The organism is Cypionkella sp. PAMC25878, from assembly GCF_058135695.1.
On record NZ_CM176871.1, the window covers coordinates 3,440,781 to 3,552,616 of the forward strand.

The following is a 111,836-nucleotide window of genomic DNA, read 5'->3' on the forward strand; positions in this document are numbered from 1 at the left end:
AGTGAAGGGGGATGCGCGCCCAAGCCTAAGCCTGCCCGTGGAAAGTACACATGTCCGACACGCCTCTCCGCCCCGCCCAAACGCGCCTCACCGCCGAGACCCGCCGCAAGCACATCGCCGAAGCCGCCCTCCGCGCCCTGCAAACCCACGGTCATGCCGGCCTGACCGCCCGCAAAGTCGCTGCCGAAGCGGGCCTATCGCTGGGCCATCTGACCTATCACTACAAAGACATGGCCGAGGTGCTCTCCGCCGCCTTCCGCCTTGCCGCCGATCAAGTGCAAGAGGCCGGACGCCGCGCGCTGATCCAACCCGGTGGCACCCCGTCCGAACGCCTCGATCGCTTCCTGCGTGCGGGCTTCACCACCGATTTGATGACCCCCGCCCACCTGCGCCTGAAAATTGACCTGTGGTCCGCCGCTCTCACCCAGCCCGAAATCGCCTCGATCGAGCGCGCGCTTTACGACAGCCACCGCGACGCGTTGGAACGCCTGCTCGACCGCATGGCCGCAGGCTACGCCTTTGAGCGTATCCCCGCCGTCGCCGATCTGATCATGGCCACGCTGGACGGGCTTTGGCTCGACTGGCTGCGCCGGGGTGACGAGTTGGCGGTCAAAAACGGCCTAGACGGCTGCGTGCTGTTCGCGCGGCTAAGGCTCGGCGGTACCTGACAGCCCCCAAAACGAATTTCAAAGCAAGCCGAAATTCGTGGTCGCCCTGCAAAGAACTCGCTAAAAATTACCTAAAATTTACTTTCATCTTGGTCTAAATATCCCCGCCGGAGGCATCCAACAGCCGCGCCAATAATCCCATATCAAAGCGAAAGCGTTAAAAACCCATTAACGCAACCATGTCATCCTATTGATATAGTTCGATAAAAAAAGGTCCCGAGTTGGGACCTCAGGCGACCTTGCTCGGAAACCGGCTTTCAAACCACTTGAACAGCAGCACAATCAGCGCCGTGATCGCCATATAGGTCACCGCCAGCAACAACAGCGGTTCATAAACCACCAAAGTATCGCGCCGCACCCGTCCCGCCACATCATAAATATCCATGATCGTGATCGTCGAAATCAACGGAGTCGATTTCAACTGCAACACCGTCTCGCCGCCAATCGTCGGCAACACCCGCTGCACCGCCTGCGGCAACCATATCCGCCGGAAAATGGTGAACCGAGGCATCCCCATCGCGCGCGCAGCCTCCAACTGCCCATGCGGCACAGATTTGAACGCGCCGCGCAACACCTCGCCCTCATAGCCCGCGACCGACAGCGACAGTGCCACCACCGCATAGGGCCAGGCCTGCCGCAAGATCGGCCAGAACGCAGAGTCCCGGATCCACGGGATCGACGGGAACAAGGATCCGATCCCGTAATAAAGTAGCCAAATCTGCATCAACAACGGCGTGCCCCGGATCACCGAGCAGAACACCCGCGCAGGCCAAGCGAGCCAGCGCGGCCCCGCCGCCTGCACGAATCCAATCGGAATCGCCAGCGCAAAGCCGATCACCATCGTCACCATCAGCATCCAGATCGTCTGCCAGAGCCCGCGCAACATCATCGATTGATATTTCGGATTGGCCAGCCAATCCCAGCGCAAAGAATAGATGCACCACGTCACCAGCGCAGCGGCAATCGCGATCATAATCACCCGACGCAGGTTGAGAAAATCGCGCATCAGCCCCTCGCGTCGCGTTGACCACGGCGCGAGATTTTCTCAAGCCGTCCGAACAGCAGGATCGAAATCAACGAAATCGCCATATAAAGCGCCATAGCTGCGCCATAAAACGTGAAAAACGCCTTTGTGGTGGCCGAGGCCTGGAACGTCGCCTTGGTCAGTTCGGTAAAGCCAATCACCGCCAGCAAAGCCGTGTCCTTGGTCGCGTTCAGCCACAGATTCCCCAAACCGGGAATCGCATTTGATGTCATCAGCGGCAAGGTGATCCGCCGTGCCAGCATCACCGGCGACATTCCCATCGCCCGCGCGGCCTCGATCTGACCGTGTGGCACCGCGAGGATAGAGCCGCGTAAGACCTCGATCTGATAGGCCCCCTGCACCACCGCCAGCACCACCACGCCAGTGATGAATTGCGGCAGGTTGATGCGCTCATAGCCCAAGCCCAGCAGGACTTGGTTGATCAGCGCAGGCACGGCGTAATACAGGATCAGGATCAGTACCAACTCGGGCACGGCTCGCACGATCGTGGTGTAGACGGCCAGTAAATCCTTGGCGACCGGACCACCGTAAAGTTTGCCAAACGCCCCGGACACGCCAATGCAAAACCCAATCGCATAGGCGCCAAGCGCAATCATTAGGGAGTTTCCAAACCCCCAAAGCAGGGTCGCCCCCCAGCCGCAATCGCCAAAGCCAAGCAGCGTTAGGCTCGAAAGCTCTGCGGGTGGGGGGCAGGTCATCAGTTTGCGGGGCCGTAAATGTCGATGGTGAAGTATTTCTTAGTGATGACGTCATATTCGCCATCGGCACGAACGTCCGCAATCGCCTTGTTCAGGGTCTCTTTCAGCGGATCGCCCTTGCGCAGGCCAAAGCCGACGCCACGGCCCAAGATAACCGGATCATCGGCAACGTTGCCGACGTTTTCACAGCAAGCACCCGGTTCGGTTTTCAGAAAATCGGCGACCACGATGGAATCGGCGACAACCGCATCAATCCGGCCAGCCGCCAGATCCTGATAGGATTCGTCCGAAGTCTGATAGCTTTTCAACTCTGAATCCGGGAAGTGCGCCTGCACATAGGCCTCTTGGATGGTCGAGACCTGCACGCCGATGACTTTGCCGTTCAGACCCACTGGCGTGGGCAGAATGCCCGAGCCTTTGGCCGCCATCACAGCAGTCGGGGTGTTGTAATATTTATCCGTGAAATCAATGCTCTTTTCGCGTTCTTCATTGATCGTCATCGACGACATGATCACGTCAATCTGTCCAGCGTTCAAAGCCGGGATGATGCCGTCCCAAGCAGTTGGGGTGATCACACATTCCAGCGCTGCCTTCTTACAAACGGCACTTAGAAGATCAATCTCCCAACCGACCCAGTTGCCGCTGGCATCGGGCGAGGTAAACGGCGGATAGGGCTCGGCCGCGACGCCAATTTTCAGCGGGGCAGCAAGCGCAGCCGTGCCAAACAGCAATGAGGCTGCGGCAACGAGGGCGAGTTTCTTCATAGTTAATCCTCACAAGTTGGTTTAAGTATCCGGGCTAACCCACGGTTTTCAGGAACTGTTTCAGTCTCTCCGACTTAGGCGCACCAAACACCTCGGCGGGCGGGCCTTGTTCTTCGATCACGCCGTTGTGCAGATAGATCACATGGCTTGCGACCTCACGCGCGAATTTCATCTCATGCGTGACCAGCACCATGGTGCGGCCTTCATCGGCCAGCCCTTTGATCACTTGTAGCACCTCACCGACCAGTTCGGGGTCGAGCGCCGAGGTCGGTTCGTCAAACAGCATCGCGCGGGGCTCCATGCACAACGCCCGAGCGATCGCCGCGCGTTGCTGTTGGCCGCCCGACATATAGGCTGGATAGGCGCCCTCTTTTTCCGCCAAACCCACCCGTGCCAGCAGCTTGCGCGCCCGCGCCTCGGCCTCGGCACGCGGCAGTTTCAGCACATGCACCGGCACTTCGATCAGATTTTCCAGCACGGTCTTATGGGTCCAGAGGTTAAAGTTCTGAAACACCATGCCAAGGCTTTGCCGCAAACGTTCCAGCTGGCGGCGATCCGACGGGCTGCCATCGGAGCGCATCGCCACAGCCTCGCCGCCGATTTCAATCGTGCCTGATGACGGGGTTTCCAGAAAGTTGATACAACGCAGCATCGTCGATTTGCCCGAACCCGAGCCGCCGATGATCGCGACCACATCACCCTCGCAGGCGGTCAGCGACACACCTTTCAACACCTCATGGGTGCCAAATGATTTGTGCAGGCCAGCCACACGGATTGCGACGGGCTTTTCAGCCGTAGTTCCCTGAATCGGCATGTGTTTCCTGCCGTTATGATTTCAGCCATCAAATGCGCCGCCCCGGAATTGTGCAAGCGAATAATTCAGCCGTGGCGCTCCGGTAGCCAAGAAATCCGTCCGTTAGCGCGGAAAATCCGGGCAATCGCGGGTTTATTCAGCGTCGTTTGCACCTTAGCGTCGTGCCGCGAGGGCATCGGCGAGCAGGCCACGCACCAGATCTGGCGGCACATCTTCGGCCACAAACGCCTCGCCAATGCCGCGCGCAAGGATGAAGCGCAGCTTGCCGTCGATCACCTTTTTGTCCTGCCCCATCAACGCCAACAGCGCTTCGGCTCCCGGCAGGTCGCCTTGGATGTCAGATAGATCGGTCTTCATCCCCATGGCCTTCAGATGCGCGCGCACCCGACTTGGGGCTTCTTGCGCACACAGGCCAAGCCGTTGGGAGAGCTCAAACGCCAGCGCACAGCCGATAGCGACGCCTTCGCCATGCAACAGCCGATCTGAAAATCCGGTCGCTTTTTCAAGCGCATGGCAGAAGGTGTGCCCCAAATTCAGCAAGGCGCGCTCGCCTTCTTCGGTCTCATCGCGGCTGACAATGCCCGCCTTCATCTCAACCGAGCGTGTCACGGCATATTGCCGAAAACCGATATCGCCCTGCGCCATCGCCGGGGCGTTTGTTTCCAGCCAATCATAAAATCGGGCATCGCCGAGGAGGCCATATTTCACAACCTCACCATAGCCTGCGAGGAAATCGCGCGGGGCTAGGGTGGCCAATACGTCAATATCCGCCAGCACCAAACTCGGCTGATGAAACGCGCCGACAAGGTTCTTGCCCTGCGGCGTGTTGATCCCGGTCTTACCGCCCACGGAACTATCCACCTGCGCCAGAAGCGTGGTCGGGATCTGCACAAACCGCACCCCACGCCGCAGTACGGCTGCGGCAAAGCCGACCAAATCGCCGACCACACCGCCGCCAAACGCCACCACGACATCTCGGCGCTCGATCTTCTGCTCCAGCAGCCATTCGACACAACGCGCGAATTGCTCCCAGCCCTTCGATCCCTCGCCCGGCGGGATGGTCAGCGCGGTCATCGCGATGCCCTCATGCTCGAACGCTTTCGCCAGATCCATCAAATGGCAGGCCGCGACAGTGTCATCGGTGATCACCGCGACTTTGCGACGATGCAGCAAGTGCGCGATCTGGCGGCCTGCCTGTGCGATCAGGCCTTGGCCGATACGCACGTCGTAACTGCGCGATCCAAGATCGACATTGACCACATTCAGGCTCATCTTAGGTCCTTTCCAGCACGTCCGCGCGGGTACTCAATGCTTCGACCACCCGCTGGGCCATATCCTCAACCGACAACTCCGCAGAGGAATCGACCACCAGATCGGCCATCTGGTAGAAGGGAAGCCGGGCGTCGTAAAGCCCGCGCAGGGTCTCGCGCGGATTTGCGGTGCGCAGCAACGGGCGCGTGGTTTTGTGACGCACACGCTGCCAGAGCAGCTCCAGATCGGCGCGCAACCAGACCGAAACCCCAGCCTCGTGGATCAGTGCGCGGTTGGCTACTGCCAGATAAGCCCCGCCGCCGGTCGACAGGATGCAGGGCGCACCGCGCAGAAGACGGGCGATCACTTCAGTTTCGCGCGCCCGAAAGAATGCCTCGCCGTCGCGCGCGAAGATCTCGGCGATTGAGCGATCCGCCGCGCGCACAATCTCCTCGTCCGAATCAACGAAGGGCACGCCCAGCAGCCTCGCCAATGCGGTGCCGACGGCGGTTTTGCCCGCCCCCATCATCCCGACCATCACCACGGTTTTCTTTAGCAGCACCATGTTTTTCCCTGTCTGCCTTGACTTTGATACATCAGCGGCGCATCGCCGCCCAAGGCAAATCTTTCTTGCCTGAATGGCGTGAACTCGGCGCAAATGCCATATATAATCTGCACGAACCTGCGAAGCCTATTTCGGGGGCGGCGGCACGGAACAACAATTGCGCGGGGTAAACCTGCGGCAGCAGTAAGGGCGAAGCGGGCATGGGGCGTCTGATCAAGGTTTTGGTGGTTTTGGCGGTGCTTGGCTTCATAGGGCTGACGGGCTACGCTTATCTCGCGGATCTTTCTCCGACCGCGTCAGAGGTAAAGCTGCCGGTGACCCTGAATGTCGATTAACCACCTCGGTCTCTGCGTGGCTTTGGCACTTGCGCTGCCAACAGCCGCTGTTGCCGAGAAAAAACCGTTGTCCGCCATCGACTGGCTGTCGCAATCGGTCAAAACGCCGATGCCGAAAGGCAGCGTCGCACCCCGTACCCCGGCAGAACCTGTCAGCGCTGTGGTGAAAAATGGCACGCAGGCCAATCTGCCGCCCGTGGCGAATGAGCCGAAAGTCACCACAGATGCTTTGCCTGACCAAGTGGCGACCACCGTGCTGGGCGGCACCTCGCTGGATGCAGTCGGGCTGCTGCCACCGCAAGTGACGGGGTTTCCGCACGATCTGTGGGGCATCGGCCATAGCGCCGAGATTGCCGCTGACATTGCAGAGGCTGGCCAAGGCGATGTGCCTGCGCTGCAATCCTTGTTGATGACGCTGCTGTTGGCCGAGGCGGATGCGCCTGCGGATTCGGCGGGTTCGGGCGATTTGCTGATCGCACGGATCGACAAGCTGTTGACGATGGGGGCTTTGGATCAGGCGCAGGCGCTGATCACGGCGGCGGGGGCAACCAGTTCGCCGGAATTGTTCCGCCGCAGTTTTGACGTGGCGCTGCTGACGGGTGAGGAAGACAATGCCTGCGAGGTGTTGAAATCCGCCCCCGGACTTGCCCCCACTCTGGCCACTCGCGTGTTCTGCTTGGCCCGCGCCGGAGACTGGAACGCCGCCGCTTTGACCCTGCGCACCGCACAAGCTTTGGGAAATATCAGCGCCGAGGATGATGCCCTGCTGTCGCGCTTCCTCGACCCCGAGCAGTTTGATGGCGAGCCGATGCCGCCCGCGCCGAAGCCGATCACGCCGCTGGTTTGGCGCATCTATGACGCGTTGGGCGAACCCGTGCCCACCGCCACCCTCCCCCCGGCTTTCGCCCATGCGGACCTCTCGGACCATGCCGGATGGAAATCGCAGATCGAGGCCGCCGAGCGGCTGTCGCGTGCAGGCGCGATCACGCCGAACGTGTTGTTGGGCCTGTATACCGACCGCGCGCCTGCTGCCTCGGGCGGCGTCTGGGACCGCGCCGATGCCTTCCAGCGCTTTGATGTTGCGCTGACCAAAGCGGACGTGGCCGCCGTGGAACAGCGCTTGCCGCTGGCCTATGCGCGGATGAAGGACATCGAGGTCGAAGTGCCATTCGCGACCTTGTTCGCCGGACCGCTTGCCAAGTTGCGCCTCAGCGGCGATGCGGCCCGCATCAGCTATGAACTCGGCCTGCTCTCGCCGGAATATGAACGTCTCGCCAAATCCTCCGCGGCCGGAACGGATGCGCGCAGCCTGTTTCTGGCCGGACTCGCCGCTGGTTCGGTCAAGGGCCTGATCGCGCCTGACAGCATGGCTCGCGCCATCGCCCCCGCGTTCACCGACCCACAACTGCCCGCAGATATTGCCGAGTTGATCACACAAAAACGAGTGGGCGAGGCGATGTTGCAAGCCGTGATCCGCATCGAATCCGGTCTGCGCGGGGAGTTGGTGAAGGTCACTGAGGGCCTATCGGTGCTAAGAAAACTTGGGCTGGAAGATATCGCCCGGCGCACCGCCTTGCAGTTGATGCTGCTGGAACGGCGCGGATAAATGCCCGCCCCCACACATCCTGACAGTTGGATTTCCAGCTTTCTCGCCGCCCATGCCGCCGATCTTGGCGCTGCGAAAAATACCCAACTGGCCTATGGGCGCGATCTGAAGGATTTCGCCGATTGGCTTTCCCGCAATGCCAACAGCTTTGCCGCAGCGGGCCGCGATCAGGTCGAGGCTTATCTGGTGTTTTGTGACGCGCAAGGCCTGTCGAAAGCCACCCGCGCGCGCAGGCTGTCGGCGATCCGCCAGCTTTACCGCTTTGCGCATGAAGAAGGCTGGCGCAGCGACAACCCCGCCCTGCGCATCAAGGGCCCCGGTGCGAGCCAGCGCTTGCCGGGGACTCTGTCGTTGCCCGAGGTCGAGCGTCTGCTGGATGCCGCCCGCCGCAAGGGTCGATCCGAGCCGGAACGACTGCGCAACTGCGCTTTGGTCGAGTTGCTTTATGCGACGGGCATGCGGGTGTCGGAACTCGTCGGCCTGCCGGTTGCGGCGGTGCGCGGTAATCCGAAGATGATTCTGGTGAAGGGCAAGGGCGACAAAGAACGCATGGTGCCGCTGTCGCCCCCCGCACGCGTGGCGGTGCAGGACTGGCTGGCCGAGCGGGATGCGCAAGAGGATGCGGGACGTAAACTGGGCAAGCCTGCCTCCAAGCAGCTATTTCCCGGCCCCGGCGTCGATGGCCACCTGACCCGGCAGCATTTCTACCTGCTGATCAAGGATATCGCGGTGCAAGGCGGCGTTGATCCCAGCACCGTCACGCCCCACACCCTGCGCCACGCCTTTGCGACGCATCTTTTGGCGGGCGGGGCCGATCTGATGGTGATCCAAGCCCTACTCGGTCACGCCGATGTCGCGACAACCGAGATTTACACGCATGTGCTGGATGATGACCTGCGCCGTCTGGTGCTGACGCATCACCCCCTCGCCACAGGCAAACCGCGCCAATGATGCACAACCTTTGGATTTACGCTCTGATCCTTGTCACACTGGCCGCAGCGGCCCTGCTTGCAGCCGTGATCGCAGCCGCGCAGAACCGGCCACATGGCCGCGTCTCGGTCCATTCCGCGGCCGCGGCCAAGCTGATCGCGCGCGGTGAGATGGGCCTGATGGCGCTGCGCCTTGCGCATAGCCTGACCGCGCTTGCCGCTCTGTCGGGTCTGCTGTGGCAAGCCCGCGACTGGACAGGCTTCGATTTTGCTTGGCTGACCTTCGCCGCAGGCATCACTTTGGCATTGTTGGGCCGCATCATCCCCTCTGCCATCGGCACCGCCACAGCCGAATCCACGCTTGCCCGTCTGGGCCTGTTCGGCCTGATTGCCGCATGGATATTCTCCCCCCTCGCCGCGCTGATGCAGGTCCTGAAGCAAGCCGCATTGCGCAGCTTCGGGCTGACCTTCGATCTGTCCGAACAGCATGATGCCCTGCGCGATGACATCGCAGGCGCAATTGCTTTGGGCCATTCTGGCGGGGCGATGCAAAAGGAAGATCGTGATCGCTTGCTGGGAGCGTTGGACCTTTCCGACCGCGCGGTGGAAGAAATCATGCGCCACCGCCGCCAGATTGAGATGATCAACGCCGATGATCCGCCGGGTGATATCATCAGCCAAATGCTGGCCTCGCCGCATTCGCGTCTGCCAGTCTACCGCGATGAGACCGAGAACATCCTTGGCCTTGTCCACACCAAGGATCTGTTGCGCGAACTCGACCGCCTGCTGCGCGGCGATGCCCCCGAAGGGTTGGATAGCCTTGATATTCTAAAGGTCGCCAAGAAGCCCTATTTCATCCCCAACACCACCAGCCTTGATGAGCAGATGCGCGAATTCCTCAAGCGGCGCACGCATTTCGCTTTGGTGGTCGACGAATACGGCGCGTTGCAAGGGTTGATCACGTTGGAGGATATTCTGGAAGAAATCGTCGGCGATATCACTGACGAATTCGATGTCGTCGCCCGCGATACCGGCCTAAAGCGCGATGCCAACGGCGATTACATCATCGACGGTGCCATGACGATCCGCGATCTGAACCGCGCGACCGACTGGCAACTGCCTGATGCCGAGGCCAATACCATGGCAGGTCTGGTAATCCACGAGGCGCAGATGATCCCGGCAGAGGGGCAGGTGTTCCACTTCCACGGCTTCCGCATCGAGGTCGAGCAGCGCCGTGAGAACCGCATCACTAAGGTAAAGCTGCGCCGGGTTGTCGAGCTAAGCTAGAGCGGTTTCGCCTTTATCGTGAATCGCAATGCGCACCAAGGCCTGCGTGCATCATGATGCTTTTGGGTCAGATGAAACGCAAACCGCGTCAGACGAAAATAAGCGCGTCTGCGAGGCCAGCCGTTGAAGTCATACCGTTCAGCGTGATGACTTCATTGGCGCTGAATTCAAACACCACTGCGCCCGCCACTACATGCGCAAACTGCGAAACGACCTCCTGCGCGCTCAAAGCAGCGCCGCCCCAGATCAGATCATCGAAAAGCAGGCGATCCCCCTCAGATCGCGTAAGGTCTGTCACAGTATCGTGGCCGAAATTACGGCCAAAGATGAACGAGTCTCCTCCCGCATTGCCGGACAACATGTCGTCTTCAGCCCCTCCCTCGATCCGATCAGCGCCATTTCCGCCCAGAAGTGTATCGTTGCCCAAGCCGCCAATCAGATAGTCATTGCCGTTCATCCCCCTGAGCAGGTCTCTTCCTGCCACGCCATCCATGCGATTGCCGCCTGCGTTCCCGGTCATGACGTTGTCATTGGCGTTGCCGCCAGCCGCCAAACCGGCGTTGCCAAGCAGGCTTACGTTGTTCAGGCCAAGCTTAAGCGTGATAGCGCCAGACGAGAGCAAGGTGTTATGATTGACAATATCGACCTTCACATTTCCATTCCCCATCCCGATGGTGAATGAATAGCTGAGTGTTCCAAGCTGGCCGGTCACAGCCACCGCCGACGCTGCCGTCAGTGCAAGCGCATAACCGCCCGCCGCGGCACTGGCCACCGACTTGCCTTGGGCCGCAATAGTGGCGCTCCCAACGCCTTCGCCAATCGAATAGAAAGCGTTCTTGTCGGTGTCGTTGTAGATGACTCCCGTCAGGAAAGCAGTGGGTGTCGCGGGCTTGCCATAGAGCTCAGTCAGCATGGACGAGTCGTAGTTCCGCCCGTTGAGGTTGAACAGTCCACGCTCTTGCGCAATGCCCACCTCTTGATAGGTGTCGCTCAGCATGATCTGGCGATGGCCCGCGCTTAGGAACAGGTCCAGGTGATGTGTGTTGGTGGCGCTATTCAGGTCCATCGTGCCAGAGGTGCCACGCCAGGACAGATCCTCGCCGATATTGTTCCAGCGATAACCTGCGGCAGTGGCGCGTTGTGATGGCGATGAGCCGCCGCTGCCGGTATGCGAGAACACATCTGCCGCCAGCATCCATTGCGAATGGCCAATCGCCGCGTTTTCCAGCAGGGCATTGGGCGCAAGCACTTGCTTGGAGGCAGTCGAGATGGTTCCCGCCGCGAGCCCTGCGTTCAGATCAATGCCATAGCGCGCTGCCTCGCCCGCCGGGTCAAGTCTGGCCCGGTTGATCAGTTCCAGCAAATATTGCTCAGCAGCCGTCAAAGCCATCGCGGCCTCCCTATTCAAAGCAGATCGATACAACCTGCCGGGCGAATAAGGCGAAGCCGCGACGCTATTGTGTCAGCGACTGCGGAAAAGAGACCCCAGTACGCCACGGATCACCGCTTGCCCGGTTTTAGAGCCCAGACTTCTAGCAAAACTTTTCGCAAAAGTCTCACCGATCGAATCGGATCGGCTGGAGTTGGCCTTCTTGGGCGCAGCAGAGGTGGCGCGCCCGGCGCTGCCGCCATCGTAGCGGCGGGCATTGCGGAATTCGGACTCGGTTTGATCGGCCTGCAGTTGGCTTTGTGTCTCTGCTGCATTGGCTTCTTGTGCTGCATGGTCGGCTCTTGCGCGCAGGCGTTCATAGGCGCTGTCGCGGTCGACCACGGTGTTATACTTCGCCCCCATCGGCGAGGCCGCGATCAGTTGCGCACGCAAAGCCGGTTCAATCGGGCCCAGTTGCGACGATGGCGGGCGGATCAGTGTGCGTTCGGCCACACCAGGGATGCCCTTGGCCTCAAGGAAAGAGGTCACCGCCTCGCCCGTGCCGACATCGCGGATCGCGTCTTCGATGGCGAAGCGCGGATTGGGGCGATAGGTTTCCGCCGCCAGTTTCAGGTCTTTCTGATCCTTGGCGGTGAAAGCGCGCAAGGCATGCTGCACGCGGTTTCCCAACTGGCCCAGAATCATCTCGGGCACATCGGCGGGGTTCTGGGTGATGAAATACACCCCCACGCCCTTCGAGCGGATCAGCCGCGCCACCTGCTCAACCTTGGCCACCAAGGCTTTGGGTGCATCGGTGAACAACAGATGCGCTTCGTCGAAGAAGAACACCAGTTTCGGCTTATCCGGGTCGCCGACTTCGGGAAGGTTTTCGAACAATTCCGAAAGCAGCCACAGCAGGAAGGTTGCGTAGAGTCGTGGCGAGTTCATCAGCTTTTCCGCCGCCAGAATGTTGATCATCCCCGCGCCATCGGCATCGCAACGCATCAAATCCGCCAGATCCAACGCAGGTTCGCCAAACATCTCGCTCGCACCTTGATTCTCCAGCACCAGCAAACGCCGCTGGATCGCCCCCACCGAGGTCGGCGAGACCAGACCAAACCGCGCCGAAATCTCGGTCGCATGTTCGGCGACAAAAGCCAGCAGCGCCTGCAGGTCTTTCAGATCGAGCAGCGGCAGTTTTTCTTCATCCGCCAGCCGGAAGGCCACGTTCAACACGCCCTCTTGCGGTTCGGTCAACTCTAAAAGGCGCGAGAGCAGCAGCGGCCCCATCTCTGCCACGGTGGCGCGGATCGGATGGCCTTTTTCGCCGAACATATCCCAGAATGTCACCGGAAAGGTACGGTATTGCAGATCAAACCCGATGGTGGCGGCGCGTTTCATAAAGCTGTCGTGCAGCTTTTGGCTGGTCGAGCCAGCCGCGCCCAACCCGGAAAGATCACCCTTCACATCGGCCATGAACACCGGAACACCTTCGGCAGAAAACCCCTCGGCCAGCACTTGCAAGGTCACGGTTTTGCCGGTGCCGGTGGCGCCTGCGATCAACCCATGGCGGTTGCCGTATTTCAGCAGCAGGTTCTGCGGCACACCATAAGCTTCACCGCCGCCGCCCACAAAAATCGTCTCGCCCATGCTGCCACCTTTTGCACGATCCAAAGCTGCCAAACGGCAACCGTTCTGGGTCAAAATACATTGTTAACCTAACTCTGCCAGTCTCGATCTTACCCCGAACGCGCTCCGGTGTTCGTTGTGGTGACTTCCTCCCTGTCAGACTGCCGCGCTGATCAAACAGCGCGGCTTTTTTCCATCGCGGGACTGTCACAATCGGTTACAATTCCAGTTGACGCGGATTTGAAAGCGCCGTAGCGTCTGCTTCACAAGTCGGCCAGTCCGACAGGGAGAATAAGAAAAGTTGAAAAAGGGTCGGCTGTCCGGCCCTTTTTCCTTTTGGAACACGCGGTTAGCAGAATCGTTTCAGTCGTGATCGCCGCAACCGTTTTTCGCCCATGCGCTCGAAGACGTGATGTTTTTTCCCGCTGACTTCCCGGCATTGCCATGCTATTGCCCAGCCAAACAATCAAGAAAGAGACAGTGATGTCGATGACGACTCTGCACCGTTCCCTCGCGTTTTCGCTCGGTCTGGCTTTTGCTGCCGCGACATTCCCAGCCCTCGCACAAGAGACCGCTCCGGCGGATCCGGCCCCGGCTGCAACGGTGGACACCACCGCTCCGGCGACGGAAGATCTGAATATGGGCGTTGACCCCAACACGCCGCCCGCGCCGCTGACGCAGGAAGCGGCAGAAGTCGGTCAGATTTACCAACTCGCCACCTTCGATGCCTGGGCACAGCGCTGCACCAAGATGAAAGATGGCTCGGACCCTTGTGAGCTGTATCAGCTGCTGAAAGACAAAGACGGCACCAATGTTGCTGAAATCAGCATGTTCGCGCTGCCCGCTGGCGGCAAGGCTGCTGCGGGTGCCACGATCATCGCGCCGCTGGAAACTCTGCTGACCGCCAATCTGGCGGTGTCGGTGGATGGCAGCAAGGCCAAGATCTACCCGTTCACCTTCTGCGCCCAACTGGGCTGCGTGGCACGCGTCGGCTTTACGGCAGACGAAGTGGCACAATTCAAAAAAGGCACCAAGGCCACGATCACCATTGTTCCGGCTGCGGCACCTGATCAAAAGGTTGAATTGGCGGTCGAGCTGAAAGGCTTCACGGCGGGCTACGAGGCCGTCGCCGCAACGATGCCGAAGAAGTAAGATCTGACGCAGATTAGGAAAAGCCCGCCCCAGTTTTGGGCGGGCTTTTTCATGGGCTATTGCGTGTTTTTTGGCGGGCTTCATCCAAGCTCACGCCGCTTTGCGCAACACCAGCACGGCATTCAGCCCACCAAAGGCAAACGCATTCGACATCACCACATCGACGGGCACCTCGCGCGCCTGATTGGGCACCACGTCAAGCGGACAGTCCGGATCCGACAGCTCATAACCAATCGTCGGCGCGATCACGCCCTGCTGCAGGGCCATCAGACAGGCCAGCAACTCCACAGCCCCGGTGCCGCCAATCAGATGACCGTGCATGGATTTGGTCGAGGACAGCATCACATTTTCCGCCGCAGCCCCGAACACCTGCGAGATCGCCGCACATTCGGTCTTGTCATTCGCCGCTGTGCCCGTGCCATGCGCATTGATATAGCCCACCGCATCGGGGGCCACCTCGGCATCGCGCAAAGCCAGCCGGATCGCCCGCGCAGCGCCTTCCTGCGAGGGCATCACGATGTCCGAGGCATCCGAGGTCATCGCAAAGCCGATCACTTCTGCCAAAATCTGAGCCCCCCGTGCGTGGGCGTGGTCGTAATCTTCAAACACAAAGATCGCCGCTCCCTCGCCCTGCACCATGCCGCTGCGGTTCAGACTAAACGGACGGCAGGCGGTTTGCGACATCACCCGCAGCCCCTCCCACGCCTTAATGCCGCCAAAGCACAGCATGGATTCAGAGCCGCCCGTCACCATCACCGTGGCACTTCCGCCCCGGATCGCCTGAAACGCAAGGCCCATTGCGTGATTGGAACTGGCGCAGGCGGTTGAAACGCTAAAGCTTGGCCCGCGCAAGCCAAACTGTATTGCCACATGGCTGGCCCCGGCGCTGTTCATCAGCTTCGGCACCACGAAGGGATGCACCCGGTTTTTATCCTCGGCATAGACAGCGCGGTAACTGTCATCCCAAGTGTTGACGCCACCCGCAGCCGTACCCAGCACGACGCCAGACTCGTCACCAAGATCGCCGTCAAAAACCAGCCCGGACTGCGCAATCGCCTGCTGTGCCGCCGTCAGCGTAAACTGCGTAAACCGATCATAAAGCGTGATCTGCTGGCGGCTGAACAAAGCCTCGGCATCCCAATCGCGGACCTGCCCGCCGATTTTGATGCTCAGACGGTCCTTGTCGCGAATGTCCAATTCGGCAATGCCACATCGGCCTTCGGCAAAGGCTTCATAGGTGCCTGCCACGTCGCGCGCCAAGGCGTTGACCGTGCCTGCTCCGGTGATGACAACCCGCCTCATGCGGCTTTCTGAGTGATCAGGACTTCAACCGCCGCGACAATCGAGGCCACCGAGGTCAGATCAAACCCGCTTTTTGACGGCTCATTGGCGTTGAACGGCACGGAAATGTCGAAGGCTTCCTCAATCGCAAAGATCGTCTCGACCAGACCCAGACTGTCGATGCCCAGACTTTCCAGCGATTGCGCCGGGCTGACATCTGTCACATCCAGCACCGCCTGCTCGGCAATGATCGCAATCACTTGCGCCTGCACGCTGATCACTTGGCTTTGCATGTTCATCGGGTTTCCTTCCGTCACGGTTTACCCCGTTTAATCAACATCAGGTAACAGGGATATGGCTTTCTCCAATTCCGCCACGCGGGACGCCAGCCGAGGCAAGCGGCGCAGCGCCTTTTGTATCTCGACATGGGTTTCCATCTTGACCGCAGGATAGCCCAAAAGCACCCGGCCCGCAGGTGCATTGGTCAAAATTTTCGTAGCCCCGCCCGCGATCACATCATCACCGATGAAAATATTGTCGCTGACCCCAACCTGCCCCCCAAGCACCACCCGGTCGCCGATCTTGGCCGAGCCCGCAATCCCCACCTGCCCACACAGCAAACAATCGCGGCCCACCTGTACGTTATGGCCGACATGGACCAGATTATCGAGCTTCGTCCCCGATCCAATCACCGTATCTCTGATCGTGCCACGATCAATCGCGACATTCGCACCAAGCTCCACATCATCGCCCAAGGTCACCGCGCCCAGCGAGTGTATCCGCACCCAGCGCTGCTCGCGAATTTCATCGCGCTTGCCCAGACTTGCGCGGATTTCTTCAACCCCGGATTTCTCTGGGGTCACAAACGAAAACCCATCCGCACCCACCACCGCCCCCGGCTGGCAGATAAACCGATGCCCGATCGTCACCCGCGCACCAATCCGTGCGCCTTGCAGGATCAGCGCGTCATCGCCAATCACAGCGCCTTCGGCAATCGAGACATGGCTGGCGATGCGCGCCCGTGCGCCGATCCGAACATCCGCCCCGATCACCACAAACGGCCCAACCGCAGCGCCTTCCCCGATCTGCGCCGAGGCATCCACCAACGCCATCGGATGCACACCCACAGCAATCGCAGGCCCCGGATCGAGCATCACCGACAGCCCAGCCATCGCCAGCCGAGCGCGTGGCGCGAAAATCGCCGCTTTCAGCCCCAAACCCCGCCAATCCGCGCCCGGCCATAGCATCGCCGCCTGCGCCTGACCCTTTGCCAAACCGTCGCCATAGCGCGGGTCCATCGCCAAAGCCAAATCCTGCGGACCAGCACTTGCAGGTTCCGAGGCACGCACAATCAGCAGGTCAAGATCGCCCTCTGCTTCAGCCCCTAAAGCCTGCGCAATGTCGCGGATCGTATGGGCCATGGTATCCTCCGGCGGTTTGCGGAAGGTTTAGCGCGGATAACCGGCAGCTTGAACCACAATTCTCATAACAGCCAAACGGATTCCCCCGCAGGGAAATCACATTGTTTCAACCGGCTATCCCAACGGGAAATCAGCCCTGCACTTCTGGCAAGGCCACACCCGCCTCGGTCAGCGCCTCAAACAGCTTGCCGTCGCGACCATAGACATCGCGGCGATAGGCCATCCCGGTCTTGGTCGGCCAAGCGGTGTAATAGACCAAATGCACCGGCACTGGCACATCCAGCGAGACCGAGCTTTCGTTCTTGGCATCAAGATGCTCTTGGAACAGGCCTTTCGGATCGTTGGTCTGCTTGGCAAGCAGCGTATAGGCGAAATCAAACGGGTCGCCCAAACGGATGCAACCATGGCTGAAGGCGCGCACCTCATTGGCGAACAGCGCTTTCGCAGGCGTGTCGTGCAGATAGATGTTGTAAGGGTTGGGGAACATGAACTTCACCTTGCCCAAGGCGTTGCCATCCGAGGGTGGTTGACGCAGGCCAAACGGGAAGCTCGACGCCGAATAGGCCGCGAAATTCACCGCCCCGCGCGGCACCACACGACCTCTGCCATCAATCACCTGCAAATGCCCAACCGCATTCGGGTTGCGCTGCAACATCGGCAGGTATTCCTTGACGATGATAGAGCGCGGCACCCCCCAGCTGGGGTTGATCACCATATATTCCATCTGATCGGAAAATTCCGGGCTGCGCATCTCGGGCGAGGCTTTGCCAACCACCACCCGCGTCTGAAACGTCACCCGACCGTCATCGACGATTTCAGCGGTGAAATCCGCCTGATTGACCCAGATATGCCGCTTGCCCAGCTCGGTATGCGCCATCCACCGCATCCGCTCCAAGGCCACGGTCACCGATTGCAAGCGCTCCGCTGGCGTCGTGTTCAGCGCGTCAATGGTCGATCCACCAGCCACACCATCGGCGGCAAGGCCCTGATCCAACTGATAACGTTGCACCGCGCGCTGCATCTGGCCATCGTAGGTCGCTGTGGCCGAGCGGCCCATATAGCCGAGCTCGATCAACCGATCCCGCAGCGCCACAACCGCATTGCCGCTGTCTCCGGGCGAGGGTTTTGCCGCCGAAATCCCGATCAACGACGGCGCTTCGCGCTCCAACCGCAGTTTTTCCTTCACCAACCGGGCATATTCCGCGGCCGCGGGCAGCAAAGCCCTGAGGTAAGCGTCGGGCGCAGTCGTGGCCGCCATCCCAGCCAGCAACACAGCCGGATCAGGCCGGATGATCTCACGCAGGATGGTCGGGTCAATTTTTTTCGGCGTCAAGGCACCAGAGCTGACATCGCGGGCATAAGACAGATAGGCGCTGGTCATCGCCACTTCCAAGCGGCCCCGGTCGCCTTCCGTCACCGCCGCTTTCGCCAGCGCGATCAGATCCGCCGGATCGTAGCGTTTCACCGGCAGGCCCTGCGCCTGCGCCGTCGAAAGCGCCATGATCAACGCATGACGCCGCGCCTGATCATCCGGGCCGGTCCACAAAGGTTGATAGCCATGGCTGCGGTAAAACGCGGCGACGGCCTCATCTGCGGCTGAGGCTTCCGCCAAAGACCGCGTGAAAGCATCGCTTTGCGCCAGAACCGGCGTGGTCCAGACCAAAGCAACGGTCAAAGCAGTGGTGGCGGTCAGGCGGCGGATAACTCCGCAGGCGCGCGCGGAAAAGCTGATGTGCACGATGATTCCCATTGGTCGGGCCAAGCCCTGTCGCATCTGATAGTGGTTTACTTTGAAAAGCTTGGGTGAAATCGTTGAAACTGTAAACTCGTGTTAACGCATCTGCCTGCGCATGAGTCGCGACTAACCCCGCGATTGTCGCATATTCGCCACGAATAAGGCAGATACGGAAATCCCCACTTGGTTCCCTCATTTTCAGCAATTTTTTGCCTATTGCTGCCAGACTGAGTCGCAGCGGCCATTCTGCTCTTTGGCTTCACCGCAAGCTGTGCCATAAGGTGCCCAGCACTTGGGGATGAAGTGACGAACAGAACCGCGACTTCAGGCGGTCAAAGACCAGCGATGGGACAGGCGCAAAGAATGGCGATTATGAAGACGGACATGATCACGCGACGTGGTCTGTTGGGTGTTTTTGCGGCGACTGCCGCGATTGCAGCCCCGACTTATTCCAATGCTTTCGGCCTTCTACGGGGCGCAGGCGATATCCGACGGATCCGAATGTATTCGGGTCGCACCGGGGAAAGCATCGACACAATTTATTGGGTCGAAGGCGAATATATCCCGGAAGTGACCAAAGAAATCAACCACTTCATGCGCGACTGGCGTTCCGACGAAGTGGTTGGCATGGACCCTCGCAACTATGACATCATCGCAGCCGCGCATCGCCTGCTGGATGTCCGCGAACCCTACATGTTGTTGTCGGGCTATCGCAGCCCCTCGACCAACGCGATGCTGCGTTCTCATTCGCGCGGTGTGGCAAAACACTCGCTGCATATGAAGGGCATGGCGGCTGATCTGCGATTGAAATCGCGTTCGGTCAGCCAAATGGCCAAGGCGGCAGAGGCCTGTTCGGCGGGTGGTGTCGGCCATTACTATGGTTCGAACTTCGTGCATATGGACTGCGGCCCGGTCCGCACTTGGGGCGGCTGAGGCGAGTTTTCGCGCAAGGTCGATCAACGTTTAAGCAAAAAGGCGCCGATTGGGGCGCCTTTTGTTTTTCGCCGGGTTCGGGATTGTTTCTGCAACCCACTTAATAGCGGCAGATCAATTTTCATCCCCGGAACGTGGTGCGAAAGATCCAGTCAGCGTCGCTTTACCCCGGAAGCCCTGTGCGACGACAAATTTTTCGGAACTGTCGGCGCGACTCGCTGGCGGCTTCACATTGGCGACTTTGTTGAACGACTTTTTCAACTGCACCTGCATCTCATTTTCCGCGCCGCCCGCCAGAACTTTGGCGATAAACGTGCCGCCTTCTTCCAGCACGTCAAAGGCAAAGGCTAAAGCCGCCTCGATGAGTGCAATAATCCGCAAGTGGTCGGTGCCCTTATGCCCCGAAGCCGATGCCGCCATATCCGACATCACCACATCGGCTTTGCCGCCCAGCCAGCCCTTGACCAGAGCGTCAGCTTCGTCGGATAGGAAATCCAACTGATGGATTTGCGCGCCCGCGATGCCTTCAATTTCTTGCAGATCAATGCCGAGCACAGTGCCAATCGGCTTTTTTGGATTGTCGCCCAAAGCATTAACCCGCTTCACTGCGATCTGACACCAGCCCCCCGGCGCACAGCCAAGGTCGACCACCCGCGCGCCCGGCACCAGGAAGCCATACTTGTCGTCAAGCTCGGAAATCTTATACGCCGCCCGGCCCCGAAAACCTTCCTTCTTGGCGCGGATCACATAGGGATCGTTCAACTGCCGCTCCAGCCACAGGGTTGACGACAGCTTGCGGCCCTTGGCGGTTTTGACCCGCACGCGCAGCTCGCGCTGGCCCCGGCCTGATGTGGTTTTCTCGGTCATTCGAACGGCCCGTCCTCTAACACGCCATCGGCGCTCATCTGTGCATATAAGAGCCCTTCGCGCAGACCACGGTCGGCGACGGAAAGGCGATCGGTTGGCCATATCCGCATCAGCGCCTGAAGGATAGCCGCGCCGGACATGATCAGCGTATGTCGGTCACGGCCAATCCGTGGATCATTGCGCCGCCCTTCCGGCCCCAGCGTCAGATATTCGCGGATCACCAGATCAATCTGATCGCTGGTCATCTGCAACCCGTCCACCTTGGTGCGATCATAACGCCGGAGGCCCAGATAGCTGGCGGCCACAGTGGTGACAGTGCCAGAGGTGCCAATAATCTGAAACCCCTCACGCTTTTGCGCCGAAGCATAGGGGCTGAAAGACGCAAGATTTTCCTCAAAAAACCAGCTCATCAACGCGAACCGCGCCGCGTCATCCTCGACATCCTGAAACTGGTCTTTCAGCGTCGCGACACCCAACGGCACCGAAATCCAATCCACCACCCGCGCCCCCGCAGGCTCCAACTGAAAACCGCGATGCAGCCGCATGATCGACTTTGGACGATCCTCGGGGGCCACCGCCGACAGATCAATCCACACCAGTTCGGTGGACCCGCCGCCAATATCGACCACCAAAAGCTGTTCTGTCGAACGATTCACCAAAGGCGCGCAAGAAATCACCGCCAGCCGTGCTTCTTCTTCGGCCGGGATAATCTCGACAATCAGCCCGGTTTCGCGCCGCACCTGCCGCATGAACTCTTTGGAATTGCGCGCACGCCGACACGCCTCGGTCGCCACGAACCGCATCCGCGTCACGCCATGCTGTTCGATCTTCTTCTGGCATATCCGCAACGCCTGCATCGTCCGCCCCATCGAGGCACGACCAAGCCGGCCCGAGGCTTCCAGCCCCGCACCCAGTTGGACAGTTTTTGAGAAACTGTCCACAACCACAAACTGACTGCCCCTTGGCTGGGCAATCAACATGCGGCACGCATTTGTGCCCAGATCCACGGCAGCATAAAGCCCCTTGGACCACAGGCCGGGGGGGGCCGACGGGTCAGTTTCGCGGAAAGCACCCTGTGCCTCAACCGCTGTTTGCATCGCGTCCGCCCCCAGGGGACGCTCGGGCGCCATAATCGCCCTCCATTAGTGGTTACCCCAAAGGTAGTCCCGTTACCGGGCAGTGGCAAGCACCCTCCCCCATGCCTGTGCAAACGTGAGCTGTGTGTTCATACAGATGATGAAAATTTCTCCAATCCTAAGCACTGGCCGCACGCGCTGTTTGCCGCTAGCAACAAGCGTGGTCGCTACAAGCATGTTCTATGTCGAAAACCGACCGTATTTGTCGCGTATCGGCGCATAGAACAGGTGACAAAATAGGTGGGGGGAATCAGCTATGCCGGATGTAACAGTGGTGTTTTGGCGCGATATTCCGGCGCAGGTGATTGTCGGTAAGGGGCGATCTGCGTCTAAGGTGCAACTGCCCGAGCGGTTTGAGCAAGCGATTGACCGCTGTGCCATGAAGATCGGCGCTAAAGGTGCCGACGCTTACTTGGCCGAATGGCGCAAGGCTGATCCCTATCCGGTGGAAGGCGAAGCCGCCGAGGTGGCTGCCGCCGAGGCCGCGCGCTTGGACACCACCTATGATACCGAGCGTCTGAAGACGCTGATCAACGCCGAGGGCTGGGCGCAAGCCTGACCGTTCTAAGGGAGGCCCGCGTGGCACTGAGCTTTTTCCGCAAAGAAACCAAACCCGCCGTCAACACCGATGCGAATGAAGCCTTTCTGAAGGGCTATTCGATTGAGGTGATGCCGCGCACCGCCGAAAAGGTGGAAGATTTCCGCGCCTTGCTGCCGAAAGGCACGCGGGTTTACATCGCCCATATCGAGGGCACGCCGATTGAAGACATGGTGGCCACCGCAAAGCGCATTGCGCGCGAAGGCTTCGACGTGATGCCGCATTTCCCGGCGCGGATCATCCATGACAAGGCAACCTTGGCCGATTGGATCAAGCGCTATCAGACCGAGGCGGGCGTCAAACAGGCGCTTTTGCTGGGCGGTGGCGTCAATACCCCTGCCGGGGACTTTGACAGCTCGATGCAGTTGATCGAAACCGGGCTGTTCGACGGCTTTGACCGCCTGCACGTCGCGGGCCACCCCGAGGGCAACAAAGACATCGACAAGGACGGCGGCGATGCCATTGTGCTGGCTGCGCTGAAATGGAAACAGGCGTTCTCGGAACGCTCTGACGCGAAAATGGCGATTGCCACGCAGTTCTGCTTTGAGGCGGCCCCGGTGATCGCTTGGGCCAATCGTCTAGCCGATGCAGGCGTGCATCTGCCGATCCATATCGGTGTGGCGGGCCCTGCCAAACTGCAAACCCTGATCAAATTCGCAATTTCCTGCGGCGTTGGTGCGTCCTTGCGCGTGTTACAAAAGCGCGCAATGGACGTGACGAAACTGCTGCTACCCTACGAGCCGACCGAGTTCATCGCAGGGCTAGCTGCCCACAAAACCGCGAACCCGGCTTTTGGCATTGAGCAGGTTCACTTCTTCCCGCTCGGCGGCATCAAGACCAATGCGGCTTGGGTTACCGAAAATGGCGGTGCCTCTGGTGTGCCTGCAAACGCTTAAGAAACCCACAAACGCTTAAAGAGAAGGTTTAAGAATGACCCGTACCGTTATTGAATCTAAAACAAAAACCGTGATCATCGGTTTTGACGAGCCGTTCTGCGTGATCGGTGAGCGTATCAACCCAACGGGCCGTAAAAAGCTGGCCGCCGAAATGGAAGCCGGCAATTTTGAAACGGTTCTGCGCGACGCGCTAGAGCAGGTAGCTTGCGGTGCCAACATTCTGGACGTGAACTCGGGGGCGGTGTTCACCAACAAAATGGCCGAAGATCCGCGCTATGCCGACAATAACTTTGTCGAGCCGCCGCTGATGCGCGAATTGATCCTACGGATTCAGGCCGTGGTGGATGTGCCTTTGTGCATCGACAGCTCGGTTCCCGGCGCGTTGGAGGCTGGCTTGCAGTCTTGCGAGGGCCGCCCCCTGCTGAACTCGGTGACGGGGGAAGAAGACCGCATGGAACTGGTTCTGCCGCTGGTGAAGAAATACAACGTGCCGGTGGTGGCGATTTCCAACGATGACACCGGGATTTCGCAAGACCCCGATGTGCGTTTTGCTGTGGCGAAAAAGATCGTTGAGCGTGCCGCCGACTTCGGTATCCCGGCCCATGACATCGTGGTTGACCCGCTGGTGATGCCTGTGGGTGCGATGGGCTCGGCTGGCCAGCAGGTGTTCGCCTTGGTGCGCCGTCTGCGCGAAGAGTTGGGCGTCAACACCACTTGCGGTGCCTCGAACATCTCGTTCGGCTTGCCGCATCGTCACGGCGTCAACGCGGCCTTCTTGCCGATGGCGATCGGCGCAGGGATGACCAGCGCCATCATGAACCCGGTGCGTCTGCCCGAGATGGAGGCCATTCGCGCCGCCAACTTCCTGATGAACCATGACGCCAATGGCGGCGAGTGGATCCGCTTTGCGAAGGTTCTGGAGGCTGTCGAGGCTGGGGCGACGTTTGCCGAGGCTTCGGCTGCGGCAACGGCGGCAACGTCAGGGCGTCGCGGTGGGCGTCGCGCGCGCTAACCTTTTAGATCAGTACCAAAAGGCCCGCCACTGGCGGGCCTTTTGCTTTAGCGGATGCGGCGGGTCAGCTTGGCCGCTTGCCGTGCGCGCTTCGCCATTTCCTTGCCCGCGCGGGCCTGTGCGTGATCTTCAGGCGTCATATCATCGGGCGACTTCCCCCTACGAGCCGCATAATCAACACCCTTATTAACGGCGGTGTTGACCAGCCGCCCCAAGAGTTTATTCAGGATCATCTGAATGATACGGTCCATGGCTTAGTCCTCAAACAATTCGCTTTGCCCGGTACTGGGCTGTTCTTCGTCTTCAGATGGGGTGGTCAACCCACCCGGCAAGGGGCGACTGTCGAGAAGCCCAGCCGCGCGCAATTCTTTCAGCCCCGGCAGATCGCGGGCGGATTCAAGGCCGAAGTGGTCAAGGAAGTGATCGGTCACCACAAAGGTCACCGGACGCCCCGGAGTCATCCGCCTGCGCCCCAACCTGATCCAGTCCAACTCCAACAGCTGGTCCACGGTGCCCCGACTGACCGCGACACCGCGAATTTCCTCAATCTCGGCCCGCGTCACCGGCTGATGGTAAGCCACAATCGCCAGCGTCTCAATCGCCGCGCGCGACAGTTTGCGCTGCTCGGCGCTTTCCTTTTGCATCAAATGCCCCAGATCGGCAGCGGTGCGGAAAGCGTAGGCATCGCCAACCTTGACCATATTCACCCCCCGCCCGTCATAGCGGCGGCGCAGGGTCAACAGGGCCTCAGCCGGATCGCAACCATGCGGCATCCGCTTGACCAGTTCGGCCAAAGTGACAGGTTCGGTCGAAGCGAACAGGATGGCTTCGACCATGCGTTCCTGCTCGCCCATCGGCGGCGCTTCGAACAGGCTTTTCTCAATCGGATCGGTCATGGATTTGTCCTGCGGATCATCAGCGGGGCAAAGACTTCACCCTGTTTGATCTGCACCTGACCGCGCTTGGCCATTTCCAAAATCGCGGCAAAATGCGCGGCAGTGGCCGATCTGCGGCGGGTGGGGGAAACCTCCCAGCCTTCGGGCATGAAGCTGGTTAAATCCGACCATTCCCCCGCATAACCCAGCAGGCCGCGCATCCGTTCCAGCGCATCTTCCATCGTGTAGACGTCTTTGCGATCAAAGGCATAGGGACGGAATTCGTCGCGGGTGCGGATGCGGGCATAGGCGCGCATCAGGTCCAGCAGGGTGGCGGAATAACTGACATTGACCTTGCGGGTAACATCCTCGGGCACGCCCCGCGCGAAGAAATCTCGGCCCAACTGATCCCGCCCCATCAGCCTCGCAGCGGCCTCGCGCATTGCCGACAGACGCTCCAACTGGAAGGCCAGATGCGCCGCCAGATCTTCGGCAGATGGCCCCGCCTCACCGGGTTCCGGGGGCAGCAACAGGCGGGATTTCAGGAACGCCAGCCACGCCGCCATCACCAAATAATCGGCGGCGAGTTCAATCCTTAGCGCCTGCGCGCGCTGCACGAAAACGAGATATTGCTCGGCCAGTTGCAGCACGGAAATCTTGCGCAGATCAACCTTTTGCGTGCGCGACAGCATCAACAAAAGGTCGAGCGGCCCCTCAAAGCCATCGACGTCAATGATCAGCGCTTCAGAGGCCAGCCTCTCGGCAGCCGGAATACGCTCTGCGGCGCCCCAATCGTCGGTATCCGTGTCAGCCATGCGCACCTTCGCCCAGCAGAGCCGAAAACTCAGCCTCCAGCGCGGCGATGTCAACGGATTTCGCCGGGCAGCGCTGCGCAAGCGCTGCCACAGCGCGCGTACGGGCGGCTGCGGTCATGACGCCTGCGGCGGCGGCGACCTCCAGCATTTCAGCCATGTCGCCCTTGCAATGCAGCGCGATATCACAGCCCGCAGCCATCGAGCGCGCTGCCCGCTGGCCCAAACTGCCAGCCAAGGCCTGCATGTTCAGATCATCGGTGATCAGCAGGCCCGCAAAGCCGATCTCATCGCGGATCGCTTTGATCATCGCAGGAGACTGCGTGGCGGGCAGGCTGTCATAGGCCGAGAAGATGATATGCGCCGTCATCGCCATCGGCAGGTCGGCCAAAGCGCGGAACGGCGCGAAATCTGTGGCGTTCAGGGTGGCGCGGTCGGTGGTGACAGTGGGCAGATCGTGGTGGGTGTCGTTGATGGATCGGCCATGCCCCGGCATGTGTTTGACCACCGGCAGCACGCCCATCTCCAGATGCGCATCGGCGACGGCGCGGGCGATTTGGCTGACGGTTTCAACGTCTTGGCCATAGCAGCGATTGCGCAGGAACGGGTGGGTATTGGGGCCCGCAATGTCAGCAACAGGGGCGCAGTTGGCGTCAATGCCGACGGCTCGGAGTTCTGCAGCGATCACCAGCGAACGCAGCGCCATCACGCGGGCGGCGTTTGCTCCGGCTTTCTCTACGGTATCAAGCGGGGCGGCCCATTCACGCCAATACGGCGCGCGCAGACGCTGAACGCGGCCACCTTCTTGATCAACAAGGATGGGGGCGTCACGGCCAACGCTATCGCGCAAATCGGTAGTCAGGCGGGTAAGCTGTTCAGGAGTCTCAACATTCCGCGCAAACACGATGAAACCCAACGGGTCATAATCGCGGAAGAAATCCCGCTCAGCTGCGGTCAGCGTCAGCCCGGCACAGCCGAAGATCGCGGCACCAGAGCCGATCATTTTTGCGCAACCGGGATGCACGAGGCGTTTTGAGCCAGCATCGCGGCGCAGAATTGCCGCGCCACATCTTCGTCGGCAAAACCATGCGCGCGCAAGCGGTAGAAGGTACGCCCGCCACTTTGCGCCGACTGCACGACCATGGCTTTGCCCGGCAGCAGATCGGGGAAGTCGGCTTGCAGCTTGGCCCATTCGGCACGCGCACTCACCTCATCGTCGAAGGCCCCGAGCTGTACCAGGCGGGTGCCTGCGGGGATAGTGCTGGGGTCGATTTCAGCCACGGCGGTGGTTGTTGCGACGGGAACCTGAGCGGCAGCCTCCGGTGCAGCTTCGGCGGTGGCGGCTGCGGGTTCAGCGGCTGCGACCGCAGCGGCGCTACGGCTGGCTGGACGCAGCCTCGGGCGCACTGACTTCACCGGATCGGCGGCGGCAACCTCGGCCTCACTCAACCCGCCTTCTGCGGTTTCTCCGTCCGCCAAAGCGGCGGCGAGGGCTGCGGCAACTGCGTCTTCCTGGGTCGCAGGCAAAGGTGCAGTGACCGCAAGGCTTGTCGCATCCGCCCCCCCGGCACTGGGAGCAACCTCGGGCATAGCAGACGGAGCAATCTCAACGGGCGCAAGGCTTACCTGAGCCTGCGGTGCCACCTCGACCACTTCGGCACCACTTGCCAAAGGATCGGCGGCAGGCAGTTGCGACAATTCAGCGGTGCCTGCTTGATCTTCTGCCGTCAAAGCCACCTCTTTCGGCGCAAGGATCAGTTTATCCGGCAAAGGCAAAGCGGTTCCGGCAGCAGCCACAGCGTTGACCGATAGACCCTGGTGCGTCGCCACATCGCCACCGGGATTATCGGGCGCGATACGCAGCGGGCCTTCCAGCGCGCGGACCACCGGGATGCCGGAAACATCACGCACCGCCAGTTTATAGCCCCAGACGCCAAGCCCAATCACCAAAGCCACGGAACAGGCGGCCCCGGCCAAGTTTATCATCGCGCGGGCGCGACCCGTCGCATAGCCAGAGGCTATCTCATGCTCGGCATAACCGCCGTCGAACTCATCGAAATCCACGTCCGCCATGTCTTGCCTCGCGTGCAAGGGCGATACATGCCACCCCTGCTTGTTATTTTGCCCTCTCCGGTCAGGCGGCTCAGACCTTGGCACTTAGCGCATTTCCTCAACCGGAGTGACGCCAAGGATACCAAGGCCGGCCGAAATCACAACGCCCGTGGCACGCGCGAGGGCGATTTTCGCCGAAGATGTTGCCGCATTACCCTCTTGGATAAAGCGCAGGCTGGTATCATCGTTGCCTTTGTTCCAAAGCGAATGGAATTCGGACGCCAGTTCATAGAGGTAAAACGCAATACGGTGCGGCTCATTACCCTTGGCGGCGATCTCGACCAAGCGCGGCCATTCAGCGAGTTTCTGCGCCATAGCGATCTCAGCAGGGTGGCTCAGGATGGCCAGATCGGCGTTTGCCAAAGCTGCATCGCTGCAATCAATTCCCGCCTCACGCGACTTGCGCAGCACCGAGTTGATCCGGGCATTGGCATATTGCACATAGAACACCGGGTTGTCTTTCGACTGCTCCAACACCTTGGCGAAGTCGAAGTCCAAGGTCACGTCGTTCTTGCGCGTCAACATCATGAAACGCGTCACATCCGCGCCCGCTTGTTCGACCACATCGCGGAGGGTCACAAAGGTGCCTGCCCGCTTTGACATCTTGAACGGCTCGCCATTCTTATAAAGCTTCACCAGCTGCACCAGCTTGATATCCAACGGAACTTTTCCATTAGACAGGGCAGAGACCGCCGCTTTCATCCGCTTGACATAGCCGCCGTGATCGGCACCAAAAATGTCGATCAGCTCGTCAAAACCGCGCTGCACTTTGTTGTAGTGATAGGCAATGTCGGGGGCAAAATAGGTCCACGATCCATCTGATTTCATCACCGGGCGGTCGCTGTCATCTCCATGCGCAGAGGACCGGAACAGGGTCTGGACACGGGGCTCCCAGTCTTCCAGAAGCTTACCCTTTGGCGGTTCCAGCGTGCCTTCATAGATCAGATCCATGTCACGCAGGGCTTGGATCGCGGCCTCAATCTGCCCGGTGCCGTAAAGCGCCTTTTCCGACGAATACACGTCCATCTTGACGCCCAAAGCCGCCAGATCGCCGCGAATTTCTTCCATCATCATCTCAGACGCGATTTCGCGAATGTCGGCCAGCCAGACCTCCTCGCCCTTATCGAGCAGACTGGTGCCGAATTTCGCCTTCAACGCCTCGCCCACCGGGATCAGATAATCGCCGGGATAAAGCCCCTCGCGGATTTCAGGCTCCAGCCCATTGGCCTCGCGATACCGCTCGTAAGCCGAGCGCGCCAACACATCAACCTGCGCGCCTGCATCGTTGATGTAATATTCGCGGGTGACATTCCAGCCCGAGAATGCCAGTAGCCGCGCCAGCGCATCTCCGAACACGGCACCGCGCACGTGTCCTACATGCATCGGCCCGGTCGGGTTGGCAGAGACGAACTCGACGTTGACTTTGCGCCCTGCCCCAGCACTGGATTTGCCAAACGCCAACCCTTCCGTCAGCGCCGCTTTCACCACGCCCTGCCAGACATTCGCCGCCAGCCGCAGGTTCAAGAACCCTAGCCCCGCCACTTCGGCCCCGGTCAGGCGCGGGTCCAGCACCAGCTTGGCAGCCAAAGCCTCGGCAATCGCACGCGGCTGCATACCGGCGGGTTTAGCCAACACCATCGCCGCATTGGTCGCCATATCACCATGCGCCGGATCGCGCGGCGGCTCGACCGCCACCTGTGCAAAGTCCAGACCAGTGGGCAAAACGTCCTCGGCGGCCAAAGCCGTCAGGCTGTCGGTCACCAAGCTGCGGATTTCGGCAAAGAGGTTCATTTGATCAATTCCTGTCTCGTTGGTTTGGCAATGCCAGAGCCAGCAAGACAGGTCAAGGACAGCCCCGGTTTTGGGGCCGTTTAGGCGGCTAGTTTTGCTCAAAACGCCAATCATCCAAGGCGGGATTGGCGTCAGAGGCCGCGGTGGTTGGATTCAGCCCCGCAGTCACGCTGACCGGGCGATTGCGAAAGTAATGTGTCTCACGCGCGCCAAAGTAAAACGCCACGACGGCACCGAGCAGCCACCAAAGCGGTTCCGGCACCGCATTCAACCCCATCATACGCAAAGCAAAATCCGGCGGGTCAATCATCGCATAAACAAACAGGCCAATGGTGCCGAACGCCAGAAGCGGGCGCGGCAGGCGGTTTAACCCGTTAATCAAGCGGTCGAAACCACTGGTCGAGGCATTGCTGAATTCATCACCAAATTGCTCTAGCGCCGCCGCTTGCGCCTGTGCCGACAGCTCCATCTGCTTGGTCGCCGACGGGACGAACACCTCTGCAACGCCCTTGGCGGCATCACCCAAAGCCGCCACCGCGCCCGGCGCATTCAAAACTGTGCCGATCAATCCCATGCTGCCACCCGTGCGTGATGTTGCGCCTCTGTCAGCCGATATTTCGGCGCGATAAACTCCTCGGCGCGCGTGATCCAACCGCCCTTGCCGCCATCACGGCGGCGCGCATATTTGCGGCTGGCGGGACGGGCATCGGCCAGAGCGTAATAATAATTCCGCCGTGCAATTCCGTAGGCGTCTGCAAGGTGGCTGGGGGCAGCTTCTGCGGCCATCTGCGCCGCGCGAATGGTCTGCGGACCAATCTGAGTATCCGCATTGCAGGGAAATCCCATGCTGGTCAGCAACCGCTGCAACACCTTCACCGCATTTGCGCCTGCGTTGACATACATATCGAAAACGGACGCTTGCAAGACCTCGGGCAGCGCGCCAATGCCAGTGCGCTGGTAGTAATGTTCGACATAGATATCAACCGCTTGGGCGGGGGTCAGCGCCCTCACATCGGTCACGTCGATCCTTGTGTCACGGGTAATATCGATCCCCAATCGCCGCAGGGTATTCAGAGTAACTCCGTGGTTTGTGGCGCCGCCCGGATCATCGGGATCGTTCACAAAACCGCCCTCGCGCGCGACAATCTCAGCCGCCAAATCCTGTACAGATTTCATCGCATCTCCCCTTGAATTGCCGGGGGCTATGCTGGCGCGAAGCGGTTAATCTGCTGCGAGTGAAGCGCGCGCTGGTACTGCAGAACTACTTCTGCGGCGCGACGTAAACGCCCTGCGCTTTCAAAGCGTCAACCACCTCTTTTGGCATGTAATTCTCATCATGCTTTGCGAGAATTTCACTGGCGACAAAGGTATCGCCCTCCATCTCTCCGGTGCCGACCATGCCCGCGCCTTCGGCAAACAGATCGGGCAGAACTCCGGTAAACTTCACAGGCACGGTCTTGTTGGTATCGGTCACGCTGAAGGTGATCGTTTCCCCCTGCCCGCGCACCAAGGTGCCCTTTTCGACCAGCCCGCCGATGCGAAACACCTCACCCGCGCGCGGCGGATCGGACAGAACCTGACTGGGCGAGCGGAAAAAGTTGATACCGTCGCGCATGGCATAGCCAATCAGTGCGGTTGAGGCCGCCAGCAGCACAAATGCAAACAGGATCAACTGCACGCGGCGGCGTTTTTTTAGCCCCTTTAACCCAGCCATATCAGCCCCTTACGGGAACATCGGTGCTAACATCAGCCCCGACGTTTCCTCAATTCCCAGCATCAGATTGGCGTTCTGGATCGCCTGCCCCGACGAGCCTTTCGTCAGATTGTCCAACACAGCCACCACCACAGCGCGGCCCGGAACCCGATCCCCGATCACGCCGATATGGCAGTAGTTAGAGCCTGCAATGTCGCGCGTCGAGGGGAGTGCGCCAAAGGGTAGCACCTGCAAGAACGGCTCGGCTGCATAAACGCCGGTCAGCACCTGATGAATGACCTTCGCGTCGCCCTGCACATAGGTGGTCGCCAGAATCCCGCGGTTCATCGGCAGCAGATGCGGCGAAAACTGAATATGAACAGGCCGTCCGGCGAGTTTAGAAAACTCCTGATCAAACTCGCCCAAGTGGCGGTGCTTGCCACCCATCGAATAGGTATGCGTGCCGCCGGAAAGTTCCGCGTGCAGCAGGTTTTCCTTTAGCGACCGCCCAGCCCCTGATACTCCGGCTTTAAGGTCGATCAGGATATGGTCCAGATCAATCACCCCCGCCGAAATTAGCGGCCGCAGCGCGTACTGCCCGGTCGCGGCGTTGCAACCCGTCCCTGCCACCAGACGCCCCTTGCGGATATCGTCGCGGTAAAACTCGGTCAGACCATAGACAGCTTCTTTTTGCAGGTCGGTGGCTGTGTGGGCTTGGCCATACCACTTCTCATACTCTGCCGGATCACGCAGCCGGAAGTCAGCCGACAAATCGACAATCTTCAAATCGCGCGGCAGGGCCGAGACGACAACTTGGGTGGTCGCGTGGGGCAGCGCGCAGAAACACAGATCAACGCCTGAAAAGTCGATCTCATCAATCTTTTGCAAGCGCGGAAGATCAAGGTGACGCAGGAACGGAAAGACTTCGGCCATCGCCATCCCCGCTTTACGGTCGGCAGAAAGCGCAACTATTTTCATCTCGGGATGCGTGGCGATCAGGCGGACAAGCTCGGCACCAGTGTAACCTGAAGCTCCGAGAATGGCGATGCGATGGGTCATGGCTGCCTCCGTTTTGGTGGCGCAGATGTGGCGTTTGGGGGGGGCAGATGCAAGTGAAATTATGGTGTCAGGCGCTCGCCAGCCTCAACCCGAAACGGCAGGATATTGTCGCGAGGCGGCAGTGGGCAGATCGCGAAATCGGTGAAGCCGCAGGGCGGGGTGAAGGCGCGGTTGAAATCGAGGGTGATTTCGGTGTCGGTCGCGTCCTCACCGATCAGGAATCGCGAGGCGGGGTAGGTTTCTTTTCCGCTGGTCTGGTCACGGATCACGAACATGGGTTTGCCGTCTTTCCAATGGGTCGCAAGCAGCGTGATGGCGTGGCTTTGGTAGGTGAAATGCGCGGTGTGGGTGAGTTGGACAGTGGTTTGCGCGCCGCCTTTTTGGTCGATGGGTTGGGTGATCGGGGTTGACAGGGCTTGCCAGTGGGCGCGGAGGATCAGGGATGGGTTGGTGGGGAAGTAGTAGAGGGTTGCTCGGCGTGGCAGTGTGCGGTCGCGGACGCGGAGGGCTGGGGTGCCGTCTACGGTGTGGAGTTCTAGCAGGAGGGTTTCAGTGCGGAGTTGGGGGAAGCCTGCTGGGGTGGGGAGGAAGGGGATCGGGGCTTCGTTGGGCGGGGTCAGGGTTTCGGTGGTGGGGTCGATCAGGCCGAGATGGGCGGGACCGGTGGAGAGGTGGATTTGATTATCGGGGGCGGTGCCTGCGGATTGGGGGCCGGGATTGAGCTCGACCCGGTCGGTGAGGTTGAGCCAGCCGTCCTCGGCTTGCAGGGCTTTCAGGCGGGCGGCGCGGTGTTGGGTCAGGGGGAGCATTTTGGGGGCCTTTTTGGCTGGTCCCAACTCGGGACATTTTTTTGTTGTTTGGATTCAAGGGGGTGGGGTGGTGGATTTAAGGATTTGTTAAGGTTTGGCGACGGTGCGTGAAATCACGCACCCTACAGGCCTGCGGCTTTTCGGAGGGCTTCGTTCATGCGGCTTTGCCAGCCGGGGCCGCTGGATTTGAAGGCTTCGAGCACTTCGGGGTCGAGGCGCAGGGTGGTGGAGATTTTCGGGGTGGCGGATTTCGGGCGGCCACGTTGGACGCGGGCGGCGGCGAATTTGGCGGCCCAGTAGGGGGCGGTCATATCGGGCAGATCATCGTCAGGCTCGGAGGCTGGATCAATCGGCAAGGCCGTGGTCGATGCTGAATTTGGCAATTTCATGATCATTTGCTTTCCTCATACTTATGTATGCGTCGGGCATTACCGCTTGGTGTCCACGCCACGAACATCATCCGACCATTCAGATATCCAACTGTCACGAAGCGCGCCTCGCCGTAAACCACGCGGTCATCTTCGACTGTAAGAACCTCGGTTGCAAAGATCGCGCTGGCTTCCGCCATGTCCAGCCCCCGCTTGAGCAGGGTCGCGTCGCGTTTGGCGGGGTCAGATTCGATCTGTATTTAATGTAACTACATTAATGGGCGAATGCAAGTGCGGCGCAGGTTTGGTATAAGTTGAGTTTCCGAGCAAGACTATGTGTTTGATGTGGAACGGTAGTGGTGGGTTGCACCCACCCTACGATGATGGCCAAGGCGCTGCGCGGGTTGTAAGTTCGGAACGCTCCGCGGGGGATATTTGGGCCAATGTGAAATTTTTGGAGTTGCGATTGGGTAGATCGGCGGCAAGGTGATGGTGGGGTGAAACCCCATCCTACAGAGCGGAGGAGTGGTCGGCGTCACGCGGCCTCAAACACTACTCTTTTGCGCAGGAATTGCGTGGCTTTGTTGGAGACGGACGCGGCGTCGCCGGTGGTGATGAATTTCGACTTGGTGCCGGCCCCCAGCATTTCGGGGCGGCGTTGCAGGTAGTCGGCGAGGCTTTCGGCGACGAGGTTGGCTTGGGAGTAGACTTTGACCTCGGGGCCAAGCGCCTCGGCGAAGGTTTTTTCCATCAGGGGGTAGTGGGTGCAACCCAGAACGGCGGCTTGCGGGTGGGGCATGCGGCGTTTCAGGGCCTCGACATGGCTGCGCACCAAGGCTTCGGCGAGGATTTCGTCGCCTTGCTCGATGGCATCAACGACACCGCCGCAGGGTTGGGCCTCGACATCGACGCCGATGGCGCGGAACGCCAGTTCACGCTGGAAGGCACGGGAGGCCACGGTCGCGGGGGTGGCGAACAAGGCCACATGTTTGACGCTGACTTCACGCGGGGGGGAATTGTCGCCCCATTGGCGTTCGGTCAGGGCCTCGATCAGCGGCACGAATACGCCGAGGACGCGCTTTTCGGGGGGGAGCCAGGTTTCCTGCATGCGTTTGAGGGCTGCGGCGGAGGCGGTGTTGCAGGCGAGGATGACCAGATCGCAGCCTTCGGCCCACAGGCGTTCGGTGGCGGCACAGGTCAGATTGAAGATGTCGTCATGGGTGCGCACGCCGTAGGGCGCGTGGGCGTTGTCGCCGAAATAGACGAAGGGGGTGTCGGGGAGACGCTTTGTCAGTGCGTCCAGCACTGTCAGCCCGCCGATGCCGCTGTCGAATACGCCTACTGCCATCTTTGCCCCCTGCCCGCTTTCGCAGTCTTGAGGCTGCGGTTTAGCGGGATTTGTATTTCGCCTCGAATTCGTAGCCGTGAGCATAAGAGGGAAGTGGCGCGGGTGAAAGGGCGTAGGTGGCTTGGCGCAGGGTTTCCATCATCGCGGTGGGGTCGGATTTCAGGGATTGGATGGTGTCGGCGGGGATCGGTTGGCCGATCACAAGGCGGACGGGGGTGTCAGTGCGGGATTTGAACTCTTTCAGCAGCATCGCGACGCGCAGGTTGGCGTGGACGCGGGAGGCGAGTTGAAACAGGCGCGAGTTGTGGCCCTCAAAGTATATGGGAACCACGGTGGCGTTGGATTTGGCGATCATCTTGGCGGTGAAGTTGCGCCAGGACGGGTCCATCGGGTGGGAAAACGGTTTCAGCGAGGTTGACACCGTGCCGCCGGGGAAGATGCCGATCGCGCCGCCTTCGCTGAGGTATTGCAGGGCGGTGGCGCGGGTTTGCAGGTTGAGTTTGACGGCCTCTTTGGTCTCATCGAACGAAATCGGCAGCAGGACTTTGTTCAGCGCCTCGGCGTGGCGGAAGACCGCGTTCGACAGGATGCGGAAATCGCCTCGGATCGCATCCAGCAGATGGCCCATCATCAAGCCGTCGAGGATGCCGTAGGGGTGATTGGCGATCAGCACCAGTGGGCCTGCGGTGGGGATGTTGGCAAGGCTGCCTGCGATGAGGTCGAGGCTGAGGCCGTAGCGCTCGGGGATGACTTGCCAGAACGAGCGGCCTTGCGCGATGTCATGTTCGTAACCAGCGGCGCGCTCGATCAGGTGGCGGCGGCCAGAGACGTTTTCCAGCACGCGGATCAGGGCGCGACCGGGGCGGGTGCGGGCCGAGGTGGCGTAGGAAATGTCGCGGCTGATGTTAGTTTGCAGCATGGGAACCTCGGGGGTTTGCACGGGCGGCATGGCGGGTTTGTGACAGGGTAATGGCTGTGCGTGACGCTGAAATGACAGCGGACGAGGGATAAGGCTGACAAATAGAGGGAATAATTACGGATTTGCCCGGTTTACAGGGCGGATTTTGTGCATAGATAAGCAGGCTCATGGTATCATCCGTGAAATAATTTTGAGGGACCGATGGACTGGGATAAGCTGCGCATTTTTCACGCCGTTGCCGAAAAGGGCAGCCTGACTCATGCGGGCGAAGTGCTGCATCTGTCGCAATCCGCCGTAAGCCGACAAATTCGCGCACTGGAGGAGAGCCTTTCGGTGACCTTGTTCCACCGCCATGCCCGCGGGCTGATCCTGACCGAACAGGGTGAGTTGCTGTATGATGCGACCCAAGCCATGGTCAAACGACTGGATGCCACGGCGGCGCGGATCCGGGATTCCGAGGATGAGGTATTTGGCGAGTTGCGGGTGACGACGACGACCGGGTTTGGGACGTTGTGGTTGGCGCCGCGGTTACCAGCGTTGTATAAGAAGTATCCCAGCCTGAAGATTGATTTGATGCTGGAAGAACGCGTGCTCGATCTGCCGATGCGGGAGGCGGATGTGGCCATTCGGATGAAAGAGCCCAGCCAAGCTGATCTGATCCGCAAGCGGTTGATGAACATTCGGATGCGGCTTTATGCGACGCCGGAGTATCTGGCGGAACATGGCACGCCGCTGACGATGGATGATTTCGCGCAGCATCGGTTGATCTGCCAACATGCGGGTACGGCTCAGGTGGCGGCGGGGGCGAATTTGGTGGCAGAATTGATGGCGCATGACATTCCCTCGACGCTGACGGTGAACAACTATTTCGGGGTGCTGCAGGGGGTGTTGAACCATCTGGGCATCGGCGTGCTGCCAGATTACCTGACCGAAGACTTTCCGCATCTGGTGCGGGTGTTGCCGGAGACGGAATCGACGGAAGTGCCGGTGTTTTTGGCCTATCCTGAGGAATTGCGGCACTCGAAGCGGGTGTCAGCGTTTCGAGATTTCGTGACCGAAGAAATCTTTGCGTTTCGTAAGCGGCAGCAGTTGTAGGCTGCGCGAAAGCTATGGGGTGGAGGAAGCCTTGCCCGAATGGGCGGGGCTTTTTCATTTCAAAGGCGCGCGTCCGCCATCAGGTGAAAATTGACCATTCGGTCAAAGCTATGCGCGCAACGCATGACGGCATTGCTGCGTTTGCAGCCTGTTCTTCATTGAGGCAATTCAGCCATAGGTATAGATACCGCTGTGAGGCAGCAGTCGAGTTCGCTCTTGTTGCTTCATACCTCCCTGTTGGACTTGGCCGAGCGAAAGCTCGGCCTTTTTTTTAGCTTTCGGGGGGGATTTTGTTAACTGCCCGCACATCAAGCAGATTTTTGCGGCGTTCGGCCAAAAATGCTGCGTCTGCGAGATTTGCTGCAAGTGCGATGGCGCGGCTGTAGGCGGTATAAGCGGCGGGATGATTCGCCGTTAGCGCCAACAGATGCGCAAGCGCGGCGTGGTAGGGTTGATAGCTGGCAAGGGCTTCGGCGAGGGGTTCGAGCAGGCGCAGGGCCTGCACCGCGTGTCCGGTTTCGGCAAGCGCCACTGCGTGATTAAGGGCTACGACCGGGGTGGGTTCCAACTCGAACAGGCGGGCATAAAACGCCTCAATCTGCGCCCAATCGGGGGCGCTTGGCAGGATATGGGCGGCGGCGATGGCGGCTTTCAGCTGCATCGGGCCGGGACGGCTTTGGCTGATGGCGGCGTTCAGCAGGCTGAGGGCTTCGGTGATTTCGGCGGCGTTCCACAGGCTGCGGTCTTGGTGTCCGGGCGGGATGGTCTGGCCGTTTGGCGCGCGGGCAGCAGTGCGGGCCTGGGTGAACAGCATCAGCGCGAGGCAGGCTTGGGTTTCGGGATTATTGGGCAGCAGGGTTTGCAGCAGGCGGGCGAGGAAGATCCCCTCAATGCAGAGGCTTGGGTTAGCGGCGGCGTGGCCGGTGGTGAAGATCAGGTAGATCACCGTCAGCACAGAGCGTAGGCGTTCCGGCCAATCGGCGGGGTCGGGCAGATCAAAACGCAGGTGCAGAGCGGCGATGCGGGCTTTGGCGCGGGTGATGCGCTGGCCCATGGTGGACTCCGTATCGAGGAAGGCGGCGGCGATTTCCGCGGTGGAAAGGCTGCAGACGGTGCGCAGGGTCAGTGCACAGCGGGATTTTTCATCTAGCGCCGGGTGGCAACAGGTGAAGATCAGCCTGAGGCGTTCGTCGGGGATGCTGGCGGGATCATCGGCGGCCTCATCGCGGGCGAGTTGCGCAAGGGCTGTAGTTTGGCGGCTGTCACGCGCCACGCCGCGCAGACGGTCAATGGCTTTGCGGAAGGCGGCACGGATCAACCAAGCCTCGGGTCGATGCGGCGGCCCCGCCCTGCCCCAATGGATCAGGGCTGAGACGCAGGCATCTTGCAGCGCGTCCTCGGCCAGCTGGAAATTTTGCACGCGGGCGATCAGCGCGGCGAGGATGCGGCCACGGTCCCGCCGCAGGCAGTCGGCTAAAGCTGCGGCGGGGTCGGTCATACTTGGGCCTCAGTATTCCATCACCGGGCGCAATTCGACGGTGCCCCAGGCCACCGAGGGGATCATCGCGGCATAGGCGATGGCGGCCTCTAGGCTTGCGGCGTTGAACAGATAAAAGCCGCCGAGGTGTTCTTTGGTTTCGGCAAACGGGCCGTCCATGGTTTCGACTTTGCCGCCGCGCAGCCGGACGGAGGTGGCGGTTTGCACGGATTTCAGGCCTTCGCCCGCGAGATAGGCGCCATCGGCTTTCAGCTTGGCGGTGAGGGCGAAATAGCCCTGCATGAAGGCGTCAAATTCGGGGCTGCCATGGGGCGGTTCGCTGCCGGGGGTGGAATAGATCAGGGCGATGAATTGCATTTTCGTCTCCTTCTTGGGTTTCGATAGCACAAGGACGTTTGGCGCGGCTGGATTTCGACAAAGGACGCAAAATAAGTCCGGAGGCAGCGAAATAATTGCGCGAAATTTGCCCCGGCCCTTTCCCTGTTGGCGCGCTTGGCCTATGACGCCCGCAACTCTCATATATCCGGGGAATGCCATGACCGAGCCTGCCATCACGCCTGATCTGATCGCAAAGCATGGCATGAAGCCGGATGAATATCAGCGGCTGCTGGAGATCATCGGGCGGGAGCCTTCGTTCACCGAGCTGGGGATTTTCTCGGCGATGTGGAATGAGCATTGCAGCTATAAGTCGTCGAAGCGTTGGCTGCGGACCTTGCCGACTACTGGGCCGCAGGTGATTTGTGGACCGGGCGAGAACGCCGGGGTTGTCAATATTGGCGACGGGCAGGCGGTGATCTTCAAGATGGAGTCGCACAACCACCCGTCCTATATCGAGCCGCATCAGGGCGCTGCGACGGGCGTTGGCGGGATTTTGCGCGATGTGTTCACCATGGGGGCGCGGCCGATTGCGGCGATGAACTCGCTGTCGTTCGGGGTGCCGTCGCATCCGAAAACCGGCTATCTGGTGAAGGGCGTGGTTGAGGGCGTTGGATCTTATGGCAATGCGTTTGGCGTGCCGACGGTTGCGGGCGAGGTGCGGTTTCATAAATCGTATAACGGCAACTGTCTGGTGAACGCTTTTGCCGCCGGGTTGGCGGATGCCGACAAGATTTTCTATTCGGTGGCCTCGGGTGTGGGGATGCCAGTGGTTTACTTGGGCGCCAAGACGGGGCGGGATGGCGTCGGCGGGGCGACGATGGCCTCGGCTGAGTTTGACGACACGATTGAGGAAAAGCGCCCCACCGTGCAGGTTGGCGACCCCTTCACCGAAAAGCGGCTGTTGGAGGCTTGTCTGGAACTGATGGCTTCGGGGGCGGTGATTTCCATTCAAGATATGGGCGCGGCTGGGCTGACCTGCTCGGCGGTCGAGATGGGCGATAAGGGCGGCTTGGGGATCAAGCTGCAACTCGATGCAGTGCCGCAGCGCGAAACCAACATGACGGCTTATGAGATGATGTTGTCCGAGAGCCAAGAGCGGATGCTGATGGTTCTGAAGCCGGAACTGGAGGATGTGGCGCGGGCGATTTTTGTGAAATGGGATCTGGATTTTGCCATTGTCGGCGAGACTATTCCCGAGGATCGCTTCCTGATCCTGCATGGCAATGAGGTGAAAGCGGATTTGCCTTTGTCTAAGTTGTCTTCCTCTGCGCCAGAATATGATCGGCCTTGGGTGGAAACGCCTGCGGCTGCGGCCTTGGGGGATGTGCCTGTGATTGGCGCGATTGCGGGGCTGCGGGCGTTGATCGGTTCGCCCAATTATGCGCAGAAAGCTTGGGTTTACGAGCAGTATGATAGCATGGTTGGGGCAGATACGGTGGTGGCGCCGGGGGCTGGTGCAGGGGTTGTGCGGGTGCATGGCACGGGCAAGGCGCTGGCGTTCACCTCGGATGTGACGCCGCGCTATGTAAAGGCGAATCCGTTTGAAGGTGGTAAGCAGGCGGTGGCGGAAGCTTACCGGAACCTGATCGCTGTCGGGGCTAAGCCTTTGGCTACGACAGATAACCTCAACTTCGGCAACCCCGAAAAGCCGGAGATCATGGGGCAAATGGTCGGGGCGATTAAGGGCATTGGCGCGGCTGTGCTGGCGCTGGATATGCCGATCGTTTCGGGCAACGTGTCATTGTATAATGAGACGGATGGTTCGGGGATTTTGCCGACGCCGACGATTGGCGCGGTGGGGATTTTGGCCTCGTTGGATGATCTGATCGCCGGGCGTCCGATGGCGGGCGATGTGGCGCTGGTTGTGGGCGAGACGTTTGGGCATCTGGGGCAGTCGGCACTGTTGGCCGAGGCCTTTGGGATCGAGGCGGGGGATGCTCCGCGTGTTGATCTGGACGCAGAGAAGGCGAGCGGGGATTTCATTCTGGCGAACCGCAAAGCCATTCGGGCTTGCACCGATTTGGCGGATGGCGGGCTTGGACTGGCGGCGTTTGAGATGGCCGAGGGCGCGGGTTTGGGTGTGGCGCTGATCGCGGGCGATATTCCGACGCTGTTTGGCGAGGATCAGGCGCGGTATTTGATCGCTGCGGATGAAGCGGGGGCTGCGAAGTTGGAAGCGGCGGCTTTGCTGGGCGGGCTTGAGGTGGTCCGGGTAGGCAGCTTTGGCGGCGGTTCGGTTGACTTTGGCGGCGACAAGGCCTCGCTGGCGGAATTGTCGGCGCTCTATCGTAGTGCCTTTGAGAAGGCGGTGGGGTGAGGCTGCGTCCTGCCCTAGCTGGTGATTTTAGCTTTATCCGCAGCGTCGCGGGGCGGGCGGAGTTTGCGCCTTTTATCACCGATGAGGATGAGGCGGCGCTTTCTGCGTATCTGACCAGCCCTGCGGCGCGGTTGCTGATCTGGGAAGACGATCAGGGGCCGCGTGGGTTTGCTCTTTATGCGGTGCCGCAGGATGGCGCGGGTGTGGTTGAATTGCGCAGGTTGGCACTGGACCTTGCTGGGCGCGGTGAGGGTCAGGCGTTTTTGCGCGCGATGATCGGTTATGCGTTTGAGGATTTGGGCGCGGAGCGGTTGTGGCTGGATGCCTCGGGTGAGAATTTGCGGGCGCAGGCGGCTTACGTTCGGGCGGGGTTTGCGCTGGAGGGGCGGCTGCGCGGGCATTGGTATCGGCCTGTTTTGGGGCGCGTTGTGGACTTGATGATCTATGGCATGATGCGCAATGAGTGGCAGGCGCGGGGCTGATTGGCCTCTTGCAGCGCCCCGCCCCCAAGCTTACATTTGCGGTGAACTGCCAAGGAGTGCGCAATGGCGATTGAAGCCCATGAAATTGAAGGCCTGATCCGCGCGGCGTTTCCCGATGCCCGCATCACCGTGCAGGGCGACGATGGCGCGCATTTCTCGGCCGAGGTGATTGATGCCAGCTTCAAGGGCATGAACCGGGTGCAACAACAGCGCGCGGTTTATGCCAGTTTGAAGGGCAAGATGGATGGGCCAAGTGGTGCGCTGCACGCGCTGGCGCTGACGACGAAAGCGCCGGAGTGATTTCAGCAGCCTGCCACGCGGCTGCTGACTGGGTAGGTGATCTGATCACCGATGTATTGTCGTCGATTTTTAGCGGGTCTTCTGGAAGCACCAAAGCCGTGAAAACAAAACAGACTAAAACCCGCGCCAAAGCGCGCGCGAGGAAAGGGAAACGCTATGTCAAACGCTCTTGAGATGATCAAAGACACCGTGACGAAAAACGACGTCGTGTTGTTTATGAAGGGCAACAAGTTGATGCCGCAATGTGGCTTCTCGTCGAAAGTGGCGGGGATTTTGAATTACCTCGGCGTCGAATATGCCGATGTGAACGTGCTGGCAGATGCTGAAATTCGCCAGGGCATCAAGGAATTTTCGGATTGGCCGACTATTCCGCAGCTTTACGTTAAGGGCGAATTTGTCGGCGGCTGCGATATTGCCATCGAGATGACGCTGTCGGGCGAGCTGGATGCGTTGTTGGAGGCCAATGGCGTGGCGTTTGACAAAGCAGCGGCGGAGAAAATCCGGGAAGCGAACGCTGGTTGATCTGTTGGAGCGGGGGCCAGCCCCCGCACCCCCGGGATATTTGAGCCAACGTGAACGCAAATTTTAATCAAATGCTGCGGAGTTTGGCGTTTGGTTACTGTTCTTTGCAATCGGCGTGCAGCACGGACTCGGAGCCGCCTTTGGTGCCGTCTTTCCAGTAGAGCGTGCCCTCTTTGCCCTTGGTCCACCAGACATAGTTAGACCCGTCCGAGGGCCAGCCATAGCGGGCGCCAGAGGCGGCTTCTTCGGCAATCAGGTTGAAGTTTTCGCCCTTCACGGTGATTCTGATATTGCCGTCAGTGCCTTGAAGAACCGGGATGATCGTCCCGTCCGCGCACAAATACTGCGTCGTGCCGGCATCGGCGACGGGCGGTGGGGCTTCTTCGGGCGTGCAGGCGGCAAGCAGCGCCAGCAAGGCAAATGTGCGGATCATTGCAGACGATCCTCGACGGAAGCGGCCATCGCCTCGGCCCTTGCAGCGATTTCGGCGAGAGTTTCCCGCAGGCCAGGCGGGACCACGGCGACCTCAATTTTCTCGCGTTCGGGCTGCGGGCGGGATTCGATCTCGGCCAGTTTCAGTTTCAGCTGGCGGTTTTCATCCTCAATCGCGGCGGTTTTATCAGCCAACATCAGGCCTGCCATCAGCAGCATCCGCGATTCCGGCAGCCGACCCATTTGGGCGACCAAGGGCGTGGCTTCGGTATCCAGCATCCCAGCCGCACCGCGCAGGAAATGTTCCTCGCCGGGTTGGCAGGACACGGTGAAATTGCGGCCCCCGATGGTGATTTCGATATCAGGCATTGGCGGCGGCCTCCTCAATCAGCGGGTTCAGCGCGGCGATGATTTCCGAGAGCTCCTCGGCCTCAGAGGCGCGGGCGCTGCGCAAGGCGTCAAGTTCGGCCAGCATGGCTTTGTTGATATGCTCGGGTTCGGTGACACCCAACTCGGCGACATCGCGCAGGGCGGCGAGTTCTTCGTTCAATGCCGCGGAGGTGGCGCGCAGGCGGGCGAGTTCCTCGGATTGCGCGGCAAGCTGGGCGTTCAGCGCCGAGAGTTCATCGGTGAGTGCAGATTTCGTGGCCTCATCCTTTTGATGCACCGCGCGAAGGCGTTCCTGCAGCTGGGCGTTGAGCATGCGCTCTTCGTCAAGTTTTTCGTTCAGCACCGCGAAATCGCTTTCGGGCAGCATCGCCGTGGGGTTGTCCGATGGCATTGGCACGGCGGCGCTGAGGTTTTCCACCCCGCACCCGATGCGTTCGAGGGCTGCGGTGATGCGCCGTTCGAGTTCTGCGATATCCTGCATGGGTCTTACGCCCTTTCTGTTTCTTCTGGGCTGGCCCTGCCCTACCCGCGGCTCGCGAATCGGCAAAGCCTTGCGTTAAGGGCGATCTTAGCGGCTTGGCGCGGGGCCGTCTTGTCTTTTGCGTCCAAGGCCTTGCGGGGCGCGCTTGATCTTGCCGCACGGGCTGTTATGCAGCTTTCAGCCCACCCAATCTTATGAACAGGACATCAGCCTTGGATATCCAGACGCTTCGCACCGCCCACCCCGATCATTGGATGCGCGCCGCCGCCATCCGCACGCTGACTTTGGACGCCGTTGCCGCCGCCAATTCCGGCCATTCTGGCATGCCGATGGGCATGGCGGATGTGGCGACGGTGTTGTTTGAAAAACATCTGAAGTTTGATCCGAAAGCGCCGCGTTGGGCGGACCGCGATCGCTTCATTCTGTCGGCGGGCCATGGCTCGATGCTGATCTATTCGCTGCTATACCTTACGGGGTATGCCGATATGACGATTGAGCAGATCAAGAACTTCCGTCAGTGGGGCGCGATTACCGCAGGTCATCCGGAATATGGTCATGTCTCTGGCGTGGAAACCACCACCGGGCCGCTGGGTCAGGGCATTGCCAATTCGGTCGGTTTTGCGATTGCCGAGGAGAATTTGCGGGCGCGTTGGGGGGCTAAGGTTCAGGATCACTATACTTATGTGATCGCGGGCGATGGCTGTCTGATGGAGGGTGTTTCTCAGGAAGCCATTGGTTTGGCTGGGAAACTGCAGTTGAGCCGCTTGATCGTGATGTGGGACAACAACGGCATCACCATTGATGGCAAGGTTTCTATGTCGGATGTGACCGATCAGCGGGCGCGGTTTGCGGCAAGCGGCTGGAATGTGCTGCACTGCGACGGTCATGATCCGGTGGATATTGACCGGGCTTTGACGGCTGCGAAGAAATCCGACAAGCCGACGCTGATTGATTGCAAGACCCATATCGCTTTGGGCCATGCGGCGCAGGATACCTCGAAGGGCCACGGCGCTTTGACCGATGCGGCGCAGATGAAAGCCACGAAAGAGGCTTATGGCTGGACTTCTGAGCCCTTCGTTATTCCCGCCAAGATTAAGGCGCAGTGGGAGGCTTTTGGGGTGCGTGGCGGTGTGGCACATGCTGAATGGGAGGCGCGGTTTGCGGCGCTTTCCCCGGCCAAGCAGGCTGAATTCAAACGGATTTTCGCGGGCGATGTGGTGGCGAAACTGCCAGCGGTCATTCGCGGCGTGAAGAAGGCGGCCTCGGAAGGGAGAGCAAAGCTTGCCACCCGTTCGGCGTCCGAAAAAGTGCTGGCGGCGGTGAACCCGATTTTGCCGGAAACCATTGGCGGCTCGGCGGATTTGACCGGATCGGTCAACACCAAGACCGCTGATCTGGGGGTGTTTGGCGTTGAGGACCGCAAGGGTCGCTACGTCTATTATGGCATCCGCGAGCATGGCATGGCTTCAGCGATGAACGGCATGGCTTTGCATGGCGGGGTGCGCCCGTATTCGGGCACCTTCATGTGCTTCACCGATTATGCGCGGCCCGCGATGCGTCTGTCGGCGCTGATGGGGATTCCGGTGGTCTATGTGATGACGCATGATTCCATCGGTTTGGGCGAGGATGGCCCGACCCACCAGCCGGTGGAGCATCTGGCGATTTCGCGGGCGACCCCGAATACTTATGTTTTCCGCCCGGCGGATTTGGTCGAGACGGCTGAGGCCTGGGAGATTGCGCTGACCTCGAAGAAAACGCCTTCGGTGCTGGCGCTGAGCCGTCAAAATCTGCCGACCGTGCGCAAGGTGCATACCAACACCAATATGGTCGCCAAGGGCGCTTATGTGCTGGAGGAGGCCGTCGGCAAGCGGCAGGTCATTCTGATGGCGACGGGCTCGGAAGTGGAAATCGCGTTGAAAGCCCGCGATCTGCTGCAAGCCGAAGGCATTGGCACGCGGGTTGTGTCGGTGCCGTCGATGGAATTGTTTGCGGCACAGGACGAGGCTTATCGCCGCAAAGTGCTGCCAGCTGGTCCGGTGCGGGTGGCGATTGAAGCCGGCGTGCGTCAGGGCTGGGATCGCTGGTTGCTCGGCGAGCGTGGCCGTGATGGCAAGGCTGATTTCGTTGGGATGTCGAGCTTTGGTGCATCTGCTCCCATGGAGCGGCTGTACAAAGAGTTTGGCATCACGGCAGACAACGCGGTGGCCAAGGTCAAAGCGTTGCTGTGATGTGAATGGTGCGGTGGGGTTAAACCCCACCCTACCCTCACGGCGTTTGCGGATTTTGTTAAAATCCGGGACGAAATTTCTCAAATTTCGATGGGGCCGCGCTTAATGCGCGGCCTTTTTCGTTCCGGTGATTGCAGCCCAAGCGGGCAGCACGATTTTTGTGGTAACGGGAATCAGAGCCAAGCCCAAGGCCAGACCCAGCACGCCATCGCAGGCGGCGGTCACGGCCCACTCCACCAGACCAGCGGCTTGCGGCAAGGTCTCGGCTGCGGCGACGGCCCAATGGTGGATGGTGCTGTAGGGTTCGTGTTGGCCCAAAACGTCCAGACCGTGCACGATGATATTGCCGCCAACCCAGAGCATCGCGAGGGTGCCGACGGTAGAGAGGAAGCTCATCAGTTTTGGCATCGCGGTGACAAGGCCACGGCCAAAGGCGCGGGCGGCAGAGGTTTTGCGGTTCGCCGCCATGTGCAGGCCGATGTCGTCCATTTTGACGATCAAAGCCACCGCGCCGTAAACCACGACGGTGATCATGGTGCCGACGATGGCGAGGGTGATCGCCTCCATCCAGAAGCTGCCTGCCGGGATGGCAGCGAGGGCGATGGTCATGATCTCAGCCGACAGGATGAAATCGGTTTTGATCGCGCCTGCGACCTTTTCTTCTTCGAGATGGGCGGGGTCTTTGGTGTCGAAATCGGCCTCGATCTGCTCATCGGCATGGGGCATCAAAGCGTGATAGACCTTTTCCGCACCCTCAAAGCACAGATAGGCCCCGCCCAGCATCAGCAAGGGCGTGATGGCTTGCGGCAGGAAAGCGTTCAGCGCCAACAGGCCGGGCAGCAGGATAATCAGCTTGTTTTTCAACGAGCCCTTGGCGATGCGGTAGATGATCGGCAGCTCGCGCTTGGCCTCAAAACCGTGGACGTATTTCGGCGTCACAGCGGCATCGTCGATCACCACGCCAGCCGCTTTCGCCCCGGCTTTCGCCGCAGCCCCGGCGATGTCATCAATCGAAGCCGCCGCGACTTTGGCGATGGCCGCGACATCATCCAGTAGTGCCAGTAAACCGCTCATGCCTGCCCCAAGGTTGTTTGAGGTTATTTAGGGGCTGCACCGGCAAAAGGCAAAGCCTGTGACTTGTTAGCGCGAACAGACAATGTTTGCGATAACATATTGAATTTGTGTCGTTTTTATACTTTTCGCCCGCGTCCGGCTTGCCTATAGCAAAATGGGATAGAGGTCGAAACCAAGGGGTGCGCGCATGATAACCATCGGGATCAACGGATTTGGCCGCATTGGCCGCTGCACTTTGGCGCATATTGCCGAGTCCGCGCGCAATGATGTGCAGGTGGTGGCGATCAATGCGACTGGGCCGATTGAGACCAATGCCCACCTGCTGAAATATGATTCGGTGCATGGGCGGTTTCCGGGTGTGGTGAAGATCTCGGGCAATGAGCTGGACCTTGGACGTGGGCCGATGCGGGTGATGAGCACCTATAACCCCGAAGAATTGGATTGGGACGGCGTCGATGTGGTGCTGGAATGCACCGGGCAGTTCAACGAGCGTGAGAAGGCAGCGGTGCATCTGGGGCGCGGCGCGAAGCGGGTGTTGGTCTCGGCCCCTGCCAAGCGCGCGGATATGACGGTGGTGTATGGCGTCAATCATCGCGCGCTGACGGCGGATCATCATGTGGTTTCCAACGCATCTTGCACGACGAACTGCCTCGCGCCTTTGGCGAAGGTTTTGAACGATGCCATTGGGATTGAAAGCGGGATCATGACGACGATCCACAGCTATACCGGCGATCAGCCGACTTTGGACCGCCGCCACAAGGATCTTTACCGCGCACGGGCGGCTTCTATGGCGATGATTCCGACCTCGACGGGTGCGGCCCGTGCGCTGGGGGATGTCCTGCCGGAATTGGCGGGGCTGCTGGATGGATCCTCCATCCGGGTGCCAACGCCGAATGTCTCGGCGGTGGATCTGACCTTCATCGCGAAGAAATCGGTGACGGTGAATGAGGTCAATGAGATCGTGCGCGCGGCGGCCTCGGGCTATATGGGCATGGTGATGGCCTATGACCCGGAACCCAAAGTATCAATCGACTTCAATCATACGCCACATTCGTCTATCTTCGCGCCAGACCAGACCAAAGTTGTGGGACGCTCGGTGCGGGTTTTGGCTTGGTATGACAATGAATGGGGCTTTTCCTGCCGCATGGCCGATGTGGCCGGGGTGATGGGGCGGCTGCTGCAATAAAGCGGAGATGCCGTGACCGACCGTATTGCTTTGGTGCTTGCCCTGCTGATTGCCGCCGCGATTGCGGCGGATGCGGCGTTCAACAGTGGTCACGCTTCGGTGTTTTTGCTACGCAAGCTTGGCGATCTGGTTCAATATGTGATGATCTGGCGGTAAGGTTCGCCTTTATCGTTGATTGTCACGCCAATTTCGTGATGTTAGCGCTAGCATTTCGCGCGTGAGTCGCGCTGTTTTCAGGAGGTTTGCATGGCCGTAAAAGTCGCCATTAACGGATTTGGCCGCATTGGCCGCAACGTGCTGCGCGCGATCATCGAATCGGGACGCACCGATATCGACGTGATCGCGATCAACGATCTGGGCCCAGTGGAAACCAACGCGCATTTGCTGCGCTTTGATTCGGTGCATGGCCGCTTCCCGCATGTGGTGACCACCACCGCCGACACGATTGATGTGGGCCGTGGGCCGATGCGGGTGACGGCTCTGCGCAATCCGGCGGAATTGCCGTGGGGCGATGTCGATATCGTGCTGGAATGCACAGGGATTTTCACCAGCAAAGAGAAGTGCAAGGCACATCTTGAGAATGGTGCGAAACGCGTGCTGATCTCGGCCCCGGGTGAGGATGCGGATAAGACCATCGTTTATGGGGTGAACCATGACACGCTGACTTCGGCGGATTTGGTGGTTTCCAACGCCTCTTGCACCACCAACTGCCTGTCGCCGGTGGCTTACGTGCTGAACAAGCTGATCGGCATCGAAAAAGGCATGATGACGACGATCCACAGCTATACTGGCGATCAGCCGACACTGGATACCATGCACAAGGACCTGTATCGCGGACGCGCTGCGGCTTTGAGCATGATCCCGACTTCGACCGGGGCTGCTAAGGCGGTTGGTCTGGTGCTGCCCGAACTGAAAGGCCGTTTGGATGGCTTCGCAATTCGCGTCCCCACCCCGAACGTCTCAGTGGTCGATCTGAAGTTCATCGCAAAACGTGCGACGAGCGTTGAAGAAATCAACGCGGCGATCAAAGCGGCTGCGACTTCCGGGCCGTTGAAGGGGATTCTAGGTTATACCGAGTTCAAGAATGTCTCGTCGGATTTCAACCATGACCCGCATTCCTCGGTGTTCCACATGGATCAGACCAAGGTGATGGACGGCACGTTCTGCTCGATCCTGTCGTGGTACGACAATGAATGGGGCTTCTCGAACCGGATGGCGGATACCGCTGTGGCGATGGGTAAGCTGATCTGACCTTGACGTAGGGCGGAATTCGCGCGAATTCCGGCACGATTTCTGATAGAAATCGGTTTGGGGGTGCCCTTGGGTGCCCCTTTCCGTTACCGCGCACAAGCCATGCACAAAACGCAATGCCGCATCGCAGCATTGTCGGTTGTTGGCGCTAACAGCTTTCCTATATTCTGATCATGCGAAAGGGACAAAGCCATCCGGGCCAAGTCATCGCAGAGGAAAAGGAAACACTATGAAATCGCTTATTGCTCAACTGCGTACCGCTGCCGAGAAACATGCCCTGTATCGTCGCACCCGTGACGAAATTGCTGGGATGCCGCGCCGGGTCGCACTCGATCTGGGCATCTTCCCCGAGGATGCAGAACGCATCGCCCGCAAGGCTGTCTGGGGTTAAGCTGCCGGGCTCTGGCCTGAAAATCTACGACGTTTCGGGGGCCAATCAGCCCCCTTTTTATTTGAGCAATACCAGCCCCTTGGCAAAGCGCCTCGCGTTGGCTTGATAGCCGGTCGCCGATTTCAGCAGCCGCGCTTGCGCCTCGGCGTCCAACTGGCGCACCACCTTGCCGGGCGCGCCCATCACCAAGCTGCCATCGGGAATCTCTTTGCCTTCGGTGATCAGCGCCCCTGCCCCGATCAGGCAGCCTTTACCGATTTTGGCCCCGTTCAGGATGGTCGCGCCCATGCCGATCAAGCTGCCCTCGCCAATGGTGCAGCCGTGCAGCATCGCCTTGTGGCCGATGGTACAGTTGGCACCGATGGTCAGCGGATAGCCCATATCGGTGTGCAGCACCGAATTTTCCTGAATGTTGCTGCCGCGCCCGACGAAGATTTCTTCATTGTCTCCACGCAAGATCGCCCCGAACCAGATGTTCGCGTCTTGCTCCAGTGTGATCTTGCCGATCAGCACGGCAGTGTCGGCGACCCAAGCCGAAGGGTCAATTTGCGGGGTCATTCCGTCGAGTAAGTAGATCATCGGGTTTCAAACTCTCGGTTCAGATTGCGGACGAAATCGGACAGATCAGGTTGACGGTCGCGTTTCAGGCGTTCTGCTCGAAGAATGGCCGTCAACTCATTGAACGCACTGTCGATATCGCGATTGATGATGACGTAGTCATATTCGGCCCAATGGCTGATTTCATCGCGGGATTTCTCCATTCGGCCTGCGATGATCTCGTCTGAATCCTGCGCGCGGGCGCGCAGGCGGGCTTCCAATTCAGCGATGGAAGGCGGCAGGATGAAGATCGACACCACGTCGCGACCCAAGGATGAGTTGCGGATTTGCTGGCCGCCTTGCCAATCAATATCAAACAGAGTGTCGCGGCCTTCACGCATGGCAGCCTCGACCGGGGCTTTTGGCGAGCCGTAAAAGTTGCCGAACACTTCGGCATGTTCCAACATCTCATCGGCTTGCACGAGGGCCTCGAAGGCGGCGCGGCTGTGGAAATAGTATTCCCGGCCATCTTGTTCGCCGGGGCGCGGTTGGCGGGTGGTGGCCGAGATGGAAAAGCGCAAGGTCGGGTCCCATTGCATCAGCCTGCGGGCGAGGGTGGATTTGCCCGCACCGGACGGTGAGGACAGGATCAGCAAAAGGCCGCGTCGGGTGAGGGTTTGGGCCATGATTATTCCACGTTTTGAACCTGTTCGCGCATCTGATCTATCACGGTCTTCAGGTCAAGCCCGATGCGGGTGAGTGAAAGGCTTTGAGATTTGGAACACAAGGTATTGGCCTCGCGCATGAATTCCTGCATCAGAAAATCAAATTTGCGGCCCACCTGCCCCGCTTCAGTCAACAGATCACGGGCAGCTTCAATATGGGCGCGCAGGCGGTCGAGTTCTTCGGTGACATCGTTTTTTACTGCGGTCAGGGCGAGTTCTTGGGCGAGGCGCGTCTCGTCGACGCCTTCGGCATTGACGAGGACTTTCGTGAGCGCGTCGCGCAGGGTGGCGGGGGCTGCGTCGCGGCGGGCGGTGGCCTCGGTGTCAGCTTGTTGGGTGAGATCGGTGATCTTGTCGAGTTGGGCGGCGATCACGCTGTTCAGGGCAACGCCTTCGGCGGCGCGCATGGCTCGGAAATCGCTGAGCAATCCGGGCAAGTCGTCGAGAAGGGCGGTGCGGATCGGGGTGGGGTCGGTGTCGGTGCTAGCGGCATCAATGACGCCACGCGCGGCGAGAACGTCGGCGCTGGTGGGCTGGCCAAGAGTAACCCCTGCGGCCATAGCTGCGTCTTCGATTTGGGCCAAGGCGCTGAGGACGGCGGACAGCGTGGCGGGGTTGAGGCGGAGGGGTTCGGCACCCTCGGCCCCAGCATCGCGGGTAGCTTTCAGCGACAGGCTGACGTTGCCGCGGTGCAGGGCGCGGCTGAGTTCGGCGCGCAGGGCGAGTTCCAAGCCGTCGATCCAATCGGGCAGACGCAGGCGCAGGTCAAGGCCCTTGCCGTTCACCGAGCGGATGTCCCAAGCCCAAGCATAGCCCGCCCCCTGCCCTTTGCGTGCGGCGAATCCTGTCATCGAAACTGTCATCGCTTGCTCCTTTGGCACCGTTCGCTGGTGACGCTTGGGTGTTTACCATTTGTTGAGATTGTCTGCAAAACGCGCGGCAACCGGTGTATGTTAACTTATCAGTAAGCAATCTTAAGTTGAGCCACTCTACACGCTTGGATTGCCGCAACCCGATGCCTGTGGAGGGCCTACGATGTTAACTTTCTTTGGTAAAGGCCGGCATGGCAAGGGCGGTGATCGCAGCGGGTCTTCGACGGATATGCTGGCGGTGTTGCAGGTCGTGCGCGGCTATTGGGAGGCGTTGCGGGTGGCGGGGGGCTTGCCTCAGCGCGGCCAGATTGATCCGCGCGGGATGGCCGATTGTCTGGATAAGGTATTTTTGATCGAGCAGATTGCACCGGGGCTGGCGCGGTTTCGCCTTGCCGGGATGGCTTTGAACGATCTGCTGGGGATGGATGTACGGGGGATGCCGCTGTCGGCGTTGTTTGAACCGGTGGCACGGGCGCGAATTGGGCATGAGTTGGAGCAGGTGTTCGCCTCTCCGGCGATCATGGAGGTTTGGCTGGAGGCGGAGCGTTCGGTGGGGCGGCCTGCCCTGTCGGGGCGGATGTTGCTGTTGCCGCTGGCCTCGGTTGCGGGTGAGCCAAAGCTGGCTTTGGGCTGTTTGGTGACGGAAGGTCAGTTGGGGCGGCAGCCGCGACGATTTGCGATTTCCGGGCTGGTGCGGGAATTGGTGGCGGGGTCGGGTTTGCGCGTGGTGCCGGATGCGGAGCCTGTTGAGCCTGCGCCACCGCGCAGTTCCGGGCGGGCAGAGTTGCGATTGGTGACTTCGTGCGGCTAGCAAGAAGGGGGCTTTCCGCCCCCTAACCCCCGAGGACATTTGCACCAATGTGAAATGCAAAAGGGGCGGGAATTTATGTCGCCGCCCCTTTTGTTTTAATGTTCTTGGTGCTTACAGCGCGACGCGGCGGGCAGCTTCGCGTTGAGCGGAAAGTTCTTCCGAAACGAGGAACGCCAGTTCCAGCGACTGCGACGCATTCAGGCGCGGATCGCAGGCGGTGTGGTAGCGGTCGGACAGATTTTCATCGGTCACAGCACGCAGGCCACCGGTACATTCGGTGACGTCTTGGCCGGTCATCTCAAAATGCACGCCGCCCGGCACGGTGCCTTCGGCTTTGTGGATCTGGAAGAATTCGCGAACCTCGCGCAGCACCGATTCAAAGGGGCGGGTTTTGTAGCCCGAGGCCGCTTTGATGGTGTTGCCGTGCATCGGATCGCAGGACCAGACCACATTGGCGCCTTCTTCCTGCACGGCTTTGATCAGGCGCGGCAGGTTTTCACCCACCTTGCCTGCGCCAAAGCGCGCGATCAGGGTCAGACGCCCCGCCTCATTCTGCGGGTTCAGCTTGGCCATCAATACCTTAAGATCGTCCGCCGTGGTGGTCGGGCCGCATTTCAAGCCGATCGGGTTCAGTACGCCGCGCGCAAATTCGACATGCGCGCCGTCGGGCTGACGGGTGCGGTCGCCGATCCAGATCATATGGCCCGAACCAGCCACGTTCTGGCCGGTGATGCTGTCAACCCGGCAGAGCGCCTCTTCATATTCCAGCAGCAGCGACTCGTGGCTGGTGTAGAAATCGACGGTTGCCAGCGACGGCGCAGAATCGGAATTGATGCCCGCGGCAGACATGAAGTCGAGCGCATCGGAAATGCGGTTCGAGAGTTCGCGGTAACGCTCGGCCTTGTCGTGCTCGGCGAAGCCAAGGGTCCAGGAGTGGACGCGGTGGATATCGGCGAAACCACCCGTCGAGAACGCGCGCAGCAGGTTCAGAGAGGCGGCGGCTTGGGTATAGGCTTGCAGCATCCGCGACGGATCGGGGCGGCGCGCCTCAACCGTGGCGTCAAAGCCGTTGATGATGTCGCCGCGGTAGGACGGGTATTCGATGCCGCCGATCATTTCGGTATTTGCCGAGCGCGGTTTGGCAAACTGGCCAGCCATGCGGCCAACTTTGATCACCGGCACTTTCGCACCATAGGTCAGCACGACCGCCATTTGCAGCATGACGCGGAAGGTATCGCGGATGTTGTCGGCAGAGAACTCGGAGAAGCTTTCGGCGCAGTCGCCGCCTTGCAGCAGGAAGGCCTTACCCTCGCCCGCCAAGGCCAGTTGCTTTTTCAGCTTGCGCGCCTCGCCTGCAAACACCAGCGGGGGATACTTGGCCAGTTGCGCCTCAACCGTGTTGAGTGCAGCGGTGTCCGGATAATCGGGCATTTGCACGCGCGGTTTTGCGCGCCAATCCGACTTTGTCCAACCCTTGGTCATGGGAGTTCCCCCTCTGTTAGCGATATCGGGGCGGTATAGAAAAAATATGCGGGATTGCAAAGAGCGAAAGGCGGTGTTTGTGCATGGTTCGCTCTTGCGGAAGCCGTTATTTCCTGTTTCCTTGCGTCGAAACCGACACAAACAGGTCGCAACATGCCCGCCCCTACGCGCAAAGCCACCCAAGTAGAAAAGGCTGACGCGCCGCGTCGGTTTGTCTTCTTGCTGCTGGACAAGTTCACCATGATCAATTTCGCAGGCGCTATTGAGCCTTTGCGACTGGCCAATCACGTGATGGGCTATCCGATTTACTCTTGGGCCTTGTGCGGCGAAGGCGGGGTCGAGAAGACCTGTTCCAGCGGGGCGACCTTTAAGCTCGACTTCGGCTTGGACGAGGTGGACCGCGAAGACACCATTCTGGTCTGCGGTGGTATTGAGATCCAACGCACCACCACCAAGCCGGTGATCGGCTGGCTGCGCCGGGAAGCTCGGCGCGGCGTGGCGATTGGCGGGCTTTGCACCGGGGCTTATGCGCTGGCCAAGGCCGGGTTGCTGGATGGCAAGAAAGCGACGATCCATTGGGAGAACCAAGACGGCTTTGCCGAGGAGTTCGAGGAGGTCAAGCTGACCAAATCGGTGTTCGTGATGGATGGTAATCGCTGGTCTACGGCGGGCGGGATTTCGTCGATTGATCTGATGTTGCGGATCATCGCCTCGGATCACGGTGAGGACCTGGCGAATAACGTAGCCGATTTGATGATCTATTCCACCATCCGCACCGATCAGGACACCCAGCGGCTGTCGATCCCGACCCGGATCGGGGTGCGGCATCCGAAATTGTCTCAGGTTATCCAGATGATGGAAAACGCCATCGAAGACCCGATGAGCCCTGCGGATTTGGCCGAGGACGTGGGGATGTCTACGCGGCAATTGGAGCGGTTGTTCCGGCGGTATCTCAATCGCTCGCCGAAGCGCTATTACATGGAATTGCGGCTGCAAAAAGCGCGCAACCTATTGATGCAGACCGATATGTCGGTGATCAACGTGGCTTTGGCTTGTGGCTTTGCCAGCCCGTCGCATTTCTCAAAATGCTATCGCAGTCATTACAACACCACGCCTTACCGCGAGCGGGGCACCCAAGGGATGCCCAGCCCCGGCATTGGTGTGCGGCTGTCGATCTGAGGCCGATCAGAACACGTTAGCGTTAGTGCCGCTCAGAGGGTCGGCGCCGAAGCGATTGCCGCCAACTGTACCGCGCGAGCAGAACCAGACCAGCAGGATGATCGCCCCCACCAGTGGGATGAGACCGATCAGCAGCCACCAGCCGGATCTGTCGGTATCGTGCAAGCGGCGCACCGAAACTGCGATCCCCGGCAATATGTTGACCAGCGACCAGATCGTTGAAAAGATACCGCCCGCCACGGCGAACTCCATAGAACCCGCGCCACGGCTGAACGAGCCGCCGCCTTCAAGCAGCGCGATAACAAGCGCCACAACGATTTGAAACAACGTCCACCACCAATAGGCAGAGCGCTGCGAACGGTCCGAGAAGTTTACATAGTTCGCATAGCCAGATTTCACGGCTTCGACAAAATTCATTTCCAACCTCACAAAATGCTATTCGGCAACCTTGCACGCGGTCCGATAATCTGTCCAGAAAATGCAAGCCCAAGCTGCAACGCCGCTCGCTTTTTCAGCAAACGCTACCGGTTTCACCGCTCCACACTACTTTAAGCTTGAAATAATGCCATTCCGCCAGTAGCCTGCTTGCAACCTGCTGCAGCCAAAGCTGATGTATCGGAAGAAAATGTTGTCATTCAAGACGCTTTTCTTTTGCGAAACGCCGCTCTAGGCTCGATGGCAGGATTGCGATCCAACATGGGAGATAACAATGAAAAAACTGCTTTTGGCCTCGGCGGCAACCGCCCTTATGGCTGGTGCTGCTTCGGCGGAAGATGTGAAAATTGGCATTCTGATCGGCTTTACCGGGCCAATCGAATCGCTGACCGGCCATATGGCCAATGCGGCTGAATTGGCGATGTCGGAAGCCAATGCTTCGGGCAAAGCGCTGAACGGCTGGAACTTTGTTCCGGTGCGCGCCGATGACACCTGCGGCGACTCGGCGGCTGGCACCGCTGCGGCAGAGCGGATCGTCACGGCTGACGGCGTAAAAGGCATCATGGGTGGCGATTGCTCGGGCGTGACCGGTGCTGTGCTGCAAAACGTAGCACGCCCGAACGGCATCGTGATGGTCTCGCCTTCGGCTACCTCGCCTGCCCTTTCGACCGCTGAAGATGATGGTCTGTTCTTCCGCACCGCACCTTCGGATGCACGCGAAGGCGAAGTCATGGGAGACATTCTGGTCGAGCATGGCGTGAAGTCGATTGCGCTGACCTATTCCAACACAGACTACGGCAAGGGTCTGGCAGAGGCGATCTCGGCTGCTTTCACCGCCAAAGGCGGCACCGTGACCATCAACATCCCGCATGAAGATGGCAAGGCTGATTACTCGGCTGAAGTCGCGTCTTTGGCAGCGGCTGGCGGCGATCTGCTGGTTGTGGCGGGCTATCTTGACCAAGGCGGCAAGGGCATCATCCAAGCGTCGCTCGACGCGGGAGCTTTCACCAAGTTCGGTCTGCCGGGCGGTATGGTGGGGGACAACCTGCCAAAATCCATCGGTCCGGCTTTGGACGGCTCGTATGGCCAAGTCGCACAATCGGACAGCCCCGGCGCTGCGATCCTGACTGAAATGGGCAAAAAATCGGCAGCACCTTTTGATGCGACCTCGCCCTATTCGATGGAATCCTATGACGCGGCGGCATTGATCATGCTGGCGATGCAAGCGGCGAATTCGACTGACTCCAAAGTTTACAAAGACAAGATGATGGAAGTTGCCAACGCTCCGGGTGAGAAAATCCTGCCCGGCGAGATCGGCAAGGCGCTGGAGTTGATCGCGGCAGGCAAAGACATCGACTATGATGGCGCGTCGGGCGTGGAACTGATCGGCCCGGGCGAAAGCGCTGGCCGCTACCGCGAGTTCGAAATCAAGGGCGGCGTCTACGAGACGGTCAAGTTCCGTTGATTTCGACCCTGAAGTGATCTAAGTGCGGCCCGGGGTTACGCCTCGGGCCGTTGCTGTAAGTAAACGCGCCCGCATGGGGTTCCATGCAAACCAAAACGGCAGCATGGCTTGCCATGCAAACAAACACGCTCGCATGGGATTCCATGACAAGAAGCGGGGACTAGGGGGAAATATGATCGTTGTCGAAGACCTGCACAGGCATTTCGGCGGCTTTAGGGCTGTTGATGGCGCATCATTGGAGATAAAGGCCGGGTCGATCACCGGGCTGATCGGGCCGAATGGCGCGGGCAAGACCACATTGTTCAACGTGATCGCAGGACGGCTTCCACCAACCAGCGGACGGGTGAAGATGGCGGGCGAAGATATCACCGGGCTGCCGCCGCATGAGTTGTTCGGCAAGGGTCTGCTGCGCACCTTCCAGATCGCGCATGAATTTGGCAGCATGACGGTGCGGGAAAACCTGATGATGGTGCCAGCGGCGCAATCCGGGGAGAGCCTGTGGAACGCCTGTTTCCGCCGTGGCGCTGTGGCTGCCGAGGAAAAGCGCATCCGCGAGAAGGCTGATGAGGTGTTGGAGTTTCTGACCATCACCCATCTGGCCGATCAACGCGCCGCCAATATCTCGGGCGGGCAGAAAAAACTGCTGGAGTTGGGTCGCACCATGATGGTCGATGCCAAGATGGTGTTTCTCGATGAGGTCGGCGCGGGCGTCAATCGTACTCTGCTCAACACCATTGGCGACGCCATCGTGCGACTGAACAAAGAGCGCGGCTATACGTTCTGCGTCATCGAACATGACATGGATTTCATCGCCCGCATCTGCAACCCGGTGATCTGCATGGCCGAGGGCAAAGTGCTGGCGCAGGGGACGGTTGAGGAAGTGAAGAACAACGAAAAGGTCATTGAGGCTTATTTGGGCACCGGGCTGAAGAACAAGGTGAAGGAAGCGGCGCATGTCTGAACCCTTCCTGATTGGTGAGAATATGACGGGTGGCTATGGCCCGGTCGATATTCTGCACAACTGCACGATTGCCGTCGAAAAAGGCCAGATCGCGGTGATCGTGGGTCCGAATGGCGCGGGCAAATCCACAGCGATGAAGGCGGTTTTTGGCATGCTCAATCTGCGCGGTGGCCGGGTGATGCTGGACGGTGAGGATATCACCAAGCTTTCGCCGCAGGCCCGCGTGCATAAGGGCATGGGCTTTGTGCCGCAGACCAGCAACATTTTCACCAGCATGACGGTGGAAGAAAACCTTGAGATGGGGGCGTTCATTCGCACCGATGATATCAAAGACACCATGGCGCAGATTTATGATCTGTTCCCGATCCTGAAGCAAAAGCGCTATCAGGCGGCGGGGGAGCTTTCGGGCGGGCAGCGTCAGCAGGTCGCCGTGGGTCGCGCGCTGATGACGCAGCCGAAGGTTTTGATGCTGGACGAGCCGACCGCTGGCGTGTCGCCGATTGTGATGGACGAGTTGTTTGACCGCATCATCGAGGTCGCCCGCACCGGGATTTCCATTCTGATGGTGGAACAAAACGCCCGCCAAGCGCTTGATATTGCCGACAAAGGCTATGTTCTGGTGCAGGGCGCCAATCGCTTTACCGACACGGGCCAAGCGCTGCTTGCCGATCCCGAAGTCCGTCGTTCGTTCTTGGGGGGCTGAGGCCATGGATATGCTCAACGCCCTTGTGGCCTTTCTGAACTTCGTTGTGGTGCCGGGCTTTGCCTATGGCAGCCAGCTTGCGCTGGGTGCGCTGGGGTTGACCTTGGTGTTCGGCATCCTGCGGTTTTCCAACTTTGCGCATGGCGATACCATGGCCTTTGGCACGATGTGGGTGATCCTGATCACCTGGTGGTTCCAAAGCATGGGCATCAGCGCGGGACCGCTGCCAACGGCGCTGCTCGCCCTGCCCTTCGGGATTGCGATCACTTGCGCATTTGTGCTGGCGACGGACCGGGTGGTGTATCGGTTCTATCGGCAAAAGAAGGCGGCCTCGATCATTCTGGTGATCGTCTCGACCGGCGTGATGTTCATCCTGAACGGGTTGACCCGGATGATCATCGGGCCAGAGGAACAAAGCTTTGCCGATGGCGGGCGGTTTGTGATGACGGCGCAGCAGTTCAAGGACATGACCGGGCTGCAAGAGGGTTTGGCGATCAAATCCACCACGGCGATCACGGTGATCATGGCGGCGGTCTGTGTAGGCTTGTTGTTCTGGTTCTTGCAGAAAACCCGCACTGGCAAGTCGATGCGGGCGTTCTCGGATAACGAGGATCTGGCGCTGCTGTCGGGCATCAACCCTGAAAAGGTGGTGATGGTGACTTGGATCATCGCCACGGCTTTGGCGGTGATCGCAGGCACACTCTACGGCATTGATAAGTCGTTCCGCCCGTTCATCTATTTCCAACTGCTGTTGCCGATTGCGGCGGCAGCAGTCGTGGGTGGTCTGGGCAATCCGTTGGGGGCGATTGCGGGTGGATTTGTCATCGCGTTTTCGGAAGTCTTCGTGACCTATGCGTGGAAAAAGGTTGTGCTGTATCTGGCTTCGGTTGATCTGGCCCCGACGCAGCTGCTGCAACTATTGTCGACCGATTACAAATTCGCGGTCAGTTTCTCGATCCTGATCATCGTGCTGCTGTTCATGCCGACCGGCATTTTTAAGGGGAAATGACATGCACCGCAATGTGATGCTTTTCGCGGGCGTCGGTCTGCTGTTCGTGCTGACCGGCCTGATGCAAAGCTGGAACCTCAGCCTGCAAATCTTCAACATCGGCATCCTGAGCGCGATCATGGCCTTGGGCGTGAATATGCAATGGGGCTATGCTGGGTTGTTTTCGACCGGGATCATGGGCTCGGTGGCGTTGGGCGGTTTGGCGGTGGTGGTGGTTTCAGCCCAGCCAGTGCCCGAAGCTTGGGCGGCGGGTGGGCCTCGGTTGCTGTTGAGCCTTGCGTTCGGGCTTGCGGTGATCGCGGCGGCCGTGGTCAGCTATCAGCGTATGGCCGAGGGGCGGGCGCGGAATTGGCTGGTTGCGGCGATCCTGATCGGCGGCTTCTTTGCTTACCGTGCGATTTATGACCCGGCGGTGACGGCAATTGAAGCGTTTAATCCGGCCGTTTATGGCAATATCGGCGGCTTTGGCCTGCCATCCCTGCTGTCTTGGCCGGTGGGCGCGCTGTTCGCGGGCGTTGCGGCTTGGGCGATTGGCAAGGTCGCCTTGGGTCTGCGCTCGGATTATCTGGCGATTGCAACGCTGGGGATCGCGGAAATCGTCCTAGCCGTGATGAAGAATGAGGATTGGCTGTCGCGCGGGGTGAAGAACCTGATCGGCCTGCCGCGGCCTTGGCCGGTGCCGTATGAGGTCGATTTGCAGAAATCACCCGAGTTCATCGGTTGGGCGCAGGACTGGGGCTTTGATCTGATCAACTCCTCCACCATCCTCGTCAAGCTGCTGTATATGCTGATTTTTGGCTTGGTGCTGTTGGCTCTGATCTGGATTTCAGAACGGATGTTGAACAGCCCTTGGGGCCGGATGATGCGGGCGATCCGCGACAATGAAGTCTCGGCCGCAGCGATGGGTAAGAACGTCACCGCCCGGCATTTGCAGATTTTCATCATCGGCTCGGCTGTGGTGGGGATGGCAGGCGCGATGCTGACCTCGATGGAGGGGCAGCTGACGCCGGGCAATTACTCACCGCTGCGGTTTACGTTTTTGATCTGGGTGATGGTGATTGTTGGGGGCTCTGGCAACAACTGGGGCGCGGTTCTGGGCGGTTTGCTTTTAGGCTGGCTGTGGTTGATCGTTGAAAACGCAGGCCCGGTGTTCATGGGCTATCTGACCTATCCGCTGCCAGCGGGTGCCTTGAAGGCGCATCTGATTGATGCCGCCCCGCATTTGCGCTTGGTGACGTTGGGCGCAGTTTTGCTGTTGGTACTCAGGTTTAGTCCTAAGGGGTTGATCCCAGAGAAGTAGCAGGCCAGAGGCCCCAATCCTGCGCCATGAAATGGAAAACCTGCTGCGGCGCTGCCGTCAGCGGGTTTTCTTTTATGCGGCCAAAGATCATGCCGTTCGGGTGGGTTTGCGCCCAAGCGGTCAGGCTTGGCAGATCGGGGGTCAGGGCGACATTTGTGGTCAGACGAGCGAGGAAGTTGATCTCGGCGTTGTATTCGGCGTTCGTGACGGCGAGGCCTTCGGCTTCATCGGCGGCGAGGGTGGTGGCAAGGGCTTGGCCGTCATAGGCAGCATAGAGCCCGGTGGTGGCAATGATGGCGTGGATGCCAAGGGTTAGGCCTATGCCCGCCAGCAGGTGGCCGGGGATACTGGGCAAGCGCCAGATCAACAGGGCGAGGATCAGGCAGAGGGCGGCGAAAGCGGTGAGCGGCCAGTACGGGGCCAGTGGGGCGAGATCAGCTTTGGCGGGGATCAGGCCGAGGCCCACTGACCCTGCCCCAGCGGCGATCAGCAGCAGGGCGACCCAAGCAAGGCTGCCGGATTTGGCCCGGATTGAGGCATGGGCGAAAAGTAGGGCCATCGCGGGATAGGCGGGCAGCAGGTAATGTGCTTGTTTGCCGGAAATCAACGAGAACAGGATCAGGGTTGAGCCTGCCCAGATCGTGCAGAGTTTGATCGCGGGATCGCTCCATGTGCCTTTGAAGCCGGACCACACTCGGATCGACCAGCCCCATGGGAACAGCAAAAGCGGCAGTAGGGTTGCGAGGAACCAGAACGGGCGGTCGTGCGCCATGCCGCCCGCAACGCGCGCGGCGGATTGGGTCCAGAGCAGTTCGGTGCGGAATTCGGGGGTGGCGGTGAGGAGCGTGGGGACCAGCCAGAGCGCGATCAGGGCGAGGGCAATGAGAAGTGCGCCGCCGAAACCCTTGGCAATTTGGGCGGTTTTGGGTGGGTTTGGCGCCCAGTAGGGCATGGTCAGCAAAACGGGCATCAGGTAGACGAGGATGACCGGACCTTTGGCATAGACGCCGAAAGCAAGTGCCAAGCCGAACAGCGGCCAGCCACCCCTGCCCTGACCGATGCTCCAAAGTGCTGCGATGCCGCCAAGCACGCCGAGCGCCAGAAGTGCGTCGAACATCGTGGCGGAACCGTAGATCAGGAAAACCGGGAAACCTGCAAGGATCAGCGCGGCGCGGATCCCGAGGTTTTCGGCGGGCCACAAGCGGCGGGCGAGCATCGCGGTGCCTGCAACCATTCCAACAGCACAGGCGGGGCCGACGAGGCGGGCGGCGAATTCGCTGACACCTGTGACCAGCCAGACGAGGTTGATCAGCACGAACAGCAGCGGGGTTTTATGGGTATACATCTCGCCGTTTTTGGTCAGATGCACCGGGTCGCCCGACAGCCACATCTCCCACGCGACGGAAAGGTAGCGGGTCTCGTCAATCGGCAGCAGCGGACGCATTGCCACTAGGGCGGTCATGACCACTGCCACGCCAATTAGGATCGGCCAAAGTTTACCCAGCATCTGCGCCTCCGTTGCTGCGCCCTTGCTACTATGATCGGAGGTTGCGGTCCATCGCGGTCGAAGCACGTCATTTGCGACGCATTTTGTCGCGGATGGGGCGGTGATTTGCGTTGAAGCGCCTATTTTGGCGCAAAAGGGCTACGGCCCTGCGCTTGCAAAAGGATTCCCAGATGAAAACCCATACCCGCGTTGTTGTGATTGGCGGCGGCGTTGTCGGCTGCTCGGTTCTGTATCATTTGACCAAACTCGGCTGGTCGGATGTGATGCTGATTGAGCGGTCGGAGTTGACCTCCGGTTCCACTTGGCATGCGGCGGGCGGGTTTCATACGCTGAACGGCGACACCAATATGGCGGCTTTGCAGGGCTATACGATCCGGCTTTATAAAGAGCTGGAGGCGATCACCGGGATGTCTTGCGGCCTGCACCATGTTGGCGGCATCACCTTGGCCGACAATCAGGCGCGATTTGATCAACTGATCGCAGAGCGTGCCAAGCACCGCTATATGGGGCTGGATACCGAGATTTTGGGGCCAGAGGAGATCAAGAAATTCACCTATGGCATGGTGAATCTCGAAGGCATCGTTGGGGCTTTGTATGATCCCTTGGATGGGCATTTGGACCCGTCGGGGACGACCCACGCCTATGCCAAAGCCGCACGGATGGGCGGGGCGGAAATCGTTCTGCACAACCGCGTGTTGGAGACGAACCCGACCGCTGAGGGTTGGGAAGTTGTCACCGAAAAGGGCACGGTGTATTGTGAGCATCTGGTGAACGCAGGCGGGCTTTGGGCCCGCGAAATTGGCGCGATGGCGGGGGTTTATCTGCCGCTGTTGCCGATGGCGCATCAGTATTTGGTCACCGATGACATTCCTGAAATCATGGATATCCTGAAATCGGGCAAGGAATTCCCGCATGTGATGGATCCGGGTGGCGAGTCTTATCTTCGCCAAGAAGGCCGGGGTTTGTGTATTGGCTTTTATGAAAAACCCTGTGAGCCATGGTCTTTGGACGGCACCCCGTGGAATTTCGGCCATGAATTGTTGAACGAACAGTTTGACAAGATCGAGGATTCGGTGAACTTCGCCTATCGCCGCTTCCCAGTGTTAGAGCGCACGGGCGTAAAACGGGTGATCCATGGGCCGTTCACTTTTGCCCCCGATGGCAACCCGCTGATCGGCCCGGTGCAGGGCTTGAAGAACTACTGGTCGGCCTGCGCGGTGATGGCGGGCTTTAGCCAAGGCGGCGGCATGGGGCTGGCGCTGGCGCAATGGATGATCGAGGGCGAGGTCGAGCGTGACCCGCGCGGCTTTGATGTCTCGCGTTTTGGCACTTGGACGACGCCCGGCTATACCGTGCCCAAGGTGATCGAGAATTATCAGATGCGCTTTTCGGTCGGCTATCCGAACGAGGAGCGTCCGGCGGCGCGGCCGTTCCGCACCACGCCGATGTATGACACCAACAATGCCCTGAATGCGGTTTGGGGTCAACAATATGGGCTTGAGGTCGTCAACTACTACGCTCTGCCGGGTGAACCGACCTATGAGGAGCCGACCTTCAAACGCTCCAACGCTTGGGAGGCGACGCGGCAGGAAGTGATGGCGGTGCGCGAGGGCGTCGGCATCAACGAGTTGCAGAACTTCGGCAAGTATATCGTCAAAGGGCCGAACGCGCGGGCTTGGCTGGATCGGATCATGGCGGGGAATATCCCCAAGGTTGGCCGCCTCAGCCTGACGCCGATGCTGGCGCATTCCGGCAAGATCATCGGTGACTTCACGGTGTCTTGCCTGTCGGAAACCGAATTCCAACTGACCGCCAGCTATGGCGCGCAGGGCTGGCATTACCGCTGGTTTGAGCAGAATGCGATGGACGGGGTGACGGTCGAAAACGTCTCGGACGCACGCTCGGGCTTCCAGATTGCCGGGCCGAATGCGCGGGAATTGTTGAGCCGCGTCACGCGCTCGGATGTGTCGGGCGCTGCATTCAAGTTCATGGATGTGAAGCGGATGACGGTGGGGATGGCAAATTGCATCGTGCAACGCGTCAGCTACACCGCCGATCTGGGCTACGAGATTTTCTGCGATCACATGTCCGTGCGGCATTTGTGGGATACGCTGAACGCAGCGGGCAGCGATCTGGGTCTGCGCGCCTTCGGGATGCGGGCGATGATGAGCTTGCGGTTGGACAAGTGGTTCGGATCGTGGGGGCGTGAGTTCTCGCCGGATTACACTCCCTGCGAGACGGGTCTGGATCGCTTCATTCGCTGGAACAAAGATGCCGACTGGATCGGCAAAGCGGCGGCCACCGCCGAGAAAGCCGCAGGTCCGAAGCGCAAGCTGGTGTCGTTCATCGTCGATGCATCGGATGCGGACGTGGTGGCATGGGAGCCGATCTGGCTGGAGGATGCGATGGTTGGCTTCTGCACCAGCGGTGGTTTCAGTCATTTCACCGGGAAATCGGTCGCGCAGGGGTTCCTGCCTGCCGACAAAGTGCAGGATGGCTTGGAGTGCCACATCGAAATCTTGGGCGAACGCCGCAAAGCTGTGGTGCATCTCGCCCCGCTGTTTGACGGTGATGGCGCGCGGATGCGTGGCTAAGGTCCAGTTTGATAAAACAGAAAACGCCGGTCGCTTGACCGGCGTTTTTGTTTGCGTCACCCTCACTCCATGAACCTGACCATCCTGATCCCCGCCGCCGGGGCCGCCCGCCGGATGCGCGGTGGCGACAAGTTACTGGAACTGCTAGACGCAGAGCCGATACTGCGCAGGCAGGCGCGGCTGGCAAGATCTGTGTGCAACAGAGTGATCGTGACGCTGCGGGGGGATGATCTGGCGCGGACCGCCGCCTTGGCGGGGCTGGATGTGATTCTGCTGCCCCTGGCGGATGCTGCCGAGGGCATGGCGGCCTCAATCCGTGCCGGGGCGGCTGCGGCGCAGGGCGCACTGATGATCCTGCCGGGGGATATGCCTGAGCTGGATGCAGCGGATTTGACGGTGATGATCGAGGCTTTCGATCAGAGGCCTGATGCCATTCTGCGCGGGGCAAGTGCGGATGGCAGGCCGGGGCATCCGGTAATTTTTTCGGCAGATTTGCGGGCGGTATTACAGGACTTGCGCGGCGATGAGGGGGCGCGGAGCGTTTTGATCCGGCACCACGACCGCGTGCGGCTGATCGCCCTGCCCGATCAGCACGCGCTGACGGATCTCGATACGCCGGAAGCTTGGGCGGCGTGGCGCGCGGGGCGACAAGGCTAGCAGGCGGAATTCGACACGAATTCCGGCACGATTTCCGTGACGGAAATCGAGAAATCACGCCGAGAGCAGCACCTTGGCCTCATGTGCTTTCAGCGTCAGACGCGCCGCCGGGTAATCGGCATGATCCAGCATCAGCTTCGGAAACAATTCGGCGATTTCCGCGCGTGGTCCGTCCTCCAACGCATCCAGCATCCGCTCGGCGGGTTGGAAGCTTTCGGTCCAAGCACCATTGGCGCGGATGATCTCATGATGCTCCAACAGGAGGTGAATATAAGTCACGCCCGGCGGCAAAATCTGTACGACCCCCGCCAAGGCCGTCAGATGCGTGGCGGCCACCAGCACCTCGGCCTCGCCAAACAGCATTTCTGGCAAAGCGCCTTCGATCAGCATGCGGTGTTGCGGCGAGACCAGCGTATCACGCAGCGGCAGACCCTCGCCCAGCGCGCCTTGGCCGATTTTCACCGGCTGCAAGCGCGGTTGGGCAATCAAATCCCCCAGCCCCAATTTGCGGCTACCGATCCAGCGGATCGGTTGCAAGCCATGATCGCGGGTGACGAGCAGATCGCCAGCAAGCAAATCCTCAACTGCCACATCGCCACGATCTGTAGTGATCATCACGCCGGGGGTGAAGCAGGGGATGACTTTCTCGATGTTCGAGAAGGTCATCGTGCCAATCACATGGCCCGCGCCATCAAGGAACTCGACCGCGCCATTCTCGGGGTTCATCGGATCGTAGATGATGTTGGTTCGCGCCCAACCCCAGCTGGTCAGATCGAGCACGTCATTGTCGCCGACATTCTCACCGCCGACAATCACATCGCCGAAGGCGTTGGAATTGCCCTCGACAACGAACAGATCGTTGCCCGCACCACCGTAGAGCGTGTCTGCCCCGGCATCGCCATAAAGCGTATCGTCGCCCGCATCGCCGTAGACCACGTCGTTGCCAAGTCCGCCAAACAGCAGATCATTGCCATCACCGCCGGAAAGCTGATCGTTGTCGACACCGCCATAAAGCGTGTCATTGCCCGCATCACCTGAGAGCGTGTCATTGCCGGCATCGCCGTAGACCAGATCATTACCGTTGCCGCCAAAGATCAGGTCGTGGCCCGCGCCACCATAAAGCGTGTCGGTGTCGTCACCGCCGAAAATGCTGTCCTGCCCGTCGCCGCCATAGACCAGATCATTGCCAGAGCCTGCATCAACACTGTCATCGCCCACCCCGGCATCGACGGTATCATTGCCAAGCGAGGCATTTATGCTGTCGTTGCCATCTGCGCCAACCAACGAGTCGTCGCCCGCCCCGGCCAGCAACGTGTCATTGCCCGCGCCACCAAGCAGGGTGTCATTGCCTGCACCGCCGTCGAGAAGGTCGTTGCCGTCGCCGCCGTCGAGGCTGTCAGCGCCCTGCCCGCCTTCCAGCGTGTCCTCGCCCGCATCACCGAACAATGTATCGTTGCCGTCGCCGCCATAAAGCTGGTCGTTGCCCAATCCGCCAAACAGGCTGTCATTGCCCAGATCGCCCGACAGCGTGTCGTTGCCATCGTCGCCGAGAAGCGTGTCATTTCCATCACCGCCGAACAACTGGTCCAGCCCAGCGCCGCCGAACAAGCTGTCATGGCCCGCATCGCCGTAAAGCGTGTCATTGTCCACGCCGCCCAGCAGCGTGTCATTGTCATTGCCGCCGTAAAGCAGATCGTTGCCCGCGCCGCCGTCCAAGCTATCCGCACCGTCTTCGCCGTAGAGCGTATCGCTATCAGCGCCGCCCAACAGGCTGTCGTTGCCGGTGCCGCCATAGAGCAGATCGTTGCCCGCATCGCCCGACAAGGTGTCATTGTCTGCGCCGCCGTAAAGGCTGTCTGCACCATCGCCGCCGATCAGGCTGTCATTACCAGCCTCGCCGAGCAAGCTGTCAGCTTCGGTGCCGCCATCCAGCGTATCATTGCCATCGCCGCCAAGAAGCGTGTCATTGCCCGCCTCACCCAGCAGGTAGTCATTGCCCAAACCGCCGAGCAGGCTGTCGTTGCCCGCGCCACCCAGCAGCGTGTCGTTGCCATCGTCGCCGTTCAGGGAGTCGTTTTCCGTGCCGCCGATCAGGCTGTCATTGCCAGCCCCGCCAAACAGCTGATCAGCGCCCGCGCCGCCATCAAGCGTATCTGCACCATCGTCGCCATAGAGGGTGTCGTTGTCCGCACCGCCCAGCAGGCTGTCGTTGCCGGTGCCGCCATAGAGCAGATCGTTGCCCGCATCGCCCGACAGCGTGTCATTGTCTGCGCCGCCGTAGAGGCGGTCATCGCCAAGGCCACCCGTCAGGGTGTCGTTGCCCGCGTCTCCGGTCAGGCTGTCATTGCCATCGCCGCCATCAACCAGATCATTGCCCGCGCCGCCGATCACCGTATCGTTGCCGGTGCCGCCATAGAGGCTGTCCGAACCGCCGCGCCCGTCGATGTAGTCATTGCCCACAGCGCCATACAGCACGTTGGTCCACAGATCGCCCGGCAGCGTACTTTCGCCGTCATAGCCTAGCAGAGTATCGTCAAACGCCGAGCCGAAAATACCGTCGATGCTGTTCAGCACATCACCCTGCGCGTCGCCACCAAGCCCGGTTCCCGCCGCAAGGTCAATGTTTACCGCAGCACCCGAGCCCGAGTAATCGGCATAATCCATCCCGGTGCCACCGTAGAGCCCATCAGCCCCAGCCCCGCCGTTCAGCGTGTCATTGCCCGCATCGCCATAGAGGCTGTCGGCCTCGGTGCCACCATCAAGGCTGTCATCGCCATCGCCACCGTAAAGCGTGTCATTCCCCGCGCCGCCGAACTGGCTGTCGTTGCCAGCAGCCCCCAGCAGACTGTCATTGCCCGCATCGCCGTAGAGCGTGTCGTTGTCAGCGCCACCATCCAGCGTGTCATTGCCGTCGCCGCCGTACAGCAGGTCGTTGCCCGCGCCGCCGAGCAGACTATCGTTCCCAGCGTCGCCATAAAGCGTGTCGTTATCAGCGCCGCCATCAAGGGTGTCGTTGCCGTCACCCCCGTACAGCAGGTCATTGCCCGCATCGCCCGTCAGGCTGTCGGCATCCGCGCCGCCATAGAGGCTGTCGCGACCATCGCCGCCCGCCAGCGTGTCATTGCCTGCGGCCCCGAGCAGGCTGTCATCACCGATACCGCCGTTGAGGCTATCATTGCCGTTGCCACCGTCGAGCGTATCGTTGCCCTCGTCGCCGAACAAAGTGTCATTGCCATCATAGCCAAGCAGGCTGTCGTTGCCCAAACCACCCGACAGGTAATCATCGCCCGCCGCCTCGGCTGCAACGTTCAGCGGGTTGGTGTTGGCATAAAACTCGTAGTAAAAACCCGCCGCAGTCCCGGTCGTGGTGCCGCCTGCTGTCAGCGAAAGGCTGGTAAAGGGCACGTTGATCGTCAGCGTGCCGTTGGTGGTCGAACTTGCGCCACCGCCGATGCGGATCACTTGCCCTGAAGCGTTGATCGCATAGACCGCATAGACCGCATTGCCGTTGAACGTCACCATACCCGAGGCAATGGCGGTGTTCAGATTAATCGTGACACCGTCGATGACGATGGTCATCGTTTCATTGCCGTTGATGGCGTTGAACAGGATCTGCCCGCCAGCCAGCTGCGAGCTTGCGGTGTGGGTGTGGGTTTCTACCGCATCGGTGTTGCCCAGCCGGAACCCAGTCAACGTGCCAGAGGTGCCGGTGGTCAGATCATTGTCGCCCGATACGGTGTTGACGGTGAAATTCGGGCGGCCGTTGGTGCCAGCAACCGATTGCAACGCGGCGGTAACTTCGGTGTAAACCGGGGTATAGGTGGTGCCTGTGGTGGCAGTGCCGCCCGAGATCGTGTCATCGCCTGCGCCGCCATAGATGACATCGTTGCCGCTGGAGCCATCTAGGCTGTCATTGCCATCATCGCCATATACGGTGTCGTTCCCGACGCCCGCATTGACGACGTCATTGCCGCTGCCACCATAGACGATGTCATTGCCCAGACCGGAATTGACGGTATCGTTGCCCGCGCCCGCCAGCACATAATCCGCCTGCCCCGTGGTGCCTGCATATCCTGTGCCATCATTGGCATCAATGCGGTCGCCGTCCGGGTCCCCGGTGTAGGATGTGTCGATCAGATCATTGCCAGCGGTGCCATCGACCACGCCGTCGCCCTGAAACATCTGCCCGGCCTCGAACTGCATCGAATAGACGCCAGCCGGATCATTGGTGTCGAAATCATTGCCCGCATAAGTGGCAAGAAAAGCCGGATCGCCCGAGCCTTCCAGCAATGTCTGCGAGGTGGTGCCATTCGAGATACCAACCGTTGCCTGCCCCGCATAGCCGTTGGTGTAGCCGATTGAGTTATAAAGGTAATCAACGCCGAAATCACCGCCGCCCAGATTGGTGATCACCGCCTGAAAGCTGTTCGTACCCGTGCCAGAATAGGGTGCTACGTTCAGCCAAGTGATGGTGATCTTGCCCGTGGTGGCGTCGATATCCCAATAGATATCGCCACCTTTTGAGATGTCGATATCGGTCCAGAACGGCGCAAGGCTGGGCTGACCCAGCATGGTCAGGGCCGCTGGAGTATAGCTCGGCTGTGCCGAGGTGAAGGTGATCAACCCATTGGTGTTGATATAAATAGAGGTAAAGCGGCTGCCATAGACATCCATGCCGCCGGTGCCGAAAACCCCGCTGATATCAACCAACCGCGAGCCGTCATCCAAAGACCCGGTATAACCGCCCGTGGTCTTGAAGGATTGCTCACCGTAGCCCGAGGTGCCGCCGAGACCAGAGTTCAACACAGCCATGATCAACGTTCCTTAAGGCCCTGCAACCCAGGCGGGCGCTCAGGGACACAGAGGTAATTTTTTGCGACAGGTAACCACAAAGCGGGCCCATTCCAGTATTTCTAAGACTGGGAATACCCCTTCCGCATGGTCGAAATGTGGCCAGACTGGGGTATGTTTCTGTTGTGAGGACAATGCCCGCTACCCTGCGCGTACATACTGATGAGTGTTGCCCTCTGGGCGTTCAATGATGCAGCAACATGCGTGCCTCTTTTGACTTCAACATCACGCGCGCCGCTGGATAGGACACGCCTGCACTCAGGTCTGGGAAAAGCGCTAAGATTTCTTGGCGCTGTCCGCGCTCTAGCCCCGCCAACGTGTGCTGGCCCGGCTGAAAGCTTTCGCTCCAAGCGCCATCGGCACAGACCAATTGATGTCCATCGAACAGGATGTGGAAATAGCTGATCCGCCCCGGCGTGGCCCGGGTGATGCCGGGCATGCCGATCAGATGCATCGCGGCTGCCAACACCTCAGGCTCGCCGAACAACAGATCGGCGCGCGAGGTGTTGATCAGCATCCGGTGCTGCGGGCTGACCTGCACATCGCGCTCTGGCAGACCACGTCCCATTGCGCCCTGCGCGATCCGCACCGAGTTAAACTGTGGCGCAGCCGCCAGTTCGGCAGCCGACAGATCGCGACGCCCGAACCAGCGGATTGGTTGGAAACCATTGTCGCGGGTCAGCACCAGATCGTCCACCATCAGATCTTCAACCGCGACCTTGCCGTGCGCTGTCAGCACTAAAGTTCCGGGGGTGAAACAGGCGATGACCTTCTTGATATGGTTGAAGTTGAGCGTACCCGTCACATGACCCGTGGCATCCAAGAACTTGACCGTGCCGTTTTCGTGGTTCAGCGGGTCGTAGAGGAAATTTGTGGCCGCAAACCCGTAGGCCGTGAGGTCGGGCACGTCATAATCGTGACCGCCCTCACCACCGTCTATGCAATCGCCAGCCCCACCGAAGAATGTATCGCGATCATCGCCACCGAACGGGCTGTCGGCCCCGCTGCCACCGACAAAGCTGTCGTTGCCCGCCCCATCATACAGCGTGTCATTGCCAGCGCCGCCCTCAACCGAGTCGTTGCCCGCCGCCGCGGCAACCAGGTCATTGACAGCGTCACCGTAAATCTTGTCGTCACCCGCGCCGCCCAGCGCCGTATGATTGCCCGAGCCGCCATAGACAATATCATTGCCCACTCCAGCAAAAATGCTGTCATTGCCCGCGCCCGCATAGATCAGATCGGCGTTGCCCGTGGTGCCCTGCACCCCCAGCCCGTCATTGTTATCAACCTTATCGCCATCTGGGTTGCCAACATAAGAGGTGTCGATGGTGTCATTGCCCGAGGTGCCCGACACGATGCCATCCGGCGAGGCCGAGCCAGAGGAGGTCAGCGTCACATAACCCACGTTGGTATTGGTGCCATCGCTGACGGTATAGGTGAAATTCTCAACCCCGTTGGTGCCATTGGCCGTCACGGTGGTGGTGCCATCGGCGTTCAGCCGCGAGGTTTGCCCGGTGAACAACGTCACTGTTTGCCCTGCCACCACATTCACCCCGTTGATCTGGGTGATGGTCAGCGTCGTGCCCGCCGCGTTGCGGTCATTGGCCAGAATATCAAAGGTGCGGGTGCCGTTGGCGGTGATGTTAATCTTGTCATCAATCGCAAGCGCAATCGTCTGAACGCTGTCACCCATGATCAGCAGGTTGGAATCATAAGCCGTATCGCTGGCATCAGCGATGCCGATCTTGATGGTGTTGACCTGCCCCGCATTCACCGGGGCCTTGAGCGAGATCACATAGTGAAACCGTCCATCTCGGTGTTGAACTGATCCAAGGTGTTGTCATGATAGAGGTTACGGTTTTTGCCCGCGTTCACCTCGTCAATCGCGACGTTGCCCGTCGATAGAATCACGCCTGTATCTGTCGGCGAGCACCCCGCAATCGTGGTCAGCCCACCCGAGTAGACGCCTGAAGAAACCGTAGATCCGTTATAGGTTGCCGAAGTGACGGTGATGCCATTTCCGAAAATCGCATTGGCCATATCCAGCGCTGTGGCGGCCGTGTTGATCGTCAGTTCACTCGCAATAGCCATGATATCAGACCTTTACTGGTACAAAGTGAAGCAACTTCCGACGCCGCCCTGACGCCCGAAAGCAACAAGATCAGCGCCTGATCTGCACGGAAGGCTGAGCGGGCTGACCCAAGAACAGACAAGACTCGATAAATGAAAGCCTCGATCCCAACCCACGAAAGGTTAGAAACCAAGGCTTTCAAGCAGCAGCGCTAGCCCGGCAAAACGGTCAATTTGCGGTAACTGCGGACAGGAACCCGGCGAAATAACGGCATCATTTTGGTGCCTGTCCACGTTGCAACCGCAGGTCAAAGCGATCAATTTTCTGCTGCTATCCTAGGGGCTGTGGACATTTAGGATTCCCATTGGGTGGATATCGTGATTCAAGCTTCCTTTTGAGGAGGTATGAATGCGGGCTGAACGTTTTGTCATTTCTGACCGGAGTTGGCGGCTTCTCGAGCCGCTTTTGCCGGGCTCGTTGCGGACGCGCGGGGTGACGGCGAAGGACAATCGGCTGTTTCTTGAAGCCGTCCTTTGGAAGGTCAGGGTTGGCGGTCCATGGCGTGACCTGCCGCCGGGTTTTGGCGCTTGGAACTCTGTGTTCCGGCGGTTTCGCCGCTGGGCGCAAGCCGATGTATTTCAACGTATTTTCGACGCCATATCGGGGGAGCCTGACTTTGAATACGTCCTCGTTGATGGCACCATCATCAGCGCGCATCAGAAGGCGAGCGGCGCAAAAGGGGGACTCGAAATCAAGCGATTGGGCGCTCGAAAGGCGGGCTGACGACGAAGGTTCTGGCGCTGACAGACGCGCTTGGCAATCTGGTGCGCTTTGTGCTTCTGCCGGGTCAGCGCAGCGAAATTACCGGGGTGCCGGACCTGATCGAGGGGCTGAGCTTCAACGCCCTGATGGCCGACAAAGCGTTTGACGCAAACCACCTGCGCGCCGAGTTGGACCGCAGGCAAGCAGAAGCCGTCATCCCCGCCAAACGCAACCGCATCCTGCACATTCCCCACGACGCCGAAGCCTACAAATGGCGACACCTCATCGAAAACTACTTCAGCAAGATCAAGGAGTTCAGAGGCGTAAACACAAGGTACGACAAAACCGACACAAGCTACCGCGCAACGTGGAGCATCGCCGCAACAATCATTGCGCCGCGCTAAATGTCCACGGTCCCTAGGTTGGGCAGAGCGGTGATGCCCTCAATCCAATAAAAAAGGGGGCCACAAAAGGACCCCCTTCTTGTCAAGGCGGGGAAGACCCCGCCCTGGCTGCATAAACCTTTACTTCACCAAAAGCATGGCTTCGTGACGCTTCAGCGTGCGGCGGGCCGAATGGTAGCCCTCCAGACCCGCATCGGTCTTCAACTCGGGGAACAGATCATAAATCTCGCCGCGTTGCGCGTTGCCCATGCCTTTCAGAGTGTAGTCGCCCGGCTGGAAGCTTTCGGTCCAAGCACCGTTCGACAGCACAACCTCATGGCGGTCAAACATGAAGTGGATATAGCTTGCACCGACCGCATTCACGCTATCAATGCCCTTGCCCGCCACCAGATGCTTGGCCGAAACTAGCACTTCATGCTCGTCGAAATAGAGTGCTGTGCGATCATTGGCGACCAGCACACGGTGGTTCGGCGACACCATCATATCGCGCTCGGGCAGCCCATTGCCAAGGCTACCCTGACGGATCAGCACCGGTTTCAAATGTGGGTTTGCCACCAGATCGTGCCAGCCCATATCCTTGCGCCCGGTCCAGCGGATTTCCTGAATACCATTGTCGCGGGTGATGATACGATCACCGGCTTTCAGCATCTCAACCGGAACCTCACCCTTCGGCGTCGCAATCAGCGTGCCGGGGGTGAAGCAGGGGATGACGTTCTCGATATTGGTGAAGGTCAGCGTGCTGGTGACGTTGCGATCCGCATCGAGGAACTGAACCGTGCCGTTTTCGGCATTGTTCGGATCATAGATGATGTGCAGCGGGCCCGATCCGGTCAGATCAAGCGTGTCATAGTCGTCGCCACCCTCGTTGCCGTCGATCACATCGCCCGCACCATCCGCCGCCGAGCCGACAAGGAACGTATCGCGGTCATTGCCGCCTTCGGACGAATCCGCCCCCTCACCACCGATAATGGTGTCATTGCCGACATTGCCCCGGATGCTGTCATCATCAACGCCGCCATAGAGCAGGTCATTGCCCTGACCGCCATCAAGGGTGTCATCATCGTCCATCCCGAAGATGGTGTCATTGCCCATGCCGCCAACGATGCTGTCATTGCCGTTGTTCGGCAGCAGATCGCCCGCCGCGTCCGGTATATTCACCGCATCCGGCACACCGGGGCCATAGCCGCCATAGATCAGATCATCACCTTGGCCGCCGTCGATCAGATCGGCCCCCTCGCCGCCGATGATCACGTCATTGCCTTGGTTGCCGTCGATGGTGTCGTTATCGAAGCCACCGTCGATCAGATCATTACCGAAGCCGCCATAGATCACGTCAGCATCATCGCCGGTGCGGATGGTGTCATCACCCACGCCACCGTAAACCGTATCAAGATCGTTGCTCGGGTCGCAGTCCGAAGGGTAAAGCCCCGGATAACCCTGATCCGGCAGCGGAGTTGCACCGCCACCCGAAGTGTCGATGACATCATTGCCCTCGCCACCATACGCCAGATCATTGCCATTGCCGCCCATCAGCGTGTCGTCACCATCGCCACCGCGCAGCGAGTCGTCGCCCGGCCCGCCGTAGAGCGCATCATTGCCAGCACCACCGTTCAGCGTGTCATCGCCCGCTTCGCCGTACAGCACGTCATTGCCCAGATCGCCATCGACCAAATCATCGCCCAAGCCAGCGTAAACCGTGTCATCGCCGGCGCCTGCCCGCACCCGGTCATCATTCGGACCGTCATTGTCCAAAATCGCATCGCTATGGTCGATGAAGTCACCATCCGGGTCGCCGGTATAGTTGAAGTCGATCAGATCGTTGCCTGCAGTGCCATCCACATAGCCATCGCGCGGATCACAGTTGTCCACGCTATCCGACAGTTGGAACAGATCGACCGAGCCCGCAAAATGCTGATCAATATTGTCCAGCGTGCCCGCATCCGAGCTCGCCTGCCCTGCCCCGACGATCCAAGGCTGATCAAGACCTCCCATATCCATCGTCAGGGTGTTCGGCACCGTGTCTTGGAAGCTGTCGCTGCTGGTCACGTTGTCGATATGCAACTGACCGCCCGCGCCGCCCTGATCCCAGGAATAGGACAGGCTGATCTCGTCGCCCGGATTGGCAAAACCCGGTCCGGTGCCGAAGGTTTCGGTGCCAGCGCCGGTCTCATGGCTGATCACCACCGATCCATCTGCTTGAATTTCAATGCGGTAACCGCCTGCCGTGTCGCCGACGCTGTCACGCGACAGCACCGTCTGCGTCGCGGTCAGCGGTTGATTGGCCAAGGTGAATTTGATGTCCAGCGTGCCCTGATCCATCTGATAGGCCGGATCTTGAAAAATCTTCACGATGTCGTCTTGGCCGTCCAGCACGGCTTGCCCGCCAACCGAGGTCGCACCGTTGCGGTAGGTGCCCAGCTGATCGCCCAACGCCGGCGCGCTGTCCAAGGCGTTGCTGCCAACGTCGTTGAAATTAAATTGCGCAAAAACCGGCATGTCATATCCCTCATTTCACCTGAGAGACGGAATTCCGTCTCTCGTCGACCCAAGCCCAGATCGCTGTGAAGCGACCCCGAAAAGGCGCAAACCCGGTTTCATCCGAGGCCAGCGCCTAGTTGCCTGCCGTCTGAGGTGAAGCGAAAGCGATGCTGTTCGGAAACCAACGGCTTCCGGTCAAAAAGATACAATTTTCATGACAAGCCTCTGGTCGCAGAACCCAAGGCTAAGGCAGCAAATCTCTCACACCACACATGCCTTGCGACACATCACCACTGAACGACCGCCCCCACGGCCTTTGTCTTTCCCAGTAAGACTTGATCTGAATACCGCCAGTTATGCCGGGCGCAAAGTAAAAAAAGGCCTAATTGCGGCAGCTTTCGGGCATCGTTCTGCCACAATCACTGCCTGTCAAAATGGCGCTCACACGCCCTGATTGTATCATCAGACGCGGGGTTTCGAGATTGAAAACAGTGGGCATCTTGAAAAACGCAGGCTTATCAGGCGTTAGGACCCGAAAGTTGCGACGCTTCGTCGCCCGCAAGCCGCTCCGCTGTTTCCAGAACGGAAACCAGCCAAAACCCCTATACTACCTTAACCATCAGAGAGATTATTTGCCATTCTTTCACCACAATCTCCAAACGCTGTTGCCGAGACGGCGTCAATTCTGCGGTTTGGCGGAAACTGTTCAGGATGACGCTAGGTCAACCGAGGCGATCCTGCGAATCGGCTGCTGATTTTCGCCAGTAAGATGCTCAAAATTAACTATAAAACCGAGTGAACTGCGGGGTGATTCTTGATGTTAACGATGAATCGCCCTAGCTTTGCCACAATCTGCGCGTGCGCAGGGTGGCGATGGCCATTTATAAAGGGAAGTTTGATGGTACGGGCGGCCGGACTCGAACCGGCACTCCTTGCGAAAACAGATTTTGAGTCTGTCGCGTCTACCATTCCGCCACGCCCGCACAGTTCACACTTCTTGGTAGGGGCCGCAGAGCGATCCGAAGTGTCAGGACCAGTGCTTCACTGATCCGAGGCGCGGTTTAGCCGCGCCTCTTGTCCGCGTCAACAGGATTTGCGCAAGCAAATCATCGCTAAAGGTTATTCGTTCTGAACGTGTCACACGCGCTCAGCTGGCCAGAGTTCAGCCCGGTGATAAACCATTTCGAGCGTTGCGCTGAGGTGCCGTGCGTGAAGCTTTCCGGCATCGGCACCTGTCCCGCGTTGCGCTGCAGGGTGTCGTCGCCAATCTGCTTGGCAGCGTTGACGGCTTCTTCAAAATCGCCCTTCTCGATGGTGCCATAAGTCTGCTGCACTTCACGCGCCCAAATCCCGGCCAGACAATCCGCCTGCAATTCGATCCGCACCGAAATCTCATTGCTGTCAGCCTCGGAAGATTGCGCACGAACTTCATTGGCTTTGCTAAGAATCCCCAACTCGTCTTGCACATGATGGCCGATTTCATGCGCCACCACATAGGCCATCGCAAAATCGCCGCCCGCGCCCAACTGGCGCGACATCATGGTGAAAAAATCTGTGTCTAGGTAGACCTTCTTGTCACCGGGGCAATAAAACGGCCCCGTCGCCCCCGAAGCATCACCGCAGGGCGAGTTTGTCACACCCTTAAAAAGCACCAGCTTGGCAGGCACATAAGTCTCTCCCAACTGCTGCTTGAACACCGTCGCCCAAATATCTTCCGTATCTGCCAGCACCACCGAGACGAATTGCCCGGCCTGCTTGTCGGCATCGCTCATCTCAGCCGGAGCGCCCGTCTGCTGAGTTTGCGTCTGGTTGTCGTTGAGCAGCGGGGTCAGATCGAAGCCCAGAAAATAGCCGATCACCACCACCGCGATCACACCGATCCCGCCCGCACCACCGATGCTGGCCCCACGCGTGCCCCGGACGCCGCGCCGGTCTTCGATATTGCCGCTGCCTCTGCGTCCACGCCATTCCATGACTTCACTCCACCCTGTTTTGGTCAATCTAACTCTCAACGCGTGAAGTGCAATCGGGTTGCGCCGATCCGCCCTCTTGACCCCGAGCCCCGCGCGTGGCCATTGAGCGCAAAAGCGCGGAGAGCCTTGATGTTTCGCAAGCTGTATAATTGGACGCTGCACTGGGCAGGCTCGCGCTATGCCGAACCTGCGATGGGGGCGGTGTCCTTTGTGGAAAGCTCGGTGTTTCCGATCCCGGCGGATGTGCTGTTCATTCCGATGTGCCTGGCGCGGCCGGATCGAGTGTGGCGTTACGCGTTGATCGCCACGATCACCTCGGTTCTGGGCGGCATCTTTGGCTGGCTGATCGGGCATTACGCCTTCGATCTGCTGGCCCGCCCGGCGCTGGAATTCTACGGCAAACTTGGCGCGTTTGAGGCGTTGAAGGCGCAGACCGGCGATACCGCCATTTTGGTGATGCTGGTCACCTCCGGGCTGTCGCATTTGCCGCCGATGAAGGTGGTCACGATTCTGTCAGGTGTGGTGTCATTCGATCTGAAATGGTTCATCTTGTCGGCGATTGTGGCGCGGGGGGGGCGGTTTTATCTGCTGGCCTATCTGTTGCAGCGCTACGGGGCGGTAATGGCGGGCTTTATTGAGCGGCGGTTGGCGCTGATTGTGGGCGGCTTGGTGGTGGTTGGCGGGCTGATCTGGCTTGCGACGCGGATGATGTGAGGCTTTGATGACGCGGACTTCTTTGATCTGGATTGCCACGCTGGGCTCGGTGGGTTTGCTGGGCGGGGCGTTTGCGTTCCAGTATTTCGGCGGGTTGATCCCCTGCGTGCTGTGTATCTATCAGCGTTGGCCGCATGGGGTGGCGATCTTGATCGGGCTGCTGGCGCTGCGGGGTCGAGGGGGGGCGCTGCCACTGCTGGGGATGGTTGCCCTGCTGGTCACGGCAGGGATCGGGTTTTATCATGCCGGGGTCGAGCTGGGCTGGTTCGCGGGGCTGGCGACCTGCACGGTCGATACTTTGCAGGGGATCGGCGGCGGGGATCTTTTGAACATGGATATTTCGGTCGGAAAACCGGTGCGTTGCGATGCGGTGCCGTGGGCGATGCTGGGGATCTCGATGGCGGGGTGGAACGCGATTATTTCCGCTGGACTGGCGGGGGTCTGGGGCCTGGCTGCGCGGAAAAGCTGAGTGTCCACGCGTGGTCAGGGTTTGCGTGACGTGGAATCAATGACTTACAGATGCCCATTCAGGATTTGTTAAGTTTTGATACGCGTGGCAAGGTGTGATCATGCCTGAACATCCGCCCTCATTTTCTGCCCGATTCCGCGCTTGGCGAGCCCGTTTGGGCTTTTTCGCGCGGCTGGCTTGGCGGATTGCTGGGCGGGCTTTGGCCCTGCTATCACGGCGGAAAGCCCCTGCCCTTGTGACGGCTGATGCGGCGGTGGTCGCGGACTACGATCAGATTATTGAGGCGCTGCAAACCGGGAATACCGGATTTTTGGCGCGGTTGGGGCCGGGATTTGCCGCGAGTTCAGACAGCTTTGTCGGCCAGTCTTGGTTGTTCAATGCGATTGATCTGGGCAATCTCGCTAGCCTGCGCTGGTTTCTTGTGCAGGGCGTGGCGCTGGACGGCACCGACAAGGACGGACGATCCGTGTTGCAGGCGGCGGTCGAGCGTGCCGCTGTACTGGATGAATATGACGCTACGCCCGAAGACCCGCTGCCGCTGATTGTGGCTTTGCTTGATGCTGGGGCTGCAATCAACGCGCCATCGGCCCAAGGACTGACGCCGCTGCATGTGGCGGCGGCTTTGGGGTTGGGCGAGGTCGTAGAGGTGCTGCTGTCGCGTGGGGCAGATGCGACTTTGCGCGATGAAGGTTTTGCCCATGCCACGCCGCTCGATTACGCGGTGCAGGCGGGACATCAGGCGGTTGCAGACCTGCTGCGGTAGGATTGGGGCTTTAGCTTTCACATTGGCTTAAATATCCCCGCCGGAGGCATTCGAGGCTGGCCTGAGATGCCTCCGGCGGGGATATTTGAGCACAGAGGATGACCTAAGTGTAGGCTTAGCCCAGCAGTCGTTGCCCCTCTTGTAGGGCGAACCGGTCGGTCATGCCTGCGACGTAATCGGCCACAAGGCGGGCGAGTTCGGTCTCTGTTTGGGCGGCGGTGATGTCGGTGCGCCATTCCTCGGGCAGCATTTCGGGTTGGGCGAGATACAGCGGGAACAAGCCGTTCACCACTTCGGTGACCTGTTTGCGCATCACGATCACCGAGGGCGCGCGATACATGCGGTGGAACAGGAAGCTGCGGATGGCTTTCAGTTCTTGGTAGAGCGGTTTGGAAAACCGGATGATCGTCATACCCATCGCACGGATTTCTTCGACCGATTGCGGTTGCGCGGCATCGAGGCGGTTTTTGGCGACGGCGATCACGTCTTCGACCATGCGGCCAAATACCCGGCGCAGGGCTTCGTGGCGGCGGCGCATTTTATCCAGACCGGGATAGAGGGCGTCAACTTCGGCAAAGGCGGGGCCGGTGACGGGGAGTTGCATCAGGTCGTTTTCATCGAACAGACCCGAGCGCAACCCGTCGTGCAGATCGTGATGCGAATAGGCGACGTCATCGGCGATGGCGGCGACTTGGGCTTCAGCGCTAGCGTGGGTGTGCAGTTCCAGATCCCACTGGGCGTTCACTTCGGCCAAGGCATAGGGCAAGGGGCCGCTGTGTTTCTCATCGGCATTGGGGCCAGTCACCGGGCCGTTGTGCTTGGCGATGCCTTCGAGGCTCTCCCACGTCAGATTTAGGCCGTCGAAATCGGCGTAATGGCGCTCCAGCCGGGTGACGATGCGCAGGGCTTGGGCATTGTGATCAAAGCCACCATAGGGGGCCATCAGCAGGGCAAGCGCATCTTCTCCGGTGTGGCCGAACGGGGTGTGGCCGAGATCATGCGCGAGGGCGATGGCTTCGGCGAGATCGGTGTTGAGGCCCAAGACTCCGGAGATGGTGCGGGCAACTTGTGCGACCTCGATCGAATGGGTCAGCCGGGTGCGGTAATAATCGCCTTCGTGTTCGACAAAGACTTGGGTTTTGTGTTTCAGGCGGCGGAAGGCCGAGGAATGGATGATACGGTCGCGGTCGCGTTGGAACGGCGAGCGGAAGCTCGACATCCGCTCTTGGTGCAGGCGGCCTCGGGACTGGTCAGGTTGGCAGGCGAAAGGGGCAAGCATATGCGGGGCCGTTCTTGTTGTATGCGTTGGGTTCCCCTATATTCGGATTCAACCGCCAATGGATAGAGAAATGCCATGGAATTGAACTTGCCCCCTCGTGTCACGCCCCGCGCCTTTGCGCGACTTGCCGAGATTGCCGAAATGACTGGCGAAAAGAAGGCGTTGCGGGTCGCGGTTGAGGGCGGCGGCTGCTCGGGCTTTCAGTATGATATCAAACTGGATGAGAAGGCGGCCGATGATCTGGTGATTGAAGGCGATGGGCAGGTCGTGCTGGTCGATCAGGTCTCGTTGCCGTTTCTGGCCAATGCGGTGATTGATTTCAGCGATGAGATCATCGGCGCGCGGTTTGTGATTGAAAACCCGAATGTGGCAAGTGCTTGCGGATGCGGTACATCGTTTTCCGTTTAGGGCTGGATTTCATTCTGAGACAATCTAGTTCAAGCTCCTGATCTGGGAGCAAAAATGACATTTGTGCTGATGCTGGGCTCCGCCCCGATGGCTACCGAGGCCGCACATTGGCCGCGCGCCTTTGATGCCCTTGTGGCGATCAACAATGCGTGGCGCGTGCGCGCTGATTGGGACTTTTCGATCTATCCGTGGGATTTTCCGCCAGACCGGGTCGCGGTGCCGGGTCAGCATCAGGCTCTTGTGACCGAAGCGGACTTCGTGCCCGCGCAAAACCGATACGGCGGCTTCGTTTATGCGGGCGCAACGATGGCTTACACGGCGGCGTATTGGGCACTGGATGCGCTGAAGCCTCGAGTGTTGGCGGTGTTTGGCTGTGATATGCATTATCCGGCAGGTCAGACGCATTTCTACGGGGTTGGGACGCCAGATCCTTTGCGTCGCGACATCACGCTGCGCAGTCTGGAAGCGAAGTCAGTGCGGTTGATCGTGCTGGCAGCGCTTCAGGGATGTGCGGTGGTGAATCTGTCAGTGGGGCCGTCTCGGTTGTTGTGCCCGCGGGCGGCTTTGTCGGATCTGGCTGTGGTTCGCCCGTTGGCGTTTGATGCAGGACGGGTGGCTGCGGCGCAGGCGCGCGAGGCGGAGTTGGGGTATTTTGCGCCCTCGGGGCGGTATTGGGAGGATCTGTCGGCCTATGATGTGGCCGAGATTGACCGCCTCGATGCGCTTTGGCTGGCTTGTTTGCCGCGGGACGGGGGCTTATGACTGGGCGTAACCCGGAGGCTTCCTATGAAAATCGCCACCTTCAACATCAACGGCATCAAGGCCCGGATTGAGGCTTTGCCCGCTTGGCTTTCGGCGGCGGCCCCGGATGTAGTGTGTTTGCAGGAAATCAAATCCGTGGATGAAGGTTTTCCGCGCGAGGTGTTTGAGGCGATGGGCTACCGGGTGGAAACCCACGGGCAGAAATCGTTCAACGGGGTGGCGATTCTGTCGAAACTGCCGCTGGAGGATGTGACGCGGGGCTTGCCGGGGGATGCGGACGACGCGCAGGCCCGCTGGATTGAGGCGACGGTGATCGGGGCAAGGGCCGTGCGCGTGTGTGGGCTGTATCTGCCGAATGGGAACCCAGCGCCGGGGCCGAAATATGACTACAAGCTGGCATGGATGGCGCGGATGCAGGCGCGGGTGGAAAGCCTGTTGCCGCTGGAGGAGCCTTTGGTGTTCTGTGGCGACTATAACGTGATCCCGCAGGCCGAGGATGCCGCCAAGCCCGAACTGTGGCTGGAGGACGCGCTTTATTTGCCGCAAAGCCGTGCGGCGCTGCGGCGGCTGCTGAACCTTGGGCTGACCGAGGCGTTTCGGGCGCGCAACCAATCGCCGGGGCAGTATTCGTTCTGGGATTATCAGGCGGGGGCGTGGGAGCGCAATAACGGCATCCGCATTGACCATCTGCTGCTGTCACCGCAAGCGGCGGATCTGCTGCAAGACTGCCAGATCGACAAACAGGTGCGCGCGGGCGACAAGCCGTCGGATCATGTGCCGGTCTGGATTGAACTTGACGCCTGAGCGACTTTAGGGTGGGCCAAAGTCGATCACCTGCACGATTTGCGCCACCGGGCCTTTTGCCAGCCGTTGACCCGTGCGTGCGGTCGAAAGTGTCGGCAGAGCGCGGCGGATCATGTCGATATGCGCGGGCTTGACCTTGTTTCGGGCGCAGGCTCCAACCTCTTTCCAGCGGGATTTGGCGATGGGACCGGCGACTGCCGAGGCAATCAACTGTGGGGCGACGTCGTTTGGTGCCACGGTGTTGGTGGCGATCAGGGTCTGGATCACCTCTGCCGCGACGGTCGCCGATTCCGCGAAGGGCATCTGTGTCACGACTGCCTGATCGGGATTGGCGCTGTTGTCGTTGACGCATTTGCGCGCCTCGAACAGCCAGTCATGCAGGATATAGGCGGGCGCATAGCCCCAAGGCGAAAACCCCTTAAACACCTGCGCCAAAGCCGGGATCGAGCCGCCGTCGGTATACATCATCTCGGGTTGAATGGTTTTCAGCGTGGCCGAGGGGTTAGCACGCTCAAACCGCAAAGGCGTGGCGGAGGGGACATAGACGAAACGGCCGTCGCCTTCACCCGCTTGGGTATCGCCCACCCACATCACCAATACGGTGCCGCTCAGCTTGCCGACCGGGGCGTGGTCGTAATCCACGGTGCCGCAGGCCGCCAAAGCGAGGAAAGCCAGAAACCGCAGCATCGCGTCACCTCTGCGCTAGGGGATCAAAGGGAATTGGGGTTCAAAGCGGAGCGTTGGGCAAAACGCTAGCGCAAGCTTGCCTGAAAGCAACTGGAAACAGATCACTGCCGTGCCGTGCAACGCGGGCCATCACGCCTGCCATTTTGCCCAAGGCATTGGCATTGTTGCAGCATCAGGGCCGATTGACACGCACAGGCCAGAGGGCAACAACCTGTGCAACTTGAAGGAACATGCCATGACCCTGCCCTACCCTACGACCTATTACGCGCAAAGCCTGTCCGAGAGCCGCGCCCGCCCTATGCTGCGCGGGGTTGAGGAGGCCGATGTGATCGTGGTCGGCGGTGGGCTGGCGGGGTTGGTAACGGCGCTGGAACTGGCGCGGGGCGGGTTGAAGCCGCTGGTGTTGGAGGCTCAGGCGGTGGGCTGGGGCGCGTCGGGGCGCAATGGCGGTATCGTCTCGCCCGCGTTTGCCTGCGGATCGGAAGATATTACGGCGCGGGTGGGCGTAGAGGCCGCCCGCGCGCTGCATCGTTTGACGATTGAGGGCGTGGATCGGGTGCGGGGCTATATCCGCGATCTGGGTATCACGGGGGCCGATCCGATCTCGGGCCTGTTGAACCTGCGCCGCTTTGACCGCGCCGATGATCTGCACGCTTACGCGGCGGAATTCGCGCAGGATTTTGGCTATGAGCTGACCTATCTCGACCGCGCCGCGATCCGCGAGCGGTTGGTGAGTGATCGCTATTTTCATGGGTTGGCGGATGCTCAGGCGTTTCACATCCATCCGTTGAACTATCTGCGCGGGCTGGCTGCGGAGTTGGAGCGGCTGGGTGGGCGGATTTATGAAGGCTCCCCCGCCACACAGGCGCGATTCAAGGCCGCGACGAAGGTGGTTACGACCGCGCAAGGCGAGGCCCGCGCGCCGCGCGTGGTGTTTGCGACCGGGGGCTATACCGATGGGCTGGTGCCACGGCTGAAGCGCGCGGTACTGCCGATTGCCACGTATATGATGGTGTCGGACGTCGCCCCCGATCTGATCGCCAGCGCCATTCGGACCCGCGAGGCGGTGCTAGATGATCGCCGCGCGTCGGATTACTACCGGGTGATCGAAGGCGGCAATCGGCTGCTCTGGGGCGGGCGGATCACCACACGGGCGGCCTCGGCAGCAGGTGTGGCGCAGGAGTTGCGGCGTGAAATGATCGGGGCGTTTCCGCAACTTGCGGCGTTGAAAACCGACCTCAGTTGGTCGGGGCAGATGGGTTACGCCCGGCATCTGATGCCGCAGGTGGGCCTGATGGAGCCGGGCGCGTGGCATATCACGGCGTTTGGCGGGCATGGGCTGAACACCACGGCGGTGGCTGGCAAGGTGCTGGCCGAGTCCATCTTGGGCGAAAGCGACCGCTTGGCGATGTTCGCGGGCTTCGGTTTGGACTGGGCGGGCGGGCCTTTGGGCTTGGCTGTGGCGCAGGCGACCTATTGGAAATTGCAGGTGCAAGATTGGTGGCGGGAGCGCTAAGCGGCTTTTATCTTGGCAAAAATACTCCAGCGCGGCGCGCTCCTTAGGTTGGGAGAGGAAGCCTCCGGCGGGGATATTTGAGCACAGAGGATGACCTAAGAGTCAGCTTTGCGTCACGTCGTAGTCGTAAAGCCAGTCGAAGCGCTTGAGGGCGAGGTTGGGGGCGATCAGGCCTCCCAGACGGAGGGCGGTATGGGTGATGCTGCGCTGCAGGCCGGACAGGTGATAGGCTTTGGCGTTGCCATTTGCGGCGGCAACGATGCGGGTGCAGCGGGGTTTGCGGGCGATTTGGTAGGCGGTGAGAGCCTCGGCGAGGGGCAGCTTTGCGAGCCGATCCGCCAGCAGCCATGCATCCTCCAGCGCCATCGAGGCCCCTTGCGCGAGGAAGGGCAGCGTTGGATGGGCGGCGTCGCCGAGGATCACGGCGGCACCTTCGGGCAGGGTTTTGCTCCAGACTTGCGCGACAGGGTGGCGGAACAGGCCCCAGACATAGACATCTTCTGCGCGGTCGAGCCAGCTTTGCGCGCGGGGGCTGAAGTCCTCGAACGCCAGTTTCATCTCGATCGAATCGTCACGCAGCGACCAGCTTTCTTCGACCCAGGCGTTGCGTTCTTCGACCGCGACGATGTTGCGCAGGGTGCCGCCGCGCAGAGGGTAACTGACCAGATGGCGACCCGCGCCCATGTGGACCTCGGCCACCGGGGCGGCGTCGGGCTCGGCGGGGATGATGCAGCGCCAAGCGACATGGCGGGTGAAGAAGGGGGCTACTTTGCCGTTCAGCGCGGCGCGGGTTTTCGAATGCAGGCCATCGGCACCGATCAGCAGGCTTGGCTGGGATTCAGTCCCGAGGGTGGTCGTGAGGCGGGGGCGGGGGCCAGACAGATCGACGGTTTCAATCTTTTGCAGCAGATGGATTTGCACACCAGCGGCGCGGGCGGCTTTGGCGAGCAGGTCAATCAGATCGGCGCGGTGCAGGAAATGGTACCCCTGTTGCGGACGCAGGCGGGCGAGGTCGAGGCGCAAAACCAGATCGCCGTCGCGACCATCGCGTAATTCCACCGCTTGCGCACGCATGGAAGCGGCATCAAGGACCGTGCTGAGACCCAATGCGCGCAGCACCGCAGCCCCATTGGGCGAGATTTGCAGACCCGCGCCGATCTCGCGGATCGCGTCGGCTTGTTCCAGCACGGTGACTTCCGCGCCTTTTTGCGCCAGTGCGAGGGCTGCGGCCAGACCGCCGACGCCCGCGCCCAACACCGTGATCGGTTGCCCCACAATGCTCATCCCAAGCCCCCCAAACGAAAACGCCAGACCCTGCGGTCTGGCGCTATCTGTTTCGTATCAACGCGCGGGCCGCAAGCGGCTCAATCGTCGCGGTGGACCTTCTCGCGGCGCTCGTGCTTTTCTTGCGCTTCCAGAGTCATGGTGGCGATCGGACGCGCATCCAGACGTTTCAGGCTGATCGGCTCGCCGGTCATTTCGCAATAGCCGAACTCGTTGGCGTCAATCCGGCGCAAAGCGGCGTCGATCTTGGACACCAATTTGCGCTGACGGTCGCGGGTGCGCAACTCTAGCGCGCGATCGGTTTCTTCCGAGGCACGATCGGCAATGTCAGGCACGTTGCGGCCAGAGTCTTGCAGATTGTCGATGGTCTCGGCGGATTGGCCCTGCAGCTCTTGCTTCCAGGTCAGCAGCTTGCGGCGGAAATATTCCAGCTGCCGGTCGTTCATGAAAGGCTCATCCTCGGCAGGACGATAATCGTCTGGCAAGAAGGTTTCGGCTTTCATTGCGGCACTCTCCCATTTCTCAGGATGCGCTGCCAGGTGGGCTGTGGTCATGACGCGCTCCTGCATGGGCGTGCATCTAAAGGAATCGGAAAGGATTGTCACTAGCGGTTGCGACAAATTCGCGTGGGCTTTAAGGTTTGTCCGACCTTTATGCAGTGGCTTGGAAATCTTATGAAATTTGACTCAACCGACCGCTATATTGTTGCCGACGATCTGGCGATTGCGGTCAATGCGGCGGTGACCTTGCAGCGGCCTTTGTTGGTGAAGGGTGAGCCTGGGACGGGCAAGACCGAACTCGCGCGGCAGGTGGCGCGTGCATTAGAGATGCCGCTGATTGAGTGGCATGTAAAATCCACAACCAAGGCGCAGCAGGGCCTCTATGAATACGATGCGGTCAGCCGTTTGCGTGACAGCCAGTTGGGCGAAGCGCGGGTGCATGACGTGGCCAACTACATCCGGCGCGGCAAGATGTGGCAAGCGTTCACCGCCACTGCCCGCGTGGTTTTGCTCATTGATGAGATCGACAAGGCCGATATCGAATTTCCCAATGATCTGTTGCAGGAACTCGACCGGATGGAGTTTCACGTCTATGAGACCGGCGAGACCATTCAGGCGCTGCATCGCCCGGTGGTGATCATCACTTCGAACAACGAGAAAGAACTGCCGGACGCGTTTTTGCGGCGTTGCTTCTTTCACTACATCCGCTTTCCTGACGCGGATGTGCTGGCGGCGATTGTGAAGGTGCATTTCCCTGACATTAAGCCTGCGCTGCTGACCACCGCGCTGACGCAGTTCTTTGAGATCAGGGAGACGCCGGGCTTGAAGAAGAAGCCCTCGACTTCAGAAGTGCTGGATTGGCTGAAGCTTCTGCTGGCGGAAGACCTTGCCCCCGAGGATTTGAAGCGCGAGGGCAAGCACAGCCTGCCGAAACTGCACGGCGCTTTGCTGAAGAATGAGCAGGACGTGCATCTGTTTGAACGACTGGCGTTTATGGCGCGCGGTCAACGCTAACGCAGGTCTTCGCATAGCCCAAGCCGCCCCGGACTTGATCCGGGGCCTCGTCTGTGGGTGTAAGCCAGAGGCTTCGCATCAAGTCCGGGGCGGCGGGGTGATTGTGGCAGGCAATATTCACTCTTAGCGACAATCGGGGTTTGGTTTCCGAATTGTGTAGCCAGAATCGAGAATCGGGCGATTCTGCCGTAGTTTAGACATAGTCTTGCCACAATATAGTAACGAAAACTCAATTTTATGTAACATATTGAAATATATGGCGAGCGATTTGTGGATAATATGGCGTTTCCGCTTCGGCAACCATCCATAGGTAGTTTCGATGATTTTGTGCGGAATCCTAAAGATTGACATGATCATGCCCGAAAACCGACACTGCAAGCCTGTTGTCTCGCCTTTAGAGTGAGCTTCCTAACTGCAATGAGTTCAAATGACTTACGCCCTGCCTTTGTTCCCTTGCCAAGCCGTCCTGAATGGGCAGCGGGCGTTGGGCAAAGCGGCTGTGCCTTCGGTGATCTGCCACCGGATGCGCGCGGCGCAGAGCAAAGGTCAGGCCAATCTGCCGCTGCTCGGTGGATTGGCGATCATTGCAGGCAGGAGGCCCATGACGGAAGGCAGAGGCGCTACGGGACGCGCGTTTTGCTTGCCAAACCGGGCTTCTCATCCCTCCACAACCGTCGGTCTGCTCCGGCGCGCGTGGCTTGGGACGAGGAGTGACGGCGCGGGGGATACGCGAGCTTTGAGCCGGTCAGGCAAGGCTTTGGCGGCGGATGCGGGGGCATTTGTCGTCAAAGGTCTGATCAGCGTTTTGCGCGCGTCCCGCCACGCTTCGCCAACTGAGATGGGGCCGCTGCGGCCCTTGAAACCTTGTATGAATGGTCTGCCAGCCCATGCGCCTGTTACCTTTGATCGCCGTTATCGGCCTCTCCGCTTGTATGCCTGCCCAACAAGCGCAGGTGTCGAAAAATTACACTGAAGCCGGGGGCAATGGCCTCGGCCTGCCCGCTTTGCAAAGCTTTGGCGCGGTAGCCACAACGGCGACCGCCCGCCCCAATGCCGAAATTGCCCGCGATTTCCTCGATCTGGAATTCCGCATGGAAAGCGGGCGGGCGATCCCCAGCTTTTCGCGCTTTGAAGGCCCGATCACCGTGCGGCTGACCGGCGATGTGCCTGCCACCGCCAATACCGAAATGTCACGTCTGATCAACCGCTTCCGCGCCGAAGCTGGACTGCCGATCGGCTTCGCCAAGCCTGAGGACAATGCCTCGATCACCTTGGAATTCCAGCCGCGCGCCCAAATGGCACGGGTCGTGCCGATGGCCGCCTGTTTCGTGGTGCCGCGCGTGCAGTCTTGGGCGGAATATAAGACCGAGCGCAATGGTCCGAAGGTGGATTGGACCACGATGACCTCGCGCGAGCATGTGGCTATTTTCGTGCCCTCGGATGCCGCGCCGCAAGAGATCCGCGACTGTCTGAACGAGGAAACCGCCCAAGCGATGGGGCCGTTGAACGACCTCTATCACCTCCCCGATTCGGTATTTAACGATGACAATTTCAACTCGGTGCTGACCGGGTTTGATATGCTGATGCTGCGGATGCACTACGCCCCCGCCCTGCGCAACGGTATGAATGAGGCGGAGGCCGCCAAGCATGTGCCTGCTCTGCTGGCGCAGATGAATCCGCGTGGCGCGGGCGGTGTGCCTGACATCAAATCCATCGCACCGCGGTCGTGGGTGGCGGCGGTCGAAGGTGCATTTGGTCCGCGTGGCGGCAACGCCGCCCGGTTGCGCGCGGCTGAAACGATGCGGTCGATCGCGATGGCGCAGGGCTGGCATGATGGCCGCCTCGCGTTCAGCTATTATGCGGTGGGGCGCTCGCTGGCGAGTTCGGACCCGGCACAGGCCGTCGTGGCCTTGTCAGAAGCCGGGCGGATTTATCGCAGCATTCCGGGCGCGCAGGTGCATGTGGCGCATGTCGATATGCAACTGGCGGCGATTGCTTTGGCCGCAGGTCAGTCGGATCAGGCGATTGCCTTTGCCGATCGCGCCATGCCGGTGGTGAAGCGGGCCGAGAATGCGTCCTTGCTGGCGACGCTGATGCTGATCAAGGCTGAGGCGTTGGAGAACGAGGGGCGTGTCGCGGAAGCGCGGGGCTTGCGTCTCGACAGTCTGGGCTGGGCGCGTTATGGCTTCGGCTCGGAACGTCAGGTGCGCGGGCGGATGGCTGAAATTGCCAATCTGGGCGCGCGCGGGCATCGGGGATAATTTCGGGGCATTGGTCTGTTGCGGCCTGTCCCAGCAAAGGGGCAGGCCGTGATCGTTTTGGCTGGGTTACTGATCGGTGCGATCTATGGCGCTTTCAGTGCCAAACGGCGCGGCGGGCGCGGGTTGGATATGCTGCAATATGGCGCGGCCTATGCGATCATGCTGGCGCTGATCGGGCTGTTCCTGACGATCTATCTGCACCGGACTTTGGCGGGCTAGTCGATGTTCCTGCCCTTCTTCCAAGCGTTGCGGAAAGAAGGCGTGCCGGTGTCTTTGCGCGAATATCTGGCGTTTCTGGAAGGTCTTGCTGCGGGTCTGGTGACCTATGACGCAGACGGGTTCTATCATCTGGGTCGTCTGACCATGGTGAAGGATGAACGCCATATTGACCGCTATGATCGGGCTTTCTCCTATAGTTTCAGTGGGTTGGAGGCTGTTTCTGAATCGGAGGTTTTGCAGGCTTTGGATCTGCCCGCCGCTTGGCTGGAAAAGCTGGCGGAAAAGCATCTGACGGCTGAGGAACGCGCGGCCATCGAGGCTTTGGGTGGCTTTGATAAGCTTATCGAGACCTTGAAGCAGCGTCTGGCCGAACAGAAGGGCCGTCATCAGGGCGGCAATAAATGGATCGGCACGGCGGGCACCTCGCCCTTCGGCGCCTATGGCTATAACCCGGAAGGTGTGCGGATCGGGCAGGACCAAAGCCGCCATCAGCGCGCGGTCAAGGTCTGGGACAAGCGCGAGTTTCGCAATCTGGATGATCAGGTGGAACTTGGCACCCGCAATATCAAAGTGGCGCTGCGGCGCTTGCGGAAATGGGCGCGCACCGGGGCGGCTGAGGAGTTGGATCTGGACGGCACAATCCGCGCCACCGCCGAGCATGGCTGGCTAGATGTGCAGGTGCGACCCGAGCGCAGGAATGCTGTCAAGGTTTTGTTATTCCTTGATATTGGCGGCTCGATGGACCCTTACGTCAAGGTGATGGAGGAATTGTTTTCCGCCGCCCGCGCCGAGTTCAAACATCTGGTGCCGTTCTATTTTCACAACTGCCTTTATGAGGGCGTGTGGCGCGACAACGCGCGGCGTTGGGATGCGCAGACTTCGACCGCCGAGGTATTGCGGACCTATGGCGCTGATTACAAATGCATTTTCGTCGGTGATGCCTCGATGAGCCCCTATGAGATTTTGCACCCCGGCGGCGCGTCAGAGCATTGGAACGCCGAAAGCGGCCAAACGTGGCTGCAACGCGCCTGTGACCGCTGGCCGAACCATTTGTGGATCAACCCGGTGCCGGAAGCGCACTGGGGCTATACCCAGTCGATCCGGCTGATCGGGCAGATTTTTGCGGGCCGGATGGTGCCGATGACGCTGGACGGGATCTCTCGCGGCATCAAGGCGTTGCGCTAAGACGCGGCGCTCCGGCCTTGCGCAGAAACCGGCTTGCGCCATATTGGAGGCATGTTGAAGTTTCTCCCCTTTCTGCTGGCGATTGGCTATGGCCTGCTGATGATGCGCTTTTCGGTTTGGCGCACCAAAAAGATGCTGGCCGAGCAAAGCCAGCCTTTGCGCGATCCAGGGCTGTTGGCTTTGGCGCAAAAGATGGCGGTGGCGTTGGAATTGCCGCAGATCAAGGTCAATGTCTATCAGATTGAAGCGGTGAATGGGCTCGCCGCCCCGGATGGGCAGATTTATCTAACGCAGGGGTTTTTGGACCGTAAGGCGAAGGGTGAGGTTTCGGATGCCGAGCTTGCCTCGGTGATCGCACACGAGTTGGGGCATGTGGCGTTGGGTCACACACGGCGGCGGATGATTGATTTCACCGGGCAAAATGCGGTGTTCGTGATGCTGTCGGCGCTGCTAAATAGGTTCCTGCCGGGGATTGGGGTATGGATCGCTAATATGATTTCGGGCGCGTTGATGGCGCATATGTCGCGGCGCGATGAGTTTGACGCCGATGCCTATGCGGCGGCTTTGCTGGTGAAGGCGGGGATTGGTGTGGGGCCGCAAGTGTCGCTGTTTCGCAAGCTTTCGGCGCTGACTGGCGCTGCGGGGGCGGGCACCCCGGCTTGGCTTATGAGCCATCCGAAAACCGATGACCGGATCGCCGCGATTGAGGTTTTGGACGCACGTTGGCGGGAGGCGTAGGGTGGGGTTTCAACCTACCGTTCCGAAACCCACCATTCCGCAAGGTGGGTTAAAAACCCATCCTACACATCGGCGAGAATCGCCTTGGCGAGCTTCGGCAGTTGCGCGCGTTTCAACAGGGATTTCAGGGGGATAGCTTCCCCCTTCATTGCTTCGGCGGTGGCGTGGACGTGGGCTACCACCTCGGCCACGTCACCGGGATGGAACGACCACAGCTGCCAGAGCAAGCCGTCAGGGTCGCGGCGCTCTAGCCCTTCTTCGGACAGCAGATGGCGCGGGAAATCCTTGGCGTTGAAGGTGACAATGCAATCGGCGTGGCCCGCGATGGCGATGGCCAGCACATGCACATCATTGGGGTCGGGCAATAGCAGGCGGGATTCGATATTGGGCTGCTCGCGCACGCAACCACGCGGGAAGGCGACACGCAGCAGGGTGGCTTCGGTTTCCGCCAGCGCCTGCGCTTCGGGGCCGAGTTTTGCTGTGGCGCGGGTCCATTCGCGCAGGATGCGATCGGACCACAGCGCCTCGTACAGCCCCTTCGCCGCCACGCCCAGCAGGATTTCCCGCAGGACGGTGGGGTATAAGACGCAGGCGTCGAGGACGGCTTTCATCTAGTCGAGCCGGAAGAACAGGGCCTTGAGATAGCCGCTTTCCGCCAGTTGCGGCAGCATTGGGTGATCGGGGCCAGCGAAACCCGTGTGCAGCAGTTGCCCACGACGGCCACCGCGTCCGATGCCGCGCGCGGAGGCGTTGCGGAACGACGCCAGATCCGCAGCATGGCTGCACGAGCAGAGCACCAGATAGCCACCGGGGGCGACCAAAGGTGCTGCAAGGCGGGCGATACGTTCGTAAGCGCGCAGACCGGCTTCCAAGGCGGGTTTGGCGGGGGCGAAGGCGGGCGGGTCGCAGATCACCAGATCGAATTGGCTGCGGTCTGCGCCCAGCGCTTCCAGCACGTCAAACGCATCGCCTTGGCGGGTTGTGAAGCGGTCGGCAAAGCCCGAAGCCTCTGCACCCAGCCCTGCCAGCGCCAATGCGGGAGCGGAAGCATCCACCGCCAGCACCGAAGCCGCGCCATGGGCCAAAGCCGCAAGGCCAAAGCCGCCGACATGGGCGAACATATCCAGCACTTTGGCACCGTTCGCGAAGCCCGCCGCGAAAGCATGGTTCGGGCGTTGGTCGAAGAACAGCCCGGTTTTCTGGCCTCCGGTGACATCCGCCAGATAGATAGCCCCGTTCATCGGCACTTGGATCGGCGCGGAAACACCCCCCACCAGCACCAGATTTTCCTCGTTCAAGCCTTCCAGCCCGCGCGAGCGTCCGGTGGCGTTTTTCACCACGGTTTGAACGCCCGTCACCGCCTGCAAGGCCGCGACCAGCACGTCCAGATGCGCCTCGGCCCAAGCGGCGTTGGGTTGGATCACCGCCACATCGCCGAAACGGTCGATGACGATGCCGGGCAGGCCATCGGCTTCGGCATGCACCAAACGGTAGAACGGCTGGTCATAGAGGCGGTCCCGCAGCGAGAAAGCGCGGGTCAGTTTGGCTTCAAACCATGCCTGATCGAGGTCCGCCTCGGGGTTGCGATCCAGCATCCGAGCGATGATTTTGGAGTTGGTGTTAACCGTCACCAGACCCAGATCGCGGCGATCTCCATCCACCAAAATCGCCAAAGCGCCGGGGGCGAGGTTATTGGTGCGGCGGTCCGTCACCAGTTCATCGGCGTAAACCCATGGGAAGCCGTGGCGCAACGCCCGGGCCTCGGCCTTGGGACGCAGGCGGACGATAGGATAGCGGCGCGAGACGGTCTCAGAACCGGTGTCGGCGGCATCATCGGAGGTGTTCGGGGCGGGTGTATGCGAAATGGGGGAGCTCATGCCCCCCCCATACTAAGATATTGCGTCTGTGAAAAGGCCTGCGTTTTTCAGCGCGATCGGTTATTGAAGGCTGGCCAGCTGCGCCGGAGTACCGTCAAACCGCGTCACCACCGCATCAGCGGGCAGCACAGTGATCGGCGCGGAAAGCTCACGCCGCAGCACTTCGGTCAGACGGTCGGTCACCACCACCTTTTGCGTGCGACCCGCTTGTTCTTCGGCCACAGCGCGGTTGCCGCCTGCACCTTTCACATCCGCGACAATCAGGCGCGGGCCCTGCAGCACGACTCCGGTTGCAGCGTCGCGCACCGTCATCATGAAATGCAGCGAGTGGACGCCACCAACGGTATAGCGGGTTTTCTCGGTCAGGCAGTGAAAGCGTACCACCTCCAGATCAACCACGACAGGCTCGCCGGTGCGCATCGTGGCGGTGCTGCGGGCGGCGGCGTCATCGAAAATCGCCTTAACTTGGGCATAGCGGTCGCCCGGCAGATCGCCGCGCCAGACAATATCGGCTGAAGGGTGGAAGGTGTTGGCCTCGGACACTCGCAGCGAATGTGGCACCGAAACATTGACGGCCTTCACATCATATTCCGCTTGCAGCATCACCGGGCCATGCGGGCCGGGGGCTTGCGGCAGGCGCGAGGCCTGCGACAGATCCGACGACACTTGGTTTTGCGTCGACATAGAGGCGGTTTGCGCGCAGGCCGAAAGAGCCAAGGTCAGCACAAGAATGGAAATCGAAGTCATCTTCATAGCTTCACCCTTTTGGTTTGCCCCCCGGCGTTAACCAAATAAAGCCCTGCAAATGTGGCGGGTTTTTGGTGAAGTTGTCGCAAAAGCAAGGTATGATGCAGGTGCTTTCGCGACTTTGGCCGGATTGCATCGGGCCAATGACCTGCGGTCAGCGCCCTACCCTCGCGGTCAGAATTTGTGCGCGGCTGACGCAGAACCTGGTTGTTAGCGCTAACAGCATCTGTTACAGCTAAAACACGCCGCTATTGCAGCTTTCTTGCCAAGCCTGAGGTGCCCGATGTCGTTGAACTCTACCATTGACCGCGTGACTGACCGCATCCGCGAGCGGTCGGCTCAAACACGCGGCGATTATCTGACACGGCTGGCAGCAGCGGCAGCGCAGGGTCCGGCGCGCGCGCATCTGTCTTGCGGCAATCAGGCGCATGCCTATGCGGCGATGGGGGCGGATAAAGACGCTTTGGCGGCGGGCCGGGTGCCGAATATTGGCATCGTCACCGCCTATAACGACATGCTCTCGGCGCATCAGCCCTATGAGGACTATCCCAAACTGATCCGCGACGCCGCCCGCAAGGCTGGCGCTACGGCGCAGGTCGCGGGCGGGGTTCCGGCGATGTGCGACGGAGTGACCCAAGGGCAGGCCGGGATGGAGCTGTCGCTGTTCTCACGCGATGTGATTGCATTGTCGGCGGGCGTGGCTTTGTCTCACAACACTTTTGACGCAGCTTTATTTCTGGGAGTGTGCGATAAGATCGTCCCCGGTCTGGTGATGGCGGCGGCTGCTTTCGGCCATATCCCGGCGGTGTTCGTGCCTGCGGGGCCGATGACCTCGGGTCTGCCGAATGACGAAAAATCCAAGGTGCGCAATGCGTTTGCCATCGGGGCCGTCGGGCGCGAGGAGCTGATGGCGGCTGAAATGGCCTCTTACCATGGCCCCGGCACCTGCACGTTTTATGGTACCGCCAACACCAATCAGATGCTGATGGAGTTCATGGGCCTGCACCTGCCGGGTGCGTCGTTTGTGAATCCCAATACGCCGCTGCGCGAGGCTTTGACCACTTATGCGGTGGAGCGTGCGGTGGCGATCACCGCTTTGGGCAATGATTTCCGCCCTGCCGGAGAGGTTCTGGACGAACGCGCCTATGTCAACGGTCTGGTCGGGCTGATGGCGACGGGCGGCTCGACGAATTTGGTGTTGCATCTGCCTGCGATGGCGCGCGCCTCGGGCGTGCTGCTCGATCTGGCGGATTTCGATGAGATCAGCCAAGCAGTGCCTTTGATGGCAAAGGTCTACCCGAATGGTCTGGCCGACGTGAACCATTTCCACGCGGCGGGCGGGCTGGGCTATATGATCGGGCAGCTGTTGGATCACGGGCTTTTGCATGGCGATGCCAAGACGGTGGCGGGCGAAGGCTTGCGGCATTACCGGACCGAGCCGAAGTTGCTCGATGGGCGGCTGACCTGGACGCCGGGTTCGAACCACACGCTGAATGACAAAATACTGCGCCCCGCCTCTGATCCGTTCCAACCGACCGGGGGGTTGCGTCAACTGTCCGGCAATCTTGGGCGCGGCGTGATTAAGGTGTCTGCTGTGGCACCAGAGCGCCATATCATCGAGGCACCTTGTCGGATTTTCCACGATCAGAACGATGTGAAAGCGGCGTTCAAGGCTGGCGAGTTCACTTCTGACACCATTGTCGTCGTGCGCTTCCAAGGTCCGCAAGCCAATGGGATGCCGGAATTGCACTCGCTGACGCCGATGCTGTCGGTCTGCCAAGATCGCGGGTTGAAGATGGCCTTGGTGACGGATGGCCGGATGTCGGGGGCTTCTGGCCGCGTGCCTGCGGCGATCCATGTCTCGCCCGAGGCTGCCAAGGGGGGGCCGCTTGCGCGGCTGCGCGATGGCGATATTGTGCGGCTGGATGCGGTGGCGGGCACTTTGTCGGTGTTGGCCGCCGATTTCGACGCCCGCGAGCCTGTCACCGCTGATCTGTCCGCTAACCGTCACGGCATGGGACGCGAGTTGTTCGAGGCGTTCCGCCGCAATGTCGGCACCTCGGAAACTGGTGCTGCCGTGGTAATCTAAGTTTTCGCCTGCCGCGCGGGAGTATTTGAGAAACAGCAGGTCATCCTCTGCGCTCAAATATCCCCGCCGGAGGCATCCTCACTTTCAACCTGCCCCGCAAGATGGGGATGGAGACGACAATGAAACCGAGCAAACAATCCCGCCTTGCTGCCGAAATATGCGGCCTTGCCCCGGTGGTGCCGGTGCTGGTGATCGACGATATGGCCCATGCCAAACCCCTCGCCGAAGCCTTGGTGAAGGGCGGCCTGCCCGCCTTGGAAGTCACCCTGCGCACTGCTTGCGCGCTGGATGCGATCCGGGCGATGTCCGAAGTGCCGGGCGGTGTGGTTGGCGCGGGCACCTTGCTGACGCCTGCGGATGTGAAAGCGGCCAAAGCGGCGGGGGCGAAATTTGGCGTCTCTCCGGGGGCGACCGAACGGCTGTTGGACGCCTGTGCAGAATATGAATTGCCGCTGTTGCCGGGGGCTGCGACGGCGTCCGAGATCATGGCGCTGCTGGAACAGGGCTACACGGTGCAGAAATTCTTCCCAGCCGAGCAGGCTGGCGGTGCGGCTTATCTGAAATCCATCGGCTCCCCCATTCCGCAGGTGTCGTTCTGCCCAACCGGTGGGATCAGTCTGAAAAACGCACGGGATTACCTTAACTTGAAGAACATTCTGTGTGTCGGCGGCTCTTGGGTTGCCCCGAAAGAGGCGATGGCCAAGGGCGATTGGGCGGCGATCACGGTGCTGGCTGCCGAGGCGGCTGCTCTGCGTGGTTAGACAATACGTTTTGACATGCAAAAGTCAGCCTCCTAACCTTGCCATAGAATGTGCGGGTTGGGGGGTGCCATGGCGCAAATTCGCCAGAATATTTTAGGGCGCGCGCGCGAGATCTGCGCGGCTCTGTTTCTTGCGAATCTCGCTTTGCCAGCAACCGCGCAGGACTTCGGTGGCTTAGGCAAATTCCTGAAAGAACCGATCAACGCGCCCGGTAGTTACAAAGTGATTGCCGATCCAACCGGCGCAGGCCCTACGGCGAAAGTGCATCGCTTTGTGATCGACGCGGGGGCGTGTTCTGGCAAAAAATACAGCAACGGCAACAGCGACTGCAGCTTCAATTCTGTGCGCGCAAGCCTGTGAAAACGGCAAAAGGCAGCCAACCGAGGCGTGATATGGCTGGTGGATCTATCTGGACGCTGGCTTTCCTTTAGGCAAGGCGCAGCAGGCTGGCGGCACCTATTCTTTCGCCTATTGGCACAATGGCGAATGCCCCAATCTGGATATTGGTGTGGCAGAGAACTCGACAAAACTGTTCTTGCAAAACAATGTTTTCGACGGACCGGGGCAGTGCATTGGCTTGGGGGATGCGGCGGCTTTGCGGGGTGGCTGGCATCGCTTTGAGACTCATATCAAATGGAGCGCGGGTAGCGACGGGTTGGCGGAGGTGTTTGTCGATGGACGCAAGGCAGCCGTGCTGCAAGGTCGCAACATTTCGCTCGGGGCACCGAAACCGAATTACTTCAAAATCGGAATTTATCTGCATGGCACGCAAGGCACCGAATTGATCACGCCCGCCCGCGTCTATTTTGCGGGCTTGGCGCGGTCGGAAACACGCGAAGGCTTGTCGCAATGAAACGGGGCCAATGATGCTTGATCCAAAACACGACCCGGAAATCTCAACCTGTCTGTGGTTTGACGATCAGGCCGAGCTGGCGGCGCGGCTCTATTGTAGTCTGTTTGATGACGCCGAGATCACCAACATACCCTACAAAGGCCGCGATCCAGCGGTAGGTGCGTTCATGGTCGCCTTCACCTTGATCGGGCAGAAATATTGGGGGCTGAACGGCGGGCCACATTACAAGCTGTCGCCCGCCGCCTCGATCAGCGTCACTGTCGACACGCAGGCCGAGGTGGATCGGCTGTGGGCTGCGCTACTGGCGGGGGGTGGCGTGGAAAGCCGCTGCGGTTGGTTGACCGACCCGTTTGGTCTGTCGTGGCAGATCATCCCGCGCGCGCTGCCGCGATTGCTGACGGCAGACAGATCAGGCCGGGCGATGCAGGCGATGATGGGCATGGTCAAGCTGGACATTGCCGCGCTGGAAGCTGCCGCTCGGGGTTAGATGGGCGCTAAGGGTTCGATGGAAACCGCGCCGCACGACCGCCCCGGCGTTTGGGGTGTTCGGGGGCGGTCAAAGCCTCGGTCAGCACGCGTGTCATGGGGTGGTCGGGGTTGGGGATGCCGTAATGCGCCAGCAAGGCGCGGATGCAATCGGGCGTGTTGACCACCGCAGGCAGGCTCAGCACCCAGTCGATGAAGATCTGGCCGCACTCACCATAGCTGATGCCCTCGATGTTGTAGCTTTCGCGCACCAACCCTTTCGGGTCTGCTTCTGATAGATCCACCGCGCGTCTCCCCATGCATCACCCGTTCAGATGGGCCGAAATTACCTGCTCTGCAAGCGCTGCCCGCCGCACCAGCAGTTCGGTCAGCGCCTCGGTGCTCGTTTCCCCCGCCTCACGCAGCAAAAAAGCCACGCCGCCGAGCCCCAAGGTTGCGGGATCCAGCGCCTTGTCAGACAAAAGTTTGCTTGCCGCCTGCATTTGCCAGCACAGCCTATAGGCGTCGAGCAGCGCCGACTGATCCGAATGCGACAGTTTAGCCAGCGTTCCGCCCGTGATTTTGCCTGCAATCTGGCCTCCAGCCGCGATCTGGCGTTCCACCCCGCGCGCTGGGCTGGCGGTTTGCAGGGCGACGGTTTGCGCCAAAAGTTCAATGTCCATCATCCGACCGGGGCCGAATTTCGCATCCCAACCGCCCGCTCCCGGCTTCGCCTCGGCCAGACGGGCGCGCATATCCGCTACGTCTTTCAGCACCGTTGCCCCCTGCCCCTTGCTGGCGATGGTTTCCCGGCGAAACGCTTCGACCTCGGCAGCGAGCGTAGGCTCCCCCGCCAGCACCCGCGCGCGGGTCAGGGCAAGATGCTCCCATGTCCAAGCCTCATTACTCTGGTAGTTGCGGAAACTCTCGATTGAGGTCGCAACCGGGCCCTGCCGTCCCGAAGGACGCAGGCGCACGTCCACCTCGTAAAGCCGCCCTTCGGCCATTTGCGCCGACAAGGCCGTGACCATCGCTTGCGTCAGGCGCGCGTAATAGGGCCTAGCTGCGAGGGGGCGTTTGCCGTCGGAACTCTCTACTCCAGCGGCGTCGTAGATCATGATCAGATCAAGGTCGGAGCCTGCATTCAAGCGGCCAGCGCCCAGGCTGCCCATGCCAAGAACCACCGCGCCTCGCCCCGGAGCCTGCCCATGCTTCGCGGCGAAATCGGTGCAGACCACGGGCCAAATCGCCGCGATCACCGCCTCGGCGAGGTCAGCATATTGTTTGCCCGCCTCAAAGCCATCAATCAGCCCGCGCAGATGGTGGACACCGATGCGGAAATGCCATTCCTTCATCCAGCGCCGCGCGGCGTCGAGTTTCCGCTCATAGTCTGGGATATCGTCGAGGCGTTTGGACAGTTCGGCGGTGAGGGCAGCGGTTGTGGGCCAAGCCGCGAAGAACGAGCCGCCGATCACCGCATCCAGCACGCTTGCGTTGCGCGACAGATACCGCGCCAAGGCGGGGGCGGTGCCTGCGATGTCGATAATCAGATCGACAAGTTGCGGGTTGGCCTCAAACAGCGAGAAGATTTGCACGCCGGACGGCAGGCCCGCAAGGAAGCCATCCAGCGCAACGAGGGCCTCATCGGGGTTGGCAGCGCGGGTCAGGCGTTTCAGCAGCACCGGGCGCAGACGCAGGAAGATCGCTTGGGCGCGGTCAGAACGCAGGGCGGGATAACTGCTCCAGCCTTTGACGATCTGGGCCGCGTGATCAGAGAGGTCGGGGCCGGATTCCACAGCACTGGGGGCAAAGAAGCCTTCGGTGAGGCGGTCGGTGCGGGCCAAGCGGTCGAGCAGGTTTCCGCGGAAGTTCGCTTCGTCCTGACCGCAGAAAGCGGCGATGCGGGCGATGCCCTCGGGGGAGGTCGGCAGATTGTGGGTCTGCTCATCATTCACCATCTGGATGCGGTGTTCCAACTCGCGGTGTTGGATATAGAGCGTGGAGAGGTCAGTGGCGACTTCGGGCGGCAGCCAGTCTTTCGCCGCGAGGGCCGCCAAGCCGCCTAAGGTGGTGCGGTCGCGCAGGGCGACATCACGGCCCCCGGCGATCAGCTGGCGGGTTTGGGTGAAAAATTCAATCTCACGGATCCCGCCTTGACCAAGTTTCATATTGTGGCCTTCGACCGTCACAGCCCCATTCAGGCCCCGGTGTTCGCGGATACGCAGGCGCATGTCATGGGCGTCTTGAATGGCGGCGAAATCGAGGTGTTTGCGCCAGACAAACGGTGTCAGGGTTTTCAAAAAGCGATTACCCGCCGCAATATCGCCCCCACAGGGGCGGGCTTTGATATAGGCGGCGCGCTCCCATGTGCGGCCTTGGGCTTCATAATAGGCCTCGGCGGCGGCGATCGAGAGACACACCGGCATCACAGAGGCATCCGGGCGCAGGCGCAGGTCGGTGCGAAAGACATAGCCTTCCGCCGTAACCTCTGACAGCATCGCGGCCATTTTGCGAGTGACGCGAATGAAGGCAGCCCGGGCGTCTTGCCAATCATCGCCGTAGCGGTCCTGATCGAACAGGCAGATCAGATCAATGTCGGAGGAGTAATTCAACTCCCCCGCCCCCATCTTGCCCATCGCCAAGCTGATCATGCCGCCCGCCGTGGCCGCATCGTCGGGGGTGGCGCCGGGCAGCTTGCCGCGGCGGATTTCATCAGCCACCAAGCGCTGCATCGCGAGGTCAACGGCGCGGTCGGCCAGATCGGTCAGCGCCCCGGTCACCTGCATCAGCGACCACACTCCGCCCAGATCGGCAAGCGCCGTCAGCAAAGCCGCACGGCGCTTGGCTTGGCGCAGCTCGGTTGGCAGTTGCTCGAGGGCCACGTCGTTCAGCGCCACCAGCACCCCGGCAAAGGCGGTTTCCGGCGCGAGGCTAAGGGCGACGCGCAGCCATTGCGCCTCGCGCAGCATCAGGGCTTTCAGATAGGGGCTGCACCCAGCGGTATTGGCCAGCAGACCGCGCAGATCGGGCGCGAGGTCGGCAAAGCTGGTGGCAATATCGGCGGCCTGATCGCGGTCAAAGGCGATGGGCTGGCGGGTCATGCGGGCGGCGAAATTCTGGCTCATGGCGGTAATTTGCGGCGGGTTGCGGGCGGGGTCAACCGGCAGACTTGCTCTGCAGCGGAGCTTTGTCGATAAAGCCGGAAAACGGAGGCGGTGATGAGCAAAAGTCTAGCGCGGGTGGTGGCTGCCATGCAGGCGGCGGGGGTCACGGGCACTCCGCTTGAAATGCCGGGAGAAACCCGGACCGCAGCGCAAGCGGCTGCGGCTGCGGGCTGCGGCTTGGATCAGATTGTGAAGTCGATCATCTTTGGAGGCCAGCGCGGGTTGTATCTGTTTCTGACCGCGGGCGGCAATCAGGTGGATGGTGCGAAGGCCAGCGCTTTGGCGGGCGAGGGTTTGGGCCGCGCCGATGCCAATCAGGTGCGCGCGGTGACGGGGTTTGCGATTGGCGGGGTGTCGCCCTTGGGACATCTGACGCCGCTGCCGTTGTGGATGGACCCTTGCTTGCTCACCTACGCAACCGTATGGGCCGCGGCGGGAACGCCCCGGCATATTTTCGCGATCCCGCCCGCGCAGTTGCAGCAGATCACCGGGGCGATTGTGGCGGAGTTCACCGCTTAATGGTCAGGTGGGTTGAACGGTCCCAATACCCCCCGCCGCCCCGGACTTGATCCGGGGCCTCTTTTCCTCCTGTGACCTTCCACTTTGAGGCCCCGGATCAAGCCCGGGCGGCGGCGGCATGGATTAGGCGGGTTTTCGCGTGTTTTTGATGCTCGAACCGGTCTTATGTAAATATCATTCACATAGCCCTTGAAAGCGAACCCGACACAGCGCATCTTGGCTCATGTGAAAGGCATTCACATAGGGTGATACGCTGACACAACAACCGAAACACGGGAGTCCGCCGATGAATACCAGTTCGACCACCGCCCCTTCCTCCGGCGGAATCTTTTCTATCCTGCGCCGCGCCGAGGCCTGGCTTGATGATCGCGGCAGATTTGCCTGGATCGCCGCCATGGTGCTTGGCTTCATCTTCATCTGGCCCGTGGGCCTGGCCTTTCTGGCCTATATGATCTGGAGCAAACGTATGTTCAGCCGTTCTTCTTGCGCGGAACGCCGCGCCCGCCACTTTGAGCGTCACGCGCATCACTGGGGCGGCCACCATTCGGCGATGCGCCCCTCGGGCAATGCCGCTTTTGACGCCTACAAGACCGACATGCTGCGCCGTCTGGAGGATGAGCAGACCGCATTCGAGTCCTTCCTGCAACGTCTGCGCGAAGCTAAGGACAAGTCGGAATTCGACAGCTTTATGGAAGACCGCGCGCGTGCCGCCTCTGCCCCTGCCGCACCGACCGAAGTGGCACGCCCCGGCGAATACTGATCCTCGGGCGGATCGTCTGACCCCAAAGCCCCCCGGTTTGCGCCGGGGGGCTTTTGTTTGCGCAAGGTTTCCGCTGGCTTGCCCGGCGCGGATCGCGCTTCTGATTGCGCTTGGCGGCGGAGCTTAGCCTTGCTAGGGTACGCTATCCCTAACCTTGCAGCCCGAGATAATGCGCCACACCCTTCCGATTGCGCCCCAATTCTATGTCACGGCCCCGCAGCCCTGCCCCTATCTGGAGGGGCGGATGGAGCGGAAATTGTTCACCGCCTTGCAGGGTGATCAGGCGCAACGGTTGAATGACTCGCTGTCGAAACAGGGCTTCCGGCGCTCGCAGAATGTGCTCTATCGGCCGTCTTGTGCGGAATGTTCGGCTTGTCTGTCGGCCCGGATCAGGGTTGCCGATTTCAAACCCAGCCGCACCCAGCGCAAGATTATGAAGAACGCCGCGCATCTGCGCCGCAACGCGACCAGCCCTTGGGCGACCGAAGATCAGTTCAGCCTGTTCCGGCGTTATCTGGATGCCCGCCACGCCGATGGCGGCATGGCCGATATGGATGTGTTTGAATTTGCCGCGATGATCGAGGAAACCCCGATCAAAAGCCGGGTGATCGAATATACCCGTGCGGCGGGTCCGGGCGAGCGCGGGCGGCCCCTCGCCTGCGTCGCGCTGACCGACGTGTTCGATGACGGACTGTCGATGGTCTACAGCTTTTATGACCCGGATATGATTGATCTGTCTTTGGGCACCTTTGCGATCCTCGACCATATCGCCATCGCGCGCGAAGCTGGCCTGCCCTATGTCTATCTGGGCTATTGGGTGCCGGGCAGCCGCAAGATGGGTTACAAGGCCGGCTTCAACGCGCTGGAGATTTTCAAGCACGGGGCTTGGCAGGATATAGGCGATCCTGCCGATCACCGGGCCGAGTTGCATCCCCTGTCCGTTGACCCGATTGCCGAGCAAGTCGCCCGCATCACTCTGCCCGAAGCGCGCAGCGTACTGCGGGAATGATTGGAGCGCTGGCGCTGGTGGTGCCGGATTATGATCAGGCGATCCGGTTCTTCTGCGACGGCTTGGGGTTTACACTCACCGCCGACATAGATCAGGGCCGCAAGCGTTGGGTGACGGTGCAGCCTGCGGGTGGCGGCGTGCAACTGGTGCTGGCTCGGGCGACAGGGGCGCGACAAAGTGCTGCAGTGCGGGATCAGGCGGGCGGGCGGGTCTGGCTGTTCCTGCACACCGATGATTTTGCCCGTGATGCGGCGCGGATTGTCGCGGCGGGTGGGGTGTTTGAGGAAGACCCGCGCGTAGAGGAATACGGCACGGTGGCGGTCTGGCGCGATCCTTGGGGCAACCGTTGGGATTTGCTGCAGCCGATTTAGCCGCGCCACGCGTGGACAGATTTAGGCGCTAAGAAAATCAAGGGCTTGTGCGCCCCCATTCAGGCTTTGTTAATCTTTGCACCGCTTGATGCGGGGGCCAGGATGTTTCTGCCAAAAATCGGTTTCATGACACGGGTGGTGGCGACTCGGGAGGGGCAGCGGGCGGCGCGAGATGCAAAAGTTGCGAAAATTACCCATTGATCCGCTAATTTGTAATTAAAGTTCAAAAAACTAGCCTCTGGCGACATATTTCATGTCGATTTGCAGTTGACGGCCCTGTCCCGCCGCCCTAGTTTCCCCCTCGAAGCTCAAGGGGTCTGTAATGCTCAGCATTCTAGTCGTCGTAAGGATAAAGCGCATGGGCCGGTAACGGTTTGACCATCAGGTTTCCCATGCGCCCCCGAGTAATCTCCGGGGGCTTTTTGTTGGCCGCAAGGGCGAATGCCCGAACTTCTATTGACCAAAGGGCCTAAGGCCCAAACTTAGGAAAAGATCATGACGCGTCAGATGACCGGAGCACGAATGGTGGTTCAAGCCCTGAAGGATCAGGGTGTTGAAGTTGTCTTTGGCTATCCGGGTGGCGCGGTGCTACCGATCTATGACGAGATTTTCCAGCAGAACGACATTCGCCATATCCTCGTGCGCCACGAACAGGGCGCGATCCATATGGCCGAGGGTTATGCGCGGTCCACGGGTAAAGTGGGCGTGGCTTTGGTGACGTCTGGACCGGGGGCGACGAATGCCGTAACCGGATTGACCGATGCGCTTTTGGACAGCATCCCGCTGGTGGTGCTGACCGGGCAAGTGCCGACCTTTATGATCGGCACCGATGCGTTCCAAGAGGCCGATACCATTGGCATCACCCGGCCCTGCACCAAGCATAACTGGCTGGTGAAGGACACCGAGAAGCTGTCGGAAACCATCCATCAGGCGTTTCATGTGGCCTCGCATGGCCGCCCCGGCCCGGTGCTGATCGACATACCAAAAGATGTGCAATTCGCCACTGGCACTTATACGCCGCTGGAAAAAACCCGAGTGTCGCATTACCAGCCGCGCGTGAAAGGCGACCCTGAGGCGATTGCGGCGATGGTTGAGATGATGGAAACCGCTGAGCGTCCGGTGTTCTACACCGGCGGCGGCGTGATCAATTCGGGCGTGAAGGCCAGTGCTTTGCTGCGTGAGTTTGTGGCGGCGACAGGGTTTCCGATCACCTCGACCCTGATGGGTCTGGGGGCTTATCCCGCGAGCGGCACCGCTTGGCTGGGGATGCTGGGGATGCATGGGTTGTATGAGGCCAACCTCGCGATGCATGGCTGCGATCTGATGATCAACATCGGTGCGCGGTTTGATGACCGTATCACCGGGCGGATTCCTGATTTCAGCCCGCATTCGAAGAAGGTGCATGTCGATATCGACCCATCCTCGATCAACAAAGTGATCCGGGTCGATGTGGGCATCGTTGGAGATATTGCGCATGTGCTGGAGGAGGCATTGGCTTTGTGGAAATCGCGCGGGAGCCGTGTGAACAAAGCCGGCCTTGCGAAGTGGTGGGCGCAGATTGCCACTTGGCGGGCGGTGAAATGTCTGGGCTACAAAGGCTCGACCAAGGTGATCAAGCCGCAATATGCACTGGAGCGGCTGGAAGCGCTGACCAAAGGCATGGATCGCTACATCACCACCGAAGTCGGCCAGCATCAGATGTGGGCGGCGCAATATCTGGGCTTTGAGGCGCCGAACCGTTGGATGACTTCGGGCGGTTTGGGGACGATGGGCTATGGTTTGCCCGCGAGCATTGGTGTGCAGATTGCGCATCCTGACAGCTTGGTGATCAACGTCGCTGGGGAAGCCTCGTGGCTGATGAACATGCAGGAAATGGGCACCGCGATGCAGTTCCGGGCCCCGGTCAAGCAGTTCATCCTGAACAACGAGCGGCTGGGGATGGTGCGGCAGTGGCAGGAATTGCTGCATGGCGAGCGCTATTCGCAATCGTGGTCGGAGTCATTGCCGGATTTCGTGAAGCTGGCGGAAGCCTTTGGTTGCAAGGGTATTCAGGTGACTGACCCCAAGGATCTGGATGATGCGATCATGGAAATGATCCGTTATGACGGGCCGTTCATCTTTGATTGCCGGGTCGAGAAGCACGAGAATTGCTTCCCGATGATCCCGAGCGGAAAGCCGCATAACGAGATGCTGTTGGGCGATGCGGATACCCAAGGCGTGATCGGTGCCAAGGGCGCGGTTCTGGTTTGAGATGTCGTACCGGGGGGCTCGCCCCCCGGACCCCTGAGGATATTTTTACACAGAGGATGACCAAAGATGTCTCCGCTAAACATCAAGAAAAGTGCTTCCAGCCATTCGGCTTATGAGCTGCGCGACCCGAATGCGCCGGTGATTGAGACCCATACGCTGGCGGTGATCGTCGAGAATGAGCCGGGGGTTTTGGCCCGCGTGATCGGCTTGTTCACCGCGCGTGGCTATAACATCGACAGCCTGACCGTGGCCGAAGTGGATCATACCAGCCATCGCAGCCGGATTACCGTGGTGACGACGGGGACGCCAGAGGTGATCGTGCAGATCAAGGCGCAGCTGGCGCGGATGGTGCCGGTATATGAGGTGCATGATCTGACGGTCGAAGGCCCCGCTGTGCAGCGCGAGTTGGCGCTGTTGAAAGTCGCAGGCAAGGGCGAGGCGCGGATTGAGGCTTTGCGTTTGGCCGAGATTTTCCGGGCGCATGTGGTGGACAGCACCTTGGAAAGCTTCGTGTTCGAGATGACCGGGACGCCCGAGAAGATTGACTCGTTTGCCGAATTGATGCGGCCTTTGGGGCTGCGTGAGATGGCGCGCACCGGGGTGGCGGCACTGTCGCGCGGGGTGTAACGCGGCGTTTTGGCGTCAGTCGGATAAAGCACGCCAAAAGCCCGCATAATGCCCCTGAACACGCCTGCGCGACACGTTCGCGCAGGCCATTTCCGCCAGCAGCGATCTGGCCTATACCGATAGCCAATCGGGAGGCCGCGATGATCATTGAATTTGGACATTTCACCTTGGTGCTGGCCTTTATGGTGGCGCTGGTGCAATCCACCTTGCCGCTTTGGGGGGCGTATCGCGGGGATGCGCGGTTGATGGCGCTGGGCGATCCGGCGGCGGTGGTACAGTTCTTGCTGATCGCCACCAGCTTTGCGGCGCTGACCTATGGCTTTGTCACCTCAGACTTTTCGCTGAAACTGGTGGTGGAGAATTCGCACACTGCCAAGCCGATGCTGTATAAATTCGCAGGCGTCTGGGGCAATCATGAGGGGTCTTTGCTGCTCTGGGTGCTGATCCTGTCGGGGTTTGGTGCTTGTGCCACTTGGTTTGGCGGCAATCTGCCGATGCGGTTGAAGGCGCGGGTGTTGGCCGTGCAGGGCTCGATTGGCGTGGCGTTCATGGCGTTCATGCTGTTGACCTCGAACCCATTCGTGCGACTGGAAAACCCACCGATGAATGGCAATGATCTCAATCCGTTGCTGCAAGACCCCGGTTTGGCGTTTCATCCGCCGTTTTTGTATCTGGGCTATGTCGGGCTTTCGATGAGCTTTTCCTTCGCCATTGCCGCGCTGCTGGAGGGTCGTGTCGATGCGGCTTGGGGCCGCTGGGTGCGACCCTGGACGCTGGCGGCATGGATTTTCCTGACCATCGGCATCGCGATGGGGTCGTGGTGGGCCTATTATGAACTCGGCTGGGGCGGGTTCTGGTTTTGGGACCCGGTGGAGAACGCAAGCTTCATGCCGTGGCTGATCTCGGCGGCCTTGTTGCATTCGGCGATTGTGGTGGAGAAACGTGAAAGCCTGAAGGCTTGGACGATCCTGCTGGCGATCTTGGCGTTTGGGTTTTCGCTGACGGGGACGTTTATTGTGCGCTCCGGTGTGATCACCTCCGTGCATGCCTTTGCCAATGATCCGGCGCGGGGGGTGTTTATTCTGGGCATCCTCGGCGTGTTCATGGGCGGATCTCTGACGCTATTCGCGTTCCGCGCCAGCGTGTTAGAGGCCAAAGGCGTGTTTGCCGTGGTCAGCCGCGAGACGGCGCTGGTGGCGAACAACCTGCTGCTGGCGGTTGCGGCCTTTGTGGTGTTCACCGGCACGATCTGGCCGCTGATCGCCGAGTTGGTGTTCGCGCGCAAACTGTCGGTGGGACCGCCCTTTTTCGATGCAGCGTTCACGCCGTTCATGGTGGCGCTGGCGGTTATTCTGCCTGTGGGGGCAATGCTGCCGTGGAAACGCGCGGAAATCCGGCGGGCGATCCGGCCTTTGCGTGGCGCTTTGGTGCTGGCTTTGGCGGTTGGGCTGCTGGTTTATGCGGTGCAGACCGGCAAATCTGCTTTGGGTCCGGTGGGCGCTGCCTTGGGCGCTTGGGTGGTGATGGGCGCGCTGATTGACCTTTGGCAGCGGCTGGGGCGGGGTTCGGTTTCCGCGCGGCTGGGCCGTTTGACCCGCCTGCCCCGCGCTGATCTGGGCAAGATGCTGGCGCATTCCGGTATGGGGGTGACGATTTTCGCCGTCGCCGCGATGACGGCTTGGGTGACCGAAGATATTCGCACCGTGAAAATCGGCGAAAGCTTTGCCTTGGGCGGCTATGACGTGACTTTGCAGGCGGTGAACAAGGTCGAGGGGCCGAATTACCACTCGACCATGGCGGATATGATCGTGCGCAAGGCGGGCGTGCAGGTGGCAAGCTTGCATCCCGAAAAGCGGATGTATCCGGTGGCGGGGATGCCGACGACCGAGGCCGCGATTGATCAAGGGGTGTTTCGTGACCTCTATCTGGTGATCGGCGATGCCCAAGACGACGGTGGCTATGCGGTGCGCAGCTACATCAAGCCGTTTGCCAATTGGATTTGGGGCGGCGCGTTGCTGATGGCATTGGGCGGGATGCTCAGTCTGTCAGATCGGCGGTTCAGGGTGGCGGCTGGCGCGCGGCGGTCTGAGGCCATCGCAGTGGCCGCGGAATGATGCGGGCGGTTCTCTTGGCGTTGCTGCTGGTGGCCTCGCCTGCCTTTGCGGTGCAACCCGATGAAATGCTACAAGATCCGGGGCTAGAGGCGCGGGCGCGGGCGATCTCGCAAAACCTGCGCTGTCCGGTGTGTCAGGGCGAGGATATCGACGATTCCAACGCCCCGATCAGCCGGGATTTGCGGCTGGCGGTGCGCGAACGCTTGGTGGCGGGCGACAGTGACGCGCAGGTGGTCGATTACGTCGTGGCGCGCTACGGCGAATTTGTGCTGTTCACCCCGCGCGCGGAAGGGTCGAGTTTGATCTTGTGGCTGGCGGGCCCTGCGATGCTGCTGGCCGGGGCTGCGATTGCTTTGGCGATGAGCCGCCGCCGCGCGGTGGCGGCTGAGGCGGAAGGTCTGACCGAGGCCGATAAGACGCGGCTGGCAGAACTGCTGGACAAGTGACGCTGGGTTTCACTGGCTCGATGCCCCTGCCCTGATAGTGTAGGCGCAATCAGGGGGCTTTGATGTATCAGACGATTTCCTATCAGGTCGAGGCGGCCGTGGCGGTGATCACGCTCAATCGCCCCGAAGTGATGAACGCTTTATCCTCGCTTTTGCGCGCCGAAATGCTGGCGGCGGTGTTGCGCGCGGGCGCTGAGGCGCGGGTTTTGGTGATCACCGGGGCCGGGCGGGCGTTTTGCTCGGGGCAGGATTTGGGCGATGCGTCTGGGCCGCTCGATCTGGAGCGGGTGCTGAACGAGGAATATGTACCGCTGCTGAAGGCGATCACCGATTGCCCGATCCCGACGATTTCTGCAGTGCAGGGGGCGGCTGCGGGGGCTGGGGCGAATCTGGCGCTAGCGGCGGATGTGGTGATTGCCTGCGAGAGTGCGTCGTTCATTCAGGCGTTCACCCGGATTGGTTTGGTGCCGGATGCCGGCGGCAGTTACTGGTTGCCGCGTCAGATCGGCCTTGCCCGCGCGATGGGGGCGGTTTTGTTTGCCGACAAGATCAGCGCGCGGCAGGCGGCGGATTGGGGCATGATCTATGAATGTGTGCCGGATC

110 protein-coding genes, 1 tRNA gene and 1 pseudogene (1 of these 112 only partly in view) are annotated in these 111,836 nt (G+C 60.3%); 56 read left to right on the top strand and 56 right to left on the bottom strand.

Annotated features, from left to right (window positions below):
* Positions 1–50 precede the first annotated feature (50 nt).
* Positions 51–668: a TetR/AcrR family transcriptional regulator gene (locus tag ACS5RD_RS16815; RefSeq protein ID WP_489928347.1), complete on the top strand. Its 618-nt coding sequence runs from the start codon at positions 51–53 to the stop codon at positions 666–668.
* A gap of 229 nt (positions 669–897) precedes the next feature.
* Here the strand turns inward: ACS5RD_RS16815 and ACS5RD_RS16820 are convergent, their stop codons facing one another.
* The 6 genes from ACS5RD_RS16820 to ACS5RD_RS16845 form a co-directional block, all read right to left on the bottom strand.
* The gene (locus ACS5RD_RS16820) at positions 898–1,674 is read right to left on the bottom strand and encodes an ABC transporter permease (protein WP_489928348.1); all 777 of its coding nucleotides are present in this window, start codon (positions 1,672–1,674) and stop codon (positions 898–900) included.
* Complete coding sequence (locus ACS5RD_RS16825; protein WP_054006002.1) at positions 1,674–2,411, bottom strand: ABC transporter permease; 738 nt, start codon at positions 2,409–2,411, stop codon at positions 1,674–1,676. The genes ACS5RD_RS16820 and ACS5RD_RS16825 overlap by 1 nt, the downstream gene beginning before the upstream one ends.
* On the bottom strand, positions 2,411–3,175 hold the full coding sequence (locus tag ACS5RD_RS16830; RefSeq protein WP_489928349.1) for a transporter substrate-binding domain-containing protein: 765 nt from the start codon (positions 3,173–3,175) through the stop codon (positions 2,411–2,413). The genes ACS5RD_RS16825 and ACS5RD_RS16830 overlap by 1 nt, the downstream gene beginning before the upstream one ends.
* A gap of 34 nt (positions 3,176–3,209) precedes the next feature.
* Positions 3,210–3,989 carry an ABC transporter ATP-binding protein gene (locus ACS5RD_RS16835; protein WP_489928350.1) on the bottom strand — a complete coding sequence of 260 codons (780 nt, stop codon included), beginning with the start codon at positions 3,987–3,989 and terminating at the stop codon, positions 3,210–3,212.
* A gap of 153 nt (positions 3,990–4,142) precedes the next feature.
* The gene (gene aroB, locus ACS5RD_RS16840) at positions 4,143–5,261 is read right to left on the bottom strand and encodes a 3-dehydroquinate synthase (RefSeq protein WP_489928351.1); all 1,119 of its coding nucleotides are present in this window, start codon (positions 5,259–5,261) and stop codon (positions 4,143–4,145) included.
* A 1-nt stretch (position 5,262) separates the two neighbouring features.
* On the bottom strand, positions 5,263–5,865 hold the full coding sequence (locus ACS5RD_RS16845) for a shikimate kinase (RefSeq protein ID WP_489931401.1): 603 nt from the start codon (positions 5,863–5,865) through the stop codon (positions 5,263–5,265).
* Between the two features lie 140 nt (positions 5,866–6,005).
* On the opposite strand from ACS5RD_RS16845, the gene ACS5RD_RS16850 reads away from it, so the two are divergent.
* Genes ACS5RD_RS16850 through ACS5RD_RS16865 form a run of 4 tightly spaced genes read left to right on the top strand, consistent with a single transcriptional unit; the run spans position 6,006 to position 9,962 of the window.
* On the top strand, positions 6,006–6,140 hold the full coding sequence (locus ACS5RD_RS16850) for a hypothetical protein (protein ID WP_489928352.1): 135 nt from the start codon (positions 6,006–6,008) through the stop codon (positions 6,138–6,140).
* A complete protein-coding gene (locus ACS5RD_RS16855) occupies positions 6,130–7,746 on the top strand; it encodes a hypothetical protein (RefSeq protein ID WP_489928353.1) in 1,617 nt (538 codons plus the stop codon). Before ACS5RD_RS16850 ends, ACS5RD_RS16855 begins: the two co-directional genes overlap by 11 nt.
* A complete protein-coding gene (locus ACS5RD_RS16860; protein WP_489928354.1) occupies positions 7,747–8,697 on the top strand; it encodes a tyrosine recombinase in 951 nt (316 codons plus the stop codon).
* Complete coding sequence (locus tag ACS5RD_RS16865; protein ID WP_489928355.1) at positions 8,694–9,962, top strand: HlyC/CorC family transporter; 1,269 nt, start codon at positions 8,694–8,696, stop codon at positions 9,960–9,962. The genes ACS5RD_RS16860 and ACS5RD_RS16865 overlap by 4 nt, the downstream gene beginning before the upstream one ends.
* Before the next feature lie 88 nt (positions 9,963–10,050).
* Here ACS5RD_RS16865 and ACS5RD_RS16870 read toward each other — a convergent pair whose 3' ends face one another.
* Together ACS5RD_RS16870 and ACS5RD_RS16875 are read right to left on the bottom strand one after the other, a co-directional pair.
* Positions 10,051–11,352, bottom strand: coding sequence for a CAP domain-containing protein (locus ACS5RD_RS16870; RefSeq protein ID WP_489928356.1), 1,302 nt, complete (start codon positions 11,350–11,352; stop codon positions 10,051–10,053).
* A gap of 72 nt (positions 11,353–11,424) precedes the next feature.
* The gene (locus ACS5RD_RS16875) at positions 11,425–12,981 is read right to left on the bottom strand and encodes a helicase HerA-like domain-containing protein (RefSeq protein ID WP_489928357.1); all 1,557 of its coding nucleotides are present in this window, start codon (positions 12,979–12,981) and stop codon (positions 11,425–11,427) included.
* 462 nt (positions 12,982–13,443) lie between these two features.
* Between ACS5RD_RS16875 and ACS5RD_RS16880 the strand changes: the two genes are divergently transcribed.
* A complete protein-coding gene (locus tag ACS5RD_RS16880; RefSeq protein WP_489928358.1) occupies positions 13,444–14,112 on the top strand; it encodes an invasion associated locus B family protein in 669 nt (222 codons plus the stop codon).
* 90 nt (positions 14,113–14,202) lie between these two features.
* Here the strand turns inward: ACS5RD_RS16880 and ACS5RD_RS16885 are convergent, their stop codons facing one another.
* From ACS5RD_RS16885 to ACS5RD_RS16900, 4 genes are all read right to left on the bottom strand, one after another.
* Positions 14,203–15,414 (bottom strand): beta-ketoacyl-[acyl-carrier-protein] synthase family protein, encoded by a 1,212-nt coding sequence (locus ACS5RD_RS16885; protein ID WP_489928359.1) that lies wholly within the window; start codon positions 15,412–15,414, stop codon positions 14,203–14,205.
* Positions 15,411–15,686, bottom strand: a complete 276-nt coding sequence (locus ACS5RD_RS16890) for an acyl carrier protein (RefSeq protein ID WP_202905587.1) — start codon at positions 15,684–15,686, stop codon at positions 15,411–15,413. Before ACS5RD_RS16890 ends, ACS5RD_RS16885 begins: the two co-directional genes overlap by 4 nt.
* Before the next feature lie 36 nt (positions 15,687–15,722).
* Entirely contained in the window at positions 15,723–16,814 is a 1,092-nt protein-coding gene (locus ACS5RD_RS16895) for a UDP-3-O-(3-hydroxymyristoyl)glucosamine N-acyltransferase (RefSeq protein ID WP_489928360.1), read from the bottom strand.
* A 130-nt stretch (positions 16,815–16,944) separates the two neighbouring features.
* Complete coding sequence (locus ACS5RD_RS16900) at positions 16,945–18,564, bottom strand: L,D-transpeptidase family protein (protein WP_489928361.1); 1,620 nt, start codon at positions 18,562–18,564, stop codon at positions 16,945–16,947.
* A gap of 348 nt (positions 18,565–18,912) precedes the next feature.
* Here ACS5RD_RS16900 and mepK point away from each other — a divergent pair, with 348 nt between their 5' ends.
* Positions 18,913–19,482, top strand: coding sequence for a peptidoglycan L,D-endopeptidase MepK (gene mepK, locus ACS5RD_RS16905; RefSeq protein ID WP_054005990.1), 570 nt, complete (start codon positions 18,913–18,915; stop codon positions 19,480–19,482).
* A 114-nt stretch (positions 19,483–19,596) separates the two neighbouring features.
* Here mepK and ACS5RD_RS16910 read toward each other — a convergent pair whose 3' ends face one another.
* Entirely contained in the window at positions 19,597–20,349 is a 753-nt protein-coding gene (locus ACS5RD_RS16910) for an RlmE family RNA methyltransferase (RefSeq protein ID WP_054005989.1), read from the bottom strand.
* Positions 20,346–21,479 (bottom strand): Ppx/GppA phosphatase family protein, encoded by a 1,134-nt coding sequence (locus tag ACS5RD_RS16915; RefSeq protein WP_489928362.1) that lies wholly within the window; start codon positions 21,477–21,479, stop codon positions 20,346–20,348. The genes ACS5RD_RS16910 and ACS5RD_RS16915 overlap by 4 nt, the downstream gene beginning before the upstream one ends.
* Positions 21,480–21,741: 262 nt before the next feature.
* On the opposite strand from ACS5RD_RS16915, the gene ACS5RD_RS16920 reads away from it, so the two are divergent.
* From ACS5RD_RS16920 to ACS5RD_RS16930, 3 genes are read left to right on the top strand one after another with little or no spacing between them, the layout of a single operon-like run.
* Entirely contained in the window at positions 21,742–22,044 is a 303-nt protein-coding gene (locus ACS5RD_RS16920) for a virulence factor (protein ID WP_054005987.1), read from the top strand.
* A 20-nt stretch (positions 22,045–22,064) separates the two neighbouring features.
* Positions 22,065–22,979 carry a methylenetetrahydrofolate reductase gene (locus ACS5RD_RS16925; RefSeq protein WP_489928363.1) on the top strand — a complete coding sequence of 305 codons (915 nt, stop codon included), beginning with the start codon at positions 22,065–22,067 and terminating at the stop codon, positions 22,977–22,979.
* Between the two features lie 34 nt (positions 22,980–23,013).
* A complete protein-coding gene (locus ACS5RD_RS16930) occupies positions 23,014–23,991 on the top strand; it encodes a methyltetrahydrofolate cobalamin methyltransferase (protein ID WP_054005985.1) in 978 nt (325 codons plus the stop codon).
* A 47-nt stretch (positions 23,992–24,038) separates the two neighbouring features.
* Here the strand turns inward: ACS5RD_RS16930 and ACS5RD_RS16935 are convergent, their stop codons facing one another.
* From ACS5RD_RS16935 to ACS5RD_RS17005, 15 genes are all read right to left on the bottom strand, one after another.
* Positions 24,039–24,242 carry a hypothetical protein gene (locus ACS5RD_RS16935; protein WP_054005984.1) on the bottom strand — a complete coding sequence of 68 codons (204 nt, stop codon included), beginning with the start codon at positions 24,240–24,242 and terminating at the stop codon, positions 24,039–24,041.
* A 3-nt stretch (positions 24,243–24,245) separates the two neighbouring features.
* Positions 24,246–24,887 (bottom strand): SMC-Scp complex subunit ScpB, encoded by a 642-nt coding sequence (scpB, locus tag ACS5RD_RS16940; protein WP_054005983.1) that lies wholly within the window; start codon positions 24,885–24,887, stop codon positions 24,246–24,248.
* On the bottom strand, positions 24,884–25,681 hold the full coding sequence (locus ACS5RD_RS16945) for a segregation and condensation protein A (protein WP_489928364.1): 798 nt from the start codon (positions 25,679–25,681) through the stop codon (positions 24,884–24,886). The genes scpB and ACS5RD_RS16945 overlap by 4 nt, the downstream gene beginning before the upstream one ends.
* Positions 25,674–26,681, bottom strand: coding sequence for a beta-N-acetylhexosaminidase (gene nagZ, locus ACS5RD_RS16950; RefSeq protein WP_489928365.1), 1,008 nt, complete (start codon positions 26,679–26,681; stop codon positions 25,674–25,676). Before nagZ ends, ACS5RD_RS16945 begins: the two co-directional genes overlap by 8 nt.
* Positions 26,678–27,751, bottom strand: coding sequence for an SPOR domain-containing protein (locus ACS5RD_RS16955; RefSeq protein ID WP_489928366.1), 1,074 nt, complete (start codon positions 27,749–27,751; stop codon positions 26,678–26,680). Before ACS5RD_RS16955 ends, nagZ begins: the two co-directional genes overlap by 4 nt.
* An 84-nt stretch (positions 27,752–27,835) precedes the next feature.
* On the bottom strand, positions 27,836–29,581 hold the full coding sequence (gene argS, locus ACS5RD_RS16960; protein ID WP_489928367.1) for an arginine--tRNA ligase: 1,746 nt from the start codon (positions 29,579–29,581) through the stop codon (positions 27,836–27,838).
* A gap of 88 nt (positions 29,582–29,669) precedes the next feature.
* Positions 29,670–30,155, bottom strand: coding sequence for a holin family protein (locus ACS5RD_RS16965; protein WP_489928368.1), 486 nt, complete (start codon positions 30,153–30,155; stop codon positions 29,670–29,672).
* Positions 30,146–30,757 (bottom strand): holin-associated N-acetylmuramidase, encoded by a 612-nt coding sequence (locus tag ACS5RD_RS16970; protein WP_489928369.1) that lies wholly within the window; start codon positions 30,755–30,757, stop codon positions 30,146–30,148. Before ACS5RD_RS16970 ends, ACS5RD_RS16965 begins: the two co-directional genes overlap by 10 nt.
* A gap of 85 nt (positions 30,758–30,842) precedes the next feature.
* On the bottom strand, positions 30,843–31,295 hold the full coding sequence (ccmE, locus tag ACS5RD_RS16975; RefSeq protein WP_054005976.1) for a cytochrome c maturation protein CcmE: 453 nt from the start codon (positions 31,293–31,295) through the stop codon (positions 30,843–30,845).
* Positions 31,296–31,304: 9 nt separating this feature from the next.
* Positions 31,305–32,333, bottom strand: a complete 1,029-nt coding sequence (argC, locus tag ACS5RD_RS16980; RefSeq protein WP_489928370.1) for an N-acetyl-gamma-glutamyl-phosphate reductase — start codon at positions 32,331–32,333, stop codon at positions 31,305–31,307.
* Positions 32,334–32,392: 59 nt separating this feature from the next.
* Entirely contained in the window at positions 32,393–33,142 is a 750-nt protein-coding gene (locus ACS5RD_RS16985; RefSeq protein ID WP_489928371.1) for a DUF1684 domain-containing protein, read from the bottom strand.
* A 122-nt stretch (positions 33,143–33,264) separates the two neighbouring features.
* Complete coding sequence (locus ACS5RD_RS16990) at positions 33,265–33,537, bottom strand: BrnA antitoxin family protein (protein WP_489928372.1); 273 nt, start codon at positions 33,535–33,537, stop codon at positions 33,265–33,267.
* Positions 33,534–33,770 carry a BrnT family toxin gene (locus ACS5RD_RS16995; RefSeq protein ID WP_489931402.1) on the bottom strand — a complete coding sequence of 79 codons (237 nt, stop codon included), beginning with the start codon at positions 33,768–33,770 and terminating at the stop codon, positions 33,534–33,536. The genes ACS5RD_RS16990 and ACS5RD_RS16995 overlap by 4 nt, the downstream gene beginning before the upstream one ends.
* A gap of 275 nt (positions 33,771–34,045) precedes the next feature.
* Positions 34,046–34,858: a glutamate racemase gene (murI, locus tag ACS5RD_RS17000; RefSeq protein WP_489928373.1), complete on the bottom strand. Its 813-nt coding sequence runs from the start codon at positions 34,856–34,858 to the stop codon at positions 34,046–34,048.
* Between the two features lie 40 nt (positions 34,859–34,898).
* Positions 34,899–35,777, bottom strand: a complete 879-nt coding sequence (locus ACS5RD_RS17005) for a lysophospholipid acyltransferase family protein (RefSeq protein WP_489928374.1) — start codon at positions 35,775–35,777, stop codon at positions 34,899–34,901.
* 201 nt (positions 35,778–35,978) lie between these two features.
* Between ACS5RD_RS17005 and ACS5RD_RS17010 the strand changes: the two genes are divergently transcribed.
* Positions 35,979–36,872, top strand: a complete 894-nt coding sequence (locus ACS5RD_RS17010) for a LysR family transcriptional regulator (RefSeq protein WP_054005970.1) — start codon at positions 35,979–35,981, stop codon at positions 36,870–36,872.
* A 271-nt stretch (positions 36,873–37,143) separates the two neighbouring features.
* Here ACS5RD_RS17010 and ACS5RD_RS17015 read toward each other — a convergent pair whose 3' ends face one another.
* Together ACS5RD_RS17015 and ACS5RD_RS17020 are read right to left on the bottom strand one after the other, a co-directional pair.
* Entirely contained in the window at positions 37,144–38,370 is a 1,227-nt protein-coding gene (locus ACS5RD_RS17015) for an RNA polymerase sigma factor (RefSeq protein ID WP_489928375.1), read from the bottom strand.
* A gap of 9 nt (positions 38,371–38,379) precedes the next feature.
* Positions 38,380–38,727, bottom strand: coding sequence for a YciI family protein (locus tag ACS5RD_RS17020; RefSeq protein ID WP_489928376.1), 348 nt, complete (start codon positions 38,725–38,727; stop codon positions 38,380–38,382).
* A gap of 178 nt (positions 38,728–38,905) precedes the next feature.
* Between ACS5RD_RS17020 and purL the strand changes: the two genes are divergently transcribed.
* From purL to grxD, 4 genes are all read left to right on the top strand, one after another.
* Positions 38,906–41,065, top strand: coding sequence for a phosphoribosylformylglycinamidine synthase subunit PurL (gene purL, locus ACS5RD_RS17025; RefSeq protein WP_489928377.1), 2,160 nt, complete (start codon positions 38,906–38,908; stop codon positions 41,063–41,065).
* Positions 41,062–41,547, top strand: coding sequence for a GNAT family N-acetyltransferase (locus tag ACS5RD_RS17030; protein WP_489928378.1), 486 nt, complete (start codon positions 41,062–41,064; stop codon positions 41,545–41,547). Before purL ends, ACS5RD_RS17030 begins: the two co-directional genes overlap by 4 nt.
* Before the next feature lie 63 nt (positions 41,548–41,610).
* Positions 41,611–41,847, top strand: coding sequence for a BolA/IbaG family iron-sulfur metabolism protein (locus ACS5RD_RS17035; RefSeq protein WP_304924212.1), 237 nt, complete (start codon positions 41,611–41,613; stop codon positions 41,845–41,847).
* A 156-nt stretch (positions 41,848–42,003) separates the two neighbouring features.
* On the top strand, positions 42,004–42,369 hold the full coding sequence (grxD, locus tag ACS5RD_RS17040) for a Grx4 family monothiol glutaredoxin (protein ID WP_489928379.1): 366 nt from the start codon (positions 42,004–42,006) through the stop codon (positions 42,367–42,369).
* Positions 42,370–42,463: 94 nt separating this feature from the next.
* Here the strand turns inward: grxD and ACS5RD_RS17045 are convergent, their stop codons facing one another.
* From ACS5RD_RS17045 to ACS5RD_RS17055, 3 genes are read right to left on the bottom strand one after another with little or no spacing between them, the layout of a single operon-like run.
* Entirely contained in the window at positions 42,464–42,802 is a 339-nt protein-coding gene (locus tag ACS5RD_RS17045; RefSeq protein WP_489928380.1) for an MliC family protein, read from the bottom strand.
* The gene (locus tag ACS5RD_RS17050) at positions 42,799–43,170 is read right to left on the bottom strand and encodes a cell division protein ZapA (RefSeq protein WP_489928381.1); all 372 of its coding nucleotides are present in this window, start codon (positions 43,168–43,170) and stop codon (positions 42,799–42,801) included. Before ACS5RD_RS17050 ends, ACS5RD_RS17045 begins: the two co-directional genes overlap by 4 nt.
* Entirely contained in the window at positions 43,163–43,672 is a 510-nt protein-coding gene (locus tag ACS5RD_RS17055; protein ID WP_489928382.1) for a hypothetical protein, read from the bottom strand. Before ACS5RD_RS17055 ends, ACS5RD_RS17050 begins: the two co-directional genes overlap by 8 nt.
* 212 nt (positions 43,673–43,884) lie before the next feature.
* Between ACS5RD_RS17055 and tkt the strand changes: the two genes are divergently transcribed.
* On the top strand, positions 43,885–45,900 hold the full coding sequence (tkt, locus tag ACS5RD_RS17060; protein WP_489928383.1) for a transketolase: 2,016 nt from the start codon (positions 43,885–43,887) through the stop codon (positions 45,898–45,900).
* Between the two features lie 102 nt (positions 45,901–46,002).
* Here the strand turns inward: tkt and ACS5RD_RS17065 are convergent, their stop codons facing one another.
* The gene (locus ACS5RD_RS17065) at positions 46,003–46,974 is read right to left on the bottom strand and encodes a DUF808 domain-containing protein (protein ID WP_489928384.1); all 972 of its coding nucleotides are present in this window, start codon (positions 46,972–46,974) and stop codon (positions 46,003–46,005) included.
* A 187-nt stretch (positions 46,975–47,161) separates the two neighbouring features.
* Here ACS5RD_RS17065 and gap (ACS5RD_RS17070) point away from each other — a divergent pair, with 187 nt between their 5' ends.
* From gap (ACS5RD_RS17070) to ACS5RD_RS17085, 4 genes are all read left to right on the top strand, one after another.
* Positions 47,162–48,160: a type I glyceraldehyde-3-phosphate dehydrogenase gene (gap, locus tag ACS5RD_RS17070; RefSeq protein WP_489928385.1), complete on the top strand. Its 999-nt coding sequence runs from the start codon at positions 47,162–47,164 to the stop codon at positions 48,158–48,160.
* A gap of 12 nt (positions 48,161–48,172) precedes the next feature.
* Positions 48,173–48,316: a hypothetical protein gene (locus ACS5RD_RS17075; RefSeq protein ID WP_054005958.1), complete on the top strand. Its 144-nt coding sequence runs from the start codon at positions 48,173–48,175 to the stop codon at positions 48,314–48,316.
* Between the two features lie 90 nt (positions 48,317–48,406).
* Positions 48,407–49,411, top strand: coding sequence for a type I glyceraldehyde-3-phosphate dehydrogenase (gene gap / locus ACS5RD_RS17080; RefSeq protein ID WP_489928386.1), 1,005 nt, complete (start codon positions 48,407–48,409; stop codon positions 49,409–49,411).
* A gap of 229 nt (positions 49,412–49,640) precedes the next feature.
* Positions 49,641–49,802, top strand: coding sequence for a DUF1127 domain-containing protein (locus ACS5RD_RS17085; RefSeq protein WP_202905586.1), 162 nt, complete (start codon positions 49,641–49,643; stop codon positions 49,800–49,802).
* 57 nt (positions 49,803–49,859) lie between these two features.
* Here the strand turns inward: ACS5RD_RS17085 and ACS5RD_RS17090 are convergent, their stop codons facing one another.
* From ACS5RD_RS17090 to ACS5RD_RS17100, 3 genes are read right to left on the bottom strand one after another with little or no spacing between them, the layout of a single operon-like run.
* Positions 49,860–50,381 carry a gamma carbonic anhydrase family protein gene (locus ACS5RD_RS17090; RefSeq protein WP_489928387.1) on the bottom strand — a complete coding sequence of 174 codons (522 nt, stop codon included), beginning with the start codon at positions 50,379–50,381 and terminating at the stop codon, positions 49,860–49,862.
* Positions 50,378–51,025, bottom strand: coding sequence for a guanylate kinase (gene gmk, locus ACS5RD_RS17095; RefSeq protein ID WP_489928388.1), 648 nt, complete (start codon positions 51,023–51,025; stop codon positions 50,378–50,380). The genes ACS5RD_RS17090 and gmk overlap by 4 nt, the downstream gene beginning before the upstream one ends.
* Before the next feature lie 2 nt (positions 51,026–51,027).
* On the bottom strand, positions 51,028–51,927 hold the full coding sequence (locus ACS5RD_RS17100; RefSeq protein WP_489928389.1) for a YicC/YloC family endoribonuclease: 900 nt from the start codon (positions 51,925–51,927) through the stop codon (positions 51,028–51,030).
* 172 nt (positions 51,928–52,099) lie between these two features.
* Here ACS5RD_RS17100 and ACS5RD_RS17105 point away from each other — a divergent pair, with 172 nt between their 5' ends.
* Positions 52,100–52,747 (top strand): PAS domain-containing protein, encoded by a 648-nt coding sequence (locus tag ACS5RD_RS17105; protein WP_489928390.1) that lies wholly within the window; start codon positions 52,100–52,102, stop codon positions 52,745–52,747.
* Positions 52,748–52,858: 111 nt separating this feature from the next.
* Here ACS5RD_RS17105 and ACS5RD_RS17110 read toward each other — a convergent pair whose 3' ends face one another.
* Positions 52,859–54,229 carry a class II 3-deoxy-7-phosphoheptulonate synthase gene (locus ACS5RD_RS17110; protein ID WP_489928391.1) on the bottom strand — a complete coding sequence of 457 codons (1,371 nt, stop codon included), beginning with the start codon at positions 54,227–54,229 and terminating at the stop codon, positions 52,859–52,861.
* Positions 54,230–54,382: 153 nt separating this feature from the next.
* Between ACS5RD_RS17110 and ACS5RD_RS17115 the strand changes: the two genes are divergently transcribed.
* The gene (locus tag ACS5RD_RS17115; protein WP_054005953.1) at positions 54,383–55,408 is read left to right on the top strand and encodes a GlxA family transcriptional regulator; all 1,026 of its coding nucleotides are present in this window, start codon (positions 54,383–54,385) and stop codon (positions 55,406–55,408) included.
* A gap of 6 nt (positions 55,409–55,414) precedes the next feature.
* Here ACS5RD_RS17115 and ACS5RD_RS17120 read toward each other — a convergent pair whose 3' ends face one another.
* Positions 55,415–55,825: a DUF805 domain-containing protein gene (locus ACS5RD_RS17120; RefSeq protein ID WP_489928392.1), complete on the bottom strand. Its 411-nt coding sequence runs from the start codon at positions 55,823–55,825 to the stop codon at positions 55,415–55,417.
* A gap of 292 nt (positions 55,826–56,117) precedes the next feature.
* On the opposite strand from ACS5RD_RS17120, the gene ACS5RD_RS17125 reads away from it, so the two are divergent.
* From ACS5RD_RS17125 to ACS5RD_RS17145, 5 genes are all read left to right on the top strand, one after another.
* On the top strand, positions 56,118–57,308 hold the full coding sequence (locus ACS5RD_RS17125; protein WP_489928393.1) for an ABC transporter substrate-binding protein: 1,191 nt from the start codon (positions 56,118–56,120) through the stop codon (positions 57,306–57,308).
* A 172-nt stretch (positions 57,309–57,480) separates the two neighbouring features.
* Positions 57,481–58,269: an ABC transporter ATP-binding protein gene (locus ACS5RD_RS17130; RefSeq protein ID WP_054005950.1), complete on the top strand. Its 789-nt coding sequence runs from the start codon at positions 57,481–57,483 to the stop codon at positions 58,267–58,269.
* Complete coding sequence (locus ACS5RD_RS17135) at positions 58,262–58,972, top strand: ABC transporter ATP-binding protein (protein WP_054005949.1); 711 nt, start codon at positions 58,262–58,264, stop codon at positions 58,970–58,972. Before ACS5RD_RS17130 ends, ACS5RD_RS17135 begins: the two co-directional genes overlap by 8 nt.
* A gap of 4 nt (positions 58,973–58,976) precedes the next feature.
* Entirely contained in the window at positions 58,977–59,981 is a 1,005-nt protein-coding gene (locus ACS5RD_RS17140; RefSeq protein WP_489928394.1) for a branched-chain amino acid ABC transporter permease, read from the top strand.
* A gap of 1 nt (position 59,982) precedes the next feature.
* Positions 59,983–61,281, top strand: a complete 1,299-nt coding sequence (locus tag ACS5RD_RS17145; RefSeq protein WP_489928395.1) for a branched-chain amino acid ABC transporter permease — start codon at positions 59,983–59,985, stop codon at positions 61,279–61,281.
* Here ACS5RD_RS17145 and ACS5RD_RS17150 read toward each other — a convergent pair.
* On the bottom strand, positions 61,256–62,788 hold the full coding sequence (locus ACS5RD_RS17150; RefSeq protein ID WP_489928396.1) for an ArnT family glycosyltransferase: 1,533 nt from the start codon (positions 62,786–62,788) through the stop codon (positions 61,256–61,258). The genes ACS5RD_RS17145 and ACS5RD_RS17150 overlap by 26 nt on opposite strands.
* Positions 62,789–62,958: 170 nt before the next feature.
* Between ACS5RD_RS17150 and ACS5RD_RS17155 the strand changes: the two genes are divergently transcribed.
* A complete protein-coding gene (locus ACS5RD_RS17155; protein WP_489928397.1) occupies positions 62,959–65,382 on the top strand; it encodes a GcvT family protein in 2,424 nt (807 codons plus the stop codon).
* Positions 65,383–65,451: 69 nt separating this feature from the next.
* A complete protein-coding gene (locus ACS5RD_RS17160) occupies positions 65,452–66,039 on the top strand; it encodes a nucleotidyltransferase family protein (RefSeq protein WP_489928398.1) in 588 nt (195 codons plus the stop codon).
* Between the two features lie 54 nt (positions 66,040–66,093).
* On the opposite strand, the gene ACS5RD_RS17165 is transcribed toward ACS5RD_RS17160, so the two are convergent.
* The 3 genes from ACS5RD_RS17165 to ACS5RD_RS17175 all read right to left on the bottom strand — a co-directional run bounded on the left by ACS5RD_RS17165 (position 66,094) and on the right by ACS5RD_RS17175 (position 72,981).
* Entirely contained in the window at positions 66,094–70,851 is a 4,758-nt protein-coding gene (locus ACS5RD_RS17165) for a Hint domain-containing protein (RefSeq protein ID WP_489928399.1), read from the bottom strand.
* Positions 70,852–71,074: 223 nt separating this feature from the next.
* Positions 71,075–72,685 carry a Hint domain-containing protein gene (locus tag ACS5RD_RS17170; RefSeq protein WP_489928400.1) on the bottom strand — a complete coding sequence of 537 codons (1,611 nt, stop codon included), beginning with the start codon at positions 72,683–72,685 and terminating at the stop codon, positions 71,075–71,077.
* Complete coding sequence (locus ACS5RD_RS17175) at positions 72,682–72,981, bottom strand: choice-of-anchor L domain-containing protein (RefSeq protein WP_489928401.1); 300 nt, start codon at positions 72,979–72,981, stop codon at positions 72,682–72,684. Before ACS5RD_RS17175 ends, ACS5RD_RS17170 begins: the two co-directional genes overlap by 4 nt.
* Before the next feature lie 388 nt (positions 72,982–73,369).
* Between ACS5RD_RS17175 and ACS5RD_RS17180 the strand changes: the two are divergent.
* A pseudogene (locus ACS5RD_RS17180) lies at positions 73,370–74,127 on the top strand (IS5 family transposase).
* Positions 74,128–74,247: 120 nt separating this feature from the next.
* Here ACS5RD_RS17180 and ACS5RD_RS17185 read toward each other — a convergent pair.
* The 3 genes from ACS5RD_RS17185 to ypfJ all read right to left on the bottom strand — a co-directional run bounded on the left by ACS5RD_RS17185 (position 74,248) and on the right by ypfJ (position 78,578).
* Positions 74,248–76,623, bottom strand: a complete 2,376-nt coding sequence (locus tag ACS5RD_RS17185) for a Hint domain-containing protein (RefSeq protein ID WP_489928402.1) — start codon at positions 76,621–76,623, stop codon at positions 74,248–74,250.
* A gap of 881 nt (positions 76,624–77,504) precedes the next feature.
* Positions 77,505–77,588: transfer RNA gene (locus tag ACS5RD_RS17190), tRNA-Leu, on the bottom strand.
* Positions 77,589–77,717: 129 nt separating this feature from the next.
* A complete protein-coding gene (gene ypfJ / locus ACS5RD_RS17195) occupies positions 77,718–78,578 on the bottom strand; it encodes a KPN_02809 family neutral zinc metallopeptidase (protein WP_489928403.1) in 861 nt (286 codons plus the stop codon).
* Between the two features lie 129 nt (positions 78,579–78,707).
* Between ypfJ and ACS5RD_RS17200 the strand changes: the two genes are divergently transcribed.
* From ACS5RD_RS17200 to ACS5RD_RS17210, 3 genes are all read left to right on the top strand, one after another.
* On the top strand, positions 78,708–79,292 hold the full coding sequence (locus ACS5RD_RS17200; protein ID WP_489928404.1) for a YqaA family protein: 585 nt from the start codon (positions 78,708–78,710) through the stop codon (positions 79,290–79,292).
* Positions 79,293–79,299: 7 nt separating this feature from the next.
* Complete coding sequence (locus ACS5RD_RS17205) at positions 79,300–79,761, top strand: disulfide bond formation protein B (RefSeq protein ID WP_054004532.1); 462 nt, start codon at positions 79,300–79,302, stop codon at positions 79,759–79,761.
* A 100-nt stretch (positions 79,762–79,861) separates the two neighbouring features.
* On the top strand, positions 79,862–80,524 hold the full coding sequence (locus tag ACS5RD_RS17210; RefSeq protein WP_489928405.1) for an ankyrin repeat domain-containing protein: 663 nt from the start codon (positions 79,862–79,864) through the stop codon (positions 80,522–80,524).
* A gap of 115 nt (positions 80,525–80,639) precedes the next feature.
* Here ACS5RD_RS17210 and ACS5RD_RS17215 read toward each other — a convergent pair whose 3' ends face one another.
* The gene (locus ACS5RD_RS17215; protein ID WP_489928406.1) at positions 80,640–81,803 is read right to left on the bottom strand and encodes a deoxyguanosinetriphosphate triphosphohydrolase; all 1,164 of its coding nucleotides are present in this window, start codon (positions 81,801–81,803) and stop codon (positions 80,640–80,642) included.
* Positions 81,804–81,884: 81 nt separating this feature from the next.
* Between ACS5RD_RS17215 and ACS5RD_RS17220 the strand changes: the two genes are divergently transcribed.
* The 3 genes from ACS5RD_RS17220 to xth are packed head-to-tail and all read left to right on the top strand — an operon-like array spanning position 81,885 to position 83,777.
* The gene (locus ACS5RD_RS17220; RefSeq protein WP_054004703.1) at positions 81,885–82,211 is read left to right on the top strand and encodes a HesB/IscA family protein; all 327 of its coding nucleotides are present in this window, start codon (positions 81,885–81,887) and stop codon (positions 82,209–82,211) included.
* Positions 82,212–82,265: 54 nt separating this feature from the next.
* Positions 82,266–82,973: a hypothetical protein gene (locus ACS5RD_RS17225; RefSeq protein ID WP_489928407.1), complete on the top strand. Its 708-nt coding sequence runs from the start codon at positions 82,266–82,268 to the stop codon at positions 82,971–82,973.
* A gap of 24 nt (positions 82,974–82,997) precedes the next feature.
* Positions 82,998–83,777, top strand: a complete 780-nt coding sequence (gene xth, locus ACS5RD_RS17230; protein WP_489928408.1) for an exodeoxyribonuclease III — start codon at positions 82,998–83,000, stop codon at positions 83,775–83,777.
* Positions 83,778–83,783: 6 nt separating this feature from the next.
* Here the strand turns inward: xth and ACS5RD_RS17235 are convergent, their stop codons facing one another.
* Positions 83,784–84,464 (bottom strand): hypothetical protein, encoded by a 681-nt coding sequence (locus ACS5RD_RS17235; protein WP_489928409.1) that lies wholly within the window; start codon positions 84,462–84,464, stop codon positions 83,784–83,786.
* A 235-nt stretch (positions 84,465–84,699) separates the two neighbouring features.
* Between ACS5RD_RS17235 and ACS5RD_RS17240 the strand changes: the two genes are divergently transcribed.
* Complete coding sequence (locus ACS5RD_RS17240; protein WP_489928410.1) at positions 84,700–85,980, top strand: NAD(P)/FAD-dependent oxidoreductase; 1,281 nt, start codon at positions 84,700–84,702, stop codon at positions 85,978–85,980.
* Positions 85,981–86,082: 102 nt separating this feature from the next.
* Here ACS5RD_RS17240 and ACS5RD_RS17245 read toward each other — a convergent pair whose 3' ends face one another.
* The gene (locus ACS5RD_RS17245; protein WP_489928411.1) at positions 86,083–87,264 is read right to left on the bottom strand and encodes an FAD-dependent monooxygenase; all 1,182 of its coding nucleotides are present in this window, start codon (positions 87,262–87,264) and stop codon (positions 86,083–86,085) included.
* Positions 87,265–87,344: 80 nt separating this feature from the next.
* On the bottom strand, positions 87,345–87,767 hold the full coding sequence (gene dksA / locus ACS5RD_RS17250) for an RNA polymerase-binding protein DksA (RefSeq protein WP_054004539.1): 423 nt from the start codon (positions 87,765–87,767) through the stop codon (positions 87,345–87,347).
* A 171-nt stretch (positions 87,768–87,938) separates the two neighbouring features.
* On the opposite strand from dksA, the gene ACS5RD_RS17255 reads away from it, so the two are divergent.
* From ACS5RD_RS17255 to ACS5RD_RS17275, 5 genes are all read left to right on the top strand, one after another.
* Entirely contained in the window at positions 87,939–88,778 is an 840-nt protein-coding gene (locus tag ACS5RD_RS17255) for an AAA family ATPase (protein WP_489928412.1), read from the top strand.
* 887 nt (positions 88,779–89,665) lie between these two features.
* Positions 89,666–91,039 (top strand): DUF2927 domain-containing protein, encoded by a 1,374-nt coding sequence (locus ACS5RD_RS17260; RefSeq protein ID WP_489928413.1) that lies wholly within the window; start codon positions 89,666–89,668, stop codon positions 91,037–91,039.
* A gap of 48 nt (positions 91,040–91,087) precedes the next feature.
* On the top strand, positions 91,088–91,258 hold the full coding sequence (locus ACS5RD_RS17265; protein ID WP_054004542.1) for a hypothetical protein: 171 nt from the start codon (positions 91,088–91,090) through the stop codon (positions 91,256–91,258).
* A gap of 3 nt (positions 91,259–91,261) precedes the next feature.
* Positions 91,262–92,443 carry a vWA domain-containing protein gene (locus ACS5RD_RS17270; protein ID WP_489928414.1) on the top strand — a complete coding sequence of 394 codons (1,182 nt, stop codon included), beginning with the start codon at positions 91,262–91,264 and terminating at the stop codon, positions 92,441–92,443.
* Between the two features lie 51 nt (positions 92,444–92,494).
* Positions 92,495–93,181, top strand: a complete 687-nt coding sequence (locus tag ACS5RD_RS17275) for a M48 family metalloprotease (protein WP_489928415.1) — start codon at positions 92,495–92,497, stop codon at positions 93,179–93,181.
* A 62-nt stretch (positions 93,182–93,243) separates the two neighbouring features.
* On the opposite strand, the gene ACS5RD_RS17280 is transcribed toward ACS5RD_RS17275, so the two are convergent.
* Genes ACS5RD_RS17280 through ACS5RD_RS17290 form a run of 3 tightly spaced genes read right to left on the bottom strand, consistent with a single transcriptional unit; the run spans position 93,244 to position 95,811 of the window.
* On the bottom strand, positions 93,244–93,792 hold the full coding sequence (locus tag ACS5RD_RS17280; protein WP_054004545.1) for an RSP_2648 family PIN domain-containing protein: 549 nt from the start codon (positions 93,790–93,792) through the stop codon (positions 93,244–93,246).
* Positions 93,793–95,058 (bottom strand): RSP_2647 family RNA methyltransferase, encoded by a 1,266-nt coding sequence (locus ACS5RD_RS17285; RefSeq protein ID WP_489928416.1) that lies wholly within the window; start codon positions 95,056–95,058, stop codon positions 93,793–93,795.
* 60 nt (positions 95,059–95,118) lie between these two features.
* Positions 95,119–95,811 carry a DUF6778 family protein gene (locus ACS5RD_RS17290; protein WP_489928417.1) on the bottom strand — a complete coding sequence of 231 codons (693 nt, stop codon included), beginning with the start codon at positions 95,809–95,811 and terminating at the stop codon, positions 95,119–95,121.
* Between the two features lie 277 nt (positions 95,812–96,088).
* Here ACS5RD_RS17290 and edd point away from each other — a divergent pair, with 277 nt between their 5' ends.
* From edd to ACS5RD_RS17315, 5 genes are all read left to right on the top strand, one after another.
* Complete coding sequence (gene edd / locus ACS5RD_RS17295; protein WP_489928418.1) at positions 96,089–97,894, top strand: phosphogluconate dehydratase; 1,806 nt, start codon at positions 96,089–96,091, stop codon at positions 97,892–97,894.
* A 119-nt stretch (positions 97,895–98,013) separates the two neighbouring features.
* Positions 98,014–98,655 carry a bifunctional 4-hydroxy-2-oxoglutarate aldolase/2-dehydro-3-deoxy-phosphogluconate aldolase gene (gene eda, locus ACS5RD_RS17300; RefSeq protein WP_489928419.1) on the top strand — a complete coding sequence of 214 codons (642 nt, stop codon included), beginning with the start codon at positions 98,014–98,016 and terminating at the stop codon, positions 98,653–98,655.
* Between the two features lie 69 nt (positions 98,656–98,724).
* Entirely contained in the window at positions 98,725–99,015 is a 291-nt protein-coding gene (locus ACS5RD_RS17305; RefSeq protein ID WP_489928420.1) for a hypothetical protein, read from the top strand.
* 43 nt (positions 99,016–99,058) lie between these two features.
* Positions 99,059–99,508 (top strand): heparin lyase I family protein, encoded by a 450-nt coding sequence (locus ACS5RD_RS17310; protein ID WP_489931403.1) that lies wholly within the window; start codon positions 99,059–99,061, stop codon positions 99,506–99,508.
* A gap of 13 nt (positions 99,509–99,521) precedes the next feature.
* Positions 99,522–99,995, top strand: a complete 474-nt coding sequence (locus ACS5RD_RS17315) for a VOC family protein (protein ID WP_489928421.1) — start codon at positions 99,522–99,524, stop codon at positions 99,993–99,995.
* A gap of 7 nt (positions 99,996–100,002) precedes the next feature.
* On the opposite strand, the gene ACS5RD_RS17320 is transcribed toward ACS5RD_RS17315, so the two are convergent.
* Both ACS5RD_RS17320 and ACS5RD_RS17325 read right to left on the bottom strand, forming a co-directional pair.
* Positions 100,003–100,278 (bottom strand): hypothetical protein, encoded by a 276-nt coding sequence (locus ACS5RD_RS17320; protein ID WP_054004707.1) that lies wholly within the window; start codon positions 100,276–100,278, stop codon positions 100,003–100,005.
* Between the two features lie 18 nt (positions 100,279–100,296).
* Positions 100,297–103,098 carry a [protein-PII] uridylyltransferase family protein gene (locus tag ACS5RD_RS17325; RefSeq protein WP_489928422.1) on the bottom strand — a complete coding sequence of 934 codons (2,802 nt, stop codon included), beginning with the start codon at positions 103,096–103,098 and terminating at the stop codon, positions 100,297–100,299.
* A 93-nt stretch (positions 103,099–103,191) separates the two neighbouring features.
* Between ACS5RD_RS17325 and ACS5RD_RS17330 the strand changes: the two genes are divergently transcribed.
* From ACS5RD_RS17330 to ACS5RD_RS17370, 9 genes are all read left to right on the top strand, one after another.
* Positions 103,192–103,656 (top strand): YbaK/EbsC family protein, encoded by a 465-nt coding sequence (locus ACS5RD_RS17330; RefSeq protein WP_489928423.1) that lies wholly within the window; start codon positions 103,192–103,194, stop codon positions 103,654–103,656.
* 286 nt (positions 103,657–103,942) lie between these two features.
* Positions 103,943–104,416 carry a DUF2852 domain-containing protein gene (locus ACS5RD_RS17335; protein WP_054004553.1) on the top strand — a complete coding sequence of 158 codons (474 nt, stop codon included), beginning with the start codon at positions 103,943–103,945 and terminating at the stop codon, positions 104,414–104,416.
* 169 nt (positions 104,417–104,585) lie between these two features.
* Positions 104,586–105,425, top strand: a complete 840-nt coding sequence (locus ACS5RD_RS17340; protein WP_489928424.1) for an arginyltransferase — start codon at positions 104,586–104,588, stop codon at positions 105,423–105,425.
* Positions 105,422–105,796: a VOC family protein gene (locus tag ACS5RD_RS17345; protein WP_489928425.1), complete on the top strand. Its 375-nt coding sequence runs from the start codon at positions 105,422–105,424 to the stop codon at positions 105,794–105,796. The genes ACS5RD_RS17340 and ACS5RD_RS17345 overlap by 4 nt, the downstream gene beginning before the upstream one ends.
* A 495-nt stretch (positions 105,797–106,291) precedes the next feature.
* Positions 106,292–108,046, top strand: a complete 1,755-nt coding sequence (locus tag ACS5RD_RS17350) for an acetolactate synthase 3 large subunit (protein ID WP_489928426.1) — start codon at positions 106,292–106,294, stop codon at positions 108,044–108,046.
* A 66-nt stretch (positions 108,047–108,112) separates the two neighbouring features.
* Complete coding sequence (ilvN, locus tag ACS5RD_RS17355; RefSeq protein WP_054004557.1) at positions 108,113–108,673, top strand: acetolactate synthase small subunit; 561 nt, start codon at positions 108,113–108,115, stop codon at positions 108,671–108,673.
* Between the two features lie 140 nt (positions 108,674–108,813).
* A complete protein-coding gene (locus ACS5RD_RS17360; RefSeq protein WP_489928427.1) occupies positions 108,814–110,787 on the top strand; it encodes a heme lyase CcmF/NrfE family subunit in 1,974 nt (657 codons plus the stop codon).
* Positions 110,784–111,233 carry a cytochrome c-type biogenesis protein gene (locus ACS5RD_RS17365; protein WP_489928428.1) on the top strand — a complete coding sequence of 150 codons (450 nt, stop codon included), beginning with the start codon at positions 110,784–110,786 and terminating at the stop codon, positions 111,231–111,233. The genes ACS5RD_RS17360 and ACS5RD_RS17365 overlap by 4 nt, the downstream gene beginning before the upstream one ends.
* Positions 111,234–111,295: 62 nt before the next feature.
* Positions 111,296–111,836, top strand: partial view of an enoyl-CoA hydratase-related protein gene (locus ACS5RD_RS17370; RefSeq protein WP_489928429.1) — the 5' portion only. 227 nt of this gene lie beyond the right edge of the window; the window shows 541 of its 768 coding nt (coding positions 1–541); its start codon is at positions 111,296–111,298; the stop codon falls past the right edge of the window.

Coding starts and splice junctions, on each gene's coding strand:
- ACS5RD_RS16920 (WP_054005987.1), top strand. CDS start 21,742: ATGCCGGATGTAACAGTGGTGTTTTGGCGCGATATTCCGGCGCAGGTG.
- ACS5RD_RS16885 (WP_489928359.1), bottom strand. CDS start 15,414: ATGAGGCGGGTTGTCATCACCGGAGCAGGCACGGTCAACGCCTTGGCG.
- ACS5RD_RS17290 (WP_489928417.1), bottom strand. CDS start 95,811: ATGAAGATGACTTCGATTTCCATTCTTGTGCTGACCTTGGCTCTTTCG.
- aroB (WP_489928351.1), bottom strand. CDS start 5,261: ATGAGCCTGAATGTGGTCAATGTCGATCTTGGATCGCGCAGTTACGAC.
- ACS5RD_RS16910 (WP_054005989.1), bottom strand. CDS start 20,349: ATGACCGAGAAAACCACATCAGGCCGGGGCCAGCGCGAGCTGCGCGTG.
- ACS5RD_RS16850 (WP_489928352.1), top strand. CDS start 6,006: ATGGGGCGTCTGATCAAGGTTTTGGTGGTTTTGGCGGTGCTTGGCTTC.
- purL (WP_489928377.1), top strand. CDS start 38,906: ATGACCGAGCCTGCCATCACGCCTGATCTGATCGCAAAGCATGGCATG.
- grxD (WP_489928379.1), top strand. CDS start 42,004: ATGTCAAACGCTCTTGAGATGATCAAAGACACCGTGACGAAAAACGAC.
- ACS5RD_RS16880 (WP_489928358.1), top strand. CDS start 13,444: ATGTCGATGACGACTCTGCACCGTTCCCTCGCGTTTTCGCTCGGTCTG.
- ACS5RD_RS17150 (WP_489928396.1), bottom strand. CDS start 62,788: ATGCTGGGTAAACTTTGGCCGATCCTAATTGGCGTGGCAGTGGTCATG.
- ACS5RD_RS17055 (WP_489928382.1), bottom strand. CDS start 43,672: ATGCAGGATATCGCAGAACTCGAACGGCGCATCACCGCAGCCCTCGAA.
- ACS5RD_RS16965 (WP_489928368.1), bottom strand. CDS start 30,155: ATGGGATTGATCGGCACAGTTTTGAATGCGCCGGGCGCGGTGGCGGCT.
- ACS5RD_RS16830 (WP_489928349.1), bottom strand. CDS start 3,175: ATGAAGAAACTCGCCCTCGTTGCCGCAGCCTCATTGCTGTTTGGCACG.
- ACS5RD_RS17135 (WP_054005949.1), top strand. CDS start 58,262: ATGTCTGAACCCTTCCTGATTGGTGAGAATATGACGGGTGGCTATGGC.
- argS (WP_489928367.1), bottom strand. CDS start 29,581: ATGAACCTCTTTGCCGAAATCCGCAGCTTGGTGACCGACAGCCTGACG.
- ACS5RD_RS17110 (WP_489928391.1), bottom strand. CDS start 54,229: ATGACCAAGGGTTGGACAAAGTCGGATTGGCGCGCAAAACCGCGCGTG.
- ACS5RD_RS16945 (WP_489928364.1), bottom strand. CDS start 25,681: ATGGCTGACACGGATACCGACGATTGGGGCGCCGCAGAGCGTATTCCG.
- ACS5RD_RS16835 (WP_489928350.1), bottom strand. CDS start 3,989: ATGCCGATTCAGGGAACTACGGCTGAAAAGCCCGTCGCAATCCGTGTG.
- ACS5RD_RS17325 (WP_489928422.1), bottom strand. CDS start 103,098: ATGAGCCAGAATTTCGCCGCCCGCATGACCCGCCAGCCCATCGCCTTT.
- gap (WP_489928386.1), top strand. CDS start 48,407: ATGGCCGTAAAAGTCGCCATTAACGGATTTGGCCGCATTGGCCGCAAC.
- ACS5RD_RS17205 (WP_054004532.1), top strand. CDS start 79,300: ATGACGCGGACTTCTTTGATCTGGATTGCCACGCTGGGCTCGGTGGGT.
- ACS5RD_RS16900 (WP_489928361.1), bottom strand. CDS start 18,564: ATGGGAATCATCGTGCACATCAGCTTTTCCGCGCGCGCCTGCGGAGTT.
- ACS5RD_RS16870 (WP_489928356.1), bottom strand. CDS start 11,352: ATGGCTTTGACGGCTGCTGAGCAATATTTGCTGGAACTGATCAACCGG.
- ACS5RD_RS17155 (WP_489928397.1), top strand. CDS start 62,959: ATGAAAACCCATACCCGCGTTGTTGTGATTGGCGGCGGCGTTGTCGGC.
- ACS5RD_RS16860 (WP_489928354.1), top strand. CDS start 7,747: ATGCCCGCCCCCACACATCCTGACAGTTGGATTTCCAGCTTTCTCGCC.
- ACS5RD_RS17245 (WP_489928411.1), bottom strand. CDS start 87,264: ATGAGCATTGTGGGGCAACCGATCACGGTGTTGGGCGCGGGCGTCGGC.
- ACS5RD_RS16865 (WP_489928355.1), top strand. CDS start 8,694: ATGATGCACAACCTTTGGATTTACGCTCTGATCCTTGTCACACTGGCC.
- ACS5RD_RS17235 (WP_489928409.1), bottom strand. CDS start 84,464: ATGCTGCGGTTTCTGGCTTTCCTCGCTTTGGCGGCCTGCGGCACCGTG.
- ACS5RD_RS17315 (WP_489928421.1), top strand. CDS start 99,522: ATGCTTGATCCAAAACACGACCCGGAAATCTCAACCTGTCTGTGGTTT.
- nagZ (WP_489928365.1), bottom strand. CDS start 26,681: ATGATCGGCTCTGGTGCCGCGATCTTCGGCTGTGCCGGGCTGACGCTG.
- ACS5RD_RS17285 (WP_489928416.1), bottom strand. CDS start 95,058: ATGAGCTCCCCCATTTCGCATACACCCGCCCCGAACACCTCCGATGAT.
- ypfJ (WP_489928403.1), bottom strand. CDS start 78,578: ATGGAATGGCGTGGACGCAGAGGCAGCGGCAATATCGAAGACCGGCGC.
- scpB (WP_054005983.1), bottom strand. CDS start 24,887: ATGACCGATCCGATTGAGAAAAGCCTGTTCGAAGCGCCGCCGATGGGC.
- ACS5RD_RS16955 (WP_489928366.1), bottom strand. CDS start 27,751: ATGGCGGACGTGGATTTCGATGAGTTCGACGGCGGTTATGCCGAGCAT.
- ACS5RD_RS17125 (WP_489928393.1), top strand. CDS start 56,118: ATGAAAAAACTGCTTTTGGCCTCGGCGGCAACCGCCCTTATGGCTGGT.
- ACS5RD_RS17050 (WP_489928381.1), bottom strand. CDS start 43,170: ATGCCTGATATCGAAATCACCATCGGGGGCCGCAATTTCACCGTGTCC.
- ACS5RD_RS17185 (WP_489928402.1), bottom strand. CDS start 76,623: ATGCCGGTTTTTGCGCAATTTAATTTCAACGACGTTGGCAGCAACGCC.
- ACS5RD_RS17145 (WP_489928395.1), top strand. CDS start 59,983: ATGCACCGCAATGTGATGCTTTTCGCGGGCGTCGGTCTGCTGTTCGTG.
- eda (WP_489928419.1), top strand. CDS start 98,014: ATGAAACCGAGCAAACAATCCCGCCTTGCTGCCGAAATATGCGGCCTT.
- ACS5RD_RS17260 (WP_489928413.1), top strand. CDS start 89,666: ATGCGCCTGTTACCTTTGATCGCCGTTATCGGCCTCTCCGCTTGTATG.
- ACS5RD_RS16895 (WP_489928360.1), bottom strand. CDS start 16,814: ATGGCCCATACGATCCGCGACATTGCGCAGGCTTTAGGGGCTGAAGCA.
- ACS5RD_RS17365 (WP_489928428.1), top strand. CDS start 110,784: ATGATGCGGGCGGTTCTCTTGGCGTTGCTGCTGGTGGCCTCGCCTGCC.
- ACS5RD_RS17130 (WP_054005950.1), top strand. CDS start 57,481: ATGATCGTTGTCGAAGACCTGCACAGGCATTTCGGCGGCTTTAGGGCT.
- ACS5RD_RS17105 (WP_489928390.1), top strand. CDS start 52,100: ATGTTAACTTTCTTTGGTAAAGGCCGGCATGGCAAGGGCGGTGATCGC.
- argC (WP_489928370.1), bottom strand. CDS start 32,333: ATGACCCATCGCATCGCCATTCTCGGAGCTTCAGGTTACACTGGTGCC.
- ACS5RD_RS16915 (WP_489928362.1), bottom strand. CDS start 21,479: ATGGCGCCCGAGCGTCCCCTGGGGGCGGACGCGATGCAAACAGCGGTT.
- xth (WP_489928408.1), top strand. CDS start 82,998: ATGAAAATCGCCACCTTCAACATCAACGGCATCAAGGCCCGGATTGAG.
- gap (WP_489928385.1), top strand. CDS start 47,162: ATGATAACCATCGGGATCAACGGATTTGGCCGCATTGGCCGCTGCACT.
- ACS5RD_RS16825 (WP_054006002.1), bottom strand. CDS start 2,411: ATGACCTGCCCCCCACCCGCAGAGCTTTCGAGCCTAACGCTGCTTGGC.
- ACS5RD_RS16890 (WP_202905587.1), bottom strand. CDS start 15,686: ATGCAAAGCCAAGTGATCAGCGTGCAGGCGCAAGTGATTGCGATCATT.
- ACS5RD_RS17215 (WP_489928406.1), bottom strand. CDS start 81,803: ATGCTTGCCCCTTTCGCCTGCCAACCTGACCAGTCCCGAGGCCGCCTG.
- ACS5RD_RS16875 (WP_489928357.1), bottom strand. CDS start 12,981: ATGGGCGAGACGATTTTTGTGGGCGGCGGCGGTGAAGCTTATGGTGTG.
- edd (WP_489928418.1), top strand. CDS start 96,089: ATGTCGTTGAACTCTACCATTGACCGCGTGACTGACCGCATCCGCGAG.
- ACS5RD_RS16815 (WP_489928347.1), top strand. CDS start 51: ATGTCCGACACGCCTCTCCGCCCCGCCCAAACGCGCCTCACCGCCGAG.
- ACS5RD_RS16855 (WP_489928353.1), top strand. CDS start 6,130: ATGTCGATTAACCACCTCGGTCTCTGCGTGGCTTTGGCACTTGCGCTG.
- ACS5RD_RS16820 (WP_489928348.1), bottom strand. CDS start 1,674: ATGCGCGATTTTCTCAACCTGCGTCGGGTGATTATGATCGCGATTGCC.
- ACS5RD_RS17010 (WP_054005970.1), top strand. CDS start 35,979: ATGGACTGGGATAAGCTGCGCATTTTTCACGCCGTTGCCGAAAAGGGC.
- ACS5RD_RS17200 (WP_489928404.1), top strand. CDS start 78,708: ATGTTTCGCAAGCTGTATAATTGGACGCTGCACTGGGCAGGCTCGCGC.
- ACS5RD_RS17340 (WP_489928424.1), top strand. CDS start 104,586: ATGCGCCACACCCTTCCGATTGCGCCCCAATTCTATGTCACGGCCCCG.
- ACS5RD_RS17140 (WP_489928394.1), top strand. CDS start 58,977: ATGGATATGCTCAACGCCCTTGTGGCCTTTCTGAACTTCGTTGTGGTG.
- ACS5RD_RS17350 (WP_489928426.1), top strand. CDS start 106,292: ATGACGCGTCAGATGACCGGAGCACGAATGGTGGTTCAAGCCCTGAAG.
- ACS5RD_RS17005 (WP_489928374.1), bottom strand. CDS start 35,777: ATGCTGCAAACTAACATCAGCCGCGACATTTCCTACGCCACCTCGGCC.
- ccmE (WP_054005976.1), bottom strand. CDS start 31,295: ATGGCTGGGTTAAAGGGGCTAAAAAAACGCCGCCGCGTGCAGTTGATC.
- ACS5RD_RS17090 (WP_489928387.1), bottom strand. CDS start 50,381: ATGATCTACTTACTCGACGGAATGACCCCGCAAATTGACCCTTCGGCT.
- ACS5RD_RS17175 (WP_489928401.1), bottom strand. CDS start 72,981: ATGGCTATTGCGAGTGAACTGACGATCAACACGGCCGCCACAGCGCTG.
- ACS5RD_RS17020 (WP_489928376.1), bottom strand. CDS start 38,727: ATGCAATTCATCGCCCTGATCTATTCCACCCCCGGCAGCGAACCGCCC.
- ACS5RD_RS17225 (WP_489928407.1), top strand. CDS start 82,266: ATGACATTTGTGCTGATGCTGGGCTCCGCCCCGATGGCTACCGAGGCC.
- ACS5RD_RS17165 (WP_489928399.1), bottom strand. CDS start 70,851: ATGGCTGTGTTGAACTCTGGTCTCGGCGGCACCTCGGGCTACGGTGAG.
- ACS5RD_RS17100 (WP_489928389.1), bottom strand. CDS start 51,927: ATGACAGTTTCGATGACAGGATTCGCCGCACGCAAAGGGCAGGGGGCG.
- ACS5RD_RS16970 (WP_489928369.1), bottom strand. CDS start 30,757: ATGAAATCTGTACAGGATTTGGCGGCTGAGATTGTCGCGCGCGAGGGC.
- ACS5RD_RS17085 (WP_202905586.1), top strand. CDS start 49,641: ATGAAATCGCTTATTGCTCAACTGCGTACCGCTGCCGAGAAACATGCC.
- ACS5RD_RS17280 (WP_054004545.1), bottom strand. CDS start 93,792: ATGAAAGCCGTCCTCGACGCCTGCGTCTTATACCCCACCGTCCTGCGG.
- ACS5RD_RS17240 (WP_489928410.1), top strand. CDS start 84,700: ATGACCCTGCCCTACCCTACGACCTATTACGCGCAAAGCCTGTCCGAG.
- ACS5RD_RS17305 (WP_489928420.1), top strand. CDS start 98,725: ATGGCGCAAATTCGCCAGAATATTTTAGGGCGCGCGCGCGAGATCTGC.
- ACS5RD_RS17065 (WP_489928384.1), bottom strand. CDS start 46,974: ATGAGCGGTTTACTGGCACTACTGGATGATGTCGCGGCCATCGCCAAA.
- murI (WP_489928373.1), bottom strand. CDS start 34,858: ATGGCAGTAGGCGTATTCGACAGCGGCATCGGCGGGCTGACAGTGCTG.
- ACS5RD_RS17160 (WP_489928398.1), top strand. CDS start 65,452: ATGAACCTGACCATCCTGATCCCCGCCGCCGGGGCCGCCCGCCGGATG.
- ACS5RD_RS16985 (WP_489928371.1), bottom strand. CDS start 33,142: ATGCTCCCCCTGACCCAACACCGCGCCGCCCGCCTGAAAGCCCTGCAA.
- ACS5RD_RS16935 (WP_054005984.1), bottom strand. CDS start 24,242: ATGGACCGTATCATTCAGATGATCCTGAATAAACTCTTGGGGCGGCTG.
- ACS5RD_RS17045 (WP_489928380.1), bottom strand. CDS start 42,802: ATGATCCGCACATTTGCCTTGCTGGCGCTGCTTGCCGCCTGCACGCCC.
- dksA (WP_054004539.1), bottom strand. CDS start 87,767: ATGAAAGCCGAAACCTTCTTGCCAGACGATTATCGTCCTGCCGAGGAT.
- ACS5RD_RS17335 (WP_054004553.1), top strand. CDS start 103,943: ATGAATACCAGTTCGACCACCGCCCCTTCCTCCGGCGGAATCTTTTCT.
- ACS5RD_RS16930 (WP_054005985.1), top strand. CDS start 23,014: ATGACCCGTACCGTTATTGAATCTAAAACAAAAACCGTGATCATCGGT.
- ACS5RD_RS17015 (WP_489928375.1), bottom strand. CDS start 38,370: ATGACCGACCCCGCCGCAGCTTTAGCCGACTGCCTGCGGCGGGACCGT.
- gmk (WP_489928388.1), bottom strand. CDS start 51,025: ATGGCCCAAACCCTCACCCGACGCGGCCTTTTGCTGATCCTGTCCTCA.
- ACS5RD_RS17330 (WP_489928423.1), top strand. CDS start 103,192: ATGAGCAAAAGTCTAGCGCGGGTGGTGGCTGCCATGCAGGCGGCGGGG.
- ACS5RD_RS17270 (WP_489928414.1), top strand. CDS start 91,262: ATGTTCCTGCCCTTCTTCCAAGCGTTGCGGAAAGAAGGCGTGCCGGTG.
- ACS5RD_RS17345 (WP_489928425.1), top strand. CDS start 105,422: ATGATTGGAGCGCTGGCGCTGGTGGTGCCGGATTATGATCAGGCGATC.
- ACS5RD_RS17360 (WP_489928427.1), top strand. CDS start 108,814: ATGATCATTGAATTTGGACATTTCACCTTGGTGCTGGCCTTTATGGTG.
- mepK (WP_054005990.1), top strand. CDS start 18,913: ATGGCGATTATGAAGACGGACATGATCACGCGACGTGGTCTGTTGGGT.
- ACS5RD_RS17035 (WP_304924212.1), top strand. CDS start 41,611: ATGGCGATTGAAGCCCATGAAATTGAAGGCCTGATCCGCGCGGCGTTT.
- ACS5RD_RS17115 (WP_054005953.1), top strand. CDS start 54,383: ATGCCCGCCCCTACGCGCAAAGCCACCCAAGTAGAAAAGGCTGACGCG.
- ACS5RD_RS16990 (WP_489928372.1), bottom strand. CDS start 33,537: ATGATCATGAAATTGCCAAATTCAGCATCGACCACGGCCTTGCCGATT.
- ilvN (WP_054004557.1), top strand. CDS start 108,113: ATGTCTCCGCTAAACATCAAGAAAAGTGCTTCCAGCCATTCGGCTTAT.
- ACS5RD_RS17275 (WP_489928415.1), top strand. CDS start 92,495: ATGTTGAAGTTTCTCCCCTTTCTGCTGGCGATTGGCTATGGCCTGCTG.
- ACS5RD_RS17210 (WP_489928405.1), top strand. CDS start 79,862: ATGCCTGAACATCCGCCCTCATTTTCTGCCCGATTCCGCGCTTGGCGA.
- ACS5RD_RS17255 (WP_489928412.1), top strand. CDS start 87,939: ATGAAATTTGACTCAACCGACCGCTATATTGTTGCCGACGATCTGGCG.
- ACS5RD_RS17120 (WP_489928392.1), bottom strand. CDS start 55,825: ATGAATTTTGTCGAAGCCGTGAAATCTGGCTATGCGAACTATGTAAAC.